The sequence below is a fragment of the Micromonospora sp. WMMD1102 genome, from assembly GCF_029626265.1.
GTDB lineage: Bacteria > Actinomycetota > Actinomycetes > Mycobacteriales > Micromonosporaceae > Plantactinospora.
In genome coordinates this window covers 4,018,290-4,133,632 of record NZ_JARUBN010000001.1, presented here as the reverse complement: position 1 = coordinate 4,133,632, position 115,343 = coordinate 4,018,290, and the positions used below count along the sequence as shown (strand labels likewise).

99 protein-coding genes and 1 pseudogene (2 of these 100 cut by a window edge) are annotated in these 115,343 nt (G+C 72.2%); 44 read left to right on the top strand and 56 right to left on the bottom strand.

Going from position 1 to position 115,343, the window contains the following annotated elements; all coding sequences use genetic code 11:
* The 3 genes from O7626_RS18360 to O7626_RS18350 all read left to right on the top strand — a co-directional run.
* Window positions 1-896 carry the end of a M14 family metallopeptidase gene (locus O7626_RS18360; RefSeq protein WP_278062386.1) on the top strand. Its footprint begins 1,597 nt before the window's first position, so the window shows 896 of its 2,493 coding nt (coding positions 1,598-2,493); its start codon lies off the left edge, out of view; its stop codon occupies window positions 894-896.
* A 106-nt stretch (window positions 897-1,002) separates the two neighbouring features.
* A complete protein-coding gene (locus O7626_RS18355; RefSeq protein ID WP_278062385.1) occupies window positions 1,003-2,226 on the top strand; it encodes a sensor histidine kinase in 1,224 nt (407 codons plus the stop codon).
* Window positions 2,223-2,885 (top strand): response regulator transcription factor, encoded by a 663-nt coding sequence (locus O7626_RS18350; RefSeq protein ID WP_278062384.1) that lies wholly within the window; start codon window positions 2,223-2,225, stop codon window positions 2,883-2,885. The genes O7626_RS18355 and O7626_RS18350 overlap by 4 nt, the downstream gene beginning before the upstream one ends.
* 93 nt (window positions 2,886-2,978) lie before the next feature.
* Here O7626_RS18350 and O7626_RS18345 read toward each other — a convergent pair whose 3' ends face one another.
* Window positions 2,979-3,416, bottom strand: a complete 438-nt coding sequence (locus tag O7626_RS18345; RefSeq protein WP_278062383.1) for a DUF6223 family protein — start codon at window positions 3,414-3,416, stop codon at window positions 2,979-2,981.
* 199 nt (window positions 3,417-3,615) lie between these two features.
* Between O7626_RS18345 and O7626_RS18340 the strand changes: the two genes are divergently transcribed.
* The 3 genes from O7626_RS18340 to O7626_RS18330 all read left to right on the top strand — a co-directional run bounded on the left by O7626_RS18340 (window position 3,616) and on the right by O7626_RS18330 (window position 7,326).
* Complete coding sequence (locus tag O7626_RS18340) at window positions 3,616-3,945, top strand: hypothetical protein (RefSeq protein ID WP_278062382.1); 330 nt, start codon at window positions 3,616-3,618, stop codon at window positions 3,943-3,945.
* Between the two features lie 163 nt (window positions 3,946-4,108).
* Window positions 4,109-6,808, top strand: coding sequence for a hypothetical protein (locus O7626_RS18335; RefSeq protein WP_278062381.1), 2,700 nt, complete (start codon window positions 4,109-4,111; stop codon window positions 6,806-6,808).
* Window positions 6,809-6,981: 173 nt separating this feature from the next.
* Complete coding sequence (locus O7626_RS18330; protein ID WP_278062380.1) at window positions 6,982-7,326, top strand: peptidase inhibitor family I36 protein; 345 nt, start codon at window positions 6,982-6,984, stop codon at window positions 7,324-7,326.
* A 456-nt stretch (window positions 7,327-7,782) separates the two neighbouring features.
* Here O7626_RS18330 and O7626_RS18325 read toward each other — a convergent pair whose 3' ends face one another.
* Together O7626_RS18325 and O7626_RS18320 are read right to left on the bottom strand one after the other, a co-directional pair.
* Entirely contained in the window at window positions 7,783-8,433 is a 651-nt protein-coding gene (locus O7626_RS18325) for a response regulator transcription factor (RefSeq protein ID WP_278062379.1), read from the bottom strand.
* Window positions 8,430-9,566 carry a sensor histidine kinase gene (locus O7626_RS18320; RefSeq protein ID WP_278062378.1) on the bottom strand — a complete coding sequence of 379 codons (1,137 nt, stop codon included), beginning with the start codon at window positions 9,564-9,566 and terminating at the stop codon, window positions 8,430-8,432. The genes O7626_RS18325 and O7626_RS18320 overlap by 4 nt, the downstream gene beginning before the upstream one ends.
* Window positions 9,567-9,890: 324 nt before the next feature.
* On the opposite strand from O7626_RS18320, the gene O7626_RS18315 reads away from it, so the two are divergent.
* Window positions 9,891-10,349: a hypothetical protein gene (locus O7626_RS18315; protein ID WP_278062377.1), complete on the top strand. Its 459-nt coding sequence runs from the start codon at window positions 9,891-9,893 to the stop codon at window positions 10,347-10,349.
* A gap of 63 nt (window positions 10,350-10,412) precedes the next feature.
* Here the strand turns inward: O7626_RS18315 and O7626_RS18310 are convergent, their stop codons facing one another.
* On the bottom strand, window positions 10,413-10,613 hold the full coding sequence (locus tag O7626_RS18310; protein ID WP_278062376.1) for a hypothetical protein: 201 nt from the start codon (window positions 10,611-10,613) through the stop codon (window positions 10,413-10,415).
* A gap of 192 nt (window positions 10,614-10,805) precedes the next feature.
* Here O7626_RS18310 and O7626_RS18305 point away from each other — a divergent pair, with 192 nt between their 5' ends.
* Window positions 10,806-11,588 carry a LuxR C-terminal-related transcriptional regulator gene (locus O7626_RS18305; protein ID WP_278062375.1) on the top strand — a complete coding sequence of 261 codons (783 nt, stop codon included), beginning with the start codon at window positions 10,806-10,808 and terminating at the stop codon, window positions 11,586-11,588.
* A 218-nt stretch (window positions 11,589-11,806) separates the two neighbouring features.
* Here O7626_RS18305 and acpS read toward each other — a convergent pair whose 3' ends face one another.
* The 8 genes from acpS to O7626_RS18265 all read right to left on the bottom strand — a co-directional run bounded on the left by acpS (window position 11,807) and on the right by O7626_RS18265 (window position 18,850).
* Window positions 11,807-12,175, bottom strand: coding sequence for a holo-ACP synthase (gene acpS, locus O7626_RS18300; RefSeq protein ID WP_278062374.1), 369 nt, complete (start codon window positions 12,173-12,175; stop codon window positions 11,807-11,809).
* On the bottom strand, window positions 12,159-13,412 hold the full coding sequence (locus tag O7626_RS18295; protein WP_278062373.1) for an acyl-CoA dehydrogenase family protein: 1,254 nt from the start codon (window positions 13,410-13,412) through the stop codon (window positions 12,159-12,161). The genes acpS and O7626_RS18295 overlap by 17 nt, the downstream gene beginning before the upstream one ends.
* Complete coding sequence (locus O7626_RS18290; protein ID WP_278062372.1) at window positions 13,405-14,028, bottom strand: acyl-CoA dehydrogenase family protein; 624 nt, start codon at window positions 14,026-14,028, stop codon at window positions 13,405-13,407. The genes O7626_RS18295 and O7626_RS18290 overlap by 8 nt, the downstream gene beginning before the upstream one ends.
* On the bottom strand, window positions 14,025-14,879 hold the full coding sequence (locus tag O7626_RS18285) for a hypothetical protein (RefSeq protein WP_278062371.1): 855 nt from the start codon (window positions 14,877-14,879) through the stop codon (window positions 14,025-14,027). Before O7626_RS18285 ends, O7626_RS18290 begins: the two co-directional genes overlap by 4 nt.
* Window positions 14,880-14,884: 5 nt before the next feature.
* Window positions 14,885-15,142, bottom strand: coding sequence for an acyl carrier protein (locus O7626_RS18280; RefSeq protein ID WP_278062370.1), 258 nt, complete (start codon window positions 15,140-15,142; stop codon window positions 14,885-14,887).
* Window positions 15,129-16,427 (bottom strand): diaminopimelate decarboxylase, encoded by a 1,299-nt coding sequence (locus O7626_RS18275; protein WP_278062369.1) that lies wholly within the window; start codon window positions 16,425-16,427, stop codon window positions 15,129-15,131. The genes O7626_RS18280 and O7626_RS18275 overlap by 14 nt, the downstream gene beginning before the upstream one ends.
* A gap of 72 nt (window positions 16,428-16,499) precedes the next feature.
* Window positions 16,500-17,867: an ATP-grasp domain-containing protein gene (locus tag O7626_RS18270; RefSeq protein WP_278062368.1), complete on the bottom strand. Its 1,368-nt coding sequence runs from the start codon at window positions 17,865-17,867 to the stop codon at window positions 16,500-16,502.
* A 38-nt stretch (window positions 17,868-17,905) separates the two neighbouring features.
* Window positions 17,906-18,850 (bottom strand): 3-oxoacyl-[acyl-carrier-protein] synthase III C-terminal domain-containing protein, encoded by a 945-nt coding sequence (locus O7626_RS18265; RefSeq protein WP_278062367.1) that lies wholly within the window; start codon window positions 18,848-18,850, stop codon window positions 17,906-17,908.
* A gap of 238 nt (window positions 18,851-19,088) precedes the next feature.
* Here O7626_RS18265 and O7626_RS18260 point away from each other — a divergent pair, with 238 nt between their 5' ends.
* The 4 genes from O7626_RS18260 to O7626_RS18245 are packed head-to-tail and all read left to right on the top strand — an operon-like array spanning window position 19,089 to window position 24,505.
* The gene (locus tag O7626_RS18260; protein WP_278062366.1) at window positions 19,089-20,963 is read left to right on the top strand and encodes a condensation domain-containing protein; all 1,875 of its coding nucleotides are present in this window, start codon (window positions 19,089-19,091) and stop codon (window positions 20,961-20,963) included.
* Window positions 20,960-21,847 carry an ABC transporter ATP-binding protein gene (locus tag O7626_RS18255; protein ID WP_278062365.1) on the top strand — a complete coding sequence of 296 codons (888 nt, stop codon included), beginning with the start codon at window positions 20,960-20,962 and terminating at the stop codon, window positions 21,845-21,847. The genes O7626_RS18260 and O7626_RS18255 overlap by 4 nt, the downstream gene beginning before the upstream one ends.
* On the top strand, window positions 21,844-22,668 hold the full coding sequence (locus O7626_RS18250; protein WP_278062364.1) for an ABC transporter permease: 825 nt from the start codon (window positions 21,844-21,846) through the stop codon (window positions 22,666-22,668). The genes O7626_RS18255 and O7626_RS18250 overlap by 4 nt, the downstream gene beginning before the upstream one ends.
* Before the next feature lie 13 nt (window positions 22,669-22,681).
* Complete coding sequence (locus O7626_RS18245; RefSeq protein WP_278062363.1) at window positions 22,682-24,505, top strand: carbamoyltransferase C-terminal domain-containing protein; 1,824 nt, start codon at window positions 22,682-22,684, stop codon at window positions 24,503-24,505.
* Here O7626_RS18245 and O7626_RS18240 read toward each other — a convergent pair.
* Complete coding sequence (locus O7626_RS18240) at window positions 24,502-25,797, bottom strand: glycoside hydrolase family 27 protein (protein ID WP_278062362.1); 1,296 nt, start codon at window positions 25,795-25,797, stop codon at window positions 24,502-24,504. The genes O7626_RS18245 and O7626_RS18240 overlap by 4 nt on opposite strands.
* A gap of 243 nt (window positions 25,798-26,040) precedes the next feature.
* Here O7626_RS18240 and O7626_RS18235 point away from each other — a divergent pair, with 243 nt between their 5' ends.
* A complete protein-coding gene (locus O7626_RS18235) occupies window positions 26,041-27,273 on the top strand; it encodes an RCC1 domain-containing protein (protein ID WP_278062361.1) in 1,233 nt (410 codons plus the stop codon).
* Window positions 27,274-27,633: 360 nt separating this feature from the next.
* Here O7626_RS18235 and O7626_RS18230 read toward each other — a convergent pair whose 3' ends face one another.
* The gene (locus O7626_RS18230; protein WP_278066207.1) at window positions 27,634-28,992 is read right to left on the bottom strand and encodes an MFS transporter; all 1,359 of its coding nucleotides are present in this window, start codon (window positions 28,990-28,992) and stop codon (window positions 27,634-27,636) included.
* A 38-nt stretch (window positions 28,993-29,030) separates the two neighbouring features.
* A complete protein-coding gene (locus O7626_RS18225; RefSeq protein ID WP_278066206.1) occupies window positions 29,031-31,727 on the bottom strand; it encodes an amino acid adenylation domain-containing protein in 2,697 nt (898 codons plus the stop codon).
* A gap of 350 nt (window positions 31,728-32,077) precedes the next feature.
* Between O7626_RS18225 and O7626_RS18220 the strand changes: the two genes are divergently transcribed.
* Window positions 32,078-33,190, top strand: coding sequence for an ISAs1 family transposase (locus tag O7626_RS18220; protein WP_278060713.1), 1,113 nt, complete (start codon window positions 32,078-32,080; stop codon window positions 33,188-33,190).
* Here O7626_RS18220 and O7626_RS18215 read toward each other — a convergent pair.
* The 5 genes from O7626_RS18215 to O7626_RS18195 form a co-directional block, all read right to left on the bottom strand.
* Entirely contained in the window at window positions 33,153-35,669 is a 2,517-nt protein-coding gene (locus O7626_RS18215; RefSeq protein WP_278062360.1) for an AMP-binding protein, read from the bottom strand. The two genes, O7626_RS18220 and O7626_RS18215, sit on opposite strands and share 38 nt — an antisense overlap.
* Window positions 35,627-37,543 carry a non-ribosomal peptide synthetase gene (locus tag O7626_RS18210; RefSeq protein WP_278062359.1) on the bottom strand — a complete coding sequence of 639 codons (1,917 nt, stop codon included), beginning with the start codon at window positions 37,541-37,543 and terminating at the stop codon, window positions 35,627-35,629. Before O7626_RS18210 ends, O7626_RS18215 begins: the two co-directional genes overlap by 43 nt.
* A gap of 256 nt (window positions 37,544-37,799) precedes the next feature.
* The gene (locus O7626_RS18205) at window positions 37,800-39,284 is read right to left on the bottom strand and encodes a PepSY domain-containing protein (RefSeq protein ID WP_278062358.1); all 1,485 of its coding nucleotides are present in this window, start codon (window positions 39,282-39,284) and stop codon (window positions 37,800-37,802) included.
* Between the two features lie 443 nt (window positions 39,285-39,727).
* The gene (locus tag O7626_RS18200) at window positions 39,728-40,354 is read right to left on the bottom strand and encodes a VOC family protein (protein WP_278062357.1); all 627 of its coding nucleotides are present in this window, start codon (window positions 40,352-40,354) and stop codon (window positions 39,728-39,730) included.
* Window positions 40,355-40,652: 298 nt separating this feature from the next.
* Window positions 40,653-41,480 carry an alpha/beta hydrolase gene (locus O7626_RS18195; protein WP_278062356.1) on the bottom strand — a complete coding sequence of 276 codons (828 nt, stop codon included), beginning with the start codon at window positions 41,478-41,480 and terminating at the stop codon, window positions 40,653-40,655.
* Window positions 41,481-41,704: 224 nt separating this feature from the next.
* On the opposite strand from O7626_RS18195, the gene O7626_RS18190 reads away from it, so the two are divergent.
* Window positions 41,705-42,664, top strand: a complete 960-nt coding sequence (locus O7626_RS18190) for a sigma-70 family RNA polymerase sigma factor (RefSeq protein ID WP_278062355.1) — start codon at window positions 41,705-41,707, stop codon at window positions 42,662-42,664.
* Here O7626_RS18190 and O7626_RS18185 read toward each other — a convergent pair.
* Window positions 42,575-43,039: an STAS domain-containing protein gene (locus tag O7626_RS18185; RefSeq protein WP_278062354.1), complete on the bottom strand. Its 465-nt coding sequence runs from the start codon at window positions 43,037-43,039 to the stop codon at window positions 42,575-42,577. The genes O7626_RS18190 and O7626_RS18185 overlap by 90 nt on opposite strands.
* Window positions 43,040-43,172: 133 nt before the next feature.
* On the opposite strand from O7626_RS18185, the gene O7626_RS18180 reads away from it, so the two are divergent.
* Together O7626_RS18180 and O7626_RS18175 are read left to right on the top strand one after the other, a co-directional pair.
* Window positions 43,173-44,672 (top strand): FAD-binding oxidoreductase, encoded by a 1,500-nt coding sequence (locus O7626_RS18180; RefSeq protein WP_278062353.1) that lies wholly within the window; start codon window positions 43,173-43,175, stop codon window positions 44,670-44,672.
* Between the two features lie 30 nt (window positions 44,673-44,702).
* On the top strand, window positions 44,703-45,383 hold the full coding sequence (locus O7626_RS18175) for a lytic polysaccharide monooxygenase (RefSeq protein WP_278062352.1): 681 nt from the start codon (window positions 44,703-44,705) through the stop codon (window positions 45,381-45,383).
* Window positions 45,384-45,513: 130 nt separating this feature from the next.
* On the opposite strand, the gene O7626_RS18170 is transcribed toward O7626_RS18175, so the two are convergent.
* Complete coding sequence (locus O7626_RS18170) at window positions 45,514-46,605, bottom strand: NAD(P)/FAD-dependent oxidoreductase (protein ID WP_278062351.1); 1,092 nt, start codon at window positions 46,603-46,605, stop codon at window positions 45,514-45,516.
* A gap of 201 nt (window positions 46,606-46,806) precedes the next feature.
* On the opposite strand from O7626_RS18170, the gene O7626_RS18165 reads away from it, so the two are divergent.
* Window positions 46,807-47,862 (top strand): substrate-binding domain-containing protein, encoded by a 1,056-nt coding sequence (locus tag O7626_RS18165; protein WP_278062350.1) that lies wholly within the window; start codon window positions 46,807-46,809, stop codon window positions 47,860-47,862.
* A gap of 50 nt (window positions 47,863-47,912) precedes the next feature.
* Here the strand turns inward: O7626_RS18165 and O7626_RS18160 are convergent, their stop codons facing one another.
* The 3 genes from O7626_RS18160 to O7626_RS18150 all read right to left on the bottom strand — a co-directional run bounded on the left by O7626_RS18160 (window position 47,913) and on the right by O7626_RS18150 (window position 51,956).
* The gene (locus tag O7626_RS18160; RefSeq protein ID WP_278062349.1) at window positions 47,913-50,195 is read right to left on the bottom strand and encodes an EAL domain-containing protein; all 2,283 of its coding nucleotides are present in this window, start codon (window positions 50,193-50,195) and stop codon (window positions 47,913-47,915) included.
* 766 nt (window positions 50,196-50,961) lie between these two features.
* Complete coding sequence (locus tag O7626_RS18155; RefSeq protein WP_278062348.1) at window positions 50,962-51,459, bottom strand: helix-turn-helix domain-containing protein; 498 nt, start codon at window positions 51,457-51,459, stop codon at window positions 50,962-50,964.
* Window positions 51,459-51,956 (bottom strand): hypothetical protein, encoded by a 498-nt coding sequence (locus tag O7626_RS18150; RefSeq protein ID WP_278062347.1) that lies wholly within the window; start codon window positions 51,954-51,956, stop codon window positions 51,459-51,461. The genes O7626_RS18155 and O7626_RS18150 overlap by 1 nt, the downstream gene beginning before the upstream one ends.
* A 52-nt stretch (window positions 51,957-52,008) precedes the next feature.
* Between O7626_RS18150 and O7626_RS18145 the strand changes: the two genes are divergently transcribed.
* From O7626_RS18145 to O7626_RS18135, 3 genes are all read left to right on the top strand, one after another.
* Window positions 52,009-53,382: an MFS transporter gene (locus O7626_RS18145; protein WP_278062346.1), complete on the top strand. Its 1,374-nt coding sequence runs from the start codon at window positions 52,009-52,011 to the stop codon at window positions 53,380-53,382.
* Window positions 53,383-53,607: 225 nt separating this feature from the next.
* Window positions 53,608-54,498 carry an ABC transporter ATP-binding protein gene (locus O7626_RS18140; protein WP_278062345.1) on the top strand — a complete coding sequence of 297 codons (891 nt, stop codon included), beginning with the start codon at window positions 53,608-53,610 and terminating at the stop codon, window positions 54,496-54,498.
* Window positions 54,495-56,132 carry a hypothetical protein gene (locus O7626_RS18135; protein WP_278062344.1) on the top strand — a complete coding sequence of 546 codons (1,638 nt, stop codon included), beginning with the start codon at window positions 54,495-54,497 and terminating at the stop codon, window positions 56,130-56,132. Before O7626_RS18140 ends, O7626_RS18135 begins: the two co-directional genes overlap by 4 nt.
* A 43-nt stretch (window positions 56,133-56,175) precedes the next feature.
* Here the strand turns inward: O7626_RS18135 and O7626_RS18130 are convergent, their stop codons facing one another.
* The 4 genes from O7626_RS18130 to O7626_RS18115 form a co-directional block, all read right to left on the bottom strand.
* A complete protein-coding gene (locus O7626_RS18130; RefSeq protein ID WP_278062343.1) occupies window positions 56,176-57,120 on the bottom strand; it encodes an NADP-dependent oxidoreductase in 945 nt (314 codons plus the stop codon).
* Window positions 57,121-57,287: 167 nt separating this feature from the next.
* Entirely contained in the window at window positions 57,288-57,908 is a 621-nt protein-coding gene (locus O7626_RS18125) for a GerMN domain-containing protein (RefSeq protein ID WP_278062342.1), read from the bottom strand.
* Window positions 57,905-59,254, bottom strand: a complete 1,350-nt coding sequence (locus O7626_RS18120; RefSeq protein ID WP_278062341.1) for a HAMP domain-containing sensor histidine kinase — start codon at window positions 59,252-59,254, stop codon at window positions 57,905-57,907. Before O7626_RS18120 ends, O7626_RS18125 begins: the two co-directional genes overlap by 4 nt.
* A complete protein-coding gene (locus O7626_RS18115; protein WP_278062340.1) occupies window positions 59,251-59,925 on the bottom strand; it encodes a response regulator transcription factor in 675 nt (224 codons plus the stop codon). The genes O7626_RS18120 and O7626_RS18115 overlap by 4 nt, the downstream gene beginning before the upstream one ends.
* A 206-nt stretch (window positions 59,926-60,131) precedes the next feature.
* On the opposite strand from O7626_RS18115, the gene O7626_RS18110 reads away from it, so the two are divergent.
* The 3 genes from O7626_RS18110 to O7626_RS18100 all read left to right on the top strand — a co-directional run bounded on the left by O7626_RS18110 (window position 60,132) and on the right by O7626_RS18100 (window position 62,101).
* A complete protein-coding gene (locus O7626_RS18110; protein ID WP_278062339.1) occupies window positions 60,132-60,824 on the top strand; it encodes an anti-sigma factor antagonist in 693 nt (230 codons plus the stop codon).
* Window positions 60,821-61,546, top strand: coding sequence for an STAS domain-containing protein (locus tag O7626_RS18105; protein ID WP_278062338.1), 726 nt, complete (start codon window positions 60,821-60,823; stop codon window positions 61,544-61,546). The genes O7626_RS18110 and O7626_RS18105 overlap by 4 nt, the downstream gene beginning before the upstream one ends.
* Window positions 61,547-61,621: 75 nt before the next feature.
* Window positions 61,622-62,101: a nitroreductase family deazaflavin-dependent oxidoreductase gene (locus tag O7626_RS18100; protein ID WP_278062337.1), complete on the top strand. Its 480-nt coding sequence runs from the start codon at window positions 61,622-61,624 to the stop codon at window positions 62,099-62,101.
* Window positions 62,102-62,186: 85 nt separating this feature from the next.
* On the opposite strand, the gene O7626_RS18095 is transcribed toward O7626_RS18100, so the two are convergent.
* The gene (locus O7626_RS18095; RefSeq protein WP_278062336.1) at window positions 62,187-62,558 is read right to left on the bottom strand and encodes an STAS domain-containing protein; all 372 of its coding nucleotides are present in this window, start codon (window positions 62,556-62,558) and stop codon (window positions 62,187-62,189) included.
* A 263-nt stretch (window positions 62,559-62,821) separates the two neighbouring features.
* Here O7626_RS18095 and hpnR point away from each other — a divergent pair, with 263 nt between their 5' ends.
* Together hpnR and O7626_RS18085 are read left to right on the top strand one after the other, a co-directional pair.
* Complete coding sequence (gene hpnR / locus O7626_RS18090; RefSeq protein ID WP_278062335.1) at window positions 62,822-64,345, top strand: hopanoid C-3 methylase HpnR; 1,524 nt, start codon at window positions 62,822-62,824, stop codon at window positions 64,343-64,345.
* A 195-nt stretch (window positions 64,346-64,540) separates the two neighbouring features.
* Window positions 64,541-65,434: an SGNH/GDSL hydrolase family protein gene (locus tag O7626_RS18085; RefSeq protein ID WP_278062334.1), complete on the top strand. Its 894-nt coding sequence runs from the start codon at window positions 64,541-64,543 to the stop codon at window positions 65,432-65,434.
* Window positions 65,435-65,487: 53 nt separating this feature from the next.
* Here the strand turns inward: O7626_RS18085 and O7626_RS18080 are convergent, their stop codons facing one another.
* A complete protein-coding gene (locus O7626_RS18080; protein ID WP_278062333.1) occupies window positions 65,488-66,366 on the bottom strand; it encodes an IclR family transcriptional regulator in 879 nt (292 codons plus the stop codon).
* Between the two features lie 142 nt (window positions 66,367-66,508).
* Between O7626_RS18080 and O7626_RS18075 the strand changes: the two genes are divergently transcribed.
* The 6 genes from O7626_RS18075 to O7626_RS18050 all read left to right on the top strand — a co-directional run bounded on the left by O7626_RS18075 (window position 66,509) and on the right by O7626_RS18050 (window position 73,492).
* Window positions 66,509-67,756, top strand: a complete 1,248-nt coding sequence (locus tag O7626_RS18075; protein ID WP_278062332.1) for a sugar ABC transporter substrate-binding protein — start codon at window positions 66,509-66,511, stop codon at window positions 67,754-67,756.
* 67 nt (window positions 67,757-67,823) lie between these two features.
* Window positions 67,824-68,762: a sugar ABC transporter permease gene (locus O7626_RS18070; protein WP_278062331.1), complete on the top strand. Its 939-nt coding sequence runs from the start codon at window positions 67,824-67,826 to the stop codon at window positions 68,760-68,762.
* Window positions 68,762-69,592 (top strand): carbohydrate ABC transporter permease, encoded by an 831-nt coding sequence (locus O7626_RS18065; RefSeq protein WP_278062330.1) that lies wholly within the window; start codon window positions 68,762-68,764, stop codon window positions 69,590-69,592. The genes O7626_RS18070 and O7626_RS18065 overlap by 1 nt, the downstream gene beginning before the upstream one ends.
* A gap of 8 nt (window positions 69,593-69,600) precedes the next feature.
* On the top strand, window positions 69,601-70,782 hold the full coding sequence (locus tag O7626_RS18060; RefSeq protein ID WP_278062329.1) for a mandelate racemase/muconate lactonizing enzyme family protein: 1,182 nt from the start codon (window positions 69,601-69,603) through the stop codon (window positions 70,780-70,782).
* Complete coding sequence (locus O7626_RS18055) at window positions 70,779-71,969, top strand: fumarylacetoacetate hydrolase family protein (protein ID WP_278062328.1); 1,191 nt, start codon at window positions 70,779-70,781, stop codon at window positions 71,967-71,969. The genes O7626_RS18060 and O7626_RS18055 overlap by 4 nt, the downstream gene beginning before the upstream one ends.
* On the top strand, window positions 71,966-73,492 hold the full coding sequence (locus O7626_RS18050; RefSeq protein ID WP_278062327.1) for an aldehyde dehydrogenase family protein: 1,527 nt from the start codon (window positions 71,966-71,968) through the stop codon (window positions 73,490-73,492). The genes O7626_RS18055 and O7626_RS18050 overlap by 4 nt, the downstream gene beginning before the upstream one ends.
* A 149-nt stretch (window positions 73,493-73,641) precedes the next feature.
* Here the strand turns inward: O7626_RS18050 and O7626_RS18045 are convergent, their stop codons facing one another.
* The 4 genes from O7626_RS18045 to O7626_RS18030 all read right to left on the bottom strand — a co-directional run bounded on the left by O7626_RS18045 (window position 73,642) and on the right by O7626_RS18030 (window position 79,404).
* Window positions 73,642-74,457 carry an SAM-dependent methyltransferase gene (locus O7626_RS18045; protein WP_278062326.1) on the bottom strand — a complete coding sequence of 272 codons (816 nt, stop codon included), beginning with the start codon at window positions 74,455-74,457 and terminating at the stop codon, window positions 73,642-73,644.
* A gap of 244 nt (window positions 74,458-74,701) precedes the next feature.
* Window positions 74,702-75,757 (bottom strand): SMP-30/gluconolactonase/LRE family protein, encoded by a 1,056-nt coding sequence (locus O7626_RS18040; protein ID WP_278062325.1) that lies wholly within the window; start codon window positions 75,755-75,757, stop codon window positions 74,702-74,704.
* Window positions 75,758-75,908: 151 nt separating this feature from the next.
* The gene (locus O7626_RS18035; protein WP_278062324.1) at window positions 75,909-77,534 is read right to left on the bottom strand and encodes a long-chain fatty acid--CoA ligase; all 1,626 of its coding nucleotides are present in this window, start codon (window positions 77,532-77,534) and stop codon (window positions 75,909-75,911) included.
* A gap of 58 nt (window positions 77,535-77,592) precedes the next feature.
* Complete coding sequence (locus tag O7626_RS18030; protein WP_278062323.1) at window positions 77,593-79,404, bottom strand: carboxylesterase family protein; 1,812 nt, start codon at window positions 79,402-79,404, stop codon at window positions 77,593-77,595.
* A gap of 308 nt (window positions 79,405-79,712) precedes the next feature.
* Here O7626_RS18030 and O7626_RS18025 point away from each other — a divergent pair, with 308 nt between their 5' ends.
* The 9 genes from O7626_RS18025 to O7626_RS17985 all read left to right on the top strand — a co-directional run bounded on the left by O7626_RS18025 (window position 79,713) and on the right by O7626_RS17985 (window position 88,940).
* Entirely contained in the window at window positions 79,713-81,374 is a 1,662-nt protein-coding gene (locus O7626_RS18025; protein WP_278062322.1) for a tannase/feruloyl esterase family alpha/beta hydrolase, read from the top strand.
* Window positions 81,371-82,168: an ABC transporter ATP-binding protein gene (locus tag O7626_RS18020; protein ID WP_278062321.1), complete on the top strand. Its 798-nt coding sequence runs from the start codon at window positions 81,371-81,373 to the stop codon at window positions 82,166-82,168. Before O7626_RS18025 ends, O7626_RS18020 begins: the two co-directional genes overlap by 4 nt.
* Window positions 82,161-82,853 (top strand): ABC transporter ATP-binding protein, encoded by a 693-nt coding sequence (locus tag O7626_RS18015; RefSeq protein ID WP_278062319.1) that lies wholly within the window; start codon window positions 82,161-82,163, stop codon window positions 82,851-82,853. The genes O7626_RS18020 and O7626_RS18015 overlap by 8 nt, the downstream gene beginning before the upstream one ends.
* Window positions 82,854-82,904: 51 nt before the next feature.
* Window positions 82,905-84,149, top strand: a complete 1,245-nt coding sequence (locus O7626_RS18010) for an ABC transporter substrate-binding protein (protein WP_278062318.1) — start codon at window positions 82,905-82,907, stop codon at window positions 84,147-84,149.
* Window positions 84,150-84,219: 70 nt separating this feature from the next.
* Complete coding sequence (locus O7626_RS18005; RefSeq protein WP_278062317.1) at window positions 84,220-85,092, top strand: branched-chain amino acid ABC transporter permease; 873 nt, start codon at window positions 84,220-84,222, stop codon at window positions 85,090-85,092.
* Entirely contained in the window at window positions 85,089-86,135 is a 1,047-nt protein-coding gene (locus O7626_RS18000) for a branched-chain amino acid ABC transporter permease (protein WP_278062316.1), read from the top strand. Before O7626_RS18005 ends, O7626_RS18000 begins: the two co-directional genes overlap by 4 nt.
* 151 nt (window positions 86,136-86,286) lie before the next feature.
* On the top strand, window positions 86,287-86,916 hold the full coding sequence (locus O7626_RS17995; protein ID WP_278062315.1) for a TetR/AcrR family transcriptional regulator: 630 nt from the start codon (window positions 86,287-86,289) through the stop codon (window positions 86,914-86,916).
* A gap of 105 nt (window positions 86,917-87,021) precedes the next feature.
* Entirely contained in the window at window positions 87,022-87,759 is a 738-nt protein-coding gene (gene fabG, locus O7626_RS17990; protein ID WP_278062314.1) for a 3-oxoacyl-ACP reductase FabG, read from the top strand.
* On the top strand, window positions 87,756-88,940 hold the full coding sequence (locus tag O7626_RS17985; protein WP_278062313.1) for a thiolase family protein: 1,185 nt from the start codon (window positions 87,756-87,758) through the stop codon (window positions 88,938-88,940). The genes fabG and O7626_RS17985 overlap by 4 nt, the downstream gene beginning before the upstream one ends.
* Window positions 88,941-89,053: 113 nt before the next feature.
* Here the strand turns inward: O7626_RS17985 and O7626_RS17980 are convergent, their stop codons facing one another.
* A complete protein-coding gene (locus O7626_RS17980; protein ID WP_278062312.1) occupies window positions 89,054-89,374 on the bottom strand; it encodes a TraR/DksA C4-type zinc finger protein in 321 nt (106 codons plus the stop codon).
* Between the two features lie 133 nt (window positions 89,375-89,507).
* Entirely contained in the window at window positions 89,508-90,308 is an 801-nt protein-coding gene (locus O7626_RS17975) for a rod shape-determining protein (RefSeq protein ID WP_278062311.1), read from the bottom strand.
* 381 nt (window positions 90,309-90,689) lie between these two features.
* Here O7626_RS17975 and ygiD point away from each other — a divergent pair, with 381 nt between their 5' ends.
* Window positions 90,690-91,571 (top strand): 4,5-DOPA dioxygenase extradiol, encoded by an 882-nt coding sequence (gene ygiD / locus O7626_RS17970; RefSeq protein ID WP_278062310.1) that lies wholly within the window; start codon window positions 90,690-90,692, stop codon window positions 91,569-91,571.
* A 1-nt stretch (window position 91,572) separates the two neighbouring features.
* Here the strand turns inward: ygiD and O7626_RS17965 are convergent, their stop codons facing one another.
* Window positions 91,573-92,058 (bottom strand): TrkA C-terminal domain-containing protein, encoded by a 486-nt coding sequence (locus tag O7626_RS17965; protein ID WP_278062309.1) that lies wholly within the window; start codon window positions 92,056-92,058, stop codon window positions 91,573-91,575.
* 425 nt (window positions 92,059-92,483) lie between these two features.
* Here O7626_RS17965 and O7626_RS17960 point away from each other — a divergent pair, with 425 nt between their 5' ends.
* Window positions 92,484-93,710, top strand: coding sequence for a helix-turn-helix domain-containing protein (locus O7626_RS17960; protein ID WP_278062308.1), 1,227 nt, complete (start codon window positions 92,484-92,486; stop codon window positions 93,708-93,710).
* An 84-nt stretch (window positions 93,711-93,794) separates the two neighbouring features.
* On the opposite strand, the gene O7626_RS17955 is transcribed toward O7626_RS17960, so the two are convergent.
* From O7626_RS17955 to O7626_RS17870, 18 genes and pseudogenes are all read right to left on the bottom strand, one after another.
* On the bottom strand, window positions 93,795-94,346 hold the full coding sequence (locus O7626_RS17955) for a DUF5872 domain-containing protein (protein WP_278062307.1): 552 nt from the start codon (window positions 94,344-94,346) through the stop codon (window positions 93,795-93,797).
* Between the two features lie 50 nt (window positions 94,347-94,396).
* Window positions 94,397-95,764 (bottom strand): hypothetical protein, encoded by a 1,368-nt coding sequence (locus O7626_RS17950; RefSeq protein WP_278062306.1) that lies wholly within the window; start codon window positions 95,762-95,764, stop codon window positions 94,397-94,399.
* Between the two features lie 179 nt (window positions 95,765-95,943).
* A complete protein-coding gene (locus O7626_RS17945) occupies window positions 95,944-96,831 on the bottom strand; it encodes a hypothetical protein (RefSeq protein WP_278062305.1) in 888 nt (295 codons plus the stop codon).
* 29 nt (window positions 96,832-96,860) lie between these two features.
* A complete protein-coding gene (locus O7626_RS17940; RefSeq protein ID WP_278062304.1) occupies window positions 96,861-99,347 on the bottom strand; it encodes an Hsp70 family protein in 2,487 nt (828 codons plus the stop codon).
* A complete protein-coding gene (locus O7626_RS17935) occupies window positions 99,340-99,918 on the bottom strand; it encodes a hypothetical protein (RefSeq protein WP_278062303.1) in 579 nt (192 codons plus the stop codon). Before O7626_RS17935 ends, O7626_RS17940 begins: the two co-directional genes overlap by 8 nt.
* Window positions 99,915-100,952, bottom strand: a complete 1,038-nt coding sequence (locus O7626_RS17930; RefSeq protein WP_278066205.1) for a serine/threonine-protein kinase — start codon at window positions 100,950-100,952, stop codon at window positions 99,915-99,917. The genes O7626_RS17935 and O7626_RS17930 overlap by 4 nt, the downstream gene beginning before the upstream one ends.
* Window positions 100,953-100,954: 2 nt before the next feature.
* Window positions 100,955-101,737 carry an FHA domain-containing protein gene (locus O7626_RS17925; RefSeq protein WP_278062302.1) on the bottom strand — a complete coding sequence of 261 codons (783 nt, stop codon included), beginning with the start codon at window positions 101,735-101,737 and terminating at the stop codon, window positions 100,955-100,957.
* A gap of 32 nt (window positions 101,738-101,769) precedes the next feature.
* A complete protein-coding gene (locus tag O7626_RS17920) occupies window positions 101,770-103,899 on the bottom strand; it encodes a septum formation family protein (protein WP_278062301.1) in 2,130 nt (709 codons plus the stop codon).
* A 106-nt stretch (window positions 103,900-104,005) separates the two neighbouring features.
* Window positions 104,006-104,644, bottom strand: a complete 639-nt coding sequence (locus tag O7626_RS17915; protein WP_278062300.1) for a response regulator transcription factor — start codon at window positions 104,642-104,644, stop codon at window positions 104,006-104,008.
* Window positions 104,629-105,780, bottom strand: a complete 1,152-nt coding sequence (locus O7626_RS17910) for an ATP-binding protein (RefSeq protein ID WP_278062299.1) — start codon at window positions 105,778-105,780, stop codon at window positions 104,629-104,631. Before O7626_RS17910 ends, O7626_RS17915 begins: the two co-directional genes overlap by 16 nt.
* Before the next feature lie 136 nt (window positions 105,781-105,916).
* Entirely contained in the window at window positions 105,917-106,777 is an 861-nt protein-coding gene (locus O7626_RS17905; protein ID WP_278062298.1) for a dihydrodipicolinate synthase family protein, read from the bottom strand.
* A 58-nt stretch (window positions 106,778-106,835) separates the two neighbouring features.
* Window positions 106,836-107,861 (bottom strand): ABC transporter ATP-binding protein, encoded by a 1,026-nt coding sequence (locus O7626_RS17900; protein ID WP_278062297.1) that lies wholly within the window; start codon window positions 107,859-107,861, stop codon window positions 106,836-106,838.
* On the bottom strand, window positions 107,858-109,942 hold the full coding sequence (locus O7626_RS17895; RefSeq protein WP_278062296.1) for a dipeptide/oligopeptide/nickel ABC transporter permease/ATP-binding protein: 2,085 nt from the start codon (window positions 109,940-109,942) through the stop codon (window positions 107,858-107,860). The genes O7626_RS17900 and O7626_RS17895 overlap by 4 nt, the downstream gene beginning before the upstream one ends.
* Window positions 109,939-110,874: an ABC transporter permease gene (locus tag O7626_RS17890; RefSeq protein ID WP_278062295.1), complete on the bottom strand. Its 936-nt coding sequence runs from the start codon at window positions 110,872-110,874 to the stop codon at window positions 109,939-109,941. Before O7626_RS17890 ends, O7626_RS17895 begins: the two co-directional genes overlap by 4 nt.
* Window positions 110,874-111,548 (bottom strand): annotated as a pseudogene (locus O7626_RS17885) (IS630 family transposase); the annotation flags it as partial. The gene O7626_RS17890 and the pseudogene O7626_RS17885, both read right to left, overlap by 1 nt.
* A gap of 60 nt (window positions 111,549-111,608) precedes the next feature.
* Entirely contained in the window at window positions 111,609-113,054 is a 1,446-nt protein-coding gene (locus O7626_RS17880; RefSeq protein ID WP_278062294.1) for an endo-1,4-beta-xylanase, read from the bottom strand.
* Window positions 113,055-113,455: 401 nt separating this feature from the next.
* Window positions 113,456-114,052 (bottom strand): dihydrofolate reductase family protein, encoded by a 597-nt coding sequence (locus tag O7626_RS17875; protein WP_278062293.1) that lies wholly within the window; start codon window positions 114,050-114,052, stop codon window positions 113,456-113,458.
* Window positions 114,053-114,183: 131 nt separating this feature from the next.
* Window positions 114,184-115,017, bottom strand: a complete 834-nt coding sequence (locus tag O7626_RS17870; RefSeq protein ID WP_278062292.1) for an AraC family transcriptional regulator — start codon at window positions 115,015-115,017, stop codon at window positions 114,184-114,186.
* Between the two features lie 173 nt (window positions 115,018-115,190).
* Between O7626_RS17870 and O7626_RS17865 the strand changes: the two genes are divergently transcribed.
* Window positions 115,191-115,343, top strand: partial view of a hypothetical protein gene (locus O7626_RS17865; RefSeq protein WP_278062291.1) — the 5' portion only. It continues 444 nt past the right edge of the window; the window shows 153 of its 597 coding nt (coding positions 1-153); its start codon is at window positions 115,191-115,193; its stop codon lies beyond the right edge, outside the window.

The following is a 115,343-nucleotide window of genomic DNA, read 5'->3' as shown; positions in this document are numbered from 1 at the left end:
ACTACCGGGTCGGGTCGGGGCACGACGGCTACGCGGGCGCGTCGACCAGTTGTGTCAGCGACACCTACCAGGGTCCGGAGAAGCTCTCCGAGCCCGAGGCGAAGAACATCATCTGGCTGGTCGAGAGGTACTCGAACATCAAGTTCATGATGTCGGTGCACTCCAACGGCGGCCAGTTGTTCTGGCAGCCCGGCGCCTACATCGCGGACGGCCGGATCACCACGCCGCGCCCGCCGCTGGGTGACGAGGCGTTCTACTGGCAGTCGGCGGCCCGGATCCTGTCCCAGGTCAAGGCGCACCGGGAGACCGTCGTCACGCCGGAGAACGTCGGCGGTTCCTCGGACGTGCTCTACTCCTCGGCGGGCAACGTACGCGAGGACCTCTACCACACCTACGGGATCTACGCCTTCGGCTGGGAGGTCGGCGGCTCGGTGTACAACCCGGCCACCGGCAACTGGCAGGGCGGATCGTTCCAGCCGCCCTGGGACGGTGATCCGCAGCTGGTCAGCGGCCACGCCGAGACGATGGAGTACGCCAACGGGATCATGGAGATGTTCCGGATCGCCGCGGAGTGGGGCAAGGACCGGAGGGACCCGGTCTCCCGGCTGGTGCCCGGCGCCGGGCGCTACCGCGGCCCCGTCGACGTCCGCTTCGAGACGAACGAGCCGGCCACCGTCTACTACACGACGGACGGCAGCCGGCCGATGCTCGAGTCGCAGCGCTACGAGGCGACCGAGTTCCGGGAGCCGGGCCAGGTGTTCCACGTGACCGAGACGACGACGTTCCGCTGGTTCTCGGTGGACGCGGCCGGCAACATCGAGAACGACTACGACCCGACGAGGAAGGACCGGCGCGACAGGTACCGCACGGCGACGATCAGGATCGTCGAGCGGTAGCGCTAGCGGTCGCCGGCTTCGGTCCGGGCCACGTGCGGCCGCGGCCGCGGTGTGGGCGGCCGGGCGACCTTCTCCCGCCTGTGTCGGGGCGGCTACGCTTCGCCGCATGGTGAGGTGGCGTGGGCGAGGCGGCCCGGCGGACGTCGCCGGAGCGCGCTGGCCCGGCCGGGTGGCGGAGATCGCCGCGGTGCCGGCGGTCGGGCTGGTGGCCCTCGTCGGCCTGCTGGTGCAGGCCCGTGGTGTCGACACCGCCGCCGAGTGGCTGGCACTGCTGGCGGTGCTGGCCTCCGCGGCCGCGCTCCACCTGCGCCGACGCCATCCGGTGCCGGTGGGCGTGCTGGCGCTGACCGCCGTCGCCTGCTACGGGGTACTGCTGCACCGGCCCGGCCCGATCATGCTGGTCTTCGTCGTGGCGCTCTACACCGTCGTCGACGAGGGACATCTCGCGGTCGCGATCGGGCTGGGCGTAGCCTCGGTGGTCGCCTTCGACGTCGCGGACAGCTATCACCGGACCGCCGACAGCATGAACGGGGCGACCCTGCTGCACGCCGGTTGGCTCGTCGCGGTCATCGTCGGGGTCACCCGCAACCGCCGGGCCTATCTCGCCGAGGCGAAGGCCCGGGTGCTCGCCGCCGAGCGGCGCACGGAGGAGGAGGCCCGGCACCGGGCCACCGAGGAGCGGCTGCGCATCGCCCGCGAACTGCACGACGTACTCGGCCACCACCTGTCGCTGATCAACGTGCAGGCCAGTGCGGCACTGCACCGGCCGGACCCGGAGCGGGCCGCCCAGGCGCTCACCGCGATCAAGCAGACCAGCAGGGAGACGCTGCACGAGCTGCGTGCGGCGCTCGGCATCCTGCGCCGGCCGGACGAGACGCCGATCGTGCCCGGACCCGGGTTGAACCGCCTCTACGAACTCGTCACGGCGGCCGGGCGGTCCGGCCTGGAGATCCGTACCGAGCTGACCGAGACCCGGCCGCTGCCGCCGGAGGTCGACCTGGCGGCGTACCGGGTCGTCCAGGAGGCGCTGACGAACGTGACCCGGCACGCCGGTGCGCGAACGGCGGTGATCCGGGTCCGGCCGGACCACGACGGCGTGCTGGTGGAGGTCGAGGACGACGGTACGGGTGCGCCGGGTCCGGCCGGCGACGGCATCCTCGGCATGGACGAGCGGGCCCGGGCGCTGGGCGGTTCGCTGAGCACCGGGGCCGCACCGGCCGGCGGTTTCCGGGTACGTGCCCGACTGCCACTCCGGCCCGCTCCGCCGCCGACCGGACCGCCCCCGGCGACAGTGCCTGCGGCGGGAGCAGAAGCGGGGGGTGGGGCGTGACCCGGGTGCTGCTCGCCGACGACCAGACGCTGGTCCGCGCCGGCTTCCGGTCCATCCTGGAGGGTGAGGAGGGCATCGAGGTGGTCGGCGAGGCCGCCGACGGTGCCGAGGCGGCGCGGCTCGCCCGGCAGTTGCGGCCGGACGTCGTACTCATGGACATCCGGATGCCGGAGCTGGACGGCTTGGCGGCCACCCGGGAGATCGTCGCGGGCTGCACCGGCCGGGTGATCATCCTGACCACCTTCGACCTGGACGACTACGTGTACGGCGCGCTGCGGGCCGGTGCGAGCGGCTTCCTGGTCAAGGACACCGAGCCGGCGGAGCTGATCCACGCGGTACGGGTGGTGGCGCGCGGCGACGCACTGATCGCGCCCTCCGTCACCCGCCGGTTGATCTCCGAGTTCAGCGCCCGGGTCAGGCATCCGGACCCGGCTCCTCGGCTGCGTGCGCTCACCGAGCGGGAGCGTGAGGTGATGGTGCTGGTCGCCGCCGGCCTCTCCAACGACGAGATCGCGGCCCGGCTGGTGCTGAGTCCGGCCACCGCGAAGACACACGTCAGCCGGATCATGACCAAGACCCAGGTGCGGGACCGGGCCCAGCTGGTGATCCTCGCCTACGAGTCCGGCCTGACCGTCCCCGGCTGGCTCACCGCCTCCTGAGCGACGACGTCCGCCGGTGCCGCGCCGTCCGGCGGACGTCCGGCGACCGTCCAGGGGAGCGGCCGTGCGCACCCGGTGGCCAGGTCCGTCAGGTCAGCCGGTACGGCGGGTGCGGGCCAGGGACAGCCCACCCAGCAGTGTGCTGACCAATCCGAGTGCCATGGCCACGAATCCCCCGCCCAGGCCGTTGCCGGTGCCGACGCCTCCCTCGGCGGTGAGCACGACCACCCCGCCGACGACCATGCCGACCAGCCCCAGCAACAGCGCGACGATGCCGCCGCGCCGCCCGGAGCCGGTGCCGGTACGCCCGCTCCGACGGGCCCAGGCCAGCACCCCGACGACCACGCCGACCAGCCCCAGCAACCCGGCCACGGCGGAGCTGACCCGCCCCGCGCTCATCGTGTAGACGCTGGCCGCGAAGGGCTGGGACGAGGCGTACGCGGCCGCCGGTGCGGCTAGCCCGAATCCGCCGAGGCCGAGCCCGCCGAGCAGCGCGGTCGTGGTGGCGGCAAGCAGATGACGCACGGACATCGAGAACTCCTTCTCTGGTACGACGAACCGTCGGCCGCAGCTTAGGAACCGGGACGGTCACGGATCGTCATGCCGGAGTGGTGACCCGGTCTACCACCCGGGTTGTCCGGACCCGGGCCGGCGTACCCCCGTGGTTGTCCCGGCTCGACTCCGTTGTCCGGTCGGTTTCGTCGCGGACGATCGCGGGAAGGAGGTGGCAATGCATCCGCACCAGCCGGCCGCGCCCGGCATGCCGACCGAGCCTCTGCCGATCGCCCAGGTCAACACGGGTATGTCGGTCGTCGACGCCGCCGGGGAAGCCGTCGGCACCGTCTCCGCCGTGCAGCAGCCCGGCACCGACGTACGCCCGGACGCGCCGCACGGCGAGGCAGAGAGCCTGATGGCCAACGGATACCTGCGGGTCGACGGCGCCGGACTGATGACCACCGATGTCTACGCCGGTGGTCATCAGGTGGCCGACGTGTCTGAGGCCGACCCGGGTGTGGTGACCCTCTCGGTGTCGCGCGACGGGCTGTCCCGGGCGAACTGACCCCGCCCGGGGCCGGGCGTCCCGGTCCCGGCGCTGGCGCTGGTCTTGACGCTGGTCCTGATTCCGGTGCTGGATCCGGCCTCGATTCCGGCCTGCACGCTCCATTCCGGACAGGCCCTGACACAGGTATCGACAGTTGCGCGCATGGGATAGAAATATTCACATGCGTAGATTTCTGGTTTCGACCGTGCTGCTCCTGGCGCTGCTGATTGGGACGGCGGGGCAGGTGTCCGCCGGTCCTCCCGGGGCTCCGCCCCCGCGCCCGGCAGTCGCCGGCTGGTCGATCGCCGACGGCGAGTTGACCTGGCGGTCGGCGCGGCGGGTGCCGATGGGCGACGCCGACGTGGAGTTCTGGTCCGGCGAGAAGCGGCTCGGCAGGGCCCGCCCGCACCCGGACGGCCGGACCTTCAGCCTCGCCGTGCCCGGGTCCCTCCAGCCGGGCCAGCTGACGGTGCGGGCCGGTGGCCGGCGGCTCGACCAGGCCCCGCCGGCCGGCGACCGGCGCTGGACGGCGGCGCCCACGGTGCCGGCCAGCCAGCCGGCCGCAGCGGTCGATCCCGGCCTCGCCGGGCCGTACGGGTCGGTCACCGGCGAGTACGAGCTGCCCGCCGTGGAACTGCCCGATCTTCCGGAGCGGGTCGAGATGCGGGCGGTGGTGGTCGCGCCACAGAACGCGCCCGGCAGCCGGCCACTCGCCCTGTTCCTGCACGGCCGGCACGACTCCTGCTACTCGGGCGCGACGGAGGTGCCGCAGCAATGGCCCTGCCCGGCCGGTACCGAGCCGATTCCGAGCCACCGCGGCTACCTACAGGCCCAGCGGCTGCTCGCCTCGCAGGGTTACCTGAGCGTCTCCGTCTCGGCGAACGGAATCAACGGGCAGGACTGGGGAGTCCCGGACGGCGGTGCCCAGGCCCGCTCCTCGCTGGTCCGGCTGCATCTGGCGAGGTGGGCCGACTGGACGGGTGCCGGCCAGGCCGCCGCCCCGGCGATCGTCCGCGCCGCGCCGCCCGCCGACCTGTCCCGGGTACTCCTGGTGGGTCACTCCCGGGGCGGCGAGGGGGTCGGCCGGGCGGCGCTGGACTCGCTCACCCCGCCGCCGGCCGGGCAGGACGGCTACGGCGGGGAGGTCCGCTGGAACGTCCGCGGCCTGCTGCTCGTCGGTCCGACCCTCTTCGGGCACGATCCGGTGCCGGACGTCCCGTCGGTGACGATGCTGCCCGGCTGCGACGGCGACGTCTCCGACCTACAGGGTCAGATGTTCGTGGACGAGACCCGGGGGCTCAGCCACGGCCGGGCGTTGCACAGCGCGCTGTACGTCGTCGGCGCCAACCACAACTTCTTCAACACGGAGTGGACGCCCGGCCAGTCGGTGGCACCGTCCGACGACGACTTCCGGACCGCCGACGACCCCGTCTGCTCCCCGGGCACCCCGACCCGGCTCACCCCGGCGCAGCAGCAGACGGTCGGTGCCACCTACGTCGCCGCCGCCGCGCGGCTCTTCGTGGCCGGTGACGACCGGGTCCGACCGCTGCTCGACGGCAGCGGCGAGCGGGCGCCCTCGGCCGACCCGGCCCGGGTGCACAGCCACGCGCTCGGCGGCTACCGTACCCCACTGGTCACCCCGGAGCCGTCCACGGTGGTCTCCGTCGGCGGGCGGATCTGTGACCAGGTCACCGACGACGCGCAGCGCTCCTGTCTCGACCCGGAGGACCGGAACGCCCTGCGGGCGCACTTCGCGCCGTTCCTCTGGACCGTTCCCGAGCCCGGCCGGTATGCGGCAGCGCTGGATTGGTCGGCCGGAGCGGGTCGCCCGATCCGGCTGGCCCCGCCCCGGCCGGTCGGCCTCGCCGACGCCGACGCCATCGCACTGCGCGTGATCGTCCCGCCGAACAGCAGCGGGACCCGGTTCGACGTCACCGTCGTCGGTCCGGACGGCCGCCGCGGCAGGCTGGGCGAGGTCCGGGTCGACGGTCTCCCCGGCACGGCCAACACCACGTCGTACTGGGCTCAGGAGCTACGCGTGCCACTGGGGGACGCACCGCCGACACTGGCCGCGCTCGAACTGTCCCCGAGCGGCGGCACCGGCCGGGCCTGGCTGCTCGACGCCTGGGGCTGGCAGCCCGGCACCCCCGACCCGATCCCGACCTCCCTGCCCCGGATCGACGTCGGCAACCTGCGCGTCAGCGAGGGCGACTCCGGAACGAGGACGTACGACATCCCGGTGAGCGTTCTCGGCTCGGGCGGCGGCGTGGTACGGCTGTTCCTCCTCGACGCGACGACGTTCACCAGACGCTCCTGGCTGGCCAGCGTACGGCCGGGCGAGCAGAGCATCCCGGTGCCGGTCGAGGTCACCGCCGACACGCTGTGGAACTACACCGAGAATCGGACCCTGACCGCCAAGGCGGAGCAGGGCCTGGTGGTCGGCAGCTATCTCGGCGGGATGTCGACACTCGACGACGACCCGGAGCCGGTTCTCTCGGTCGAGTCCGCCTCCGCCCGGGTCGCCGAGGGCGGGACGCTGACCTGGCGCTTCTCCTCGTCGGCGCTGACCGAGGCGGGAATCTACCTGTTCACCGAGCCAAGGGGTCCGGCCGTCGGCGTGGAGCTGTCCACCACCGACGTCGACCCGGACTGGTTCGTGCAGAGCACGCTGGAGCCGGTGGAGCCGGAACGGCCGCTGTCGGAGACCTGGCTGTCGCCGTACCTCTTCATCGAGGCGGACGCGACAAGCGGTGCGGTGACCGTGCCGACCGTCACCGACTCGGTGGCCGAGCCGGACGAGTCGGTCGAGCTGCGATTCGCCGGCATGCCGGAAGGGCCGGTGCCGAGCACGGTGCTGACCGGCGTGGTGTCGGCGGGCTGATCCGGCCCCGCCAGCGTATCGGTCCACGGAATCCGCCGACTACCGCGTAGCGCGCAATTGTGCCCGCTGCCGCATCGACCGGAACGTCGTTAAAGTTCCGATCCAACATCCCCAGCTCGATGGAGGTCGATGTGTTGGTCAGGCGTCTGTGTTCCTCTGTTCTCGTCGTCGGTATGTCGATGGTGACTCTGTTCGGTACCTCCGCCGCCGCGTCGGCGGGCCCGGTGTCCGCGAGCGCCCAGAGCACCTGCCTGTCCCAGGCGCTCTGCCTGTACGACGGAGTCGGGTTCACCGGTGCGAAGTACTCGGTGACCTCGCTCAACCCCAGCGGCACCTGTGTCAGCCTGGTTGACGAGGGATGGGGTGACCGGGCCAGGTCCGTGGTCAACACGCACGGTCGCAGCGCGGCCATGTTCATGAACGACGACTGCCTCGGCGGCCCCTACCAGGTCCCCGCCAACTCCAGCATCTCCGACCTCGGCTCCTTCAGCCCGGAGAGCGTCTGGGTCCAGCGCTAGGGTTGCGACCCGGGGCCTGACGTGCCGGCGCGGCTGCCCCGACAGCAGATGCGGCGATCGCAGGCGGGTACTCGGTGCCCGCCTGCGGTCGCCTGCCGTGCCTCACCGGCACCACCCCTACCCGGCCGCGCCGGGGCACACCGGGCACCCCGTCGACGACCGGGGACCTCGCTCCGCTGTTCAACTGCTTGAGCTGCGCTGTTGAACACACCCGGCGGCCCGGCGCGGCGGCGACCCGGGCCAGGGCGAGGGCGACCCGGGCCGGCGCGGCGGCGATGGGTGCGCCTGCTCGGCGGAGCCGTGACGTCCGCGCTCGCGTTCACCGCGTTGCTGCGCTGGTCCGGGACGACGCCCGGGCCACGCCGCGCCCGTCGGTCTCCGAGGACGGCTCGTCCGTCGACCGCGTGCCGTCGGCCGACCGCGCGGGGTGACCAAGGAACTCGCCGGCGGGCGAGTTCAGTCCACCAGTCCGGCCCGGTGTGCCAGCACCACGAGCTGGGCCCGGTCCCGGGCCGACAACTTGGTCAACAGCCGGCTCACGTAGGTGCGGGCGGTGTCGGGGCTGAGGAACAGGGCCCGGCCGATCTCCTCGTTGCTGAGCCCCCGCCCGACGTGCGCGAGAATCTCCCGCTCCCGGTCGGTGAGCCCGGCTGTCTCCTGGGCGCGGGCCCGGCGGGACGGCATCCGGGCGAGCTCGGCCATCATCTGCCGGGCGACCGGGGGGCTGACCGGTGACTCACCGGCGACGGCCGCGCGTACCGCCGAGCGCAGCGCGTCGGCGTCCATGTCCTTGAGCAGATAGCCGGTGGCGCCGGCCCGGACGGCGTCCAGCACGTCGTCCCGGTCGTCGAAGGTGGTCAGGACCAGGACGGGCGTGTCCCGCAGCAGCGGATCGGCCCGGATGGCGGCGGTGGCGGCGATGCCGTCCATGACCGGCATCTTCAGGTCCATCAGGAACAGGTCGGGGCGCGTGGCGCGTCCGTGGGCCATCGCCTCGCGGCCGTTCGCGGCCTCACCGACGATCTCGATGTCGTCGCTGTTTTCCAGCAGCGCGCGCAGGCCCGCCCGGACGAGTTGCTGGTCGTCGACGATGAGCAGCCGGATCACGATCTCGCCTTTCCGGGAAGGGTGGCCCGGACCCGCCAACCGTCGGATCCGGAGTGGACGGAGAGGGTGCCGCCGAGCGCCTCCGCCCGCTCGCGCATGCCGCCGATCCCGTGGCCGGCGCCGAAGCGGGCGGCCCGACCGCCGCTGCCGTTGTCCCGCACGGTCACCTCCAGCACGTCGTCCTCGGCGGCGAGGCCGACCTCGATCCGGGTGGCGTTGGAGTGCCGCATGGTGTTGGTGACCGACTCCTGGACGATCCGGTAGACGCAGGTCTGCACGTCGGGGCTCGCGGAGACCTCCGCGCGGTGCAGCGTCACGTCGTAGCCGGCGGAGGCGGGTCCCTCCAGCAGCCGGGGCAGGTCGTCGAGGGTGGCTTCGGCCGGGGCCTCGCCGTCGGCGGAACGCAGCAGCGTGACCGTCGACCGGAGCTGGGTCATCGCCTCGGAGACAGCGGATCTGACCTGGTCCAGGGCGCTGCTCCGACGGCTGCCGTCCGCCTCGCGCGCCACGTCGGCGAAGAGCGAGGCGACCGAGAGCGAGTGGCCCATCGAGTCGTGGAGTTCACGCGCCAGCCGGAGCCGCTTCTCCCGGGCGTGTGCCGCCGTGTCCATGGCGGTCTGCCGGGTGACCAGGCCGACCACCTGCGCCGTACGCCGCTGGAGGGTGCGGCGGGCCCGCACGCTGTAGCCGAGCGCGATGACGGCGGCGATCAGCGCCGCGTGGCTGGCCAACTCGTAGCCGAGGACGAACGACGCGGACTGTCCGGAGGCGACCCGGAACGCGGTCGAGGCGGTCAGCACGGCCGCACCGGTGAGCACCGAGGCGCGCAGGTGACCGGCCTCGGCGGCGGAGAAGAGCGCGGCGGAGATGGGTACGGCCACACCGACCGCGGGGAACCCGGCGATGTAGTAGGTGAAGAACCCCAACGCGGTCAGGCCCAGCACGAGCCGTGGCATCGTACGCCGGATCAGCATCAGCGCGCCCAGCCCGACCGCCCAGAGGTACGCCAGGACGTCCGGTGACCGGGAACCGGCCTGGTCGGCGGAGACGACGACCGACAGCACCACCGTGACGCCGACGAACAGCACCGCGTCGATCATCCGGGCGCTCGGAGAGCGCCAGCTCACGGCCATCTTCGGATCGTATGCCCGCCCGGACGTGTCGCGACGCCGTAGCGGTGTGGTGTGGTGTGGTCTGTCCCCGGTGTCACCTTTCCGCCCTCCGGTTCCGGTGCCGATCACGGCTGCGTGTGGCAACGCTACGAGCCGGCGACGTCGGCCGCGTTCGCCCCGGAGCGTCGCCGGTGTCGCCGACGGGCGACGGCCGGTTGCGGAGGTGCCGCGGCGGTCGCGTGCGCGAGTGTCGCGAGGGACGACGGGCGACGGCCGCTCGGAAGCGACCTGGCCGACTCTTTTCGGCGGATGGCTCGGCCGGCCGCCGGACCTAGCGTTCTGGCCATGGATGTCAACGTTCCGGAAACACGCCGCCGCCACCGGCTCGGCCTGCCGCTCTGGCAGCTCGTCGGGCTGGCCGCGCTGGCGATGCCGCGGGTCTTCGTACACGACGCGGGCGGGCGCGTCGGCTGGCCGGTGCAGGCCCTCCTGGTCTTCGGACCGCCGCTGGTCTGGCTGGCCGTGGCCGTGCTCCGGCGGATCCCGTCACCGGTGATCACGCTGCTGGCGGTCGGCGGGCTCTACGGCGCGGGGGTGGCGGTGGTGCACAACCTCTTCTGGTCGGACGTCTTCGGCAACCGGCCGCCGCGGTTGGGCGGGAATCTCGCCGACCAGCTCTCCCCGGGCACGGAAGAACTGGTGTTCCGGTTGACGACCAGCGCCAGCAGCCTGCTCACCGGACTCATGGTCGGGTTGATCACCGGACTGCTCGCGGTGCTCGTCCGCCGGTTGGCCCGACGGTGAACCACCGAGGGCGCGGGGACCTCCCGGTCAGGCGACGGTAGGCAGGCAACCGGGGAAGGCCAGTCAGTGCCGGTCGTCGGCGAACGCCGCACGCGGATCGAGGAGTCGACCCCGCGCGTACTCCTCGGCGAGGAGTCGCCGAGCCACGTCGAGATTGCGGCAGCGGGCGGAACTGTCGCCCTTCTCCTGGGTGGGAGCCGGGCTACCTGGCTGTCGACGGGTCGAGCGCCGTACGGCGGGGCGCCCGCGATTCGTCGACAACATCGATCAACTTCACCCTCTGTCGTCCAGGGTGTGTCCATCCGTGGTTCAGCTCGGCTGCATACGCTTCTTCATTGAACCTTTTCAACCTCCCCGACGACCCGTGGGACCGCAGGGTCGGATCGCGGTGCGTGCGCGCCGGACGGTTCGGGTTGGGGAAGGCACGTCGTCGACGGCATGGACGGAGAGCCGAAATTGCCTGAGCGCAGCGAACTCACCAGGGACCCGGTCGGCGCCACCCGTTCCGGTGAGCTGGCACGGTGCCGCCCCGGGCAGTGGTGTGCCGGACGGGGCGACACCGTCGACGCGAGCCCGGCGAGGCAGCCGGACGGAGGGGGACGGCGGATCGAGGAGATCCTCGGCGACCTCGACGACGGCGCACACGTCGTCGAGGTCACCGGCGGACCCGGGATCGGCCGGACCAGGCTGCTCGCCGAGATCGCCCGCCTGGCCGGGGCGCGGGAGATCCGCGTCTTCTCCGGTGCCGCGCCGCCGGACGGTGTACCGCTCCCGGCCGGTCCGGCCGGCGGCCGGGTGCGGCCCGGCCGACCCGGCCAGGCGTATCCGCTTGTCGATGCGGTGCACGCCCTCCTGGAGCCCTACCTGTCGACAGGCGGCCCACTGGTGGTGGTGCTCGACGTTCCGCTGGGGCACCCGTCGGGGCCGGGTGGATCCGAGGACGCCACCGGAGCATCCGGCGTCGCCGCGCCGGAGCCGGGTGGCCCGCCCGTCGCCACGGCCCGGTCCCGCCGGAGCCAGCGCCGGGCCGGTCGTGCCGTGCCGGCCGCCCTGACCAACCGGGAACGGCAGGTCGCCGAGCTGGCCGGTGACGGACTCACCAACCGGGAGATCGCGGCCGCGCTCTTCGTCACCGAGAAGACGGTCGAGATGCACCTCACGCACGTCTTCGCCAAGCTCGACGTCCGCAACCGGGTGGGCCTGGCCCGGCGGCTGCACGCGACCGGCCGGAGCGAGTGACCGACACCCGGCACGGCGCGTACCCGCACCAGCCGGCTGCCCCGACAGCCCAGACCGCACCAACCGGCTGCCCCGACAGCCCAGACCACACCGGCTGGCTGCCCCGACAGGCCAGACCACACCGGCCGGCTGCCCGGAACATATCCCAGACCGCACCGGCCCTACCTCAGCCCGCCGTGGCCCTCGGCGGCCCTCGGTGGCGCGGCAGGCGGCGGGGCTCACCAGCCCAGTGCGACGGCGGCGACGAGGCCGCGCTTGTGCGTGATGGAGACCGTGACCTGACCGACGCCGACCCGTTCGGCGGCGACGGTCGCCGCCCGGCGCAGCTCGACCTGCGGGGCACCGCCGGGACGGGACAGTACGGCGACGTCGCACGGTGCGATGCCCTCGAACAGCCCCGTCCCGAGGACCTTCAGCACGGCCTCCTTGGCGGCGAACCGGCCGGCCAGGAACTCCCGACGGCGCTGACCCGACAGTCGGTCGGCGTGCGCCAACTCGACGTCGGCGAAGGCGTACCGGGTGAACCAGGCCCGCCCGGCGAGCCGGTCCAGCTCGTCGACGGACATCAGGTCAACGCCGAGCCGCACGACCGTTCCCGGCCAGCTCGGGCGTGCTGTGCGACTCGCCGGACCCGGGTGCGGCGGATGCGTCGCCGGGCTCGGGCGGGGCCAGGAAGTTGCCCTTCAGCACGCCCCGGAAGACTGACAGCCGGTGCAGGTTGCTGGTGCCCTCCATGATCTCGAAGGCGCGTACGTCGCGGTAGGTCTTCTCCAGCCAGGGATGCTCCACCAGCGCCGCCGGACCGAGCAGCCGCGCGGCGAGCAGCGTCGCCTCCTCGGCCAGCCGGGCGGCCTGTGCCTTGGCCGCGCCGAGCCGGTGGCTGTTCACCGCACCGCGGTCCACGTCGGCGGCACCCTGCCGGATGAGCCGGCGCACCGCGGCGATCCGGTCCAGCACGTCGTCGAGGTCCGACCGGGCGGCGCCGGCGAGCGCGGGACGCTGCGCCAGCACGTAGTCGCAGACGGCCTGGGCGCAGCCCAGCGCCATCGCCGCGATGGTGGGCCGGGCCCTGTACAGCACCTGGGTCGCGCCGTACAGGCCGCGTCGGGTCCGGCGCAGGTGCGCCCCGAGCAGGTTCTCGGCGGGCACCCGGACACCGTCGAACCGGATCCGGCTGATCCGGGCACCCCGCAGGCCGACTGTGGAGAGCAGTTCCCCGCTGAAGCCGGGGGTGTCGGTGTCGACGAGTACGGCCTCGATGCCGAGCGGTCCGGGCGCCCGCCGGCAGAAGACCACCCCGAACTCGGCGCGGGCGCCGTTGCCGATGTAGCACTTCTCGCCGTCGAGGATCCAGCCGTCGCCGTCGGCGGCCGGGGTGAGCGTGGTGGTCAGTTCGGTCGCGGCGGAGCCCTTTGTCGGCTCGGTGAGCCCGAAGAAGGTGTGCTGCGGCTCGGCGACGAGCCGGTGGTAGTACCGGTCGGCCTGTTCGGCGGTGCCGAGCACGTCGACGACGCCGCCGGAGAGCGCCGGGCCGGGGCTGGCCAGCCACACGTTGGGGTCGCCGTAGGCGAGGCGTTCCCAGGCCACGCTCTGCCCCAGCACGGTCCGCAGCAGACCGACCAGGTTCGCCGGCGCCTCCTGGCCGGGCCAGTACCGGGGCGGGATGGCGCAGAACCGGGATAGGCGCACCCCGGGCCGGTCCAGGTGGTCGCCGATCACGTCCGGGTCCCGGTCCAGCAACCGGCCCAGCTCGCGGAAGTCGGTGGAGACCTCGGCGCAGAACCCGTCGAGCTCGCGCAGGGTGTCGTCGAGCGGCTCAGGCATCGCGGTCCTCCGTGTCGGGCCCCGGCGCTCCGGGGTGCAGGTACAGGTTGCCGGTGACCTCCGCCAGGTAGAGCTCGCCGGCCGGGCCGTCGAGCAGGAACCCGGCGGCGCCGAAGAGGTGGAGCACGGTGCGGCCGAGCCTTACGAGCCGCTGGTGGGTACGCCACCGCGCGGCGGCGTCCCCGCAGCGCCGTTCCGGCGGCATCACCTCGTCCTCGCGCAGCGCCATCGCGATGTCGGCGAGTTGCGCCTGGACGAGTTGGCGGGCCAGCAGCGAAGCTCCCTCCGAACTGCGCTCGCCGAGGTGGCGTACCGCCTGGTCGAAGGCGCGGCGGAGCACCGCCCGGTGCAAATCGAGCAGGCCGGTGGCGAACCTGTCGGCGACCTCGGCCGGTACCGCGCCGGCCGGCCCGTCGGCGTCACCGGCCGGAGGTGCCACGGCGAGGCCGAAGCGGTGCAGCGCGGTCGGCAGCGCCGAGGGCAGCGCCGCCACCGACGCGGCGACGTGGCCGGTCGGTGCCGGTACCAGGACGTCGGGGTGGACGCCGCGGTGCAGGTCGTCCAGGGCGCGCGGATATCCGGCGACGCCGAGCCGGTGGGTCAGGGCAGCGGTCACGGCGCTCTCCTCGGGGTCGGTGCGGCGGGTCGCCGGCGCAGCACGGCGACCTGGCTCTGTCCGGTACGCGGATCGGTGTCGCAGAGCACCACCGACCGGTACGCCTCGGCCCACTCCTGGTGGTGGCGCGCGAGTTCGAGCCAGACCCCGGTGCAGTACGGTCCGGCCGCGGCGCGGTGCACCGGCCAGCCGGTGTCGGCGAGGTCGTCGGAGCTCGCCCAGGAACCGGCGACGAGCAGGGTGGAGTCCGGGTCCGGACCGGTCACCGGATCCGTCGCCACCGACCGGAGCAGGGTGCGCAGCGGGGTGTCCCGGTGCGCCATCCGGGTACCGGCGAACTCGTACCGTCCGGTGTCGTCGAAGTAGAGCAGGGCCGCCGAGTTCGGCACCTTGTTCTCCTCGACGAACGGGTCGGGATAGGCGAAGGTGTTCTGCTCGCAGACCACCAGGGCGAGCGTGCGGCACCGGCCGGAGCGGGCGAACGCGTCGGCCACCCGCAGGGCGGTGAACGGCGCCCGGAGTCCCTGTTCGGAGACGGCGAAGCAGTGGCTGCCGCCGCCGAGCAGATAGCCGACCCGCTGGGCCACGTGCTTGAGCGCGATCATGTCCGGCAGCCCGAAGGCGAAGACCAGTAGGTCGGGGCTGGCCAGCCGGAACGGCAGCTTCTCGATCACGGCCTCGGCCAGTTCGGTGAAGCCGACGTTCGCGCCCTGCCGGAGCCGTTCCTCGTCGCGCTGGATGCCGAACCGGACGAGCAGGTCACGTTCGAAGATCGCGCAGTCGGGATCCGGCCGGTACGGGACGCTGCCCGGCTCCAGCACCAGCGCGGCGGATGACAGTGACAGCGGCATGGGGATCAGGCGTTGCCGTCGAGGTTGCTGGCGACGTAGTCGGCGAGGGTCTCCAGCGAGGTGAAGTCGGACATCTCCAGGTTCTCCGGGTCGACCTCGATGCCGACGCTGTCCTCCAGCGCCATCAGCAGTTCGAGGATGGAGGTGGAGTCCAGGTGCAGGTCCTCGAAGAGCCGGGTCTCCTTCGGCATGCCCGACACCGGTCGCTGGAGTACCTCGCTCAGCGCCCGCTCGATGTCGGCGATGATCTTACTGTTCTCCATGGCTGCTGGTCCCTTCGGGTGAGGCGGTGGTGGTGGTCGCCGGCACGGGGAGCGTGACCAGGCGCTGCGGCCGGAGCAGGTCCTCGACGGTGTCGCGGCCGCGGATCAGGTGCGCCGTGCCGTCGAGCAGGAGCACCTCGGCCGGATGGCCGTGGCTGAGGAAGAGCACCGGCGAGGCGCTCGGGCCGTACGCGCCGGAGCGCTCCACCCCGAGCAGGTCGCCGGGGCGTACCTCGGGGAGCCGGACCTGCTTGCCGACCACGTCGCCGGGGGTGCAGAGCGGACCCGTCACGTTGTAGACGTGCTCGGCCGGGGCGCCGGGCCGGCTCAGCGACCGGATCGGGAAGTTGCGCTTGACGAAGCTGCCGACCCCGACGGCGGCCATGTGGTGGTTGGTGCCGCCGTCGGCGACCACGAACCACTCGCCCTTGGAACGCTTGACGTAGCGGGCCCGCACCACGTAGGTGCCGCACCAGCCGACCAGGTAGCGGCCCAGCTCGGTGACGATCCGGGTCTCCGGGTGACGGTCCCGGAACGCGGCCACCTCGTCGTTGACGCCGTCCACCGCGGCGTCGCCGTCGAGGTCGGTCTCGTTGTCGAAGTACGGCACGCCCCAGCCGCCGCCGACGTCCACCATCTCCAGCGGGATGTCGAGCGCCTTGCCGAGTTCCTCGGCCATCGCCAGTACGCCCCGGGTGTTGTGCCGGACCGTTGCCGCGTCGAGGATGCGGGTGCCGAGGTAGGCGTGGATCCCGGCGACGCGCACCCGGCGCAGCCGGTGCAGCGCGGCCGGACCGTCGCGCAGGATCTCCTCGTCGATGCCGAACTGGCGCGGCTTGCCGCCCATCGCCAGCCGGGAGCCGTGGGTGTCGAAGTCGGGGTTGACCCGCAGCACGACCCGGATACCGTCGGCCCCGGGCAGCGCGTCGAGCGCGACGACCTCGTCCAGCGACTCGCAGACCACCGCGTAGATGCCGCGCTCGCAACAGGCCCGCAGCTCCTCAGCGGACTTGCCCGGACCGAGGAAGATCATGTCGGCCGGGTCGACGCCGGCCCGCTCGGCGGTGACCAGTTCGGCAAGCGAGGAGACCTCCAGACCCGCGCCGAGGGCGCCGAACAGCGCGCAGACGCTGAGGTTCGGGTTCGCCTTGGCGGAGTAGAAGACGTCGACGTCGGCGCGGAGCCGGTCGCGCAGTGCCGCGTACCGGCGGCGCAGCAGGTCGCCGTCGTAGACGTAGACCGGGGTGCCGAACCGCTCGGCCACCTCGGCGTAGATTCCGGTCATCGGCGCTCCTCCGGTCGTCGGGGCTGCTCGGGTTCGAGGCTGGTCATCGGGACCGGCCGGGCGTCGGGCCGGTCACCGGGACCGCTCGGGTGCGAGGCCGGCGAGGAGGGCCCGCGCGGCGTCGTCCAGTGCCGACAGGCCCGCCTGGTCGGCGGCGACGAGCAGGGCGTAGAGCCGGCCGTCGAACGGCGGTGGCCGGTCGGCGTCGGCGTTGACCGTGCCGAAGCAGGTGATGACGAACCGCTGCCCGTCGTCGCGGTCCAGCACCGGGGCGAGTGTGCGGGCGACCTCGGCGAACCGGACCGGCGCGGCGAGCCGCAGCGGGTAGTGCTTGGCCAGCGCCACCTGCCCGGGGCGCTGGCACAGCTCGGTCACCCCGCCCTGGTAGCTCGACATGTTCAGCCGGGCGTTGATCTCCAGCACCGGGTACAGCTCGCCGCCGGTGGCGACCACCGCGTCCACCCCGACGACCCCGGCGTACCCGTCGGTGTGCAGCCGGGCGCCGACGGCCTCGACCGCGCGGGTCAGCTCGGCGTGCTGCGCCGGGGTGAGCGCGACCGGCATCAGGTGTCCCTTGTGCACCCCGTTCTCGGTGATCGCCCGCTTGACGAAGTCGAGGGTGACCCGGCCGTCACCGGTGACGGTGAGCTGGTAGTTAAGGTCGTGGCTCTTCTCCACCCACTCCTCGACGACCACGTGCAACCGGTCGTCGCCGGTCCGCTCGGCCCGCCGGTCGACCATCCGGAGCAGCCGGTCCGCCGTCTCGGGGCGGTCCAGCAGCAGCAGCCCCTTGCCGGAGACCCCGTAGGCGTCCTTCACCACCAGCCGGACGCCGTCGGTGAGCGCGGCGCGCCGCCGGCCGAGTACGGCCGCGAGTTCGTCGCGGGTCTCGCAGCAGTCGCCGGGCACGGCCCGCAGCCCGGCGGCCTCGGTCAGCCGGCGGGAGTAGATCTTGCTGTTGACCCGGGTGAAGGTGGTCGCGTCGGGGACCGCGAGCGGCAGCCCGCACCGGTCGGCGAGCTTCTGCTCCAGCACCGTGGTGCCCATCGGCAGCAGCCGGGCACCGGCGGCGCCGAGGGCGGCCAGCCGCCGGAGCAGCTCGGGGGAGTCGAGTACGTCCTCGGTGGTCGACCGGTCGGCGCGGACGTTCTCCGGCACGAGTACGGTCGGCAGCGGCATCCCGAGCCGGGACAGGTATTCCCGGTATCCCGGGTCGAGGGGATGCTTGAGCAGCAGGACGTCGTCCGCGCCGGCCAGCAGGATGCCGTGTTCCTCCATCCGGGCCACCACCGAGGTCGGCGCCGAGAAGCGCGGCGCGGGCAGCCCGACGTGTCCCTCGGCCCACCAGTTCTCGGCCTCGAAGTTGCAGACCAGGACCAGGCGCCCGTCCGGTGCGCCGAGCAGGTTGGTCTTGAGGGTACGCAGGTAGCTGGTGTCCATCGCCGTCCTCGAAGTGGGCGTCAGGATTCAAGCGGGCGTCAGTATTCGATGACCATGGCGGCGTACGTGGCGCCGACCCCGACGGAGGTCAGCAGGTAACGCTGGCCGGGAATCAGCAGACCGCGCTCGCGCATGGTGGCCAGATTGATGAACGGGTCGGAACAGTAGGTGTGGCTGTACCGCGCGATGTTGTCGAGAAAGACACGGCTGCGGTCGAGGCCGATCTTTGCGCACAGTCGCAGCCACAGCGTCCGGTTGACGTTGTGCGGGACCACCATCGCGATGTCGGAGATGTCGAGGCCGGCCCGGCGCAACGCCTCCTGCATCATTTCCCACAGGTGGATGTTGTAGGTGTCGTCGAATTCCCGCTGCCGCTCGACGGTCATCCGGAAGCCGTCGGCGAACTCGCCGGCGGTGTGTGCCGCGTAGGAGAGGATCCGGCTGCCGGTGCCGCCGATGCCGAGCAGGCAGGCGGCCGACCCCTCGCCGGTCACCGAGACGTTGAGCATGTAGCGCACCAGCCCGGTGAACGGCTTCTCCCCGGTCACCACCAGCGCCAGCGCGTCCGGGTCGCCGTCGGCCCGGAGCAGTTCGCCGGCGACGTCCAGCGCGGCCAGGTTGCTGGCGCACATCTGGTGGGTCACGGCGAACGCGTCCGCGCAGGTCAGCCCGAGCCGCTCGCGCAGCCGGTCGGCGGCGTAGACGAACGACGGGGTCAGGTCCGGGAAGGTGTGCGCGTAGATCAGGTACCGGACGCGTTCCGGGTCGGGCACCGTGCGGAGGACCTTCTCGGCCGGGGCGGCGAGCAGGTCGAACAGGTCCATGTCCGGGTCGAGATGTATCCGGTCGAGCCCGCGGATGCGCCGGAACATCCGCGCCTGGTGCCGGTTCAGCCCGTTCGCCTCGGCTATCTCCTCGACGGCCCAGGACCGTTCCGGCGCGAAACCCTCCACGTGCAGCAGGCTCGTGACGGGCTCGGTCACCGTTTCCTCCAGATGAGCGGCCACCGATTCCTCCAGATAGGCGGATGCACCGTCGGTGTCCCGACCGGTGACGACGGCGCGGCGATGCCAGACTAAACGCGGTGATCGGCCGCGAGGAACTGGGGAATACCCCAGGAACTCTTTCGAAACCCGTCAATGCGTCAAGGGTAGGGTTTACCCGATTGTCAACGGTGGGCCAATTCGCCTAGCGTGTCCGGCAGCCGATGAGAGGATGGCAATGGGAATTAAGCCTATCGACCTCTTTCCGCCCCCGGTCGTCGGTCCGCGTACGTCCACTGTCGAGCTGCGCGGCACGGGCCGGCGGTACGCCAAGGTCGTCGGCGGCCGGGGCGGCGACGGCCCGCTCACCCTCGGGCACCTCGGCATGCTGAAGTGGATCAGACAGGAGCAGCCGTACGGCCGGTGGGCGGCGGCGCCGCTGGAACTGCCCCCGGGGGCGGGCGTCGAGGACGTGGTGGCCGCGCTCGGCGCGCTCGTCGCCCGGCACGAGGGACTGCGCACCCTCTTCCCCGGCGGCGACGAGCCGGTGCAGCGGGTACTCCCGCACTGCGAGCTGCCGGTGGACGTCTACGAGCACGGCGAGGCGACCCCGGCGGCACTCGTCGACGAACTCTTCCACCGGCTCCGGGACGGCGAGTTCGACCTGGCGGCGGAACTGCCGCTGCGCACCGCGATCGCGGTACGCGACGGGGTGCCCACCGTGGCGGCCGTGGTCTACTCGCACGTCGTCGTCGACCTGATGAGCGCGGAGCTGCTCGGTCGGGAGTTCACCGCACTCGCCGCCGACCCCGCCCGCCGGCACCTCGGCCCGCCGCCGCACCAGCCCCTCGACCAGGCGGCGTACGAGCGGTCGCCGGCCGGGCGGCGGCGCCTCGACACCGCCCTCGGCTACTGGGAACGTCACCTGCGCCGGCTCCCGCAGTGCACCTGGGCGGCGCCGCGCTCGACCGCGCCGCCCGGTGGGGCCACCTCCGGCTGGCTCTGGTCCCGGGCCGGTGCGCTGGCCCTGCCGCAGATCACCGCCCGGGTCGGGGCGAGCGGGTCGATGGCCGTACTCGCCGCGATCTGTGCGGTGCTGGCCTGGCGTACCGGCCACCGGCACTTCCCGCTGCCGACGCTGGCCAGCAACCGGACCGGGCGGCGACTCCGCGAGTACATCGGCCCGCTGGCGGCGGACAGCCTGGTGCCGATCGACGCCGACGCGGACAGCTACGACGAGCAGCTGCGGCGGGTGGGTGGCGCGGTGCTGCGGGCCGGCCGGCAGGCGCAGGTCGACGACGTCGCGCGGGTCCGGATGATCGACCAGATCCACCACGACCGGGGCAACTGGTACGGCCGGGACACCACGTTCAACGACGCCAGCACCTTCAACGACAGCGAGACCGGCCCCGCTCCCGACGACCAGCCCGGCCCGCCCCCTGACGACCAGATCGGCGCCGTCCCGGCCGGGCAGACCGGCACCGCCGCGAGCCACCGGGCGGAAGGTGCCGCGACCGGGCCGGAGCAGGCGCGGCGGGCGCTCGGGGAGACCCGGATCTGGTGGCAGGACTGGCCGGCCATCTCGCCGCTGCTGGCGTGGCGGCTGATGCAGAAGCGCGGTGAGCTGGTGCTCGGCGTGATCAGCCAGGACCGGAACCGGGTACCGCCGGAGGAGATCGAGGCGCTGCTGCGCGGCGTGGAGCGGGTGCTCGTGGCAGCGGCCGACGGGGACTTCCCACTGTCCCGGATCGGCGAGGTGAGCGGGATCGAGCCGATGGAACGCGGCGCCGGCTGGCGACTCGTCGACTCCTCCTGGGTCGAGCTGGCCGAGGCACAGCGACTCCTCGACGAGACGCTGGACGCGTCGGCCCGGCGGGTCTTCGCGGTACCGGACGGCGACGGGTTCCGGCTGGTGGCGTACCTGGCCGGCGGCCCCGTCCGGACACCCCGGGAGGCGCACCTGGCCTGTGTGGCCGCGATGCCGGGCCGGCGCACCGCCATGACGCCGCACCGGTACGTAATCTGCGCCGCGCCGCCGGCCGACCCGACCGATCCGGCGGCCTGGGCCCGGCAACCCGTGCTCGCCGACGGCGACGGCCGGACGGACCCGTGACCGGGCGGAGCGGCGGTCCCGGAAACCCGGGCGACGAGCCGGCCATCCTCGTGACCGACCTGCGCAAGTCCTACCGGGGCCGGCCGGCGGTGGCCGGGATCGACCTGACCATCGGCCGGGGAGAGGTCTTCGCCCTGCTCGGGCCGAACGGCGCCGGCAAGACGACCACCGTGGAGATCTTGGAGGGACACCGCCGCCGGGACAGTGGCCGGGTACGGGTACTCGGCGTCGACCCGGCGCTGGGCCGGCCGGACTGGAAGGCCCGGATCGGGATCGTGCTGCAACGCTCCGACGATCTGACCCAGGGCGGCGCCCTCACCGTCCGGGACTGGACCCGGGCGATCGCGGCCTGCTTCCCGAACTCCCGGGACCCGGACGAGGTGATCGAGCTGGTCGGGCTGGCCGACCGACGAAACGCGCGGGCGGCCCACCTCTCCGGCGGGCAGCGCCGCCGGCTCGACGTCGCGCTCGGCATCGTCGGCCGGCCCGAGCTGCTCTTCCTGGACGAGCCGACCACCGGATTCGACCCCGAGGCACGCCGACGGTTCTGGGACCTGATCGCCGACCTCGCCCGATCCGGCACGACGATCCTGCTCACCACGCACTACCTGGAGGAGGCCGAGCAGCTCGCCGACCGGATCGCCGTACTCGTGGCCGGCCGGATCGTGGACATCGGTCCGCCGCAGACCCTCGGCGGCCGGGCCACCGCGCCGGCCACGGTCCGCTGGCGGAGCTCGGACGGACCGCGCAGCGTCCGCACCGGTACCCCGGCGAAGCTGGTCGCCGAGCTGGCCACCGAGTACGGCCCGGACGTGCCGGAACTGGCCGTCGAGCGGCCCAGCCTGGAGGAGACCTACCTGCGGATGATCGGAGAGCCGGCGTGAGCGCCCCCGGGGTACCCCTGCGGCGCCCGGCGCTGCTGGCGGTCACCCGGGCCCGGGTCCGGGTGGAGTTCCTGGTCTTCGTCCGGGAACGGATCTCGGTGGTCTTCACCTTCTTCTTCCCGGTGCTGCTGCTGGTCGTGATCGGGACGATCTTCCACGGGCAGCGGCTGCCGGGCGACGTCGACCTCGCGCAGTACTTCGTGGCCGGCATGATCGGCGCCGGGCTCTTCGGCGTCAGCTTCCAGAACGTCGCGATCGCCATCCCGATCGAGCGGGACATCGGCACGCTCAAGCGGCTCGCCGGCACCCCCATGCCGAGGTCGGCGTACTTCGTCGGCAAGATGGCGATGGTCGCCTTCGTCGCGCTGGCCCAGAACGTGCTGCTGCTCGGCATCGGCTCGGCCTTCTTCGGGTTGCGCCTGCCCGGCACCGCCGACCGGTGGCTGACCTACCTCTGGGTCATCGCCCTCGGCATCGCATCCTGCACCCTGCTCGGCATCGCGGCCAGCGGCCTCGTCCGCAACGGCCGTACCGCGCCGGCCGTGATGTCGCCGATCGCGATCGTGCTCCAGTTCATCTCCGGCGTCTACTTCGTCTTCGCCACCCTGCCGACCTGGATGCAGACGGTGGCCGCCATCTTCCCGCTCAAGTGGATCGCCCAGGGGATGCGGTCGGTCTTCCTGCCGGACGGCTACCAGACCCAGGAGCCGGCCGGGAGCTGGGAACTCGACCGGGTGGCCCTGGTCCTCGCCGCCTGGTGCGTACTCGGCTTCCTGGTCGCCGTACGCACCTTCCGCTGGCGCGGCCGGACCGACGACTGAAGGGAACGAACCGATGCAGGCTGCGGAACATCCCCGGGTGGTGCTCGGCTACAGCGGGCTGCACGGCTCCGCCGAGCTGAAGGCGGCCGGCTTCCCGGGGTTGGACGAGCGCGAGGCGCGGCTGTTCCAGGGGCTGGACTCGGCGGCGGCGCTGGTCGTCGACGGCACCCTGGTCGCGGCGGTGCAGCAGGAGCGGTACTCCGGCCGCAAGTTCGACCACGCCTTCCCGGTCGACGCCATGCGGTCCTGCCTGCGCCTGGCCGGGCTGGACTTCGCCGACGTCGACGCGGTCGCGCACAACTTCGACCACACCCGGTTCGAGGTCTTCGCCCGGGGCGAGCCGTACGCGCACCGCCGCTACGCCGAGGTGCTGGCGCCGCAGCGGCAGACCGAACTGCTGCACCGGTTCGTGCCGGAGCTGGCCGGGCATCGGGCCGGGCATCGGGTCCGGCCGGTGTCGCACCACCACGCCCACGCGTTGACCGCGGCGATCCCGGCCGGTTTCGACGAGTCGCTCGTGGTGGTGCTGGACGGGATGGGCGAACTGCACGCGGTGAGCGTCTACGCCTGGCGGGGCGGTGAGCTGCACCGGCTGGCCGCCCTGGACTACCGCAGCAGCCTCGGACTCTTCTACGCCCTGGTCACCATGTTCACCGGGTACTGGCCGAACAGCGACGAGTACAAGGTGATGGCGCTGGCCGCGCTCGGCGACCCGGCACGGTTCCGGTCGGTGCTGGCGGAGGCGGTCACCCTCGGCCCGGACGGGCGGTTCGACGTGCCGGTGCTGCGGCACAACCGCGACCCGCGCGACCGGGAGACCTTCGCCGCCTCCCGGGCCTGGCTCGCCGGGCGGGTCGGCCCGGAAGCGCGGCCGGGCGAGCCGCTGGGCCAGCTGCACGTCGACCTGGCCACCGCCGCGCAGGAGCGGCTGGAGCAGGCCCTGTTCCACCTGGTCGGGCACTGGGTCCGGCGGACCGGGCTGCGCCGGGTCGCCTTCGCCGGTGGCGTGGCGCTCAACTGTGCCGCGATCGGCAGGCTCGGCTACTCCGGTCTGGTCGACGGAATCTACGTGCAGCCGGCCGCCGGTGACGAGGGGACCGCGGTCGGCGCCGCGCTCGCCCTGGCCGGTCCCGCCGCGAGCGTGGCCGACTATCCGGCGACCACCTACCTCGGGCCGGAGGTCACCGAGGACGGGCCGCCGGCCGACCAGCCGTACTGGTCGGTCCGGGTCGGGCCGGGGGTGGCCGAGCGGGTGGTGGCCCGGCTGCTCGTCCGGGGCCACATCGTCGGCTGGGCGCAGGGCCGGCTGGAGTTCGGTCCCCGCGCGCTGGGCAACCGCAGCATCCTGGCCGACCCGCGCGACCGGGGCGCCCGGGAGCGGGTCAACGCGGCGGTCAAGTTCCGGGAGGAGTTCCGGCCGCTGGCCCCGGCGGTCAAGGCCGAGGCGGCGGGACGGTTCTTCGTGGTACCGGCCGGGGTCAACCTGCGGCACATGACCGTCGCCGTCGCGGTGCACCCGCACGCCCGGCCGGCCATCCCCGCCGTGGTGCACGACGACGGCACCGCGCGGGTGCAGGCCGTGTACGCGGCGGAGAGTCCCCGGTTCTGGCGCATCCTCGACGAGTTCGAGCGGCTCTGCGGCGTACCGGTGCTGATGAACACCTCGCTCAACGTCAAGGGGCAGCCGACGGCGCGGGCCGGCGCCGAGGCGTTCCGCACCTTCGCCTCGTCCGGCCTGGACCTGGTGGTCATCGGCGACCGGTTGTACGCGAAGCCGTCGGCGGTCGGCGACGCCGCCGAGGCGCTGGCCGCCGTCACCGGGGTGGTGTCGGTCTAACCGTTCCCGGTGAGCCGGTACAGGCCGGCGCCGTGCCCCGGCAGGGACCGGGTCAGGCTGCCGCTGACGGTGCCGAGGCCGGTGCCGGACCAGAGGTCGGTGACGCTGGCCGAGCCGATGCCCAGGGTGGCCAGGTCGAGTGTGACGTTCCCGGCGACGGCGTCCCGGTTGAACAGTGCCACGTACCGGTCGGCACTGCCGGGGACGTCGGCGGCCCAGACCTGCCGGGCGCCCCCGACGAGCTGGCGGTTGTCGGTGCTGGACCGGTCGACGGCGAGCACCCGGGGGTTCGTCATCAGGGCCAGCTCGGCGGGGCGGTTCTCGACCAGGTTGCCGCCCCACATCAGGGGTGCCCGGTTGATCGCCCAGAGCGTCATCAGGGTGCGCTGCTCGTCCGGGGTGAGGTTGGAGTACCGGGGCGAGCCGACCGGCCCGAATTTGGCCAGCCGGCCGATCGGGATCATGTCCGGGTCCGGCCACGCTCCGCCGGCCCGGTGCGGCGCCCAGTCGCGCAGCTGGTCGAAGAGCCGGTCCAGGCTGGGCCAGTCGTCCCAGAGGTCGTTGACGATCCGCCACATCTGCGCGTTGGCCCGGACGTGCGGGGCGGCCGACAGCGGGGTCGCGCCGGGGGAGAGGCTCAGCACCATCGGCCGGCCGCTGCGCTCGATCGCCAGCCGGTAGCCGGCCACCTCCGCCAGCCGGTACGTCGGTGCGGCGATGTCGTCCACCTTCACGTAGTCGACGCCCCAGCTGGCCAGCAGCTGGAACACCGAGTCCAGGTACGCCTGCGCGCAGGCGTTCGACATGTCCAGGCCCCACATCAGGTTGAGCCAGTCGGCGGTGGTGTCGTCGTTGACCTGGTCGGCCCGGCAGTCGGTGCCGAGGATCGGCACGTTGTCGGCGACGGCCTGGCGGGGGATGCCCCGCATCAGGTGTACGCCGAACTTCAGCCCCTGGGCGTGGACGTAGTCGGCCAGCGGCTTGAAGCCGTTGTTCCCGGCGGCGGAGGGGAACCGGGTGGTGTCCGGGAGCAGCCGGCCGTTGCCGTCCATCCGGAGCCGGGGGTTGAGGTTGGCGTCCTGGTTCGGGCTGCCGGTGTGCGCGCCCGGGTAGTACCAGGCCCAGTCGACGACGACGTACTGCCAGCCGTGCTGGCGGAGGTTGTCGCGCAGGTAGTCGGCGTTGGCCCGGACGTCCGCCTCGGTGACGCGCCAGTTGAACGCGTCGTAGCTGTTCCAGCCCGACGGAGGGCTGTCCTCGGTGCCGTCGTCCCGGTGCCCGGCTGTCATCATCGATCGATGTTAGCGATAACATGACTGATGTCGCCACCGTCGACCGAAGCCGGCCGGAGCCTGGGACGGATCCCGGCCGCAGTGGCGAAGGATAGGCCCCGAGAGGACGCGCATGCTGATGGCGTATCGTCCCTAGTCAATGCAGAAGATCGATGCTATTAATTAGTAAGTCGTCTGACGACCCAGCTGGGCAACGCCGCCTCCATCGTCTAGACATCGACGTCCTTTGGGGAGAAAAAGTACATGAACGAGAATCAGGTTGGCTGGCTGCGGGCTCGATTGCGGCGTTCAGCGAGAACTATCGTCAGTACGGTGGCGAAATCCGCCGGAATCGCCATGCTCGCCATCGGAGTTTCCGCGGGCACGGCCGCCGTGGGTGTCAATCCCGCGCAAGGCGCCCCGATGAACGCCGCCGCCGCCCCGACGGTGTCCGGCGTCGCCACGGGATACGGACACACCTGTGCGGTCTCCACCGACGGCACGCTCTGGTGCTGGGGCAGCAACTCCCGCGGCCAGGTCGGCGACGGCACCAACACGAACCGGCTCACCCCGGTGCAAATCGGCGACGCCGCCAACTGGGCGAACATCGAGGCCGGGCACAACTCCACCTGCGCGGTCCGGACCGACGGCACGCTCTGGTGCTGGGGCAACAACTTCGACGGCCAGCTCGGTGACGGCACCTACACCCACCGGAACGTCCCGACACGGGTCGGCACCGCCACCAACTGGGCCCGGGTCAGTGCCGCCAACAGTCACGCCTGCGCCGTCCGGACCGACGGCACGCTCTGGTGCTGGGGCGTCAACCGCAACGGGCAGCTCGGTGTCGGCTCCTCCGTGGCCAGCGCGACCACCCCGGTACGGGTCGACACGGCGACCAACTGGGCCAGCGTGACCACCGGCTTCGCACACACCTGCGCGACCCGCACCAACGGCACCCTGTGGTGCTGGGGCGACAGTTCGAGTGGGCAGCTGGGTCTCGGCATCCTGAGCTACCGGGCGACCCCGAGCCAGGTCGGCACCGCGACCAGCTGGAGTGGCGTAACCGCCGGATACACCTTCACCTGCGGCTCCCGCACCGAGGGGACCCTGTGGTGCTGGGGCGAGAACGGCTACGGGCAGCTCGGTTCCAACGTCCGCTACCAGACCAGTCCGATCCAGGTCGGCACCAGCACCAGCTGGAACAGGGTCGTGGTGGCCAACGACTCGTCCTGCGGGTTCCGCACCGACGGCAGCATGTGGTGCTGGGGCAACAACGCCTTCGGGCAGCTCGGTGACGGCACCACCACCCACCGGAACACCGCCACCCGGGTCGGCACCGCGACCACCTGGACCACCGGCAGCCTCGGCAGCTACCACACCTGCGGGATCCGGACCGACAACAGCCTGTGGTGCTGGGGCAACAACGCGCTGGGCCAGCTCGGCGACGGCACCACCACGCCGCGGTCGACCCCGGCGCAGCTGAGCCTTCCGGGCTGAGGCAGCCCCCGCTCCGACGCCGTGCCGTCGGCCCGTACCGCTGGGATCCTGACAGCGGCCGGGCCGGCGGCACGAGCGTTGAAACCCCTTTCCCGCGGCCGCGACGCGCGCCGGCGGATTGCCGGGAATTGCCGCCGAAGCGCGGCGCCCGCGACCACGCGCTGACGCAGAGTCGCGAGGGAACAACGACACACTCCGTTCTTCCCTGAAATACGGACAGCACCTGCCGACTCGTCTCCGGCCGACGCGAACCGCGAGAAACAGGAATTGTTCCACCGGCGCGGAACACGGGCTCGGTGTTGAATCGTTAAATGTGCGACGTGGGTGGTAATCAATCTGATGACCCTCGCCGGACGGCCGCTACGGGCGACCGGGAGACAGCGCCCGGGCCTCCGCCTCCGCCTCCGCCTCCGACGCCGATGCCGCTGGCGCTGGCGATGACGACGGTGACGTCCGGGCGTCGAACTCCTGTTGCAGCGCGTCGAGGTCGCCGTCGATCTCCGCCCCGGCGACCCCGTCCGGCAGGTCGTCCTCCAGCCGCCGCAGCGGCCGGTAGGCCAGTCCCGCCGCACTCCAGAGCATCAGCAGGGTGCCGGTGCAGACCAACAGCACCGCGATGGCCCGGCCGGCGCCGCCCGACACCAGCGGGTCGACGACCTGCTCAGCGATCACGGGCGCGGTGACGAAGCCGAGCGGCATCATCGCGGCGGCCAGCATCTGGTTGACCGCCAGCACCCGGCCCTGGAGGTCCTGCACCACCTTCACCTGGATGATCGAGATCCAGTGCGCGTTCAGGATGGACAGCGACGCCCAGTAGAGGAACAGCCCGGCCGCGACCACCACCGGCTCGGGGCGTACGCCGAGCAGCACCGTGCCGAGCCCGACCGGGATGGTGAAACCGACCATGCCGACCGCGAGTCGCCGGGTGCCGCCCCAGACCACCATCACCAGGGCACCCACCGCGGCGCCGAGCCCGCCGATCCCGGTGACCAGGCCCAGGGTGGCCGGCGAGCCGAAGTCCAGCACCAGCGGGGTGACCAGGACCATCGCCACCGCCAGCAGATAGTTCACCGGCACGTAGAAGACGATCATGACGATCATCGGGCGGCGGCGGGCGATGAACCGCCAGCCACCGGCCAGCGCCCGGCGGAAGGTCTCCTCCTGCCGCCGGAACAGCCGGTCCGGGAAGCGGACCACCAGCAGAGTGCCGACCGCGACCAGGAAACAGGCCACGTCCAGCGCGACCACGCCCGGCAGGCCGAGCGCGGTGATCAGTACGCCACCGGCGAGCGGGCCGAGCAGCGTACCGACGCCGGTGCCGAGGTTGGCCAGCGCGTTCGCCTGCGGCAGGTACGGCTTCGGCACCAGTTGCGCCGTCGCGGCCAGGTACGCCGGCCGCTGCACCGCCGTGGCCAGCGAACCGACCGTCACGGCCAGCATCACCTGCCAGATCCGCAGCTCGCCGAGCCAGAGTTGCAGGGCCAGTACGCCCATCGCCAGTGCACCGGCGAGGTCGGCGCCGAGCATCACCCGCCGCCGGTCGAAGCGGTCGGTGATCGCACCGCCGACCGGCGCGGCGAAGACCGCCGGAACCAGCGCCAGCATGGTGATCATCGCGAAGTCGAGCAGCCGGCCCGTCTGCTGGTAGACCCAGACCCCGAGCGCGAACGCGCTGAGCTGGCTGCCCACCATCGAGACGAACTGCCCACCGGCGAGCAGCCCGAACGCCCGCAGGTTGCGCCGGGTCTCCGCCCGGGTCAGCGACTCCGCCGGCCGCCGGCCGCCGGCACCTGGCCCGCGCCCCAGGCCCGCAGCCGGGCGGCGACCAGCCCGGCCAGCCCGGTCGCCTGGTGCTTCAGGAAGTAGTGCCCGGCCCGGGGGATGGTGGCCAGCTCGACGCGCTCGGCGAAGGCCCCCCACTCCCGGTACCGCTCGGCGTACAGCTCGGTGCTGCGGTCCCGCTCGCCGACCACGGCGAGAACCGGTGCGCGCAACCGGGGCGCGTCCGGCTCGCCGAGCCGGTCGCCGAACCACTCCTCGGCGCCCCGGGCGTCGTGCCGCAGCGCCCGGAGCATGGTCGCGGTGTCGGCGGCCGCCTCCGGGGTGTCCGCGACGTCCTCCAGCCCGCCCATCACGGTGAGGAAGTTCCGGTACGCCCGGTCGGAGAGCCACCGGTCGGTCGGGAAGAGCCGGCCGATCCACCGGGACAGCCGTCCGGGCAGCCGGGCCATCGGGAAGCTCGCCCCGAGCACCAGTCCGACCACCTCCCGGCCGTCCCGCTCCAACCGCTGGGCCAGCGCCAGCGCGGCGGCGGTGCCGACACAGTGGCCGTAGACCAGCAGCGGGCCCGGCACCGCGTCGAGTTCGGCGGCGCACCGGCGTACCAGGTCGGGGAGGGGGAGCAGTGGCTCGTCGGGGCGGGCCGGGTCGTGGCCGGGCAGCTCGACGGCGTACACCTGGGTGCCGGGGTGCGCGCCGGCGAGTGCCTCGGCGAAGGGCTGCAACGCCGCGGCCGAGCCGCCGCCGTACGGGACGCAGACCGCGGTCAACGTCGTCGGGGTGTCCGGCGCCGGCCCGGCGAGCCGGTGCAGCAGTCCCGCCTCGGCACCGCCGGCCAGCCCGTCGAGATAGCCGGCCAGCAGCGCGACCGTCCGGTGGGTGAAGAGGTCGATCACCCGCAGCCGGGGGTCGATCGCCCGGGCGGCCCGGACGGCGGTGAACGAGTCCCCGCCGAGGGCGAAGAAGTCGTCGTCGGCGCCGACCCGGCCGACCCCGAGCAGCTCGGTCCAGACGGCGGCGACCCGGTGCTGGGTGTCACCGGTCAACGGCGTGTGCGCGGCGGCGACCGGTGCCGGCAGCGCGGCCCGGTCCACCTTTCCGTTCGGGTTCAACGGCAGCGCGTCCAGCACCACGTACGCGGTCGGGATCAGGTGGTCGGGAAGTTGCCCGTGCAGCGCGGTACGGACCGCCGCGACGTCGAGGTCCGCCCCCGGGTGCCGGACCAGCCAGGCCGCGAGTTGCCGACGCGGCTCCTCGCCGACCGGCAGCACGTACGCGTCGGCGACCCCCGGCAGCGCCCGGCAGGCGGCGGCCACCTCGCCCGGCTCCACCCGGTAGCCCCGGATCTTCACCTGGTCGTCGACCCGGCCGAGGAAGTCCACAGTGCCGTCGGGCCGGATCCGCACCCGGTCGCCGGTCCGGTAGCAGCGTTCGGTGCCGTGCACCGGGTCGGGCACGAACGACGCGGCGGTCGCCTCCGGGCGGTGCAGGTAGCCCCGGGCCACCCCGGGGCCGCCGACGACAAGCTCGCCGGGTACCCCGGCCGGCAGCGGGCGTCCGGCCCGGTCCACCACGTGCAGCCGGGCACCGCCCAGCGGGCGGCCGAGCGGCACACTGCCGTCCCGCCGGGACTCCGGCACCTCGTCGACGTCGCAGGCGAGCACGGCCACCGTGGTCTCGGTCGGCCCGTAGTGGCTCTGCACCGCGAGGTCCGGCCGGGCCGCCCGGACCCGGGCCACCAGCTCCCACGGGCACGCCTCGCCGGCCAGCACCAGCAGCCGGCCGGGCAGTACCCCGGCCAGGTCGCCGTGCGCGTCCAGCAGGCGCAACTGACTGGGTACCAGCTTCAGCACGTCCACCCGGTGCCGGCCGAGGTAGCCGGCGAGCGCGGCCGGGTCCAGCGAGGTCTCCCGGTCCACCACGTGCAGCGTGCCGCCGGTGACCAGCGCGCCGAGCAGGCAGGTCAGGCCGAGGTCGGCGGCGGCGGTGGAGACGAGCGCGAACGACGCCCCGCCGGCCGCCGCCGGGCCGAGCCGGTCGAGTACGGCCCGCAGGTAGTGCACGATCGACCGGTGCGGCACCGCGACGCCCTTCGGCGTGCCGGTGGAGCCCGAGGTGAAGATGACGTACGCGAGCCGGTCCGCCCCGTCCGCCGGACTGCCCGATCCCGCCGCCGTGGCCAGGTCAACGGGTGCGCCGGAGCCGGCCGGCTCGGCGGGTGTGGGGGAAGCTGTCGGTTCGGCGGGTGCGGGGGAGGCCGTCGGTTCGGCGGGTGCGGGGGACGCTGTCGGTTCGGCGGGGTCGAGGACGGTGCCGTCGACGAGTACCACCGGCAGCAGTCCGGCCCCGGCGGACCCGGCCTCCTCGGCGAGCCGGGCCGCCAGCTCGGGCTGGCAGACCACCACCCGCCCGCGCACGGCGGCCAGCATGCTCCGCACCCGGGCCGGCGGATAGCCGGGATCCAGCGGCAGGTAGGCGGCACCGGCCCGCAGCGTGCCGAGCAACCCGACCACCAGGTCGGTACTCCGCTCGACCCAGACCGCCACCGGCTCGTCGGCACCGACACCGACCCGGCGGAGCCGGCCGGCCAGCAGTTCCGCCCGGCGGTCCAACTCGGCGTAGCTGAGCACCCCGTCCGGCCCGACCACGGCGGGAGCCGCCGGCCGCCGCGCGATCCACCGGTCGACCAGGTGCGGTAGCGGCGACCGTCCGGGGCGTACGGGTCGGCGTCGAACGCGGCCGCGCTGAGATCCGGGCGGTTCCGGTAGCCCCGGGCAGGGCTATTGCGTGTTTGGTCGAGTGGCCGTTGAACTGGGGATTCCCGGGGTGGGCGGACCCTTGCGGGGTTGAGGAAGGCGGGTGAGGCCTGTAGGTGATCATGGAGTTCTCGACGCTCCCGGACACCTTGAGGACCTCACCCGCGATGTCAGCATGCCCGATTCAGGTACTGTCCGCAGTTCGCACCCCCACCGACTCGCCACCGCGCCTTGTCACCGAGGGTGAAGAAGCTGGGCTCCAGCACTCGTTGGCCACCATCGCGGACCCCCGGTCCCCGCGTGGGGCGCGTTACCCGCTCGTCGGGCTACTGACCGTCGCGGTGTGCGCCGTGACCGCCGGCGCATCATCGTTCGCGGCCATCGCGGACTGGCTGCACGACCTCGATGACCTCGCCAGGGCCCGGCTCGGGTTCATCCGCGCCGTCCCGGCCGCGACCACGATCTGGCGGCTGCTGACCAGGTTGGACGCTGACCTGCTGGCCACCGTGCTCGCCGACTGGCTGCGTACCCGCGTCCCGCCTCCGGTCACGCCCCGACCTCGGCGGTACCGGATCGTCATCGCCATCGACGGCAAGACCATGCGCGGCGCCCGCCGCGCCGATGGCAGCCGGGTCCACCTGCTGTCCGCGCTGGACACCAGCACCGGCATCGTGCTCGCTCAGGTCACCGTGGCCGCGAAAAGCAACGAAATCCCCGCGTTCACCCCACTGCTGGACGCGGTCGAACAGGTTCTGGGTAGCCTGGACGGCCTCATCTTCGTGGCCGACGCCCTCCATACACAGACCAGCCACGCGACCGAGGTCGCCGCTCGCGGCGCCGACCTGCTCATCCCGGTCAAAGGTAACCAGCCGACCGTGTTTGCCCAGCTCAAGGCCTTGCCCTGGGCCCAGGTCCCGGTGGGTGACCGACGCCGCGAAACCGGTCACGGCCGGCGGGAGACCCGCACGGTCAAGGCGCTCACCGTAGCCACCCCCGGCGGTCTGCTGTTCCCTCACGCCGAGCAGGCCGTCCGGATCACCCGCACCCGCACCCTCAAGGGCAAGACCACCAGGGAAACCGCCTACTACACCATCTCCCTCCCCGCCGAGCACGCCCAACCCGCGGACCTGCAGTCCTGGGCCCGAAACGAGTGGCTGATCGAGAATCAGGTCCATCATGTCCGCGACGTCACGTTCCGTGAAGACCTCCACCAAGCCAGAACCGGCACCGGCCCCGCAATCATGGCGACGCTACGTAACACCGCGGCCAGTTACCACCGCACCAACGGCGATACCAACATCGCCCGCGCCACCAGACGCGCCGACCGTCGCCCGCACGACCTCATCACTGCAATGACCAGCAGCTACCCCAGAACGCAATGACCCTGTAGCCCCGGGCCACCCCGGCGCCGCCGATCCAGAGTTCTCCCGTCACGCCCGGCGGGGCGAGCCGGCCCGCCCGGTCCAGCACGTAGAGCCGGGCGCCCCTGATCGGCCCGCCGATCGACACCGGCCCAGGTGTCCCGGGTGGGATCGGATGGCAGGTCACCAGGACGGTCGCCTCGGTCGGCCCGTACCCGTCGAAGAGCTGGCCCAGCATCCCGGTCAGCTCGTCGGCGAGCCCGGCGTCCAGCGGCTCCCCGCAGCTGATCACCCGGACCTGCGGCCCGCCGCGCCAGCCGGCCGCCAGCATCAGCCGCAGCGTCGACGGGGTGACGAGCATCGCCGTCACCCCGGTCGCCTCGACCCGGGCCGCCAGGCCCGGACCGTCGACGGCGGTGTCCCGGCCGACGACGACGGTGCGGGCGCCGAGCATCAGCGGCAGCCACAGCTCGAAACAGGACAGGTCGAAGGAGAGCGGGGCGACGGCCAGGAAGACGTCGGTCGGGGCGTACCCGGGTTCGTCGCGCATCGCCGACAGATAGCTGGCCAGGTTGCCGTGGGTGACCTCCACGCCCTTCGGCCGACCGGTGGAGCCGGAGGTGTAGAGCACGTACGCCAGCGAGTCGGCGGACGGCATCGGCGGCAGTGTGGCCCCGGCGTCGGCGCCCGGTACGGCTGTCACGTCGACCAGCCGGACCCCGGGCAGCCCGGCGACCGCGCCGGTGGTGGCCGGGGTGACCAGGACGAGGCGTACCCCGCCCTCGGCGGCCTGGTGCCGGAGCCGGTCGACCGGCTGGTCCGGCTCCAGCGGCAGGTACGCGCCGCCGGCCCGGAGCACCCCGAGCAGGGTCGCCGGCAGCAGGTGGTCGCGGGGCAGGCAGACCCCGACCGGCGCGTCCGGCCCGGCGCCGAGTGCGACCAGGTGCTGGGCGACCCGCTCGGCGTGCGCGGCGAGACCGGCGTAGTCGAGGGTGCCGGCCGGACCGACCACCGCGACCGCCTCCGGGGTGGCCGCCGCCCGGGCGAAGATCGCCGGCAGCACGCTCGCCGGGGTCTGCGCCGGCACCGGGCCGCCGTCGCCGACCCGCAGCAGCCAGCTCCGCTCGGCGTCGTCGAGCAGCGGCAGCGTCGAGACCGGCCGGTCCGGCCCGGCGAGGGCCGCACCGAGCAGCCGGAGCAACCGGTCCGCGATCCGTTCCCCGTCGGCGGCCGTGAACCGGTCGACGTCGTACTCGACGTGCAGTTCGGGACCGTCCACGCCGGCGTTGACGTAGACGGTCAGCTCGTTCTGCGCGGCGCCGGTGTCCAGCTCGCCGAGCAGGCGTACGGTGCCGCCGCCCTCGGTCACCTCCATCGGCAGCCCCTCCGGCTGCACCGAGAGCACCACCGGGGTGAGGCCGGCGCCGAGCGGGCGTACCAGTCCGGTCAGCCGGGGCAGGTCGCCGACGGCCACGTCCCGGTGGGCCAGTACCCGCGCGGTGTCCGTCGCGACCCGGGCGGCCAGGCCCGCGAAGGAGGGGTCGTCGGCGCAGTCGACCCGGACCGGGAGTACGTCGATCAGCGCACCGATCAGCCGGTCCAGTCCCGGCCGGTCGCGGTTGGCGGCGGCGACCCCGAGCAGGGTGTCGGGCCGCCCGGTGAGCCCGTCCAGGAGCACGGCCAGCGAGGCGGCCCAGATCGCGTACGGGGTCAGCCCGTCCCGCTCGCCGAGCGCGGTGATCCCGGCCCGCAGCCCGGGGTCGATCGGGCGGACCACCCGCCGGCCGGCGTGCCGGCTCGGTCCCCGTCGTGCCCGGCCCGGCAGGTCGTACGGCGGATCGACACCGTCCAGAACGGACTTCCAGAACTCCTGGACGGCGGGTCCGGCGCCGGACCGGGCGCGTTCGTCGGCGATCGCCACGTCGGAGACCTGGACGGGCAGCGGTGGAATCGCCGCGACCGGGTCGGCGCCGGACCGGACCGCCGCCAGGGCGAGCGCCAGGTCCCGCATGAGTACGCCGATCGACACCCCGTCGAAACCGGTGTGGTCCACCGCTACCGCGAGTTCGGCCTGATCCGGGCCGGTCCAGAGCACGCCGGCCCGGATCATCGGCACGTCGCCGGCCAGGTCGAACGGCTGTGCCGCGAAGCCGCCCGCCAGCCGGCGTCGCCGCTGCTCGTCCAGCCCGCCGAACGGACCGGCCGCCGTCGGCGAGGTCCCGTCCCGGTCGGCGCTCCGGACGGCCAGCGGGTCGCGCCGCCCGTGCCGGTCGGTCGGCTCGGTCCGCGGTGTGGGGGTGGGCTGTCCGTGCCGGTCGGTCAGCTCGGTGACCGGTACCGGGGCGGGCGGTGCCACCACGGCGTACGGGCCGTGCTGGCCGTCGAGGATCCGGGTGCGCAGCGACTCGTGCCGGACCACCACGGCGGCCAGCGCGGCACGCAGCTGCGCCACGTCGGTCAGCCCGGTGACCGCCAGCCGGAGCCCACGGTGGAGACCCACGGCGTGCCGGTCACCTGGCGCAGCATCCAGAAGACCCGCTGCATGTCGGTGAGCGGATGGCGGTCGCGGTGCTCCCGGACCGGCACCGGCCGGGCCCGCTCCGGCGTCAGCTCCCGGGCCAGCTCCGCCACCGTCGGCGCGCCCAGGAACCGGCCGAGGGGTACCGCGACCCCGTGCTCGTCGGCGATCCGGGCCAGCAGCCGGGCGGCGGCCAGCGAGTGCCCGCCCAGCTCGGTGAAGCGGTCGTGCCGGCCGACCCGGTGCACGCCCAGTGTCTCGGCCACCAGCCGGGCGAGCGCCTCCTCGACCCCGCCCTGCGGCGCGAGGTACGTCCCGTCCTCGGTGCGGGCGATCTCGACCTCGGGCAGGGCGGCCCGGTCCACCTTCCCGGTCGGCCCGAGCGGCAGTCGGTCCAGCACCGCGATCCGGGACGGCACCATGAAGCCGGGCAGCCGGTCGCGCAGGTACGCCGTCAACTCCGACTCGGTCACCGGCGCGGACGGCTCGACGTAGCCGACCAGCCGGCGGGTGCCGTACGGGTCGAGCGGGGCGAACACCACCGTGGCCCGTACCCCGGGATGGCCGGCCAGCGCCGCCTGCACCTCGCCCGGCTCGACCCGGAACCCGCGTACCTTCACCTGGTCGTCGCGCCGGCCGACGAACGCGTACCGGTCGTCCCGGCGCCGCACCAGGTCACCGGTGCGGTAGTGCCGCCGCCCGTCCCGGTCGACGTAACGTCCGGCGGTCAGCTCGGGGCGGTCGAGGTAGCCGGTGCCGACCCCTGGTCCCGCGATCCACAGTTCGCCCGCCTCGCCGTCGGGGACGGGTCGGCCGTCGTCGTCCCGGATCGACAGCACCGCCCCGGCGATCGGCCGGCCGAGGCAGGGCTCGCCGCCCGGCGGGACCTCGTCGGCGAGTACGGCGGTGGTGGTCTCGGTCGGCCCGTAGATGTTGACCACGCGGCGCAGCCCCGGGTTGGCGTACGCCCGGGCGGCGAGTGCCGCGCTCAGCACCTCGCCACCGAAGGTGACGGTCCGGACACCGGACGGCAGTGCCCGGCCGAGCAGGACGGAGAGCGCGGAGGGCGGCCCGCAGAGCATCGTCACCTCGTCCCGGGCCGGCAGTTGCGGCAGCGCGAAGACGGTCTCGGCCAGGATCACGGTGCCACCGGTGACCAGCGGCGCGAAGATCTCCAGCACCGAGAAGTCGAAGCAGACCGACGCCCCGGCGAGGCTGCCGCGCAACTCGTCCGGGCCGTACGCGTCGGCGGCCCAGCGCAGGAACGCCATGGCGTTGCGGTGGGCCAGCGGCACTCCCTTGGGCTGCCCGGTGGAGCCGGAGGTGTAGAGCACGTACGCCAGGTCGTCCGGCTCTCCCCCGGCACGTTCCCGGGCGGGCTCGGCATCCTTCCGGGCCGGCTCGGCGCGTTCCCGGGCGGGCTCGGCACGGTTCCGGGCCGGCTCGGCGGGCAGGTCGGCCACGTCGAGTACGGCGGCTCCGGCGGTACCGGCCAGTGCGCTGCTCGACCCGTCGCAGACCACCAGGCGCAGCCGGGCGTCCTCGGTGATCAGCCGCAGCCGGTCGGCGGGATAGCCCGGGTCGAGCGGCACGTACGCCGCCCCGGACTTGAGCACGCCCAGGAGTGTGGGGACCAGCCAGGCGGTCCGGGGCAGGCATACGCCGACCAGGTCGCCCCGGCCGACGCCCCGGTCCCGCAACGCCGAGGCGACCCGGTCGGCCCGATTGTCGAGATCGGTGTAACCGAACCGTTCCCGGCCCACGACGAGGGCGGTCGCCGTCGGCGACCGCCCCACCTGTGCTTCGAATGCCTCGTGGACCAACCCGACGGGCGGCTGTCCAGCCTGGAGCGACACGGCGTCCCCTTTCGTTCGCCAGCAACGGTTCACGTGCGCGGCGGTGACGGATGCCCCGGCGTAACGGTGGCTACGTCGGTGATCTTTACACAACCGCACCAGCGTCAAGTGACCGTGCGACAACGCTGGGCAACCATCTGCAAACCGGGGGAACTACGGTTTTGCCGTACCGGAGGCGGGGTTATCGCCATTCATTCGGCTATCAGCGGCATGCCGGCCCACCCGCCGGGTGACGGGCGGGTGGGCCGGCGGGTTTTCAGTTGCCGGCGGGTGCGGGTGACGTCGGGATCGCCCGCCGGGCCCGGCGGCGTTTCACCGCGCCGAGCACCAGGTCGACGACGAGGAACGCGCCGAGGGTGACGCCGAGCGTCGGCATCGCCCAGCCGACCGCGACCGCGACCAGCAGCAGGACGACCACGGCCGGCGGACTGGCCTGCCGCCACGCGCCCCGGGTCGGCGGGGCACCCAGCGGCGCGCGCCGGTCGGCCCGGGTGGGGCGGCGCTGCCACCACATCCGGTACCCCCAGACGATCACGCACAGCAGCCCGACGGCGAGGGCGGCGAGCAGGATCTGGTTGACGATCCCGAACAGGAAGCCCATGTGGAACGCGACACCCAGTTTGGACAACTGGGCCAGCAGCGGCCAGTCGGCGAACCGGGAGTGTGCGACGACGCTGCCGGTCGTCGGGTCGACGGCGGCGCGGTCCCAGCCGTACGGCCAGGAGGGGTCGTCCTGTGCCACCACCCAGGCCGTGCCCGGCCCGGCCGGTGGGGTGACCACCACCAGCCCGTCCACGCCGGCCGAACGGGCGACCGACACGGCCCGGTCCACGTCGGCCGGATCGAAGCCGTCGCTCGTCGTGCCGCCGCCGTGGTGCCCGCCGCCGTGGGTGTCACCGCCCGGGGCGGCACCGGGCAGGGTGGTGGCCAGGGTGAGGCTGTGCGCGTCGAACGCGTTCTGGACGACGTCGAAGTTCCCGCCGGCATAGCGTGACCAGGTCAACCCGGTCGCGGAGAGGACGAGCAGCCCGAGGGCGAGCCACACCCCGGTGGCGGCGTGCCAGCCACGGGTACGGCGTACGCCCGCGTTCGCGGCGAGGTCGGGCAGGACGGTGCGGCGCAACCTGCGCCGGCCGGGCCACTGCCGGCGCAGCCACAGGAAGAGGCCGCCCAGCACGACCAACCACAGCCAGCTCGCCGCAAGCTCGGAGTAGTGCCGTCCTACCGCACCCAGGTGCAGGTTGCGGTGCAGGTCGTCCAGCCAGGTCATCAACGGCGTCTCCCCGAACCAGGTGGTCAGGGTGCCGCGCACCTCGTTCGTGTACGGGTCGACGTACACCGTGTGTTGCTTCTCGCCGAGGTGCGGCAGGTTGAAGACCACCTTCGTGGTGTCGGTCGCCGCCACCGGCGGGGTCACCGACGCCAGGTCACCGTCCGGGTGGGCGGCGCGGGCGGCGACCACCTGCTCGGCGAGCGGGCGGGCCGGTGCGGTGCCCTCGTCGACCCGCAACTCGTGGGCGTAGACCAGGTTGTCCAGTTGTGGGCTGAACACGAACGCCAGTCCGGTCAGCGCGGCCACGACGAGGAAGGGCGCGACCAGGACTCCGGCGTAGAAGTGCAGCCGCAGCACCAGCGGCCCGATCGACCGTCGGCGTGCGGTCGGCGTACCCGGCGGCGAGCCGGCGACGGGTGGTGCGAGCGGGGTTTCCGGCTCCGATGACGGTGTCGCGGTGGTCGACACGGGGGCCTCCAAGGGTCACGGGGTTGATGTCAGGCGGTCCAGCCGGTGCCCCGGGCCTCGCACTTCCGATACGCCTTCGGTGCCCGGGTTGGCGCGCTGGAAAGGCGGCCCGCCCGGCCCGCCGGCCACCCCCGCATCGAGCCCGAGCACGGAACTCTCGCGTTCCACCTGCCCGTTCCTCCCCGGCCGTCGCGACACGCCAGGGGGATAGTCGGCGGGGAGTCCGGCCTGGTTCCCGGGAAATACATCGAAAATGTTCGACATCTTGCGCGACGGACCACCCGCGCGTCGTCAGTTCGGCGTCGAGGGCCGTAGGGGCGCGCGGGTGGTCCGTCGCGTGCGGGCAGGGTTGTCCACCCCGCCGGGGGCGCCGGGAATTTGGCGAGGGGGTCGATGACGGCCGACCCCACCGATGCCGCCGGTGACCACACCGACGGAACGGCTCAGCTGGGCGGTTCCGCGCCGGTCTGCTCGCTGACCAGGTACGCCGCGTACCAGTCGGGCCAGTTCGCGTCCTCCTGGCCAATCCGCTTCTCGTGCTCGCCGTGGGCCTCGGCCGCGCGCCGGAGCCCGCTCGCCAGGTCGGCCGTGGAGGCGAACGACGTCGGGCCGGCCTCGACGCGTCCGGGCAGCCGGGTCGTGATCTCCTGGAGCAGCCAGGTGTTGCCGTCCGGGTCGCGGAGCGTGGCGCGCGAGAAGTAGCTGCGCCGCTCGGGATCCGGCCCGTCGGCCGGGCCATCCGGAGTGAGGTGGAAGATGTCGCCGACCTTGACCCCGGCGGAGACCAGCGCGTTCCGGACCGCGTCGAGGTCGGAGACGACCAGGTAGGTGTTGGCCGAGCCGGGCGCCGCCGAGGTGAGGTCCGGGCCGAACTGCACCGAGCAGCCGGAACCGTGCGGCGTGTACTGGACCACGCCGGGCGGGGTGCGGTCGAGCCGCCACCCGAGGCGCCCGTAGAACTCCTTCGCGCGGTCGACGTCCGTAACGGGGACGACGACCACCTCGAGCTTCATGTCGAGGTTTCCGATTCCCGTCCCGCCCGCGTCGCTCCGGAGATCCCCCGTGCTCATCACAGCCTCCCGGCCGGCTCAGGGCGCCATGCCGCCCGTCGGCGCCTCCCGGGATCTTCCCCGCCGTGCAGGCGGCTGCGGGTTCCGGGAGTCGGGCCGGCGGGTGCGGCTCCGGCGAGGACCACCGGTGACGCAGCGTTCCGGTCCCCACGCTACTGCTCCGACCCGCCCGGGGCGCCCCGTTCCGGCATCAGCCCGGCACCGTCCCCGGCCCCGCGCACTCCGGGCGGGCCGGCCGACGTCGGTCACGGCATCCGGACGCCGGTGGACGCCCGGGTGCCGTGACCGGCGGCGGCGCTCAGCCCTGCGCCTCGGCCAGGAAGGCGAGGGCGGTCGCCGCGAACAGCGGCGACGTGAAGAGGTTGTAGTGGGTGCAGCCGGGCAGGATGGCCAGCGCGTGCCCACCCTTCGGGCGGCCCTCGCCCATCCAGCCTCCGTCCCGCAGGCCACCGTCGAGCAGGGCGAAGACCTCGACGAAGTGGCTGGGCGGAGCCATGTCGGCGTCGCCGGCCACGATCAGGGTGGGCACCTGGAGGCCACGGATCTCCTCGGTGAGGTCGAAGTCCTCGGCCATCGCCGCGCCGATCTTGTCGAGCAGGCGGGGGAAGTCCTCCGGACGCGGCGCGACCCGCTGGTAGAGCTCGTACATCGGGGTGTCCTTCATGAACTCGACGGCCGCCGCGCTCACCTGGCCCTGCTGCGCCCGGATCTCCGGATACACCGCGTCGGACCGGGCGTAGGCAGAGGCCGCCACCACCCGGCCGACCTTGCCGGGGTACCGTGCCGCGAGGCGCAGCGCCACGCCGCCGCCGAGCGAGTATCCGACGACCGCCGGCTGGTCCAGCCCGAGGTGGTCGATCAGCGCCGCGATGTCGTCGGCCATGAGGGCCGAGTCCAGTGGGCGGTCGATGTCGGCGGTCCGGCCGTGCCCCTGGAAGTCGACGGCGATGACCTGGTGCCGTGCCGCCAGCTCGGGCAGGACCGGGCCGAACATCTCGCCTGAACCGAGCCCGCCGTGCAGCAGGATCAGCGGGCTGTCCGAGCCGTGCGTCTCGTAGTACAGGTGGAGACCGTTGACCTCCGCGTACCGGCCGGTGCCCTGCGTGTCGCCGCTGGACTGCGTCATGATGCTGCTCCTGTCCGTGTCGTTCGTTCCTGTCGTGCGGTCAGACCCGTGGTCCGCCGGAAACTCATCGGCCCGGCCGGACGAATTTCGCGCGAGTTCTCGGCGGCTCCGTCGTCCGGCGGCTCCGGCGCCGCGACCCGGTACGACGGCACCGGCCGGCGTGCACCGCGCGCCCCGGTACGACGGCACCGGGCCGCATTTGCCCGCTCGGGTACGTTGAACCGGTGGGCGATGCGACGACCGGGATCGGCGAGCTGACCGACCTGCGCCTGGAGGCGTTCCGGGCCGAGCTTACCGGCTACTGCTACCGGATGCTCGGCTCGGCGTTCGAGGCCGAGGACGCCGTGCAGGAGACGATGATCCGGGCCTGGCGGGGCTTCGACCGGTTCGAGGGCCGGGCGGCACTGCGCTCGTGGTTGTACCGGATCGCCACGAATGTCTGCCTCACCATGCTGGGCAGCGCCCAGCGGCGGGCCCGCCCGATGGATCTCGGCCCGCCCGGCACCCCTGGATCCGGGCCGGGGGAGCCGCTGCCGGCCGAGGTGTGGGTCGGCCCGGTCCCGGACTCGCGGGTCACCGCCGGCGACCCGGCCGAGGTGGCCGTCGCCCGGGAGTCGGTCCGGCTCGCGTTCGTCGCGGCGCTCCAGCACCTGCCGGCGCGGCAGCGGGCGGTGCTGATCCTGCGCGAGGTGCTCGCCTGGTCGGCCGCCGAGGTGGCCGAGCTGCTCGACACCTCGGTCGCCTCCGTGAACAGCGCCCTCCAGCGGGCCCGCGCCGCGCTGGCCGAGGCCGACCTCGACGGCGACACGCTGCGCGCCACGGATCCGGCACAGGCCGACCTGCTGGAGCGCTACGTCCGGGCCTTCGAGGGGTACGACATGGCCGCGCTCACCTCGCTGCTGCACGAGGACGTCACGCTGAACATGCCGCCACTGCCGCTGTGGCTGCGCGGACAGGCCGACATCCGGGACTGGATGCTCGGCACCGGCTGCGGATGCCGGGGTTCCCGGCTGGTGCCCACGGTGGCGAACGGGATGCCCGCCTTCGGCCAGTACCGGACGACCGGGCCGTGGGCGCTCATCGTCCTCGACGTCTCAGCCGGCCGGATCCGGGGGATCACCAACTTCCTCGACGTGCAGCGGTTGTTCCCGCTCTTCGGCCTCCCGATGCGGTTCGAGGGCTGAGCGGCTCTCCGGGTCGCCCAGCTCGCCTGACTCGCTCTCCGGGTCGCCCAACTCGCCCGAGCCGTCTGTCGAGTCGCCCTCCAGCGGGATGACCGCCGTCAGGCCGGTGAGGGCGAGCAGCTGGCGCAGCCGGACGGGCGCGGCCCGCAGCCGGAGGTCGACGCCGAGCCGGCGCGCGGTCAACCGCAGCCGGGCGAGGGCGTCGACGGTCACCGCGCTCGGCGCGGCGATCCGGCTGACGTCGCAGACGACCACGCCACCCTGACGCGGATGCCGGGCCAGCAGGTCGACCAGCCGGGCGCAGAGTGCCGGGATGTCGGTCCGCCCGAGGGCGGGATCGATGACCAGGAGGGGCGGTGCCGGCTCGTGCTGCACGTCGACTCCCGTTCGGTTGTGGCCACTGATTGTGGGACTCGTCGACGCGCCGGAACTCATCGCCGCGGGACCGATGAGTTTCCGTACCCCGGCCGGTCTGACCCGGCGACCGATCCGAGCCAGGGGGACCGAGATGACTCTGCTTCGCACACAGCGCCTGACGGGCCGGGTGTACCGGCCGGGCGACGAGGGTTTCGACGAGCGTTGCCGGGCGCTGCACCCGGCGGTGTCGCACCGGCCGGTGGCCGTGGTCGAGGCGACCGGGGTGGCCGACGTCCGGGCCGCCGTCGACGCGGCGGCCGCCGGGGAGCTGCCGATCGCGGTCCAGGCCACCGGACACGGTACCCATCTGGGGCTCGACGGCGGCATCCTGCTGCGTACCGGCGGGATGGCCGGGGTGTCCGTCGACCCGTACCGGCGGACCGCCCGGGTCGGTCCCGGCACCCGATGGGGGCAGGTGCTCGCCGCCGCTGCCCGGTACGGCCTGGCGCCGCTCTCCGGTTCCTCGGCGACGGTCGGCGTCACCGGGTACACCCTGGGCGGCGGCATGGGCTGGCTCGGGCGCCGGTACGGCCTGGCCGCCGACAGCGTGTTACGGGCCGAGCTGGTACTCGCCGACGGCCGTTCCGTCACCGCCGACGCCGACCGCCACCCGGAGCTGTTCTGGGCGCTGCGCGGCGGCGGTGGCAACTTCGGCCTGGTCACGTCGTTGGAGTTCCGCCTCTATCCGGTGTCGTCGGTGTACGCCGGGTTCGCCTACTTCCCGGCGGCCGGCGCCGCCGGGTTCCTCGCCCGGTACCGCGACTGGGCCGCCGACGCGCCGGACGCGATGAGCACGGCGGTGGTGCTCTGCACGATGCCGGACACCGACGACGTCGCACCGGCGTTGCGTGGTCGCCGGGTGGTGCTGCTCAAGGCCGTGTACGCGGGGGAGGCCGACAGCGCCCGCCGGCTTCTCGGGCCGCTGTACGCGGCGGCGGGCCCCGTCCTGCACGACGAGATGCGCACCGTGGCGTACCCGGAGGTGCGGATGGGCGGCACCCCGGCCCGCTACCACGACTTTCTCCGGGACCTCTCCGATCCGGCGGTCGAGGTGCTGGCCGGCCTGCGGTCCACGGTGGAGGTGCGGCACTGGGGCGGTGCGATCGCGGCTCCCGGCGCCGATCCGGGACCGGCCGGCCAGCGTGCGGCGCCGTTCTCGGTTATCGTGGCCGAGGAGGTCCCGGGGTTGGCCGAGGCGCTGCGCCCGTGGACGGTCGGCGGGGCGTTCCTCAACTTCCTCGGCGACACCCGCCGCACGGCGACCGCGTACTCGGCCGCCGACCACCGGCGGCTGCGCCTGGTGAAGGCCGCGTACGATCCCGGGAACCTCTTCCGCGCCGGCACAACATCCCGCCGGCGCCGTCGTCGCAGGGTGGGCCCCGGTCGCCCGCCCACCGGGTGCCGTGGCAGTGCCCGTCGCCCGACCGTCGCCCGGCCCGGTGACGCCGCCGGTAGGGACGGCGGTCAGCACGGGCCGGGGCGGCGGCCCGATCCACGGCGACTCGGGCCAAGGCCGCACACTTACCCCAAAAACAGATCATTGTTGATATACACAGCTGTCGATGTAATACTGGAAGCGCTCCCAAGCTGATCTTCAGCGCCCCAGATCGGAGGAACTACTATGCGTCCACCCACGCCCGACCAGTCCGTCCGGCGATCCCGGTCGGCCGTCCGCCAGCCCCTGCGGGTACTCGCCCTGGTGGTCACCATGATGGTCGGCGTGCTGCCCTGGGCCGCACCGGCCCAGGCCCACGGCACCATCATCAACCCGCAGTCCCGGGCCTACCAGTGCTGGAAGGACTGGGGCAACAACCACATGAACCCGGCCATGCAGCAGCAGGACCCCATGTGTTACCAGGCGTTCCAGGCGAACCCTGACACCATGTGGAACTGGATGAGCGCGCTGCGGGACGGCCTCCGGGCGAACTTCCAGGGCTCGACCCCGGACGGGCAGCTGTGCAGCAACGCCCTCTCCCGGAACAACAGCCTGAACACCCCGGGGAACTGGAAGGCGACCAACGTCAGTCGCAACTTCACGGTCCAGCTGTACGACCAGGCCAGCCACGGTGCCGACTACTTCCGCGTCTACGTCAGCAAGAACGGGTTCAACCCCACCACCCAGCGACTCGGTTGGGGCAACCTCGACCTGGTGACGACGACCGGACGTTACGCGCCGGCGCAGAACATCTCGTTCAACGTCTCGACCAACGGGTACACCGGACGCCACATCGTGTTCGTCATCTGGCAGGCCTCGCACCTCGACCAGGCGTACATGTGGTGCAGCGACGTGAACTTCGTCTGATCGACGGCTGATCCGTCCGGTCGAACGGCTTACCGACGGCCGATCCGGCCGGTCGGACGGCCGATCGACGGTCACCGCACCACTCCGGCCCAGGACGTCCGCGTCCTGGGCCGGAGCCCGTATCCGAGCCTCAGGCCGGGGCGGTCCGCCAGTTGTAGGGCGCGTCCGGGAACGACCCGTGGCCGAAGAGCACCCGGGAGGCGGCGGCCCGCCCCGGCGCCGCCCGCAGCAGGGCGAAGCCGGCCTCGGCGAGGGCCGGCGACCGTACCCCGGACAGCGCGTGCCGCAGCAGCAGCCGGACCCGGAACCGCGCCCGGAGTGCCGCTCCGTCGTAGTGCCGCAGCACCGACGCGTCCCCGCCGCGCAGATAGTCACCGGTCACCGCGGCAGCCAGTTCCGACATCCGCAGGCACGGGTCGAGACCGCCGGCGGTCAGCGGCGACACCGCACCCGCGGCATCCCCGACGAGCAGCCCGGCCGGGCAGGCGATCCGGCGCAGCACCCCACCGACCGGGATCGGCCCGCCGCGCCGACCCACCGGGCCGGTCGGCACCGGCAACTGGCCGAAACCCTGACCGAAGGTACGCAGCAGCCGGGGCAGCGGTCCGGCCAGCCGGTCCGGCTGCCCGGCCAGCCCGACGTGCGCGTGCCGCCCGTCGTCGACCACCCAGCCGAGGTAGCCGGGGGCGAGCCGGGGATCGACCACGCAGTGGAACGTCGGCGGCCCGGCGGCGCCGGCCACCGGGTACACCTCCTCGACGCCGACGATGACCCGCCGGTTGACGTCGAGCCCGAGCCGGCGGGCGACCGTCGACCGGGCGCCGTCGGCGCCGATGGTGAATCGGGCCGCGACCCCGGCCACCGGGTAGGAGACGCCGAGGCGTACCCGCGCACCGGCCCGCCTCGCCCCGGCCAGCGCATGGGCGTAGACGCCGGCCATGTCGGCGACCCGGAACTCGTCGCGTGAGCTGGTCAGCTCGACCGGCCGCCGCAGCGACGGCGGGTAGAGCAGCACCCGGCGGATCGCCGGCCCGAGATGCTCGGCCGGCAGCGCGAAGTCGTCCAGGGTACGGCGGACGAAGATGCCGGTGGTGCGGATGCCCGAGTCGAGGGCACGTCGACGGTCGACGACGAGTACGTCATGGCCCTGTTCGGCGAGCAGGCGTGCGCTGTGCAGACCGGCGAGGCCGGCGCCGACGACGAGTACGTCCACGGTCTCCATAGCCGCCGAAGGTAGCGCCGCCGGGGCTGGCCAACGGCCGTGCTCACCACACCTTCACGTAACTTCCCCAGCTCCTGCCCGGCCGGCTCCGGATCCTCCGCCGGCCTCGTCCGGGCCGGGAGACTATCGTTGCTCCGTGCCCGGCGCCCGACGACGGTCGCCCGACCGACCGCCCGGCCGGCTGGGCGGGAAGGGGGCCAGGTGTCACACGCCGAATCGGGCGAGGCGGTCGCCGACCGGGAAGAGCCGCGTGGCGATCCGGCCCGTCCGGTGACGATCTCCTACATCGCGGCGACGGCGGGGGTCTCGGTCCCGACGGTCTCGAAGGTGATCAACGGGCGTTCCGGCGTGGCCCCCGACACGCGTGCCAAGGTGGAGGCGTTGATCAGCCAGTTCGGATACCGCAGGCCGGCGCCCACCATCCGCAGCAACATGATGGAGCTGGTCTTCGACCAGCTGGAGCACATGTGGGGCATCGAGATCATCCGTGGCGTGGAACGGGTGGCTCGGCAGAACCGGGTCGGCGTGGTACTCACCGAGTTCGGGCCGGAGCACAACGCGATCCACTACTGGATCGACGACACCCTGGCACGCCGCCCGGACTGCATCGTGTCGGTGGCCCAGCTCTCGTCCGAGCAGCGGGACCTGCTCCGGGCCCGGGGGATTCCGTTCGTGGTCTTCGACCCCACGGTCGAGCTGCCCGACGGGGTTCCCTTCGTCGGAGCGACGAACTGGGCCGGCGGCCGGTCGGCCACCCGGCACCTGATCCGGCTCGGACACCGGCGCATCGCCATGGTCGCCGGTCCCGACCGGGTGCTCTGCTGCCGCGCCAGGCTGGACGGCTACCGCGCGGCGATGGAGGCGGCCGGCCTGCCGGTCGACGCGGATCTCGTCGCTCGTGCCGAGCTCACCACCTCGGACGGCCACGCGGCCGCCGTGCACCTGCTCGACCGCCCGGAACGTCCCTCGGCCGTCTTCGCCAGCAACGACCTTCAGGCGCTCGGGGTCTACCGGGCGGCACGGGCACTCAACCTGCGGGTCCCGGCCGACCTGAGCGTGGTCGGCTTCGACGACCTGCCCGTAGCCGCCCTGGTCGACCCGCCGCTGACCACGGTCCACCAGCCGCTCACCGAGATGGCCGTGGCCGCGACCGAGCTGGCCCTCGCGCTCGGCCGGGGAGAGACGACCGAGCGGACCGGCCTCGAACTGGCGACCACCCTGACCGTTCGGGCGAGCACGGCGGCGCCGGCGGGCTGAGCCACCGCCCGCCCGTCGAGCCGGGACGGGGCCGGCGGTCTGCTGGTGCGTCAGCGGTCCGCGGACGCCACCGTCTGCTGGCGGGCCAGTAGCCGCGACACGCCGTCCGCGGTCATCGGCCGGGCCAGGTGGTATCCCTGCCCGCAGGTGTAACCGAGTTCCCGGAGCACGGCGGCCTGCGCGGCGTTCTCGATCCCCTCGGCGACGGTGTCCAGGCGGAGGGCACGGGCGAGCTGGATCACCGCCCGGGCCACCGCCTGCCGGGCGTCGGCGGCGGCCGGCTGGCCGTCATCGATCTCGATGCCGTCGACGAAGGACTTGTCGAGCTTCACGATCGCGGCCGGGAAGGCGCGCAGCAGGCTCAGCGACGACTCGCCGGTGCCGAAGTCGTCCAGGGACAGCCGGATACCCATCCGGTCGAGTTCGTACAGTGCCCGGGAAACCTGCTGACCCCGAAGCACCGCAGACTCGGTCACCTCCAGCACGAGCCGCTCACAGGGCAGCCCGCTGTCGGCGAGCGCGGCGGCCACGTCGGACACGAAGTCGGGGTCGTGCAGCTGCCGCGCAGAGACGTTCAACCCCGCCTCCCGCAGCGCGTCCGGCCCGTACTCGGACGACCACGCCGCCGCCTGCCGGCACGTCTCGCGCAGCACGAACCGGCCCAGCGGCACGATCAGACCGGTCCGCTCGGCCGCCGGGATGAACTCGCCCGGACAGACCACACCACGGGTCGGGTGATGCCAGCGGACCAGCGCCTCGACCCCGACCAGCCGATTGTCGCGCAGCCGGAGGATCGGCTGGTAGACCACCCGCAGCTCGTCGTTGTCGAGGGCCCGCCGCAGCTCGCCGCCGAGCTGCATGTGCGCCAGCACGGGCTCGCCCATGCCGTCCGCGTACCGCACGAAGCTCGCCTTGCCGCGCTGCTTGGCGGTGTACATCGCGACGTCGGCGTCCCGCAGCACCGAGTCGACGGTCGCGCCGGGTTCGGCGGCGGCGATGCCGATGCTGGCCTGCACCAGCAGGCGGTGTTCGCTGATCGGGCGGTTGAGTGCGGACAGCAGGCGGCCGGCCAGCTCCTCGGGGTCGGCGTCGGCGCCGGTGAGCAACACCGCGAACTCGTCGCCGGCCACCCGCACCGGCAGGCCGTGCTCGCCGACCTCGGCCCGCAACAACCGCGCCACCGAGACGAGCAACCGGTCGCCGACACCGTGGCCGAGCAGGTCGTTGACGGTCTTGAAGTCGTCCAGGTCGACCAGGAGCACCGACGCCGGTGCCGTCGCGGCCAGCGCGGTCGCGAGCCGGTCCCGGAACAGTGCCCGGTTGGCCAACCCGGTGAGGGCGTCGTGGCTGACCTCGTACTGTAGGCGCTCCTCCTGGAGGCGCGTGTTCCGCAGCAGCCGGGCATTCTCCCGGAACGCGATGAACTGCCGGGCCCCGACCAGCGCGGTCACCACCACCGCGGCGACCAGGACGACCCGGACCGGCCAGCCCAGCGGCGCCCCGGCCGCGACCGCGACCAGCGGCACGTCCACCGCCAGCACGGCCAGGTAGGGCAGCAGCACGCCGCTGCGGGCCGGGGCACGACGAAGCCCCAGGTCGGCCCGCCACTGTGCCGCGACACCCAGCGTGGCCAGCACCGGGGTCAGCGGCATCACGACCGCCTGGGCGGCGATACCGGCGGCGTACCCGAACCGCACCGCGAGCACGGCCACGATCCCCGCGGTGACGCCACCGCTGGCCGCGACGAGCCGCAGCGCGACGCGGTCGACCGGGCCACCCAGGACGTACGAGACCTTCGTCGCGGCTCCCACCGCGACCAGGAACGCGAGCCCGACCAGTGCCATCGCCTGCCGGCTCCACGGCTCCTCGGCGGAGAACATCGGGGCCAGTCCGAGATACCACAGCACGGTCGCGCAGCCGAGGAACGCGATCGTGCGGTCGAGCACCATGCGCCACCACTCGACGCCGCCGGGCAGCACGACGGGCACCCGGGCCACCGCCCAGATGGCGGTGCCGAACCCGATCGCCACGCAGGCCGCGGCCGGCAACGGCATGCTGCGGGTACGCGCCTCGGCGGCGTGCGTCAGCATGTCCACCGCCAGCCAGCCGTACCCGATCGTGATCACGCCGGCCGCGCCGAGCAGGGCCCGCCAGAAGCGTCGGGCGACCGGGTTGAGGGCGCCGCCCCGGAGCATGTGCAGCACGGCGGCGGTGGCGAGCACACCGCCGGCGGGAACGAATACGTAGGCCAGCGCCTCGCTACCGGCGCCGACCGTCAGGTACGCGACGTACCAGGCGGTGCCGACGGCCGCGATTCCGGTACTGGCCAGCACATATCGTGGGGCAGCCCGGCAGTTCCCGGCAGCAGCGACATCGACCGCGGGTCCCGCCACCGACCGAAGCGCCTCTCGCGTCACGGCCCTGACAATAACCTGGCAATTGTGTACCGCATCTCACCCGAACGTTCGGAACTCGCCCGTGCGCGTACGGCACTCCGAGTCGGTCCGTTCCGGTAAGCGCGGAAAGCGTCGCCGAGGCATCGGCCGGTGCTTACCAGGCTCAAGAAAGACGGTGTCAGGAGAGCGCTCCTGGAAGCGGCTCGAATGATTCCAGCAGTTCCCGTGGAAAAGCGATGAACCGGTGTGGTCGAGCATCGCATGGCATGCGTCGACCCGTCGACCCGGCCCGGGGGCGCACGGTTTACGGCAACATAAAAGTCGTCCGGCTCCTACGATCCGATTCGCTGAGAGCCGGCTCGTCGACATCCGCTCGCACCCGTCCGACAGTCTCCACGGGTCGACTTCCGTACGGACGGACACGCTGTCCGACCCGCGGCCGAGGGAGAGCCGAGAACGGCACAGCGAAATTCGGCGGGCCGCTCGAAACGTGTTCGGTCCGGACGTTATCCACACACGTCGGCCAGGTCGTTCGCGAATGTGCAACAGGCGCAGGACGATGGGCTCCCGCCCATGAAACCGATCGACTGCGAGACCCAGGTCGAGCAGCAACCTCGCGAGCCCCGACCCGAGAAACGACTTCTTCGGTCTCGCCAGTTCGGCGGCAATCCCGGCCACAGCCGGTCGGCCACGGCGGTCGGGGTCACGGCGGTGCGCCGAACAGCGCGTCGGCCCGCGCGGTGCGTACGTAGAAGACCAGCCGACCGGCCCGCTGCCGGGCGACCAGGCCGGCTGCCGCGAGCCGGGAGAGGTGGGCCGAGACGCCGCTCGAGGCCAGTCCGGTGCGCCGGGCCAGCGATGTCGTCGTCGACGGAGTCGCCAACTCGGCCAGCAGGCTCGCCCTGGCCCGGCCGAGCACCAGGGCCAACTCGGGGGCGGGTTGGTCGGTGTGCCACATCGAACCCACGCCCCGGGCGGAATAACGCAGCACCGGCGCCCAGGGTTCGGACGCTTTGACGAAGACGTTGGGCCAGGCGAACAGCGACGGCACGAGCACCAGGCCACGCCCGCCGAGTTGGTAGTGCAGGTCCAGGTCGGGCCGGTCCACCGCCAGGACGCCGTCGGACCAGGAGACCGTGGGATCGAGTTCGGCGAACATCCTCTGCGGGCCGGAATCGGCCAGTCGTCGGGCCCGGAACATCACGTCGCCTCCAGGAGCCCGCGCATCCGCCCCCAGTACGGTGCCAGCGCGAGTTCCCAGTACGTCCGGATCTGCTCCACGATCGCCGGCAGGGCACGGCGCGGCGCGCGGCGCAACTCCGTCAGCGAGGCCGGCAGGCGGTCGCCGTACACCAGCGCGAGTTCTTCGCGGACGACCGTGGCCGGGGTCTGCCGTACCGCCGCGAACTCGGTTTCGGGCTCGGCGACGGGTGAGTGCGGTGCCGGGGCGAGGAAGCCAGGCAGCTTCCGTTCCGGGGTGACCGCCAGGTCGCGCAGTTGCCGCAGGTCGGGGGAGGCCAGCACTGCGGCCCGGCGCCGGCCCACCCAGGGCAGGTGCACGGCGTGCGCACCGGGATCGCGGAGCACCCGCAGGCTCGCGACGACCTCCCAGGCAGGGGAGACGGCGAATCCGATGCTCGCGAGATCGGCGACGGACAGCGACATCCGCAGCATCAGGCCGGCTCCACGAGGATTCATCGTAGTCCGAATCATTGGTGGCCGTCGGCGGCTGCCGTCGAAGGTTCGGGGCATGTCGATCCAGCACGCTCCCCGCGGGAAGTCCGAGGTCGGGGCGTTGCCCCGCGACTTCACCCGCTACCTGGTCGCGGCAGTGCCGGCGAAGTGGGGCTTCAACATCGCCAAGGTGGCCGTCCCGCTCGTCGCCATCACGTCGCTCGGCGCCGGTCCGGGCGCGGCCGGTGCGCTGGCCGCTGCCGGCACCGCTCCCTTCCTGCTGCTCGGACTGCCGGCGGGTGCGTGGCTCGACCGGGTCGCCCGTCGCCCGGTGATGATCGCCATGGATCTGGCCCGGTTCGCGCTGATCGGCTCGGTACCGGTCGCCGCCGCCCTCTCCGTGCTGACCATGACCCAGCTCTGGGTGGTGGTGTTCCTCAACGGAGTCGCCACCGTCTTCTTCGACGTCGCGATGCAGAGCCACCTGCCGGAGTTGGTCGGTGCGGGGGACGGCCGGCGTCTGGTGGCGGCCAACGGCCGGCTGGGCATCGTGGAACAGACGGCGTTGGTCGGCGCTCCCGCGCTGGCCGGTTGGCTGGTCGGCCTGTCGACAGCCTCGGCGGTGCTGGTCGGGACGGCGCTCGGCTACCTCTGGTCGGCCCTGTGGATCCGCCGGATCCAGCGGCCGGAAGCACGCATCCACAAGCGCCCGGATCCGCGCCTTCACCAGCGGCCGGAAGCACGCGTCCCTCGGCGGTCCGAGTCAGGCATCCGGTCTGCGGAGTCCCGGATGGAGCGGACGGACTCACGCCAGGTCGAGATCGGACGGCGCTCGCTGCCGGCCGAGGTGCGCGAGGGCCTGTCGTTCGTCCTGGTCAACCGGACCCTACGCGCGATCGCCGTCGCCGGGGCGCTGGTGAACTTCGCGATCGCGGGTACGGTCGCGATGCTGCCGCTCGTCCTGATCCAGCAGCTGCACTGGTCGGCGGAGCAGCTGGGGCTCTTCCTCGGCGCCGGCGGAATCGGCGGCCTGCTCGGAGCGCTCTACGGGGAGCGGCTGTCGAGGCTCCTCGGTGCCGGTCGTTCGGTACTCGTGATCGCACTGCTGATCGCCCCGGTCTCGCTGGTACTGCCGCTTGTCGGACAGGTCGTTCCCGGGCCGGTCGCCGCGTTCGCCTGGGCGCTGGTGATCTTCAAGGTCGGGTTCGACAGCGTGCTGCTGATGTCGTTTCGCCAGCACGTCACGCCGCCGTGGCTGCTGGGACGCGTCAACGGCACCCTGCGGGTGGTGTTCAGCGGTGCGCTCACCCTCGGCGGCGCGGCGGCGGCACTTGTCGGTGACGTCTCCGGTCCACGTGCCGCCACCTGGGTCGCCTGTGCCGCGCGCGCGCTGGTGTGGGTGCCGATCCAGCGATCCCCGATGCGCCGGCAGACCCTCGACGGGACATGAACCCGCCCGACAGCCCGCGTCGTGCGCGCATCCGCCCGCCCTCGGTGCCGAGACCCCCGCCGTGCGGGAACGGCCGGAACCGGATCCGTTTGCGCGGATCCCGTCAATCCCGCCGGGCTGCTCCCCGGGCAGCTTCCGGCACTGGTGTCCGGGGAGTAGGCTCCGCCCTGGTGTGCCGGGAAGTCTGGTCGGCGTTCTGTTCGTCGCCGACCAGGGGAGACCTCCGTGGCTGTTCCTGCCATTCGCACGACCGGGCTGACCAAACGCTACGGGACCGTCCGTGCGCTGGAAGCGCTGGATCTGGACGTTCCGGCCGGTGAGGTGTTCGGGTTCCTCGGGCCGAACGGCGCGGGTAAGTCCACCACGATCCGGCTGTTGCTGGGACTGGCCCGCCCGACGGCCGGACAGGCGTGGATTTTCGACGGCGATGCCGCCGACGTGGCGGTGGCACACCGGTCCATCGCGTACGTGCCGGCCGACGTGGCGCTGTGGCCGGACCTGACCGGTGCGGAGACGCTGGAACTGCTGGGCCGGACCGGCCCCGGGGTCGACCGGGCCTACCGGGACGAACTGGTGGACCGGTTCGCGCTGGACCTGTCGAAGCCGGGTCGGGCGTACTCGACCGGCAACCGGCAGAAGGTCGCCCTGGTCGCGGCCTTCGCCACCCGGGCGCCGCTGCTGGTCCTGGACGAGCCGACCAGCGGGCTGGACCCGTTGATGGAGCGCGAGTTCCAGACTGTGGTGGTCGAAGCCCGTCGGCGTGGGCAGACGGTGTTCCTGAGTTCCCACCAGCTCGCCGAGGTCGAAGCGGTGTGTGACCGGGTCGGGATCCTCCGCGCGGGCCGGCTGGTGGAGGTCGCCGGGATGCCGGAGCTGCGCCGGCTGCACCGCAGCCAGGTCGAGGTGATCTTCAATGGGTCGATGCCGGCGCTGGACGGCGTACCCGGGGTCGGGACGGTGGAGAACCTCACGCCCGCCCGGTTGCGTTTCACCCTCACCGGGCCGCCCGGGCCGGCGTTGCGGGCGATGGCAGCGGCGGACGTGACCGCGCTGCGGGTGCACGAGCCGACCCTGGAGGAGATCTTCCTCGACTACTACCCCGAGGTGCCCCGGTGACCGCCGTCGACGCCGTCCCGGGACGGATGCCGGTGGGCACCGACCGGGACCTCGGCGGACGCACGGTCACCCGGTTCGCCGTGCGGCAGATCCGACGTGGCGCGCTCGTCGTCGTCACGCTGCTGGCCGGGATGTCCGCCATGGTGGCGGCCACCTACACCAGCACCGTCGGCGACGCCCTGGACGCCGCCGCGCTGGCCGCCCTGGCGGAGAACCCGGCGATCCGTACCCTCTTCGGCAACCCCGTCGCCCTCGACGACCCGGGCGGGTTCACCGTCTGGCGTACCGGCACGGTGCTCGGGGTGCTCGCCGGGGTGTGGGGACTGCTCACCGTCACCCGGATCACCCGGGGCGAGGAGGACGCCGGCCGCTGGGAGCTGCTCGCCGCCGGCCGGGTTCCGGTGGCCTCGCTGGTGGCCCGGCACGTCGCCGTAGTGCTCGCCGTGCTGCTGGTCGCCGGGTTCGGCGCGGCCGGCGCCCTCGTCGCCGCCGGGACCGCACCCGTCGGGGCGCTGTTGCACGGCACCGGACTGGCACTCGTCGGGGTCTTCTCCGCCGCCGTCGCGGCGCTGGCCGCACAGGTGTTCGCCACCCGGCAGGCGGCGACCGGCGCCGCCGTCGCGCTGCTCGGCGCCGGGTTGCTGGCGAGAATGGTCGGCGACGGGGTACCCGCGCTCGGCTGGCTGCGCTGGCTGTCGCCGTTCGGGCTGGTCGCGCTCGTCCAGCCGTACGCGGCGAACCGCCTGCTGCCCCTGGTCGTACTGGCGGGCGCCGCCACGGCCCTGCTGGCGGCGAGCGTCGTGGCTGCCCGGCACCGTGACGTCCGTGGCGGCTGGCTCGGCACCCCGGCCGGTCGGCGGCCCCGGCTGTGGCTGCTCGGCTCGGTGCCCGGTTTCGCGCTCCGCCGCCTGGTCCGCCCACTGGCCGGCTGGCTGCTCGGCGTGGCCGCCTACTACCTGCTCATCGGGCTGCTCACGGTGTCGATGACGGAGTTCCTGGCCGACAACCCGCGGTTCGCCGAGCTTGCCGCGCAGGCCGGGTTCGGGGGCCTCGGGTCGGTCGACGGCTACCTGGCCGCGCTCTGCTCGCTCCTCGCCGTCCCGGTCGGGCTGTTCGCCGCGACCCGGATCGCCGGCAACGCCGCCGACGAGGCCGACCGGCGGCTCACCCTGCTATACGGCCAGCCCGTCACCCGGCTCCGGCTGCTCGCCGCCGAGGCCGCGGCCACGGCCGGCGGCACGGTGGTGCTCGCCGCCGGGGCCGGTCTGGCGGCCTGGACCGGCGCCGCCATGGTCGACGCGCCGCTGGGGATCGGCGTCGCGCTGGCCGGCTCGCTGAACGTGCTACCGGTCGGAATGCTCTGCCTGGGTGCGGCGGTACTCGCGCTCGGCTGGCTGCCCCGCGCGGTCGCGCTGGTCGGCGCCCTGCCCGCGGCCGGCGGGTTCCTGCTTCAGGTGACCGCCGAGAGTGTCGGAGCGCCGGCCTGGGTCGCCTGGATCTCCCCGTTCACCCACCTCGCCCCGGTCCCGGACCTGCCGCCGGACTGGCCGGCGACCGCCGTCATGCTGGGTGTCGCCGCCGGGCTGACGGCGGTGGGAGCGTTCGGTTACCAGCGCCGTGACCTGCTCGGCTGATTCCCGGTCGAGTCGGTGCGGTGCGCGGACGATCCGACAGGCGTCAGGCGGCGGATGGCAGGACGATCACCTTCCCGGACAGCGCGCCCGTGGCGGCCTGGGCGTGCAGCGCCGACAGCTCGGCCAGTGGCACCCGCTGGGCGACGTCGACGTGCAGCTCGCCGCTGTCGACAAGCGCCACCAGCCGGGCCAGTTGGGCGGCGTCGCTGCGGACGAACAGGTCGATGCCGCGCACCCCGCGCTGCTCGTCGGCTGGTACGGGCATCCACACCGTCGTGCTGACCAGCACTCCGCCCGGACGGATCAGGCCGACCAGTGCGGCCAGCTGCTCCGGGGTGATCGGCGCGAGATTCAGTACGACGTCGACCGGCTCGGTCACCGCCGCGGTCACGTCGGTGGTGGTGTGGTCGACGACCTCGTCGGCACCCGCTGCCGTGACGCGCCCGCTGCTGCGCGGGCTGGCCGTGGCGATCACGTACCCGCCGGCGTTCCTGGCCAGCTGTACGGCGTAGCCGCCGACCGAGCCGCCCGCACCGTTGACCAGCACGCGCTGCCCGCTCGTGAGCCCGGCATGGTCGAAGAGCGCCTGCCAGGCGGTGAGACCGACCACCGGCAGCGCGGCGGCATCTGCCAGCGGGATGCTCGTGGGCGCCGGCGTCAGGTTCTCGGCCGGTGCGAGGGCGTACTCCGCCGCCGCGCCGGACTCTGTCATCGGTAGGAAGCCGACTACCTGGTCACCGACCCGCATGCCGGTCACGTCGGCACCCAGGGCGTCGACCGTGCCGGCGACGTCGAGTCCGGGAGTGTGCGGCAGCGTCACCGGGATGGGATTCTGCATGAAGCCGCCACGGATGTTGCCGTCGATCTCGTTGAACGACGTCGCGGCGACCCGGACCCGGACCTGACCTGTGGCGGGGACCGGCTGCTCCACCTCCTCGTAGCGCAGGACGGTCGGGTCACCGTACACGTGGAAACGCACTGCCTTCATCGGTTTCTCTGCTCTCGTCCATGCTCCGCGATCCGCACCCGAAGGTCTTTGGACAAACTGACATAACCTGGTTATATGTCATGCTTCGCCGCGGTGTCAGCCGGACCGGTGACGGGTCGTCGACTCCGCCGACACGCCAACGGGATGCCAACGGGCCCGAGATGTTCCTAGTCCAGGAGCGAGCCGAAGTCGTGGCAGGTCAGCGGTGCCTGGGACAGCGATCCGTCGGCGCGCGGGATACCCAGTGGCTCGCTGTCGTGACGGAAGGTGACCTGGTTCACCGCCGGATGCCCGACGACCGTGCAGACGATCTGACCGAAGGCCAGGACCTCGTCGGTGCGGCCCGCCTCGGCGAGCCGGTCGCCGACGTGGACCGTCGCCGTGTCGCCGGTCAGCCGAACCGTCGTCGTCGGGTCCACGCCGGTAAGCGCGGTGCCCAGGCCCGCGTCGCGTTCCTGCTCGGAGGGGCCGGTGAGCAGTGTCGTCAGGAGGGCCGCCGGTGCGGACGGGGTCGGAACCTGGCGGGTCACGACGACGAGCCGGTCGTCCCGGACATAGTACAGCCGCTCGCCCACCTCACCGTTCGGCGACGCGGCGGGTACCGTCACCGGCGGCAACCTGCTCGCCGAGGGCTCGACCGGGCGGGGGACGGCCTCCGGTCGTACGCCGCAGCCGGCGAGCGCCACCAGGACGGTCACGACCGTCACCGTCACCCGGCTCCTCGTCGCCGCGCCTCCGGCCCACACCGCCGAGCCTCCTCGGGTCATCGCCGAGCCTCCTCGGGTCATCGCCGTGGCTCCTCGAGTTCGACCCGGAATCGGGCGCCACCGCCGGGACGATCCTGCACCGCGGCCCTTCCCGAGTGCGCCGACGCGTGCTGGACCACCAGGGCCAGCCCGAGTCCGGTGCCGTCACTGGCCCCCCGGGAGTTCGCGCTGCGTCCCCGTACGAAGGGCAGGAAGATGTTCTCCCGGTCGACGGGGTCCACACCCGGGCCCTCGTCGTCGACCTCCACGACGTAACGGCCGTCGCCCGCCCGCAGATGCACGGCACACGGGCCGCCACCGTACGCGTGGGCGTTGTCGAGGAGATTGCCGATCACCTGCCGCAACCGGCGCGGATCGACCCACCACCGGGAGGTTCCACTACTGCGCACGAGCGCCTCGGAAAGTCCCCGGGACCGGCAGACCTGCCGGGCGAGCGCCGGTGCGTTGATCTCCTGGCGCTCGACGGACAGGTCGCCGCGCGCCAGCTCCAGCAGGTCGTGCACGAGCCGCTGGAACCGGTGCACCTCCTCGGCGACGAGCCGCGCGGCGGTGGCGGTGCGCTCGTCGAGGTGCTCCCGGCGGCGTTCGAGGAGCGAGGCCGCGGCGGCGAGCGTCTGGAGCGGGGAGCGGAGTTCGTGGCTGACGTCGGCGGCGAACCGGCGATCCCGGCGCATCCGCTCGGCGAGCTGGTCCACCATCTGGTTGAACGAGGAGGTGAGCTGACGCAGGTCCGGCTCGGTCGCCGGGTTCAGGCGGGCGTTCAGGTCCCCGGCGATGATCTCCTGAGCCGCGCCGGCCACCGAGGCCAGCGGGCGCAGCGCGTGCCGGGCCGCGTACCAGCCGAAACCGGCGCCGGCTCCGGCCGTCGTGATCGCGACCATGCTGAGCACGAGCGCGAGCACCCGCAGTGTGTGGTCGAGTTCCTCGAGTGAGTCGACGTGGTAGAAGCTCGTCGTGGGGGAGAGGGGAACCCCCACCACGACCGCCGGTGTGCCGTCGGTCTCGATCCGCTGTACGCCCGCCTCCCCGGCGGCGACGAGGTCCTGGAGCGGACCCGGGATGGCCGAGGTCAGTCCGGAGTCGGCGTTGCGGGCGTACCAGGCGCCGTTGCGGTTGAGCAGGGTCCGCCGGTTCTCGCCGGTGTTGAGGGAGCGCAGCGTGTCGATGATCCTCGGCTGTTGGGCGTCCAACTCGGCACGGACGACCGTCGCCTCGAAGTACGCGGCCCGGATCGCGGTGCGCTCTCGTTCCGCCAGCAGCGAGTTGCGGGTGAACTGGTACGACAACGCCGCCATCGAACCGGACAGCACGAACGCGCCGGCCGCGAATCCCGCCGTCAGCCGGGTACGGAGGCCGGCGCGGCTCATCGTTGCAGCTTGTAGCCGAGTCCGCGGACCGTGACGACGTACCGTGGCGCGGAGGGGTCGTCCTCGATCTTCTGCCGCAGCCGGCCGATGTGGACGTCCACCAGACGTTCGTCGCCGACCGCGTAGTCCCACACCCGCTCCAGCAGCTGCTGTCGGGACAGCACCCGGCCGGCGTGCTCGGCCAACTCGCACAGCAGGTGGAACTCGGTCCGGGTCACCGGGATCTGCCTGCCGCGCCGACGAACCTCGCCGGCCTCGGGCAGCACCTCGAGGTCGTCGAAGGCGAGCACCGTGACCGGTGCGAGGCCGGCCAGGGAGCGTCGGCGCAGCGCCCGCAGCCGTGCCGTCAGCTCCTTGACCGCCACCGGTTTGACCAGGTAGTCGTCCGCGCCGGCCTCAAGCGCGGCGACGATGTCGTGCGTGTCGTCGCGGGCGCTGATCACCACGATCGGTACGTCGTCGGTGCGCCGCAGCTGCCGGATGCACTCGAAACCGTCGACACCGGGAAGCATCAGGTCGACCAGAATCGTGTCGGCCTGCCGCGCACGCTGTTCGGCCAGGCCCTCCTCCGCACTGGGCACCCCGCTCGCGGCGTATCCCTCGTCCTCGAGCGCGAGCACCAGCGACGTGCGGATGCGGTCGTCATCCTCGATCACCAGTACCTTCGTCATCCACCCATCATGCTGCTCCGCTCCCGGCAGCGGAAATCCCCGGTGCCGGGTCGGCGGCGGCTGGTGGGCGGCTCGTGGCGGCTTTGTCATCCGATCGTCATGAACCCGGGGACAATCCGCCATGCCGGCTGGGCAGGCTGTGCCGCATACCGACGGGACGAGCCGGAGGGGGTGACATGGGGCAGTCGGTTCGAGCGACGGCACGGGTGCCGGGAGCTTCGGCCGGGCCGTCCGAGCCGGTCGAGGTGTTCGTCGACGGGGAACTGGACATCGCCCGGGTACCCCGGCTCGGCGCCGTACTCGACGCGATCATCGACCGGCGACCGGCCCGGTTGGTGATCGACCTCGCCGACTGCCGGCGGGTCGACGCGGCCGGCGTCTCGCTCCTGCTGGACACGCACCGCCGCCTGATGCGCTCCGGTGGCGAGGTGACGCTCCGTCATCCCAGCACCCGGGTGCGCCGCATCCTCCGGATCACCCGGCTGCTCAACGTCCTCCGGACGGAACCGGCCGAGCCGCCCGCCGAGCCGCCCGGACAGGCGGCCGTGGCGGCGGATCCGTCCGGGGTGGCGGCCGTCCCGGCCGATCCGTCCGGGGTGGCGGCCGTCCCGGCCGATCCGTCCGGGGTAGCGGCCGTCCCGGCCGACGAGCGGAGCACTGTCGTCACTCCGTCGCGCCCCGACCGGGATTCCGGACGCGTGCCGGCTGACCCAGATCATTGCGCGTCCCCTCCCCCCGGGGAACGCGTGGCGGGGCCGGTATCGGTTCGAACCGGCCCCGCCGCGCGGGGCGACCTCGGGCCGGGCACGCGTCCGGCGGGCGCGCGGGGTCCCGACCCCGACCAGGGCGGTGCGGGGCGAGTGGGACCGGAGCCGGCGGGCGCGCGGCGGCGGACATGAGCGTCGTACCCGCCGCCGCCGGCAGGGCGACGCTGATCTGCGACGTATGTGGCGGAGACGTCGAGGTGCCGGACCACGACCTGCGGGACGACGACGTGGTCTGGCCGCTGCTCGACGCCGAGGGCTGGGCCGGCTCCGCCCTCGCCACCGGCCCGCACCAGTGCCCCCGCTGCGCCGCCACGCCCCTGCTGGGCACGCCCCTGCTGGCCACCCCTCTGCCGGGCACGCCCCTGCGGGGCCCGGCCGGGCCCCGCACCGGCTCCGGGTCGTCGAACGCGCGGGAGCGACCTCCTGTGCGGGAGCTAACACCCGTGCGGGTACGTCAGATGCCGGACGTCACCGTGCTGGGCATCGACGGCGACCTGGACACCGCCGTGGCGGGCCGGCTCCGGGCGGTCCTCGCCTCGGCCATCGACGCCGGCCGGGACGTGGTCCTCGATCTCGCCGGCACCGGCGCCATCGACCCGGTCGGTCTTGGCCTGCTGGTACGGGCGCAGCGCGAGGCCAGGAAAGCCGGCCTGGTGGTCATGCTCGTCGCCCCGTCGTCGGTCATCCTCACCGTGCTGCACACCATGCACCTGATCCGGGTCTTTCCGATGTTCCGGGACGTGCCAGCCGCCCTCGGCCGGCGACCCTCGACCGACCGGACGCGAGGGCCCTCCGCCGACGCGGAAGCCGGGACGGTCGACCAGCAGTCCGGCCCGACGTGGCGGATCGGCTGACCTCGACGTGCTGACCGTGTCATGCTGCTGCCGGCTGTTCTACGCCGTCGGCCCACCGCCGCACCGAGGCCAGGTATGAGACTCACCAAGCCGCCACGGACGCGGCTGCAACGATTCGTGGCCCGCGGGCCCATCTGGCTGTACCGGCTGGGTCTCGGGGGCCTGCTCGGGCGACGTCTGGTGCTGCTGACCCACACCGGCCGATCGACCGGCAAGCGTCGGCAGGTGGTGCTCGAGGTCGTCGGCCGGCACCGCGACGGCGGGTACCTGATCGCCTCCGGCTACGGGTCCCGGGCCCAGTGGTACCGCAACGTGCTGGCCGAGCCACGGGTGGTGTTCCAGGTGGGTTGGCGGCGGCGGGCCGGGCGGGCCTGCCCGCTACCCGCCGACGAGTCCGGCCGGTACCTGCGCGACTACGCCCGCCGGCATCCGCGCGCCGCCGCGCTGCTGATGCGTACGATCGGTCAGCACGTCGACGGCTCCGAGGCGGCGTACGAACGGATCGGCTCGGACCCGGACCGGGGTGTGCCGCTGCTCCGCCTGGTTTCCGACTGAGTGCCCGCCGGCAGCGGCGGCCGCGCCGGCACCTCCGGGGCGACGACCTCAGGACCGCGGCCCGGGACCGGAGGGGCGGGACCGGTCAGGCTCTGCCGTTGACGTGCTGGCTGCCGTTGACGTGCTGCTGTGCGGCGGTCGGCGCCGGCCGGGCCAGCACGTCGGTGAGGCCGCCGGCGCGGAGGCGCTGGTCGACACCGGGCTGCGGATCGATGGCCACCAGGGTGCAGTTGCACGCGGCGGCGGTGCTGTAGCCCGACTTCAGGGCGTCCACCCCGGCGTCGTCGATCGCCGGGACGGCGCGCAGGTCGACGAGAATGGTGTCGGGCCTGGTGGCCGCCAGGACCGCGACCACCCGGTCCTGGACCTTCGAGGCGTTGTCGGCGGTGATGGCGCCGTCGGGCTGGATCGCGACCGCGGCATTGGGCAGGCGCTGGGTGGTGATGATGAGGGTCATCGTTTCCTCCGTGCGGCTCGTGAGGCCTTTCGTGCGGCTCGTGAGGCCGTAACGCCCCGTGGCTCAAGCTAGCTTTCCGATGTGGCGGTCCGTCTGCGGGTATGCGTCGGTTTCATGACGACGGACCAATCCGCCTGGCAAGCAGACACCGGGCGGATATCGGCGGTACGCGATGGCCCGGCCCGGCGCATTCGGCGTCGGTGGCATCGGGCGGTGTGCGAGTATCGAATCGCGATATCTGGCGATGACCGGTTGGGGATTACATGAAGGTCCTGCTGGTGCACCCGAGCGTGCTGATGTACTCGGAGCTGTTCCTTCGGCTGGAGCCGTTGGGGCTCGAGTGCGTCGCCGCCGCTGTGCGCGATGCCGGTCATCAGGTCCGGATAGTCGATCTACAGACCCACGACAAGGCGGAATTGGCCAAGGAGTTCCTGGATTTCGAGCCCGACGCGGTAGGATTCGGGCTCAATTACCTGGCGAACATTCCCGAGGTCATCGACCTGGCTCGCTGGTTCAAGAAACAGCGGCGGCCACCCTTCGTCTTCGCGGGCGGGCACTCGGTCTCGTTCGTGGCCGACCACGTTCTGCGGCAGTCGGAGGGGGCGATCGACGCCGTCCTGCGGGGTGAGGGAGAGACCGGCACGGTGGCGCTGCTGGACGCCGCCCGGGACGGGGCCGCCCACGAGGCGCCGGGCGCCGTCACGCTGGATGGCACCGGCCCCCGACCCCGCCTGCTGGAGTCGATCGACGCGCCACGGCCAGCCCGGGACCTCGTCCGCCGACGCAACCGCTACTTCATCGGGGTGCTGGACCCGGCGGCCTCCGTCGAATTCACCCGGGGGTGCCCCTGGGACTGCTCGTTCTGCTCGGCGTGGACGTTCTACGGACGGAGTTACCGCAAGCTCTCGCCCTCGATCGCGGCCGCCGAGATAGCCGGGATCAGGGAGCCCGGGGTGTTCATCGTGGACGACGTGGCGTTCATCCGGCCCGAGCACGGCGACGCCATCGCCGGTGAACTGGAACGTCGGAAGGTCCGCAAGCAGTATTATCTGGAAACCCGTGCCGACGTCCTGTTGCGCAGCACGGAGGTGTTCGCCCGGTGGAAGCGGCTCGGTCTCAACTACGTCTTCCTCGGGATGGAGGCGCTCGACGCCGAAGGGTTGGAGCTCTTCCGTAAGCGCATCAGCCCGGACGAGAACATGAGGGCGTTGGAGCGGGCCAGGAAGCTGGGGCTCTCGGTCGCCATCAATCTGATCGTCGACCCGAAGTGGGACAGGGAACAGTTCCGGCTGGTTCGGGACTGGGCGCTCAGCGTACCGGAAATCGTTCACCTGTCGGTGATGACGCCGTACCCGGGAACCGAGATCTGGCATACCGAGTCCCGGAAACTGACCACCCTGGATTACCGACTGTTCGACATCCAGCACGCGGTGATGCCCACCCACCTGCCGTTGCGGGAGTTCTATCGGGAGTTGGTACGCACGCAGGCCGTGATCAATCGTAAGCATCTGGGCGTCGCCGCGCTCGCCCGTACCGCCGGGCTGGTTGCCCGCCGCCTCGCGCACGGGCAGACCAACTTCGCCAGGATGCTGTGGCGATTCTCCCGGGTCTACAACCCGGAGCGGCTCTACGCGGAGCACCGCCGGCCGGTCCGGTACCAGCTTCCGGAGCCCACCCCGCACGAGGTGGGGCCGCGCGATCGCAAACAGCTGTACATCCACATCGAGCGGGCCGCCCCGCCGAGGCTCGCGGCCACCGGGGACGCGGTCTCGTCCCCGGACGGCTGACCGGCGGCGGTCGGACCGGCCTTCCTGACCGGGTGGTGCGCGGGTGCCGCCGAATGCCGGGGGGGGGCATCGTCGGCGCGCGCCGCAGAGCCCACACCCCGGAACCGCATTTAGTGAGGCTCATCCATATTGACGTTGGGCTTCGTCGGCGACAGGATCTCGGCACCACCACGATCGTGCTCCCCTGGAGGCGCCATGACCCGTCCCCGCCTGCGGCTCCTGCGGGCAGCCACCCGGCTGTCCGCACTCGCCGTAGCCACCGCCGGCGTGCTGCTCACCGTCGCCACCCCCGCCACCGCCGCCGTTCCGACCGGCCGCTACGTCGCGCTCGGCGACTCCTACGCCGCCGGTCCGCTGATCCCCACGCAGGTCGACCTGAACTGCCTGCGGTCCAACCGCAACTACCCGTCGCTGGTGGCCGCCTCCGCCGGATCCTCGTCGTTCGCCGACGTGAGCTGTTCCGGTGCCACCACCGACGACATCCTCAACGGTGGCAGCGGCCAGCTGGGCATCACGGTGCCGCCGCAGCTTAGCGCGGTCACCTCGAGCACGGCGCTGGTGACGGTGCAGATCGGCGGCAACGACATCGGTTTCTCCGGCATCATCAGCACCTGTGCGGAGGCGAGCCTGAGCAGTCCGCTCGGGTCGCCGTGCAAGAACCGGTACACCGCCGGTGGCACGGACCAGTTGCAGGCCCGGATCGCCGCTACCGCACCGAAGGTGACCAGCGTGCTCCAGGCGGTCCGCCGGGCCGCACCGGGCGCCCGGGTGGTGGTGCTCGGATACCCGGCCATCGTGCCGGACAGCGGGTACGGCTGCTGGCCGGTGGTCCCGATCGCCTATCAGGACGTGCCGTACCTGCGCGGCATCGCCAAGTCGCTGAACGCGATGCTGGCCAGTACCGCGACCGCGAACGGCGCCAGCTATGCCGACGTCTACACCCCGTCGATCGGCCGGGACACCTGCAAGAGCAGCGGAACCCGCTGGGTCGAGGGACTCGTACCGGAGAACTCGGCCGCGCCCTTCCACCCGAACGCCCGTGGCGAGCAGGGCATGGCCAACGCACTGCTGGCGATGCTGAACAGCTGACCGACCGGGGATCCCGCGCCCGTTCCGCGGGCGCGGGACCCGCGCACGGGCCGTCACCTCGTCACCGTGGCTGCCACCTCCTCACCCGTGGCCGCCCCCGGGGACGGCAGCGCCGTGGCCGCCTGGTCGGCCGGCTGACCCGCCTCGGCCGGCGGCTCCGGCCGTGGCGGTGGCGGTGGCGGCGCGGGGGTGTAGCCGAGTTCCTTCGAGATCTGGGCCGCGGTTTCGAGCAGGTTCGGAAGGTTGCCCTTCAGCTGCTCCAGGGTGGCGATGACCTCGATCGCGGTGATGGACAGGGCGGCGGTGGCCCGGCCGCGCGAGTCTCTGATCGGCGCCGCCACGCACATGACGTAGGCGTCGTGTTCGCCGTTGTCGGTGGACCAGCCGCGCTCGGCGATGTCCGCGAGTTCGGCTTCGAGGCGGTCGCGGTCCGCGAACGTCGTGTTGGTGTGCTGCTCGAAGGCGACCTGGGACAGGATGCGGTCACGTTCCTGCCGGGGGAGGTACGCCAGGATCACCTTGCCGACCGCGCTGGCGTAGATCGAGACCGCTCGTCCGATCCGGGACGGTAGCTGCACGGCGTCGAAGGCCGGGCTGTCGACCTTGTCGATGTAGATGATCTCGGTTCCGGTCAGCTGTGCCAGGTGGACGGTGTGCCCGGTCTGCCGCTGGAGTCGGCGCAGGTGCGTGGTGGCGAACTGGCGCAGGTCCATCGAGCCGAGCGCGAGTTCCGACAGTTCGATCAGACCGTTGCCGAAGACGTACGTGCCGGTGCCGGTCTTCCGGACGAATCGGGCTGCCTCGAGGGTCTGGAGGATTCGCAGAGCCGTCGATTTGTGTACTTCGAGTACCTCAGCGGCTTCTGTGAGTGACAGCGGCTGCTCCGCCGACCGACGGATGAGATCGATCGCGCGCTGGATCGACTGCGCCATGGCACCCCTCCCGAGTTGCAGTATGTGCAATGTAGCTGGCGGGTTGCGCAATCGCCACTTGACAGCGTTGCATATGTTCCTACGATCGTTGCAGCCGAGCGCTCAGCGGGGCAAGGTCCTGCGGCGTGTACAAGGAGTGATGATGAGACAACACCGCGCACGCCGCAGTTTGGCGGCGGCGACCAGCCTTGTCGGAGTGGCCACCATCCTGTTGGGTGGATGTGGCTCCGACGGCGGCTCCGACGGGGGCGTAGCAAAGCTCACCTTCGCGGCGTCGACCTTCGGGGACCCGGGCCGCGGGCCCCTGCTGAACCAGTGGCTCGAGGAGTTCAACAAGAGCCAGACCGAGGTGCAGGTCTCCGCCGCGGCGGTGCCGTACCCGACCTTCGGCCAGACCGTCCTCACCCAGATGGGCAGCGGACAGGGCCCCGACCTGATCCGCTTCGACATGCCCGAGTTCGAGGCCGCGTCCGACGCCGGCCTCGTCGCACCCCTCGACGACCTGGTCGACGTCAGCAAGTACACCCTGCTCAAGCAGCCGGACCAGTTCGTCGTGCACGACGGCGTACGCCACGGGGTCATCTTCGAGGCATCGAACTACGCAATGTTCTACAACTCGGACCTGATCCCGAACCCGCCGACGACCTACGAGCAGTTCGCCGCCACCGCGAAGTCGCTGACCAAGGGCGACGTCTTCGGGCTGGCGTTCCGCCAGACGGAGGCCGAGGAGGCCGGCGTGTGGCAGGACATCTTCAACTACGTCTACGGCTTCGGCGGCAAGTGGTCGGACGGCAAGAACCTGACGATCAACTCGCCCGAGAACCTCAAGGGCCTGCAGGCATACAAGGACCTGTACGACGCGAAGGTGATCCCGAGGGGCGCGGACGCGGCGACCTTCCGGCGGATGTTCGCCGAGGGGAAGGTCGGGATGGAACTCAACAACGGCGGGTACGTCACGGCGACCCGGGGTCAGAATCCCAACCTGAAGTTCAGCGTGGCCCCCATTCCGTTCCCGGTGCGCAGCCAGGGTGCGATCCTCGCGCCGATCGTCATCAACGAGTCGAGCGAGGAGAAGGAGGCGGCGGCCACCTTCATCCGCTGGACCCTGGAACCCGCGAACCAGGTCAAGTTGCAGGAGATCCTCGGGGCGAGCAGCGTCGCGACCGTCACGGAGCGCAGCGCCGCGTCGGTCGAGAAGACGCCCTTCCTGCCGGTGTTCGACGGCCTGACCGAGTCGAGCCTTCCGCAAATCGTGCTCGGGTTCGAGGCGAAGACGCCGGACATCCGCAAGGTCGTCGTGCAGAACGTGATCGCTGCCCTGCAGGGCCAGGTCGACCTGAAGACCGCACTGGACCGCGCGCAGCAGCAGGCGACCGAACTGGTCAAGTGACCAGCGACGCCGCCGGCGCGAGAACCTTTCGCGCCGGCGGCGTCCGATGTGAAAAGGACCGAACCCGATGACCGTGCTGGAGCAGCCGAAAGTGCCCCCATCCGCGGCCCGGCGCCGACGCAGTCCGCTGGGCAGCAAGTGGACGCCGTACCTCTTCCTCGCGCCCGCCGCCCTCTACCTCGTCGTCTTCCAGGTGATTCCGCTCGCCCAGGAGATCTACCTGAGCTTCACGCGTACGACGCTGCTGAACCCGACCCGTGGCCGCTGGGTGGGGCTCGACAACTTCGCCCGGATCTTCGGCGACGAGGACTTCCACCGGACCCTCGTCACCACCTTCGTCTACGTGGTCGTCTGCGTCGTCGGTGCCGTCGGCTCCGGGCTCGCCGTCGCCCTGCTGCTCAACCGGGGCTTCCGCGGCCGGGGGATCGCCCGTGCCCTGATCACCGTGCCGTGGGCCGCACCCGGCATCGCGGTCGCGCTCATCGCGACCTGGATGCTCAACGCGCAGTACGGGATCGTGAACCGGTTCCTGAACGCGGTCGGGCTCGGTGTCCCCGGCGGCGCGATCCTCGACAGCCCGAAGTACGCCCTTCCGGCGGTCCTCGCGACGACCATCTGGCAGCTGTTCCCGTTCACCTCGGTGGTGCTGCTCTCCGCGTTGCAGTCCGTCCCGCACGAACTGACCGAGGCCGCGACGATGGACGGGGCGGGCAGGTGGGCGACCTTCCGGGCGGTCACCTGGCAGGTCATCAAACCCGTCGTGGGGCTGCTCGCCCTGCTCATGACGATCTGGTCGCTGCGGCGCTTCGAACTGATCTGGCTGATGACGAAGGGCGGGCCGGTCGGCCGGACGGAGACGCTCGTCATCGACCTCTACGCGCAGGCCTTCGAGTCGAAGGAACTCGGCTCGGCGGCCGCGATCGGCATGGTCGGCGTCGTCATCTCGCTCATCGTCATCACCGGCAGCCGGCTCGTCGCCCGCGCCGTCGCGAAGGAGAACACCTGATGGGGCGGATCCGGGTCGGGCTGACCCTGCGTATCGTCGCCGTCCTCGTCGTGCTCGGCGTGGCGGCCTTCCCGCTGTACTGGATGCTCGTCACCGCGCTGTCCAGCAACTCCGACCTCTTCGCCGAGCAGCCCCGACTGCTGCCCGACCTCGGCCAGCTCGGCGTCTTCGCCGACGCGCTGGCCGAGGGCAAGGTGGCGGGGTGGCTGCTCAACAGCCTGCTGATCGCCGCCGGTACCACAGTGCTCTCCATCGGCCTCGGCATCCCGCTCGGGTACGCGCTCTCGCGGTTCTCGTTCCGGGGCAAGGCGCTGCTCACCCTGGTGCTGCTCTTCACCCAGATGCTTCCCGAGGCGCTGATGGTGGTGCCGCTGTTCTCGCTGTTCCGCCGGTTCGACCTGCTCGACTCCCTCGGCGGCCTGATCCTGGCCAACGTCGCCTTCGTGCTGCCGATCGTCGCGCTCATCCTCAAGGGCGCGATCGACGGGATCCCGCGCGAGCTGGAGGAGGCGGCCCGGGTCGACGGGGCACGGCCGTTCGCCGTGCTGGCCCGGGTCAACGTGCCGCTCATCGCTCCGTCGATCGCGGCCACCGCGGTCATCTCGTTCTTCCACGCCTGGAACGAGTACGTCTTCGCGGTGACGTTCATCTTCACTCCGGAGAAGCAGCCGGCGTCCGTCGGCATCGCCAACTTCATCGGCGAACTCGGCACACCGATCCAGACGGTCATGGCGGTGGCCTTCATGTTCACGCTGCCGGCCGTCGCCTTCTACCTGTTCGTGCAGAAGTACGTCGTCGCCGGGATGACCGCCGGCGCCGTGAAGGGCTGAGCCGCAGCATGAAGATCACTTCAGTCGAACCGATCGTCGTCGACTTCTACCGCACCAACCTGGTCCTCGTCCGGGTAACCACGGACGAGGGGATCACCGGGCTCGGCGAGGCGACACTGGAGGGCAAGGAACGCGCCGTCCAGGGGGCGATCGCCGAACTCGCCGAAGCCGTCGTCGGGCTGGATCCGACCCGCATCTCGGGAACCCTCTACGAACTGGCCCGGGACTGGTACTGGCGGGGCGGCCCGGTCATCATGACCGCACTGAGTTCGCTGGAGATGGCGCTCTGGGACATCTCGGCCCGGGAACTCGGCGTCCCGGTACACCGGCTGCTCGGCGGCGCCACCCGGGACAGGGTGCGGGCGTACGCCAACGGATGGTTCTCCGGAGCCGTCACGCCGGAGGACTACGCGGCCGCTGCCCGCCGGACCGTGGAGAGCGGCTTCCGCGGCCTCAAGTGGGATCCGTTCGAGAACTACGACCTCACGATCACGTCCCGACAGCTCGACCGGGTGCTCGGGCAGCTCGACGCCGTCCGGTCCGCCGTCGGGCCGGACGTCGAGTTGTTCGTCGAGGGGCACGGCCGGTTCGACGTGCGGCACGCGGTCAGGATCGCCCGGGAGATCGCGCAGTTCGACCCGGTCTGGTTCGAGGAGCCGTGCCCGCCGGACAACCTCGACGCCCTCGTCGACATCCGGCGCGCCTCGCCGGTGCCGATCGCGGCGGGGGAGCGGTGGTTCGGCCGGCAGGGCTTCGCGCCGGCGCTCGCCCGCCAGGCGGTCGACTTCGTCCAGCCCGACGTGACCCATGCCGGCGGGATCGCGGAGCTGGCCTTCATCTCGACGCTCGCCGCGACCAGCTATGTCGGGTTCGCGCCGCACAACCCCAGCGGCCCGCTGAGTACGGCCGCGACGCTGCAACTCGGTGCGGTCCTGCCCAACTTCCGCTATCTGGAGATCATGGCGACCGACGTGCCCTGGCGTCCCGAGGTCACCGACGAACGACTCGTACTGACCCAGGAGGGTGACGTCCTGATCCCGACCGGCCCAGGTCTCGGCATCGAACTCGATCTCGAGGCGATCGCGCGGCATCCCTTCACGCCACACCCCATGCGGTTGTTCAAGGACGCCGTCTACGACATCCGCCCCGGTGACGAGCGTTCGTTCTTCAACCTCGGAGACCCACGGTGACGCTGCCGTCGTCACCCTGGTTCGGCACGGCCGCCGACGCGTTGCCGGAGGACGCCGACGATGCCGTCCTGGTCGGCCGGATCTGGGACCCCGTCTCCGGTGGCCCGTCGCCGGTGCTGGTCCGCGACGGCGACGTCTTCGACATCAGCGCCGACTTCCCGACCACCCGGGACATCTGCGAGCTGCCCGAACCCGCCGACGCGGTCGCCGGGCTCGCCGGCCGGTACGTCGGCAGCCTGGCGGAGCTACTGGCCAACACCGGCGGCACCGGCCGGGAACCCGAGCGGCCGTGGCTGCTCGCGCCGGTCGACCTGCACGCGCTCAAGGCGGCCGGGGTGACGTTCGCGGTGTCGATGATCGAGCGGGTCATCGAGGAGCGGGCCCGGGGCGACCTGGAACTCGCGGCGGACATCCGGCAACGCACCCTCGCCGGCGTCGGATCCGATCTCCACGACCTGTCACCGGGCTCGGCGGAGGCGGCCCGGTTGAAGGAACTCCTCGTCGCCGAGGGGATCTGGAGCCAGTACCTGGAGGTGGGGATCGGGCCGGACGCCGAGATCTTCACCAAGGGTCAGGTGCTCTCCGCCGTCGGAACCGCCGTACCGGTCGGGGTGCTGGCCTCCTCGACCTGGAACAACCCGGAGCCCGAGGTGGCGCTCGTCGTGCAGTCGGGCGGGCGGATCGTGGGCGCGACCCTGGCCAACGACGTGAACCTGCGGGACGTCGAGGGACGTTCCGCGCTCCTGCTGCCGATGGCCAAGGACAACAACGCGTCCTGCGCCGTCGGCCCGCTGATCCGGCTCTTCGACGACCGGTTCGACCTGGACCGGGTACGTCGGCTGGAGGTGGCGCTGGAGATCGAGGGCGAGGACGGCTTCCGTCTCGAAGCGGTCTCGGAGATGTCGCTGATCTCCCGCGACCCGGAGACACTGGTCCGGCAGATGATCGGCCCGCACCACCAGTACCCGGACGGCGTGGTGCTGATGCTGGGCACCATGTTCGCGCCGGTCCAGGACCGGGACCGCCCGGGGGAGGGGTTCACGCACAAGGTCGACGACATCGTACGGATCAGTTCGTCCCCGCTCGGCACCCTGGTCAACCGCGTGCGACACGCGGAGGACTGCGAGCCGTGGGACTTCGGCGCCCGTGACCTGATGGGCAACCTCGCCAGGAGGGGATTGTTGTGAACACCGTTCTCACCGTCGACCCGCGGGACGGTCGGCACCGCGAGACCCAGCTGCGGGAGACCGGCGACCCGGAGCTGGCGTCGATCGTCGCCCGCGCGTCCGGAGCGACGGAGTGGCTCTCCGACATCGGCCGGCGCGACCGCGCCGCGCTGCTCGACGAGATCGCCGCCTCGCTCGACTCCCACCGCACGGAGCTGGTCGGCACCGCCGAACGCGAGACCGGCCTGGGCCACGAGCGGCTCGACTTCGAACTCACCCGGGCGATCGTCCAGTTCCGGATGTTCGGCGACGTACTCCGGGACGGCGGGTACCTCGAAGCCGCGATCGACCACGCCGCGGCGACACCGCTCGGGGCGGCTCCCGACGTGCGACGCATGCTCGTTCCGGTGGGGCCGGTCGCCGTCTTCGGGGCGAGCAACTTCCCCTTCGCCTTCTCGGTCGCCGGTGGCGACACCGCTTCGGCGCTCGCCGCCGGCTGTCCGGTCGTGCTGAAGGCCCACCCGTCCCATCCGCTGACGTCCCAGGCGTCCGCGGACGCGATCGCGGCGGCTGTCCGCCGTCGGGGCGGACCCGAGGGGGTGGTCGCGGTGGTCCACGGCCAGGCGGCGGGCCTGGCGCTGGTACGGCACCCCGCCGTCCGCGCCGCCGCGCTCACCGGGTCCGTAGCCGCGGCCCGCGCCATCCAGGCGGCGATCGACGAGCGTCCGGCACCGATTCCGTTCTACGGCGAACTCAGCAGTGTGAACCCGATCGCCGTACTGCCGGGGGCCGCCGCCGAGCGCGCCGGCCAGATCGCCGACGGGCTCTTCGCCTCCTTCACCGGATCGGGCGGTCAGCTCTGCACCAAGCCGGGGCTGGCGTTCGTCCCGGCCGACCCGGCCGGCGACGACCTGGTCGAGGCGCTCCGGGCCCGGGTCGGCTCGGCCGGCGGAGCGGTCCTGCTCAACGAGCGGATCCGCGACGCCTACGTCGACGCGGAGGCGAGGCTGGAGCGGGCCGGTGCCCGGGTCTCGGCGCGCCCGGACCTCGCCTCGGCCGCCGGGTTCACCGTGGCACCGGCCCTGTTGGAGATCGACATCACCCGGCTGTCGGCGGAGGTCACCGACGAGTGCTTCGGCCCGCTGATGGTGGTGGCGCGCTACGACGCGGTCGCCGACCTCGACGCTGCCCTGGCGTCCCTGCCGCCATCGCTCACCGGGTCGGTCCACGCGGGAACGTCCGACGACAGGGCGGTCGTGCGGCGCGTCGTCGACGTGTTCGGCGCGTCCACGGGCCGGATCGTCTTCGACGGCTATCCGACCGGGGTCCGCGTCTCGTGGGCCCAGCACCATGGCGGGCCGTGGCCGTCGACGAACTCCCTGCACACCTCCGTCGGCGCCACCTCGATTCGGCGGTTCCTCCGCCCCCTGGCCTGGCAGGACGCTCCGGAGTGGACACTGCCGGAGGAGCTCAGGGACGGCTACCGCGAGATTCCGCGACGCGTCGACGGGAGGCTGGAAGGAGCTCGCCCCGCCGACCGTTGACCACACTCCCGGTCGGCACGCAGCAGGTGTAAGGAAGGGCCCCCGCTACAACTGAAAACGATATGAAGGGGCCCTTCCTTACACCGCTGGCGCCGAGCTTGCCGAGGAGGTTCCTGCCGGGCCCCGGCCGTGGTCTGGGCCGTCGCGTCTCAGCGTTTCCGGGCGATGCCGCCGTAGCCGTCGACGTGGGCCGGTTGCTGCGGCGCGTCCGGTTCGGGCCGCCAGTGCGGGAAGGAGACCACTCCGGGGTCGACGAGGTCCAGCCCGTCGAGAAACCCTTCGATCTGCGCGGGGCTGCGCACGATGTAGGGCGGCTTGACCGACTCGTTGCGTACCCGGGCCGCCTGCACCATCGCCTCGCTGGTGTTCGTACCGTCGCCGACCAGCAGGTAGCTGCCGGCGGGGACGGCGTCCAGCAGGGTGCGGACGATCGCCCGGGCCTCGTCGTAGGACTCGATGGCGCCCAGGATCCCGAGCAGGATGATTCCGACCGGCCGGCTGAAGTCCAGTGTCCGGTGTGCCTCGTGCAGGATCTTCTCGGTGTCGCGCAGGTCGGCGTCGATGTAGTCGGTCGCGCCCTGCGGGTCGCTGGTCAACAGGGCGCGGGCATGCACCAGCACCAGCGGGTCGAAGTCCACGTAGACGATGCGGGACTCCGGAGCGATGGCCTGGGCGATCTCGTGGGTGTTGTTGGCGGTCGGCAGACCCGTACCGATGTCCAGGAACTGGCGGATCCCCGCCTGCTCGACCTGGTAGCGCACCGCGCGGGTCAGGAAGACCCGGGAGGCGCGGGCCATCGCGACCAGCCCCGGGGCGGCGGCCAGGATCGCCTTGCCGGCCTGCTCGTCCACCAGGTGGTTGTCCTTGCCGCCGAGCAGGTAGTTCCACACCCTGGCCTGGTGCGGCACACTGGTGTCGATCTTCGGCGTCCACTCGGCGTCAGACGACACGGCGTGATCGGTCATGGCGCGGCCTTCCAGACTGGTGAGGTTCGGTGCCTGCCCAGGCCCGCCGGCCCGCCGGCCACCCGGCCTCCACAGTGACACCCGGCCTCGACAGTGACACCCGAACAGAGGCCAGCATAGGCAGCCGTCCTCGCGGTCCGTGCTCCGGGTCGCGGCCGGAGTGCGCCCGCTCGCGCGACCCGGTGCGCCCGCTCGCGCGGCCCGGTGCCGGTGCCGGAAGCGGTCGGGCCGGCTGTCTCGCCGGTCAGTACGGCGATCCCGGCACGTCGAGGTTCACCTGGTACAGGCCGAAGTTGCCCCGGGTGCCGGAGGTGATGAACAGGGTGCGGCCGTCGGAGCCGCCGAACGCCGCGTTCGTGGTGTTCCGGCCGGCGGAGATCGTGCCGAGCTTCTCGCCGGTGGGCGCGAAGACGTGGATCCGGCCGTCGGTGTACGAGGCCCAGTAGATGTTCCCGGCACAGTCCACGGTGGCGCCGTCCGGACCGGGCAGGCTCGCGAACACGGTGCGCTCGCCGACGCTGCCGTCCGGCAGCAGGTCGTAGCTGAAGACCAGGTTGTCGGCGTTGCCGCCCACGTAGAGAGTCGTCTCGTCCGGTGACAGTACGACCCCGTTGGGCTGGCGGACGGTGTCGTCGACGAGGGAAACCTCGCCGTCGCGTACCCGGAACACCCCGGTCATCCCGGCCAGCTCGTCCGGCCGGTTGCCGCGCTGGAAGTTCGGGTCGGTGAAGTAGACGGTGCCGTCGGAGCGGATCGTGAGGTCGTTCGGCGAGTTGAACCGCCGCCCCTGGAAGTCGCTCGCCAGGGTGCCGCGGCTCCCGTCGGACAGCAGGTATGACGAGACGCTGCGCTGGTCGTGGGTGGCGGCGAGGATTCGGCTGCCGTCTCCGGTCACCGCCAGCCCGTTGCTGCCGGCGTCGGCGAGGAACACGTCGAAGGTGGCCGGCGGCGTGAACCGGCGGATCGTCGAGGGCTGCACGTTCTGCGGACCCGTACCACCGCGCATGTCGGAGAGGAGCAGTTGACCCGGTCCGGCGAGCCAGACCGGTCCCTCCAGGAAGCTGAAGCCGCCGCTGATCCGGCTGGCGGTCATGGTGGCGGCGGGCAGCGGTGCCGGGTAGGTCGCGTCCGGAACGCAGGGGCCGGCCGACTCGGCGGAAGCTCCGGCGGCCGTCGGGGTGCCGGTGCGCACGGTGTCACCGGCGTCGGCCGGTCCACCGGCGATCGTGGCGCCGACGGTCAGGGCCGTCAGCAGGGTCAGGGTACCGGCCAGGGCGGCGCGGGTGGGTCGTCGGGGCATCGTTGGGTTCCAATCGGCGGCGGGGCCCGTGCCGGGCCCAGGTGTGGATACAAGGCGGCTCCGCACTGCCCAATCAATCGAAATCCATGTATATCACACTGTCGGGTGCCAGCGGGGATTCCGTCAGGTCGCGACGGTTTCGAGCCGGCGGTCACGACGGCCGCGAGCTGGCGACGGGGCCGGTGAGGCCGCGCAACGCCACCTTCGAGAACTTGCCCGTCGCCGTCTTGGGGATCTCGTCCAGGACGACGAAGCGATCGGGGAGCCACCACGAGGCGACCCGCCCGCGCAGGTGCTCGCGCAGGCCCGCCTCGTCCACCTCCACCCCGGCGGCGAAGACGACGTACGCGCACGGCCGCTCGCCCCAGCGGTCGTCGGCGACGCCGATCACCGCCGCCTCCCGTACCGCCGGGTGTGCCATCAGCTCGTTCTCGAGCGTGACCGACGAGATCCACTCCCCGCCGGATTTGATCATGTCCTTGCTGCGGTCGACGATGCGCAGGTAGCCGAACTCGTCGATCGTCGCGACGTCACCCGTGCGCAGCCAGCCGTCGTCGGTGAAGGACGACGTGCCGGGATCGGCGCCGAAGTATCCCGCCGCGATTGTCGGCCCGGCCACCTGTAGCTCACCCGAGGTGCTCCCGTCCCGCGCGACCGGCCGGCCCTGCTCGTCCACGATCCGCACGTCGACGAGCGGCACCGTCGGCCCCGGCTGTCCGAGCAACCGCCGGCGTTCGCCGGCCGGAAGCGCGTCGTGCGCCGACGACACCCGCCCGCAGGCGACCAGCGGGCTCGTCTCGGTCATCCCCCACGAATTGGTGACGGGTACGCCGACCGCCTGCTCCCAGGACTGCGACAGCGCGTCCGGCAGAGCGCTCCCGCCGCTGACCACCATCCGCAGCGCGGAGAGATCCGCGGTGCCCAGCAGCGGCTCCAAACTCCGCCAGACCGCCGGTACCCCGCCCGCGAACGTCACCCGGTACCGGGACAACTGCCGGAGCAGGTCCGCCGGGGCGGTCGCCGGACCCGGCAGTACCAGGTCGGCCCCGGCGAGTGCCGCCGCGTACGGCAGTCCCCAGGCGTTGACGTGGAACATCGGCACCACGGGCAGTACGACGTCCCGCTCCGAGATGGCGAAGCCGTCGACGCCGAGCAGCAGCATCGCGTGCAGCACGATGGAGCGGTGGCTGTAGAGCACGCCCCTCGGCCGCCCGGTCGTGCCGGAGGTGTAGCAGAGGCTGGCGGCGTCGGTCTCGTCGACCCGGGCCGCCGTCGCCGGCTCGGGGCACCGGGCGAGCAGCGCCTCGTAGTCGAGGATCCGCGGATCGTCCGGGACATCATGGCCGCCGCCGTCGTCCATCACGACGATCCGGCGGACCGTCGGGACGGACCGGACGACGTCCCACACCGTGCCCAGCAGCGACCGGTCGGCGAAGACGACGTCGTCGGCCGCGTCGGACATGATGTGCACCAGGTCGCGGGCGAAGAGCCGGTGGTTGATCGTGTGCAGGACGCGGCCGGCCGACGGGACACCCAGGTACAGCTCGACGTGGCGCTGGCTGTTCCAGCCGAAGGTGCCGACCCGGGCCGAGGCCGGGACCGCCAGGACGTCGAGTACGGCGGAGAGCCGCCGCGCCCGGTCGACCACCTCGCCCCAGGTCGCGACCGTCTCGCCCGAGGCGGTCGCCGTGACCACCCGCTTGTGCCGGAATCCCAGGTCCGCCCGTGGCATCAACAGGTCGACGTCGAGCGACCCGTCCTGCATCAGCCCGTGCACGATTCCTCCGTTCCCGCGCGGGTGCCCCCGCCGTCGACGTTCTGCGGTGCGGCGGTCCCTACCGGTCGGTGGTCGAGCCGAGCCGGACGCGCCGGTCGTCCGCGTCGAGCACCAGGCTCGCCGGCCACTGCTCCCAGCTGCGTCCGAGCCCGCGGTGCTGCGGCGATCCCCGGTGCACGAAGTTCCGGATGCTGGCGATCATCAGCTCCGACAGCCTCAGCCGTCCGGGCTGGTTGCGCCGGCTGAAGGCGTACGAGAAGACGTTGCGGTCGAAGTTGCCGAAGACGAAGGGCAGGTCGATCGCGTGTACGGCGCCGTACACCTGGTCGAACGGGGCGGGCTGCTGGTTCCAGTCGAACCGGTAGTGGTAGAGCGAGCGGTTGCCGCTGCGGGCCAGTGCATCCAGCGAATCCCGGTTGATGCCCGTGAAGACGAGTTCGGTGAGGGTCGCGGCGGCATCGTTCCAGCCGCCGGGGCCGTCCACCGGAAGGTACTCGTCGGTGAGCAGGTCGGCGGCGGTCAGCTTGCCGGGATGGTCGGGATCGAAGAGGTACTGCAACGTGAACCGGTCGTAGTCACTCGGCCGGTGCGCGCCGATGGAACTGCCGAACAGCTTCCCCTCCTCGAGGGTGTTCCCGGCGAGCACCGGCACGTTCCGGCCGACCCCGGAGGCGAGCACGGCGTACGGGTCCGACGGGATCACCGTACCGTCGGCGATGACTGCCGGGGTCGCGTCGAGTTGGTGCTTGACGAGTACCCGTACCAGGTCGTCGGCGGGAAGCGAGCGGAGCAGGTCCATCCCGCCGAGGCCCGAGGTGGGGTACTCGGTCGCGGCGGCCCGGACGACGCGGTCGGCGTAGGCCCGCGCGTCGGCGACACTTCGGGTGCTCAGGCCGCCGCTGAGCGGGATGGCCTTGTCGACCATCCCGCGCGCCAGCGGGGAGACGAGCAGCGACCAGACGTTCACCGCGCCGGCCGACTGGCCCATCACGCTGATGTTGTCGGGGTCGGCACCGAACCTCCGGGCGTTCCGGTCGACGAACCGGAGCGCCTCGATCAGGTCGAGGGTGCCGAAGTTGCCGGACGCCGCCAGCGGGTCGTGACCGCCCGAGCCTCCGGCGTCCGAACCGCGCTCGCCCGAGCCTCCGGCGTCCGAACGGGGCTCGCCCGAGCCTCCGGCGTTCAGCCAGCCGAAGACCCCCACCCGGTAGTTGACGGTCACGACGACGGCCTGGGCGCGCCTGGCCAGCTCCCGTCCGTCGTACATCGGGTCGGCCGAGTAGCCGACGACGTTGCTCCCGCCGTGCACGAAGAAGACGACGGGCAGGTCACGCGCTGCCGTGGCCGGGCGGAAGACGTTGAGTGTCAGGCAGTCCTCCGCGCCGACGGGTTGCCGCAGCCCGTCGCGTACCGCCAGGTCGTAGAAGGGCCCGTTCGGGGACGGGCTGAAGAAGCGGCCCGGCTGGGCGCACCCCGACCCGTACTGCCGGGCGGGTCGGACCTCGGTCCAGGTCCGGTGGGGCTTCGTCGCCCGCCAGCGGAGATCGCCCACCGGCGGCTCGGCGTACGGGATCCCCAGCCACGAGTACGTCCGGCTCGACCGGCCCTCGTCCCGCCCGACGACGGGACCGAGCGTCGTGCGGACGAGCGTCGGGTCCTTTCCAACGTGGACGTGACCGGCGGACGCACTGGCGGCCGCACCGACGGGCGCACCGACGGGCGCACTGGCGGACGCGCCGGTGGACGGGACGGCGGTCAGGAGCATGGTCGCGAGGGCGGCGCCGAGGATCGGCCGGCGCAGCGACGATGCGGCGCGACGAACTCCGGCCGGTTCGCGGACGACGACGGGCCGGGACGGCACAGCGGGCATGGGCACTGCCTCCTCGGATTCTGAGCGTACTGGCACGCGGTGTCGTGAATGCGCGCTGTGTTGCCACCGCGTGCCATCACTGTGGCATGCATCTCATCGCGGGGGCAAGAGCGGCACCGGGTCCCCGGCAACCGCCGGCCCGGTTCGGCCTGGACCGCGCGCCGGGGCTGACAGTCCTGGTTGGACGCATCGACGTTTCCGCTGCCCGGCCCTTGCGGGCTGTTGTGACCCATGGCACAGTGTTGGCACTCAGTGCCGCCTAGGAGCGGCCTAACGGCACAGCGTGCTCTTAGCCAGGAGGTCCGCACATGAGCCAAGTGCTGCGAGTCCGTGGAAGATCCCGGCCGCTCCGGGCCGGGCTGGCCCTGGCCACCGCGTTGGCGAGCGCGGCGGCGGTCCTCGGCCCCGCACCGGCCAGCGCCGGTGCGGGCACGACGCCGAAATGCGCGGAGTTGGCGGGCAGCCAGATCCCGGCGTCGGCGATCAGCCTGCCGACGCGCGGCGGGCGCGTCGAGTCGGCGGCCCTGGTGACCCAGACCGTCAGCGGCGAGACCGTCGAGTACTGCCACGTCCAGGCGGCGCTCTTCCCGGTCGACCCCGCCGCGCCGGACATCAGGATGCAGCTCGGCCTGCCGGTCGGCTGGAACCGCGCCGCGATGATGTTCGGCGGCGGCGGATTCAACGGCACGATCCCCAACCTCGCCCAGAACGTGCCGTTCGGCCGGCCCGACCAGCCCGCGCCGCTGGCCCGCGGATACGCGACGTTCGGCAGCGACTCCGGCCACCAGGCGGGCCCCGCCGGGTCCCTGGACGGGTCGTTCGCGATGCACGACGAGGCGCTTCGGAACTTCGCCGCCGGCGACGCGCTCCGGAAGACCCGGGACGCCGCCGTGCACCTCATCCGCCGTGGCTACGGTGCCGGGCCTTCCCGGTCGTACTTCGCCGGTGGCTCGACGGGCGGGCGCGAGGCGCTCGTCGTCGCGCAACGCTGGCCGGACGCCTTCGACGGCGTCATCTCCGCCTACCCGGCCTGGAACAACACCGCCGAAGTACTGCACCTCGGCCACATCGCGCAGGTGATGTCGCGGCCCGGCGCGTTCCCCGGGCCCGCCAAGCAGACCCTGCTCTACGAGAGCGTGCTGGCGGCCTGTGACGGACGGGACGGCGTCGAGGACGGGATCGTGTCGAACCCCGACGGCTGCCACTTCGACCCCCGGGTGCTCCGCTGCCCCCGGGGTGCCGACACCGGGCCGGACTGCCTCTCCGACCCGCAGATCGCCTCGGTGGTCGCCGCCGCCACGCCGTTGCGGTGGCCGGACCGGATCGCCAGTGGCGAGAAGTACTACCCGGGCTTCCCGCTTCTCTCGGGCGCCGACATGCGGACCCCGGTACTCGGCTTCGGCACCTCGGCCCCGACCAACCCGATGCCGGTGACCAGCGGCTACGGCGTCCAGTACTGGGACCAGTGGGTGAAGTACTTCCTGACCAGGGACCCCGGGCACAACTCCCTCGACGTCGACCCTCGGCGGCCGGGGAAGTGGCTGCCCCGGATCAGTCACCTCTCGACGATCCAGGACCGCAACGACCCGGACCTGCGGCCCTTCGCGCGCTCCGGCGGGAAGCTGTTGCTGCTGCACGGCGCCGCCGACGAACTGGTCTCGCACTGGTCGACGAACGACTACTACCGGCGGGTGCTCGGCACCGTCGGCCCCGGGCAGACCCGGCAGTTCATGCGCTACTACCTGGTGCCGGGGGCGAATCACGCCAACGTCGGCGCACCCGCGTTCGCCGCCAACTGGGACTCGCTCTCCGCACTCGAAACTTGGGTCGAGCAGGGCCGGCCGCCGGTCGAGCCGGTGGCCGTGGACGGCAGGAACGGCCGGACCCGCCCGCTCTGCGAGTACCCGGGCTGGCCGAGGTACCGGTCGGGCGACCCCGACAGCGCGCAGAGCTTCGTGTGTACGCGATGACGGCCCCGGACCAGCGGGCGGGCAGCGACACGCCGACCGACGGTCGGGTGGCGCTGCGCACCCGGGCCCTGACGAAGGTGTTCCGCGGATTCCGGGCGGTCGACTCGGTTGACCTGTCTGTCCGCGAGAACACCGTGCACGCGCTGGTCGGCCCCAACGGTGCCGGCAAGACCACGCTGTTCAACCTGCTGACGGGCTTCGTCTCCCCGACCTCCGGGACGATCATGCTGTTCGACGAGGACGTCACCGGCCAACAGCCCGAGCAGGTTGCCCGGCGCGGCGTGGCCAGGTCGTTCCAGATCACCAGCCTCTTCGAGACCCTGACCAGCCGCGAGCACGTCGAGCTGGCCCTACAGGGGCTCACCAACCAGGGCTTCCGGTTCTGGCGCTCGGCGAAGCTGCTCGGCCGCGACCGCGGCCGGGTGGACGACCTGCTCGGGCAGGTGGGGCTGACGCCGCTGGCGGAGAAACCGGTCGGACTGCTCGCCTACGGGCAGAAGCGGGCGCTGGAACTGGCCCTCGTGCTGGCCCTGGACCCCCGGGTGATGCTCCTCGACGAGCCGACCGCCGGGATGGGGATCGAGGACGTCGACCGCACCATCGAGCTGGTCCGGCGGATCGCCGCCGGCCGCACCGTGGTGCTCGTGGACCACAACATGCACGTGGTCGGCAGCCTCGCCGACCGGGTGACGGTGCTCCAGCAGGGCAGGATCCTGGCGGAGGGCCGCTACGAGGAGGTCCGCGCGGACGAACGGGTGATCACCGCCTACCTGGGCGAGGCCGACCATGCTTGAGGTCACCGGTCTACAGGCGTGGTACGGCGAGGCGCAGGCGCTGCACGGGGTGGACGTACGGGTGGGGGAGGGCGAGGTCGTCACGCTCGTCGGACGCAACGGCGCCGGCAAGACCACCCTGGTGCGGTCGCTCATCGGCCTGCACCGGCAGGTCACCGGCACCGTCTCCTTCCTCGGCCGCGACGTCACCCGGATGCCGGCCCACCAGCGGGCCCGCGCCGGGATGGGCTGGGTCCAGGACGACCGGGGCATCTACGCGAGCCTCAGCGTGGAGGAGAACCTGCGGCTCCCGCCGAAGGTCTCCGACCGGGCCTGGACGCTGGAGCAGGTCTACGAAGCGTTCCCGGTGCTCGCCGAGCGCCGCAAGGCGCCGGGAACCACGCTCTCGGGTGGCGAGCAGCAGATGCTGGCGATCGCCCGGGCGCTCGGCACCGGTGCCCGGCTGCTGCTGATGGACGAACCCTCCGAGGGCCTGGCCCCGGTGGTCGTGGCCCGGATCCGGGAGATCATCGGCCAGATCAAGGCCACCGGCGTCGGCGTGCTGCTCATCGAGCAGAACGTCAAGTTCGCCGCCACCGTGGCCGACCGGCACTACCTGCTCAGCCAGGGCCGCATCGTCGAGACCCTGGACAACTCCGAGTTCCGGCGGCGCGAGGGCGAACTCCTCAAGCACCTCGGCATCTGACCGCCCCGAGCCGACGACGCGACACACCGACACCACACGAGGAGAACCACCATGGAGAGCAAGGGGATACGGGCCGGTGCCGCGGCCATGACCGGAGTACTGCTGCTGGGTGCCTGCGGTGGCGGCGGCCCCGGCGGGTCGGGTGGCGACTTCACCGACGACAAGCTGGTACTGGCGGTGCTCAACGACCAGTCCGGCGTCTACAAGGACGCGTCGGGGCCCAACTCCGTCAAGGCGGTCAAGATGGCCGTGGCCGACTACCAGAAGAAGTACGGCGACGGGGCGGTGGTCGACAAGATCGAGGTGACCTCGACCGACCACCAGAACAAGCCGGACATCGCAAACACCAAGGCCAAGGAACTGTACGAGCGCGGCGGTGCCGACGTGATCCTCGACGTGCCGACCTCCTCGGCGGCGCTGGCCGTCGCCAACCAGGCGAAGAGCCACAAGAAGCTGTTCCTCGACGTCAGCGCGGCGACCACCGAACTGACCGGCGCGCAGTGCAACAAGTACACCTTCCAGTGGGCCTACAACACCTACATGCTCGCCAACGGCACCGGCACCACAGTCACCGAGAACGGCGGGAAGAACTGGCACATCATCTACCCCGACTACCAGTTCGGGCAGGACATGACGAAGTCCTTCACCGAGGCGATCAAGCGGGCTGGTGGCACCGTGCAGGGCACCATCCCGACGCCGTTCCCGAACGACAACTTCGCGACCTTCCTCACCAGGGCCGGCAGCACCAACCCCGACGTGATCGGCACCATGCAGGCCGGCGGTGACCTGATCAACGTGGTCAAGCAGTTCAACGAGTCGGGGTTGAAGGAGCGGGGCATCGAACTGGCCGTCGGGCTGATGCTGATCACCGACATCCACTCCCTCGGCGTCGAACAGTTCGCCGGCACGATGTTCACCGACGCCTGGTACTGGAACATGGACGCCGAGGCGCGCGCCTGGGCGGACCGGTTCCGCGACGAGACCGGGACCCGGCCGACCTTCGAGCACGCCGGCAACTACTCCGCGGCGTTGCAGTACCTGGAGGCGGTGCAGGCCGCCGGCACCGACGACGCCGACGCGGTCGTCGGCAAGCTCGAGGGCAGGAAGCTCAACGACGTGTTCCTGCGCAACGGCGAGATCCGCGCCAAGGACCACCTCGTCGTGCACGACGCCTACCTGGCCCGGGTCAAGGAGCCGTCGGCGGTGCAGGAGGAGTGGGACTACGAGGAGATCGTGGCCACCATCCCCGCGGCGAAGGCGTTCCCTCCCGCCGAGGCGTCCCCCTGCTCGCTGTGAGCGGCTGAGCCGGTTTCGCAGGCCCTGGGCGCCACGCGGCGCCCAGGGCGCGGCACCGGGAAAGGAATCCATGAACGCAGTGCTGCAGTACGCCGTACAGGGCCTGGCGGCCGGCAGTTTCTACGCGCTGGCCGCCCTGGGACTGGCGATCATCTTCGGTGTCCTGGGCGTGGTGAACTTCGCCCACGGCGCGTTCTACATGCTCGGCGCGGTCGCCACGGCCGTGCTGCTCGACACCCTCGACCTCACCCTGTGGTGGTCGCTGCTGGTGGTGCCGGCGCTGATGTTCGGCTTCGGCGTCGCGGTGGAGCGGTTGCTCGTGCAGTGGCTGCTCCGGCTCGACCCGCTCTACAACTTTCTGCTCACCTTCGGCCTCACGCTGGTCCTGGTCGAGCTGGTCAAGCAGCGGTACGGCGTCTCCGGGCTGCCGTACGAGCTTCCCGGCGCGCTCTCCGGGCGGGTCGACCTGGCCGGCGTCGTACTGCCGCGCTACCAGCTGTTCGTCCTGCTGTTCTCGGTGGTGGTCTGTGTGCTCGTCTGGCTGCTGATGACCCGGACCAGGGTCGGCATGATCGTCCGGGCGTCGACCGAGAAACCCGAACTCGCCCGCGCCCTGGGGATCAACGTGGGCCGCTGGGTCACTCCGGTCTTCGGCTTTGGTGTCGCGCTCGCCGGTTTGGCCGGCGTACTCGCCGCGCCGTTCCGGGCGATCACGGCCGACATGGGGAACAACTTCGCGATCATCCTCTTCGCGGTCGTGGTGATCGGAGGGCTCGGCTCGATCGTCGGCGCGGTGGTGGCGGGCTTCATGGTGGGCCTGGTGGAGGCGTTCGGCCAGGCCTACGCCCCGACCTTCGCACAGATCCTGATCTTCGTCCTGATGGCCCTGGTCATTCTGGTCCGGCCCGCCGGGTTGTTCGGACGCAAGGAGGCGACGGCATGACCGGGTCCGCGCTCACCGAGGCCCCGGTGACCGAGAAGCAGACCGCCGAGCCGGCTGGCGGTGCGCGGCGACGCTGGGTGCTGCTGGCCGCCGGCCTGGTGGCGGCCCTGGCGCTGCCGTGGTTCGTCTATCCGCCGGTGGCGACGGACATCGCGGCGATGGCACTGTTCGCGATCGCCCTGGACATCCTGCTCGGCTACACCGGCCTGCTGTCCTTCGGGCACGCGGCGTTCTGGGGCAGCTCGGCGTACGTGACGGCGCTGATCGCGACGCACTACGGTGCGCCGTTTCCGGTGGCCGTCCTCGGCGGCGCGCTGTTCGCGATGCTCCTCGCCCTTCCCGTCGGATATCTGTCGGTGCGCCGGTCCGGAATCTACTTCGCGATGGTGACCCTCGCCTTCGCGCAGATGGTCTACTTCATCGGCTACCAGTGGAGCGACCTCACCGGCGGCGAGAACGGCCTCCAGGGCGTACCCCGGGCGTTCTTCGGCATCGAGTTGGTGGAAACCGACTCGTTCTACTTCTATTACGCGGCCCTGCCGGTCCTGCTGCTCGGGATGTGGGCGGCCTGGCGGATCGTGCACTCGCCGTTCGGCCGGGTCCTGGTGTCGATCCGCGACAACACCCAGCGAGCCCGGGCACTCGGTTACGAGGTGGAGAAATACAAGGTCATCGCATTCGTGCTCTCCGCCGGACTCACCGGGCTGGCCGGCGGGGTGTTCGCCATCAACCACGGGTTCGTCGCGCTTACCGAACTGCACTGGAGCACCTCCGGCGAAGTCGTGCTGATGACGGTGCTGGGCGGCATCGGCACGCTCTGGGGAGGGATCCTCGGCGCGTTCCTGGCGGTACTGCTCGCCGACTACCTCGCCTCGTCCGGCTACAACGGTATCGACCTGGTCACCGGCGCGGTCTTTGTGCTCGTGGTGCTGCTGTTCCGCCGTGGAATCTGGGGTACCGTGCGTCATCAATGGCTGACCCGGCAGCAGCGCCGTACGTCGTCGCGGCGCAACCCGGCCGGTTCCGACCGGGCGCGGCGGTGAGCCGCGGCAGCCGCGGCGCAGGGTCGGAGAGTTCGGCAAACCCCACGATGCGCGGGAAGACCACTTCGCGCCACAGCAGATCAGGGAAGGGCACCTGTCGGTGACTTCGCGGAGAATACTCGAGACCAAGTACCGGATCTCGGAAACGGCGATGGCCCTGTTCCTGGAGGAGGGGTACGCGAATGTCACTGTCGAGGCCGTCGCGGAGGCGTCGAGCGTGTCCCGGCGTACCGTCTTCCGGCACTTCGAAAGCAAGGACGAACTCGCGTTCCCGGACCACACCGAACGGCTCGGACTTGTCGAGCGGTGCCTCGTCGAGTCCGCTCCCGGCACCGACCCGGTAGAGGCCGTCATCGCGGCCACCGAGGAATCCCTACGCGACTTCCTCGGTCGGCCGGAACTCGTGCTGCGGCGGTACAAACTCACCCGCGTCGTCCCGGAACTGCGCAAGCGGGAGGTCATCGAGCACGAGCGGTACGTGGCGCTCACCCGTTCGTTCCTGCGCGACCATCTCCCACCCGACGCCCCGCCCTTCCAGGCGACGGCCCTGGCGGCCCTCATCGACGCGATCCACCGGTCCGCGCTCGGGAACTGGGTGCGCGGCGGCGGTGTCACCGACGCCGTCGCCGAGCTGGTGGCGGGGATGGAATGGGTCCGCAGCCTCATGGTCGGACAGTCGACCTTCTCCACCTCCCCGCTGCTCCTCGCGTTGCTGCCGGACACGCCACAGACCCGCCGCGTCCTGACCTCGCTGCGGGACGCGGCGGAGGAACTGCGCTAGCCGTGGCGGACAGCGGCACGGAAGCCAGGGTTCGGGCGGTGCCGGCCGAGATCGCGAAGGTGATCGTCGGCCGTCACCACCCAGGTCTGTGAGGAGGAGCAGGAGTTGCCGAACCTGACGTTCGACTTCGCGGGGAGAACCGCGATCGTGACCGGAGCGGCCCGGGGGCTCGGACTCGAGTTCGCCCGCCTTTTTCACGAGTCCGGGGCGACGGTGTTCCTGGTCGACGCCGACGCCGACGCGGTCGCCCTGGCGGCGGACGAGTTGGCCGCCGTCGGCGTCGCCTGCGACGTCACCAGCACCGAAGCCGTCGAGGCCCTGGTGGACCGGGTGGTCACGGCGACCGGTCGGCTGGACATCGTGGTCAACAACGCCGGCATCCTGCGGGACCGTCGACTGTGGAAGCTGTCCGACCAGGACTGGGCAGAGGTGCTGGACGTGCACGTGGGCGGGACGTTCCGGCTGACCCGCGCCGCGGTCCCGGTGTTCCGGGAGCAGCGGTACGGCCGGGTCATAAACGTGACCTCGTACACCGGCCTGCGCGGCAACATCGGGCAGGCGAACTACGGCGCCGCCAAGGCCGGGATCATCGGCTTCACCAAGACGGCGGCGAAGGAGCTGGCGGCGTTCGGCGTCACCGTCAACGCCATCTCGCCCAACGCCGAGACCCGGATGATCGGCTCGATCCCCGAGGAGAAGCGGCAGGAACTCGCCGCGGCCATCCCGCTCGGCCGGTTCGCGGCACCCAGCGAGATGGCCGCGGCCACGGCTTTCCTCGCCTCCGAGGAGGCCGGATACATCACCGGGATCGTCCTGCCCGTGGACGGAGGTATTTCGATATGACCAGCCCGGACCAGCAGATCCTGCTCGTCGACGGTGCCCGTACGCCGGTGGGCAGGTACGGCGGGGTGTTCAGGGACACGCCCGCGCACGAATTGGGTGCCGTCGCCACCGGGGCGGCGCTGGCGCGTTCGGCGGTGCCGGCCGACGCCGTCGAGGAGGTCGTGATGGGCTGTATCGGCCAGGTCGGGGCCGACGCCTACAACGCCCGCCGGGTGGCCATCGCCGCCGGACTTCCCGCCCGCACCCCCGCCTACACCGTCAACCGGCTGTGCGGGTCCGGACTCCAGGCGATCTGGTCGGCGGCCATGGAGATGCGCTGGAACGGCATCGGCTGCACGGTCGCCGGCGGGAACGAGTCCATGACCAGGATGCCGTTCTACGACTTCGAGGCACGGTCCGGCTATCGACTGGGCGACCGCGCCCTGGTCGACGGCACCGTACTCATGCTCACCGACCCCTTCCACGGCATCCACATGGGCGTGACGGCGGAGAACGTCGCCGAACGCTACCGGGTCTCCCGGGCGGAGCAGGACGAGTTCGCCGCCGAGTCGCAGCGCCGTGCCGCGACCCCGACGGCCCGGGCGGCGTTCGCCGAGGAGATCGTGCCGGTCAGCACGGGCGGGCGCCGCGGCGTCGAGGTGACGGTCGACGAGCACCCGAGACCCGACACGACGGTGGAAGCGCTCGCCCAGCTCCGTCCGGCCTTCAAGGCAGGTGGGACGGTCACCGCCGGCAACGCCGCCGGGATCAACGACGGTGCCGCGGCGGTCGTGCTCGCCACCGGCTCCGCCGCGGCCGAACGCGGGCTGACGCCCCTGGTGGCCGTCGAGGCGGTCAGCACCGCCGCGTTGGATCCGGACATCATGGGCTACGCCCCCGTGGCCGCGCTCCGCAAACTCTTCGAGCGGACCGGCACCACGCCCGACGACATCGACGCCGTCGAGTGCAACGAGGCGTTCGCCGCCCAGGCGGTGGCCGTGATCCGCGACGCCGAACTCGACCCGGACAAGGTCAACCCCTACGGCGGCGCCATCGCGCTCGGCCACCCGGTCGGCGCGACCGGCGCTATCCTCGCCCTCCGGCTGGCCAAGCACCTGGTGCGCAACGACCTGGAACTCGGTGTCGTCACCATGTGCATCGGCGGTGGCCAGGCCCTCGCCGCCCTCTTCCGGCGGGTGTGACGGCGGCGGCCCGACCATCGCCGAGCGGGACAGGGAGCAGCGGGCCCGACCGCCCGTCGAACTGGGTAGGGGAGCTGGTCCGATCGTCGTCGGCGACGTGGACCGGCTTCCGGTCAGCCGTTGCGGGCCTGCTGGCACGGCATGCAGTAGGGGGCGTGCGGGAGGATCTCCAGCCGCTCGGTCGGGATGTCCTGCTGGCACTTCTCGCAGGTGCCGTAGGTGCCGTCGGTCACCCGCCTCAGCGCTTCGGTGTTGTCGGCCACGGCCCGCTGGGTGGTGCTGATGAGCGCGGTGACGGTCTGCGGATCCAGGCCGATCTGCTCCGGACTCGTACGGTGCGCCCTGAGCCTGGCCAACTCCGCGGTCTGCTGGTCGAGCTGTTCCTGTAGTACGTGCCGGAGGTTTCGCAGCCGGCTGCTGTCGACGGTGGTCATCCGGATACTCCCTTTCTGGTTACCAAGGCTGGTGAGGCCGCTCGGGCGTTGCGCGCCCGGATCGTCCGGGACCGGTAGGTGCCGACGCGGGCGGTAGGTGCCGATGCGGCGGGTCAGCGCCGACCCGGGCGGGTCACTGCCGACCCCGGCGGCGGATCGCCGCGAGAGCGGAGAGGCCGGCGCCGTGCACGGCGGCGACGCGCGGGCGCCTGGCCGACCGGACCGGCAGCCGTAGTACGCCGGTGGTCCGGGCGGCCAGTTCCGGCGCGTCGGCGCCGCCGCCGACCAGGAGCAGGCCGCGGTGCAGGGCGGCCCGCTCGGCGTCCCGCGCCCGTCCTTCGCGACGTAGGTCCTGGACGAGTTCGGTGACGGTGTGCACGACCACGTCCACGGCGGTCGGGCCGACGAGGTCCCGGATCCCGACGTTGGCCTGGCGGGCCGCGACCAGGCCACCGTCGGCCAGCAGCGCGACCTCGACGAGCTGCGCCCCGACGTCCGCGACGAGCAGCGGTCCGGGTGCGGCGCCGGCGCCGATCGCGGCGGCCCGAATGGTCGGGGTCACCAGCAACCGGGACGGTGCGAACACCGTGCCGAGCAGGTCGCGCAGCGCTCGTTCGTCGTCCGGCGTACTCCGGACCGGCCGGCAGGCGACCAGCACCGCTCCGGCGGGTAGCGGGTGTCGGTAGTGGGAGAGTATCCGGGCCAGCAGCGTCCGCAGGCCACGTTCGTCGACGATGCGGCCGCACCGTACCAGAGGTCTGGGGTTGCTCAGGCTGTCGTCGAGACTGGGCAGCTGGACCAGCGGGCGCCCGGAGGCCCAGACCCGGATGTAGGCACTGCCGAGGTCGATCCCGACGGCGGTCGGCTCCGTGCCACTGGTCTCGGCGGCCGAACGGTCGCTAAGGAAGGCGACCGTGGCTGACGCCGATTCCACGATACCGTGCTGATCGACGTTGCTCAACGTCAAGCCCCTTCCCATCGAGTACGGACCGGTCGTGGGAACCGACCGGAGGGTATGCAGGTAGCCCCGATCGCCTGCCGAGCGTCGGCAGGTCCGCCATGGCGTTGCTGCTAGCGGACGATCTCGCGGGTACGCAACCGGATAGAACCTCGAGCATCCGCCGCGCCCGCGGTCGCGGCACGGTACGCCGTCGGTAACGTCCTCGCCCTCTCGTTGCCGACGGCCGGCAAGGCAGGTCCGGCTGCCCGAACCGGGGTGCCCCGTACGACCGTGCCGGTCCTCCGGGCGCAGGCATAATGATCGGAAACTGGCATCCACGTTCCGCCGGTAGCCGCATCGAGGAAGGCCACGATCGTGACCTCAGAAGCCGTCCACGCCACCGGCGTCCCGATGCCGGCCGCCTTCTTCGGCCACGGCAACCCGATGAACGCCCTGGAGGTCAACCGCTACACCTCGGCGTGGAGATCCTTCGGTGCGACGGTGCCGCGACCGCGCGCGATCCTGGTGGTCAGCGCCCACTGGTACATCAACGCCACCGCCGTCACCGCCATGCCGAGGCCGCGGACGATCCACGACTTCTACGGCTTCCCGCCGGAACTGTTCGAGGTGCAGTACCCCGCGCCGGGGCTGCCCGAGATGGCCGCGGAGGTCAGCGACGTCGTCCATCCGACCTGGGTGGGTGCGGACGTCGACAGCTGGGGCATCGACCACGGCACCTGGTCCGTACTGGTGCACGCCTTCCCGGACGCCTCCATCCCGGTGGTCCAGCTCAGCATCAACGCCGACAAGCCCCTCGACTACCACCTCGAACTGGGCGCGAAGCTGGCCCCGCTGCGCAACCGGGGGGTACTCATCGTCGCCAGCGGCAACGTGGTGCACAACCTGCGCGGGATGGATTGGAAGCTCGCCGACGAGGGCTACGACTGGGCCCGGCGCTTCGACGAGGACGCCAGGGCCCGGATGCTCACCGACCCGACCGAGTTCGCCACCCTCGACGCCCACCCCGACTACGGCCGTGCCGTACCCACGCCGGACCACTTCATCCCCGCGCTGTACCTCGCCGGCCTGGCCGGAGCCACCGAGGCGACGGATACCGAGATCCTGGTCGACGGCTACGCCTACGGGTCGCTCTCCATGACGGCGTACACGCTCGGCCTCAGCTGCCCGACCACCCCGGCCGGCAGCGGCGCACCGCGACCGCCGGCCGACCTGCCGCCCGACGGGTCCAACATCTAGTTCAGCCCGCGGCGGCCAGCAGGTCCCGCAACCTGAGCAACCCGTCCTCGTGCCCGACGGCCACGACCACGTCTGCGGCCCGGAACACGAAGTTGGGACCCGGTGCGGCGTTGACCTCCGCACCGCGCAGCACCGAGACGATCGAGGCCCCGGTGCGGCTCCGCGCCCGGGTGTCCCCGAGCGGGCGGTCCGCGTACGCCGATCCGGCCCGGATGCGGATGCGTGCCGCCCGCACCCCGTCCGCCGGTTCGACCAGGTCGGCGACGTGGTCCACGGTGACCGTGGCGTGCAGGACGTCAGCCACCGTACGGGCATCGTCCGGTCGCAACGTCACGGTGCCGACCGCCTGCTCCGGCTCGGTCCGGTCGTAGAGCACCAGGACGTGCCGACCGTCGAGGTGCGACACGACCCCCAGCCGGTTGCCCTCCCGGGTGGTCAACTGATGGGAGATCCCCAGGCCGGGCAGACCGGTGCGTTCCATGATCATGGGTGTTCCTCCTCGGATCGGATGCGACGACCCTGGCCGGGTCGGACGTCGTGGTCGTCGGGGTGTCGGTGCCCTCGCCATCGGTGCTCAGTTGCCGGACGTCGGCAACCGAACTCCCGGACCGGGAGCTGTCGGGTGTGCCCGAGCGGCGAAACGGCCGGCTGCCACCTGGCCGGGTATCGCGCGCTTCCCGGCGCCCTGGTCCTGGTCCCGGTCCCGGTGCCACGCTCCATGTTCGCCCGCCGGTGCCGGACCGAACAGTGGCGCGGCGCGCAGACATCGTCGGGGTTAAACTGCCGAGAGTCGGCAAAGCGACGCCGTCGCGGCCGGTATCGGGCCGCCCGATGCCCCGAGGTCGGCCCCGCCGCTGCCGGCGGGTCACCGACGGCCGGTGCGACGATCCCCGAGCGGGAGGTGAGCGGAGCGTGGCCGCGACCAACCGTAACCGGCGTGCTGCTCCGCGGGAGACCTGGCTGGACGAGGTGGCCGAGGCCGCGGCCCGGGACGCCGGCAACGTACCGGTGCAGTTGCTCGGTGACTATCTGCCGATGCTGGCCGATGCGGCGGTCTCCGGACGCCGGCCCAGGAGGGCCGAGTTGGAGGCGGTCGGCCGGCTCGGCCGCCAGGCCGCCGAGCGGGGGATCTCCGCCGGCCGGGTGGTCCAGCTCTACCTGTCGGCAGCCCGGCGGCTGTGGCAGGACCTGCCCATGGTGGTCCGGTCCCGCGACCCGGAAGCGGTCCGCGCGGCCGCCGCCGCGGTGCTGCACGTCGTCGACGACGCGGTCGCCACCCTCGCCGAAGGCTATGCCGAGGCTCGGCGTGAACTGGTCCGCCGCGAGGAGACGCTGCGCCGGGAACTCATCGACGACCTGCTGCGCGGCGACTCCGACCTGGCCTCGCTGGTCGAGCGGGCCGAGCCGTTCGGGCTCGACCTGGCCCGGGTCCACCAGGTGGCGCTGGCGGCGCCCGTCCGGCGACTGCCCGACACCGACGCCGCGATCAGCGCACTGGAAGCGGTCATCTTCGACCGGCTCGGCGACCGTGACGTGCTGGTCGCCACCAAGGACGGGCTGCTGGTCGTCATCGCGCCCGCCGAACCGGGCGCGGCCGGCCGTACCGCCCGCAACGACGGTCGACAGCACGACCTGGGCCAGTTGATGCACGAGGTGCTCGACCGTCTCCGTCAGGGGCGGCCCTGGCGGATCGCGGTCGGCCGCGCACATCCCGGGCTGTACGGCATCGCCCGCTCCTACGAGGAGGCCCGGGAGGCGCTCACCATGGCCGGGCGCCTGCACGTGGACCAGCGGGTCGTCAACGCACACGACCTGCTGGTCTACCGCGTACTGCTCCGGGACCAGCCGGCCATCGTCGATCTGGTCTCCGCCGTGCTCACCCCGCTCGCCCGCGCCCGCGGCGGCGCCGAGCCACTGCTGGCCACCCTCCAGGCGTACTTCGGCACCGGCGGGGTGGCGACCGAGTCGGCCAAGCACCTGCACGTGTCGGTGCGGACCGTCACCTACCGGCTCGACCGGATCAGGAAACTGACCGGCTACGACCCGTCCGACCCCGCGCACCGGTTCACCCTGCAGACCGCCGTACTGGGCGCGAAGGCGCTGAACTGGCCCGCCGAACCGCTGCCGAGCGTCGGCTAGCCCGGCTTCCTGGGGTCGGCAAGGGGTTCCGGTCCCGGCACCTCGCCGCCGGACCGGGCGGGCAGCCCAGGGAGAGCGCCCGGGTCAGCGTCGCTCCAGTTCCGACTGCATCCGCTGGATGAGCGTCTTGCGGGCCTTGCCCGCCCGTTCACGTTGCAGCGCCGTCCGCAACTGGCCGGTGTCGAGCGTACGCACCAGCTTGGTCGCCTCGGTGACCGGCAACTCCGCGATCTGACCGGTCGCCGAGGCGGTCTTCCGGGCCCGTTTGGCCGGTTCGGTGTTGCCGACGAACTGCCTGCCGGTCTTCGACTCCTTGCGCTTCTTCGCGTCGGTCTCGCGCCGCTGCTTCTCGGAGAGCTGCTCCCAGGCGCGCTTGGGCAGGTAGCGACCTGTTTCACCCCTGCCGCGTGCCCGGGTGTCCCCCTTCTTGGTCTGCCAGTCCTCGGCACCCCACCGCTGCAACGACTTCTGCCGCTCGTCCTTCGGGCCCAGGAAGCCCCCGCCGCGTCGTTTGTACTCCTGGGTGAGCAGCTGCGACTTGCGTGCCGACCACTGTCCCGGTCTGCCGCCCTTGTCGGAAGCCTGGATCTCCGCCTTGATCTGCTCCCTGAGCTCGGGCTTCGTGTACCGCGCCATGCCCGGCGTCTACCCGGCCGCAACTGGCTCATGCCCCGCGCCGGGAACGTTTACTTCCAGGTGGCCTGCTCCAGGATCCGGTCCAGGTCAGGTGTCTGCCAGTTGTCCACGATCAGCACCTGCTCCTTCCGGAGATACCAGTACCGCTCCACGTACGACACCCCCGCCGGACCTCGGAGTTCCTTGGGGCCATGTTGGGGATCGTATTTGAAACAGGGGACCCGCCACTCCCGATACTCGGCTGTGCGGTCGCCGACAGGTTTCGTGCCACCCGCCAGCAGGGTTGCCCCACGACCGACTCCCACGGCGGCGAGGTTCGGATTCTCCGGACACAGTCCCTGCCCGTGGTTTCCGGCGAGACTGTCGTCGAGCCTCAGCGGGCGCACGCCGAACTGCTCGGCATTCACGGCCATGCTCAGCACGCCGTAGCGTAATTCGATCCCTGGACACCAAAAGTCCCTGGGATTGTCGGCACGCTCCTTGTCCCGGCACTCCCCGGGCGTTCTGATCTTGTCTGATCCGCCCCGGCCACGTTCGCGGCCGATCGTCTTCCCCTTCGAGTCGGTCAGCCAGGAGAGATCCTGCGGCTTCTCGACGTACGCCTTCCATTCGAGCGGGACCGACAGGGTCAGTCTCTGCGCGGCGAGCCGTACGGTGTGGACCGGTGCGGGAGTGTCGGCCGGCGGGGCAGGGCCGGGCGAGCCGGTCCGGATCGTCTCGACGTCCGTGTTCTCGGGGATGGTGAGTTCGACCAGGGTGGAGTCCAACTCCTTCGGCGTGCTGACGAACCGGGGTCGCTCCGCGGCCACCGTGCTGGCCACCTCGGCCAGCTGTTGCTGTTCGCCCGGCGGCAGCTTGTAGCCGACGAAGCGGAAGTCGAGCCGCACGCCGAGTTCCTCGGCCCGGTCCCGAACCTGCTGCCGAAGGGCGTCCCGGTCCTTGTCGCAGGCGTCGGCGCCGTGGGTGGTCACGACGACGATCCGGTTCCGCTTGCTGGCCCGGAAGGGGTAGCGGCCGGCGAAGTCCTCGACGGCGGCGGCAAGGCCCCGGTGCAGGGTGGGTTTGCCGGCTGCGGTCAACCCGCGCGCCGCGCTGCTGACCTGCTGAGCGTGCCCGATGCCGGCGTCCACGACGGCCGAGGTGCTGTTGCTGTCGTCGCACTCGCCGCCGAAGCGGCGCAGCGAGAGCGAGTCGCGGTCGCCCGAGTTCTGCGCCGCCGCACGCACGGCGTCGACGGTGGCGGTGAAGTCCGTCCCGTCCCTGGGCGACGACGCGTCCACCAGGAACGCGGTCCGGTAGTCCGGTACGGCGCGGGCGATCAGCACAGCCGCCACGCCGATCAGCAGGGCGGCGACAAGTACCCCGATCAGCAGCGCCGGTGGCCAACGTCTGCGCCGGCTGCCTCCGTCGGCACTCATCCGTCTTCCCGCCACGTCAGGTGACGTCGCCGAGTACCCCTGGTCACCGGCACAGGATGGGCAACAGCGCTGCTATGGACAAGCACTCCGTCGGTCTCCGGACAGGTGTGCCGGCGAGGGTCGTCGGCAGGGCGCGGCCGAGTCTCCTACCGGTCGGGGCGGACTCCGTACATCTGTGGTCACGAGGGGGTGAGGACGAGGCTGGCGGTGCGGTTGCGGGCCGGTTCGCGGAACGGGCCCTGGGACTGGTCGGCGGAGCGCAGGGTGAAGGCGGTCAGCGGCAAATCGCCCGCCTGGGCCAGCTTCCGGGCCGCGACCCGGGCCCGGGTCAGCGCGGTGTTCGAGCCGCCGCTGGTGGGGCCGCCCGGCACCGGCACGCTGTGCCCGACCACGGTGACGGCCACGTCGAGGTCGGGCAGCCGGCGTCCGACGTCGGCGAGCACGTCGGCGCCGTTCGCGGTCAGCCAGGCGTCCTGGCTGAACAGGCCCTTCCGGAAGTAGACCTCCACCGCGCCCGGCCGGCGTCTCACGAGCACGCCGGGCAGGGTCACGGCGCGGGCGATGGCGTCGAGCCGGGCGTCCAGCGCCTGCGCGGCCGCCACCCGGTCCACCTCCAATTTTTCGAGCCGGCTCTCCAGCTCCGCCGCGCGGCGGCGCTCGGCGTCCAGAGCGGCGGTGTCCGGCGCCGTGGTGGACACGGAGGCGGCGGGCTTCGCGGGCGGCGAGGGCGACCACGACGGAACCACGAGTACGGTCCCGGCGGCGAGCACCACCACCAGCCCCGCCCCGGCCGCGGCGAGGCGTACCGGTGAGGCGAGCGGGTGTGCGCGCCGGTCACCGGCGAGGATGGCGGCGATCGCCCGCCTCCCCGCGGCGGCGCCCTCGTGGTCCGGTTCGGTCGCCTGGACCGTCGCCCAGCACTCGTCCGCCTCCCGCCAGCGACCCTGTTGGGCGCGGATCCGGGCGAGCAGGTCGAGGACGGCCGGCTCCGCGCCGTCGAGCGCGACGAGGACCCGGGCCGCCTCGTCCAGGTCGCCACGCCGGGCGGCGGCGGTCGCCCGACTCACCGCCAGGTCGGTACCCAGGGCCGGCGCGGTCACCGGCCGACCAGCCCGATGATCTTCGGCTGCTCCTCGCGCGGCAGCAGCCGGAAGAGCCGGTAGTTGACCGCGTCGAGTGCGCGTTCGTCACCGGCGGCCAGGGCCTCCTTGCCCTCCCGGACGAGCGTCCGGGCCTCGCCGGCAGGCTGCATCCGGCCCTGCTGCTCGCACAGCGCGTAGAACACCCGTACCGACCAGCCGGGCTGGCGCCGCTCCAGCTCGATCAGGAACTCGGTGACCCGCTCGGTCTCCGCCTTGATCCGCGCCGAACTGCCGCTCGCGATCGCCTCGTCGGCGCGCTGCCCGAGTTCGGCGAGCGCCGTCCGGTCGGCGGGATGGCCCACCTCGGAGACCAGCCGACCGGCCTCGGCGAGCAGGTCGCGCAGTTCCCGGACCAGCGCCGGTTGGTCGGCCGCCTCCTCGATGTCGTCGAGCTGCGCCTGCACCTCGCGCAGCCGGTCCTCGGCGGTGGCGGCCGCGCCGGCGTCCACGGCGGCGGCCCGGACCTGCTCCCGGGCGGTGGTCAGGGTGCCCTCGTCGTCGAGTCGCTGTAGCCGGTCCCGCACCTCGGGCGCCTCCGACGCACGCGACTCGTGCAGTGCGGCCATCCGCCGCTCGGCCTCGGCGAGCGCGGCCGCCAGCTCGTCCGGCTGCGGCGTGCGGACCTCGTCGAGGTTGATCTCCGCCTCGAACTGGGCCTGGATCAGCGGCACGTCGGCGACGACCGTGACGAGGTTGGAGGCGTCCACCTCGAACGTCACCTCGACCTCGGTCCCGGCCGGCAGGTCGATCCGTACGTCGAGCGGGCGGATCTCCAGCATGCCGACCAGGCGGTTGCGGTCGGCGCGGTCCCGCTCGCCCTGCACCACCGGGATGCGGAGCACGGCATCGGCGTCGGAGCGGCGCAGCGCCGCGGCGGTGCGGAACACCTCGCGTGCCCGGGTCGGCAGCGTCGCGCCCTTGCGGAGCAGCGGTGCGAACGCGCGGTCGACGAGCTGGATGCCGAGCGAGTGGGTCAGTCGGGCGCCCCCGAACTCGACATCGCGGTGCGTGATGGACAGCGAATCGGGTGACACCTGCTGCGGCGCACCGGAGGCGTCGGTGAGTTCCACGGTGAACCGCGACGTCCGGTGCGGATCGACGGAGACCTCGGTGAGGAAGGCGCCCTCGGCGTTCAGCGCCACCCGGCCGGTGCGGAACGGCGGCTGCCCGTCCGGGTTGCTCAGCGTCACGCCGTACCCGGTCCAGTCCACCGGTGCGGCGGCGTGCAGTTTGCCCGCGACCACCGGCGTGGTGGTGGTGACGCTCGGCTCGTAGGCGAGTTGCAGGGCGTACTCGCCGGCGACCGGTTCGAACGACGGCGGATCCGGGCGCCGGACGGTGCTGGCGAAGATCGCGGCACCGCGGGCGACCACCGTCGTCGGGTCGAGACTGGTGTCGAGGGCGATGCCGAGACCGTCCCGGCTGTCGGCGAGCCGCTCCCGCAGCCCGGGGGCCAGGGTGGCGCCGCCGACGAGCAGCAGCCGGTCGATGTCACCCGCGCTCAGTCCGCCGTCGGCGAGGGCCGTCCGGCACAGGTTGACCGCCCGCGCGTAGAACGGCTCGGCGACCCTGTCCAGCTCGTCCCGCCGGAGCGTGTACTCGAACGTCTCGACCTCACCGTCGCCGAGCGTCAGCTCCACCATCAGGTCGATAGCGTTCCGGCGGGAAAGTTGGATCTTGCCTTCCTCGGCGAGCCACTTCAGCTTGGCGAAGTTCAGCCGCCATGCCGGGTTGTCCCGACGGAAGTCGGCGAGGTCGAACGCGGACGCGGCGGCGGGGGCCAGGATCCGCTCCACCACCGCCCAGTCGATCAGCTTGCCACCCAGGTACGGGTCGCCGGCGTGGTTCAGCACCCGCAGGTCGCCGTCGCGTTTGCTCACCACGGCCGCGTCGAAGGTGCCGCCGCCGAAGTCGAACACCATCCAGTACGCCCGGTCGTCGGCGTCGTGGAAGCCGTACGCGAAGGCCGCCGCGGTGGGTTCCTGGACGAGCGGGCACGCGGCGCTGAGCCCGGCCCGGACGGCGGCCTCCAGGGTCGCCTTGTTCTGGTTCAGCGAGAAGGCGGCCGGTACGGTGATCACCGCCGCCTCCGGTGGACTGCCACTGTGGTGCGCGGCGTCCGCCCGGAGCGACTTGAGCACCTCGGCGGAGAGCTGCGGCGGCGTCAGCGTGGTGCCGGCCCTCGCGAACCGCTTGCTGACGTCCGCCAGCCCCATCTCCAGCTTGAACTCGGCGACCGCGTTGTCCGGGTCGCTCTGCACGCGCTCGCGGGCCCGCCGCCCGACGTGCACGACACCGGGCTTCGGGATCCACACCGCCGAGGGGGTGATGTCCCAGCCGTCGTTGTTCTTGATGATGGCGGCGCCGCCGTCCTCCTCCACCACCGCGATCGCGCTGTTGGTGGTGCCGAGGTCGATGCCGAAGTCGATGGTGTCACGCATGGTCGTTCCTTCCGTCAACGGGCTGCGCCGGGGTGCCGACGATGACCTGTCCCATCTGGACGAGGCGGCCGTGCAGGTAGACCGAGGGCCGTACGGTCTCGATGACGACCTCGGCGGTCAGGTTGGGGTTCTCCTGGTAGACCAGGACCTCGAGTTCCCGTCCCGGGTCGAAGGCGTCGCCGTCGTGTTCCTGGACGACCAGGCCGGCGCCCGCCAGCGCCTCGGTGGACGTACGCAGGTACCGGCTGGCCTGGCGGTCCCGGGGTGAGGGCCGCTCACCCGCCGAGCTGAGCTTCCGCTGGGCCCGCCACAGGTTCGTGACCGCCGTCGCGAGCGCCGCCTCGTCCGGCTGCGCGGCCGGCGTCTCCCGCGCGGCCGGCGTCTCCTGCTCGGCGGGCTCCGCGGGCTCGGCGGGCGTCTCCAGCTCGGCGGGCTCGGCGTCCCGCACCGCCGTCAGCAACTCCGCCAGGCGGGCCTGTTGTTCGTCGTCCCAGACCGCAGGGGCGATCCGGAACTCGCGGTGGTGCCGGCGCTGGCGAAGCTCCTCGCGCAGTAAGCTGATCCGTCTCACATCGTCACTCCTCGTCGCCACAGGGCCAACCTGGGCTGATAGCGGGCGCGCAGGTCCGGTGCCAGCTCCAGTGCCTCCGCCATCAGCTCCGCCGCACGGTCGAGCTGGCCGGCCTGCCGGGCCAGCGCCAGCGCCTCCGTGGCGAGCCGGCGGGCCCGCGCGTCGGGTGGTCCGCCCCGGCCGCTGGCGGCGCCGCCGAGCCGCCGGTCGCGCAGTTCGGCGGCCAGCACGCCCGCCGAGGCGGGCCGGTCGGCCGGATCGACCTGCAACGCGGACAGGATGATCCGGTCCAGTTCCGGGTCCACCTCCGGGTGGTACCGGCTCGGTGGCAGCGGCGCCCGCGCGAACCGACCCGGCGAGTACGACGACAGCGGTGCACCGTCGTCGTAGGGCAGCCGGCCGGTCAGCAGCAGGTAGCCGATCGTCCCCACCGACCACACGTCGCTGGCCCGTGAGTATCCCTCGCGGCGCAGCACCTCGGGGGCCATGAAGGCGAACGTGCCCTGGGCGCTGGCCAGCATCGTGAACGGGTCGGCGCGCTTGGCGAGCCCGAAGTCGCTGACCCGGACCCGCAGGCCGCTGCCGTCGTACCCGACGAGGATGTTCGCCAGGGTGAGGTCGCGGTGCAGGATCGGCGGATCCTGCTCGTGCGCGACGGTCAGGCCGGCAGCGATCTGCTCGGCCGCCTCGACCGCCAGCTCCACCGGCATCGCCGGTGCGTGCGCCCGGATCAGCCGTTCGAGGCTGCCCCCGGCCACGTACTCCATGGTGAAGAAGCCACGGACGCCGTTCGAGGTGCGCACCGTACCGGCGTCGAAGACCCGCACGATGTTCGGGTGCCCGAGCGTGGACAGCAGGCGGGCCTCCTCCAGCAGGGTGCGTGTCTCGTCGAGCGAGACGACCTGTTTGAAGACCTTCATGGCCTGCCAGCCGAGATACTCGTGCCGCACCCGGTGCACCTCGGCGAAGGCGCCCTCGCCGAGCAGCCGGTCCACCACGAGGGTCTCGGTGACGCGGTCGCCACTGGCCAGCATGCTCACGACTCGTCCCCGGAGTCCGCGACGTTGAGCCGGTAGCCGATGCCGGTGATGGTCTCCAGGATCCGTGGCGCGGACGGGTCCACCTCGATGGCGCGACGCACCGCCCGCACGACGCCGGCCAGGTCGGCCCGGTTGTAGGCCCGGCCCGGCGGCCACTCCTCACGCGGGCCCCAGAGCGCGGTCACGAGTTCCTCGTGACCGCACGCGACGGCGGCACCGGCGCTGCTCCGGCCCACCATGTACCGCAGCAGCTGGTGGCCCTGCGGCCGCAGCCCGCCGACCGGGGTCTCTCCGTCCTCGTCGCTGCGGTACGCCCGCGCGGCCACCCAGTCGTACCGCAGGCACGGCCCGCGAACCGGAACGGCCGGCGGCGGCTCGAACGGCGCGGCCTGGGTGGTGTGCGGGTCGAGCAGGGTCAGCTCCCAGTACAGCGGCTCGCCGTCCGGGGACATGTCGCCGAGGATCAGCAGCGCTTCGCCGTGCCGCAGCCGGCGGCTGCCCACCAGACGCTCGGTGCGCCCGTCCAGACAGCGCAACAGCGTGCCGTTGACGCTCGCGTTGTCGGTCACCGTCCAGCCGCCGTCGTGCAGATCCAGCGTGCAGTGCAGGCGGCCGATCCAGCGCTGCGGGTCCGGCTCCAGCGCCACCTGTGGTGCGTGGTCCGGCGCGCTCCGCCCGACCGTGACCGGCCCGTCCGTCAGCTCGACGCCCCGGACCGTCCCCTCGGGCGACGTGATCCGCAACGTCACGGCTCCGCTCGTCCGCGTTTCCTCAGCCACTGTCGACTCCCTGGTTGGCACCATCGGCCGGACTACCGGACTCGCCCGTAGAAGGACTGGTGGTCCTTGCGATGTGCCACGCAGGCCGCGTACATCCGCTCCTGGCTCTGCTCGGTCCACCATTCGCTGATGACCGGCAGGACCGAGAACGTGTCCGGCACCTGTAGTTCGGTCGCCAGCTTCTGGCAGGTGCGGTTCGCCTCCTCGACGAGCTGCGGCCGGAGCGTCGCGCCGTCGGGCGGCGGCCACCGCAGGATCTCGTAGCCGAGTATCTCGGCCCAGTGCGGCTCGTCGCAGCGCACGATCGGCCACACGTTCTCCGCACGGTCGGGCTCCTGTCTGCCCCGCACGCAGTAGCCGACCGGCGCGTTGTGATCCCGGCCCTTCTGGGACGTCATCGGCCGTTGCACGGGAAGTTGGGCCCCGGTCTGCCGGGAGGCGGCGAGGAACGACCAACGCTCCACGTCGGTACGCATCACCAGGCACGTCGCGTAGTTGGACGGCGAGTCCGACCGGTGGATGACGTCCCGGTCAGGCAGGATGACCTCGGTGGCGTACTGGCTACCCGCCGAGAGGCCGAAGTTGTTCGCCTGCTCGCCGCAGCTGAACCGGGCGAGGCCGGCCAGGTAGTCGTAGTCCGCGGTGGGCCAGGAGAGGTTCGCCTCCCGCAACCCCAGATAGGCGATCACCTCGGCGGCGTGCTCCTGCCCGCAGGACACGGTGGTCACCGTCGTGTCGCCGTCGCGCCAGTCGTCCTTGTCCCGGACGCAGACGATCTCCGACGAGACGTTGCCGTAGGCGGCCGGATGGATGTCGACCGTCTCCTCCCCGTCGATCGCGGCGTTCATGAACCAGACCAGCCCCACCAGGACGATCGCACATAGGACGACGACCCCCACCGCCCGACCCCGCCGCCGCGCCTCCTGCTTCTCCCACTCGTGCAGCCGGATCGGCGCGCGGAATCCGGACGGACGGCTGGGCGTGCGGTACGAGATCGGTGCGCCGGCATCCAGGTCGGCAAGCATCTCCCGGATGGCCGCCGCGAGCGCCTCGTCGGTGACCTCGGAGAGGATGCCCCGCAGGAAACTCGCGGCCTCGTACCGCCCCCGGGTCCGCCGGATCTCGTCGACCGTGCGCCGGAACTGGTCGAGTGCCTTGTCCGCCTCGTCGAAGCCCCGGAGGTTCTCCCGGACCCGGCGCCGGGTCTCCGGATCGGTGGCGAGCTTTGCCGCCTCCGTCAGCCAGTTCTTGACCTTGTCCTCGTACTGCCCGGTCGACCGGTTCCGGGCGAGTGCGCAGTTGTTGAGGAGCACGGCGACCTTGTCGCGGGCGGCCTCCGTGCGGCGGTGCTGGTCGCGCGGCGTCAACCCCTCCAGCCGGGCCAGCAGCGGATTCACCCGTGCCCGCATCTCGGTCACGACCTCGTCCGGGTCACCGGAGTCCAGCCGGCCGTGCAGGTCGCGCACGGTGGACTCCAGTTCCGTGTAGAGCGGCTCGGCCGCCTCTTCGAGCAGCCGGTCGCGTTCCCGGGCCGGCACCGGCCACTCGGCCAGGTGCTTGCGCAGCGGAGCGGGATAGGCCGCGGACGCCGCCAGCCGCAACAGTGGACGCACCAGCGTCACCGGCAGTTCCGCGCGCAGCGCGTCCACGGCGGAGTCGTCGAGCTGCCGGTCGTCGAGCTGTCCCACCCGGTGGTGCAGGTGCCGCCAGAACGACGCCGACCGGAGCGTCTTCGTCCAGGCCGTTGCCGCCGCCGTCCACTGGCCCGGCAGGGCACCGGCTATGGTCGCCGCCAGCAGGTCGCCCGGCTCGACGTCGAGGGCGGCGGCGTGTGCCCGCACCGCGTTGTCGTGGTCGTGGTGCACGCCCGCCGGGCATTCGCAGCCGTCCGGCACGCCCCAGACCGCGAACACCTCGTGCACCAGGCGGCGGCGTGGATCACCCAACACGTCGAAGGCGGCGCGCACCTCGTCGGCGGTCGCCGAGGGACCCTGCCAGCCCACGTCCGCGCCGACCCGCAACGCCGCCGCCAACTGCTGCTGCCGCGCCCGCGCGGTACGCCGGTCCACGTCCACCGGCAGGCCGGTGATCCGGAAGGCGTTGCGCCGGTACAGGTCCGGCCCGGCCAGCTCCCGCAGGCTGGCGATCGCCACCTCACTCACTCGGGCTCCCCAGGACGTCAGCTTCTCGGACTCGCACCGACTGGTACCAGCATCGTGGGGCCGGACACCGGACACCACGGAAGACAGTTGGAAGTTGGATGTACGCCTACGACAGCTCGCCGCGGATCGGGTCCTCGCCGACCCGCTTCAGGTAGTCACCCGGGCTGGTGATCGGGCGCCCGTGCTCCCGGTACTTCTGCCGGACCCGTTCCAGGTGGGTCTTCACGGTGCTCTTCTCGATGCCGAGCCGGCGGGCGATGACGGCGTGTGTCATGCCCTCCGCCACGCCGAGCAGGATCTGCCGTTCCCGGGGCGTCAGCGACGGGCCACGCCGGTCGTCGTCGCTGAGCAGGAAGGCGTGTTCCGGTGACGTCGGCGTCTCTCCCTGGTGCACGGCCCGGATCGCGCCGGCCAGATCGGCCAGGTCGCGTTCCTTGGGGATGTAGGCGACCGCGCCGGCCTCGGTCGCGGAGACCACCCAGCGGCGGTCCTTCACCACCGAGATGACGATCACCTGACGGCCGGTGGCGGTCAGTTGCGCGACGTTGTGCGCCGGGTCGGTGAAGTTGCCCAGGTCGAGATCCAGCAGCACGATCGTCGGCGCGTCGGGGTCGGCAAGGTACTCGTCCACCGACGCGGCCGTCGCCGTCAGACGGATGTCGGGCGTGCTGCCGAACCAGTTCGCGAACGACTGGAGCAGCATCTTCTCGTCGTCGATCGCGCCGATGGTTATAACGGTTTCCATGTGATCTCCACGGTGGTGCCCTCGCCGGGCGTACTGGCAATGTCGCACTGGCCGCCGGCCTCGACCACGCGGTGCCGGATGGAGCCGAGCAGGCCGTACCCGCTGCGTGCGGCCGTGGGCACGAAGCCGGCGCCCCGGTCGACGACCGTGACCCGCACCCCTCCGGCGCCGTCGCCGCGGGACGTCAGCCACGCCTGCCCGGTGCCGGCGTGCTTGCGGGCGTTGTTGAGCGCTTCCCGGGTCGCGCCCAGCAGCGCCTCGGTGACGTGGCCGGGCACGCCCGCCGGAAGTTCCGCCGAGTTGTGGTCGATCCGCAGCCCGAGGGCCGCGAGGTCGCGCACGACGCGTCCGAGCCCGCTGCCGAGGTCCGTCGAGACCGCGTCGTCCGACCCGGTGATCAGGGAACGGAGGTATCGCGCGTCGCGTTCGCACTGGCCGCGGAACTGCTCGGTGTTGAGGTCGATCTGTCCCATCGCGCCGACGGTCAACGTGGACAGCACCGTGTCGTGCAGGTTCCGGTACTGCCGCCGCCGTTCCCAGTCCCGGGCCTCCACGGACGCCATCCGGGCTGCCGCGTCCGCCGCCTGGCGCTGGGCTGCCAGCGCGGACGCGTGGGCTTCGTCCGCGGCCCGCGCCGATCCGCGTACCCAGGTCGCCGCGAGTCCGGCGGCGACGGTGAACAGCACCAGCGAGCCGATGTTGCCGGTCACGGAGGCGAGCAGCGAGGAGTCGGCGGCGAAGTCCCGCCAGACGCCGGCGAGGTAGCAGCCGGACAGCAGCAGGATCGACGGTACGGCCAGCCAGCGCGGGCCGAACACGACGGCGAGCACGCCGGACGCGTTCGCCGGCGCGACGGTCCAGTTCGCCCACCCGATCGAGTGGCCGGGCTCGGTCAGCCGGCCGACGACGACGAGTGCGACACCGATCAGCAGGACGTCGGCGGCGACGGCGATCCAGGTGATGCGCCGACCCCGCAGCGCGCCGCCGTAGAGCACGAGGGACCAGGCGGCGGCGACGGCGTAGAGGCCGAACACGAGTTCCGGTCGCGAGTAGGCGGACCGGTCGGTGGAGACGGCGGCCACCCCGGCCGCGGCGTACTGCGCGAGGCGGACCGCCCCGAACACGCGCACCAGCACGCGCTCGGCCTGTACCCGCCCATCGACCCCCGACACACTACAAACATTTCAAAACCCGGAGGTTCCCGGTAGTCCGCTCTGCGGCGGACTACCGGACACGCGAGCTGCGCCGGACGTCCACGACCCTGATGCCGGATCAGCGCAGGGCCGCGTCGGTCAGGTGCCTGCCGACCCGGGCGATCTCCGTGGTGTCCAGCGGAAGCTGCGGCAGCGCGGTGGCCGGGTGGGCGATGATCCCGCGCAGGTGCAGGGCTGCCTTGAAGGCGCCGATCGCCGAGGAGTTCTGTCCCATCCGCGGGCCGCCGACGTTCACCAGCCGGAAGAGGCGGAACAGCCGTTCCTGCTCGGTCCGGGCGGTCGCCCAGTCGCCGCGCGCCGCGGCCTGGTAGAGGCGTACGTAGCCGTGCGGGTCGACGTTGCCCAGCCCCGGTACGACCCCGTCGGCTCCCATCCAGAGTGCCGAGTCGACGGTCAGCTCCGAGCCGGTGAACACGGCGAAGGCGGTGAGGTCCTGGTCCCGACGGCGCAGGATCACGTCCCGCAGCCCCCCGTCGTCGCCACTGGAGTCCTTGACCCCGGCGAGGGTGCCCTCGGCCGCCAGTTCCAGTAGCAGGTCGGCGCCGAGTTTTCGGTGTACCGACACCGGCAGGTCGTACGCGTACACCGGGACCCCGGTCCGGTCGGCCACCGTCCGGAAGTGCAGCACGATCTCGGCGGGGTGGGTACGCGTGTAGAAGGGGGCGGTCACGACCAGCCCGTACGCGCCGGCCTCGACCGCCGCCCGCGCGTGGTCGAGGACCCGGGGCGTGGTCATGTCGATGGCACCGGCCAGGACCGGCACCTGGCCGGCGACGTGTCCGAGCACCGTGTCGAGCACGATCCCACGGTCCGCGTCCCGGAGGTAGGCGACCTCCGACGTCGAGCCGAGCACGAAGAGCCCGTCGACGCCGCCCTGGATCAGGTGGTCCACCAACCGGGTCAGTGATCCGGTGTCCACCTCGAGGTCGGGGGTGAGGGGAGCACCGGGGGGACGACGCCGGACGGGAGGACGGTGGTCATGGACGCTCCTGGGCTTGGCTGATCAGTTCGAGGTCGGTCGTGCCGTCGAGCACCGGGTGATGACAGCGGTAGAGGTGTCGGTCCCCGCCGGCCTCGGCGGCCGGCAGTTCGGCGGCGCAGCGGTCGTCGGCCCGCCAGCACCGGGTCCGGAACGGGCAGCCGCTCGGCGGCCGGGTCGCCGACGGCACCGGCCCGGTCAGCGGGATCGGGTCGATCGGGGCGAGCAGGCCCGGGGTGGCGGAGAGGAGTGCCCGGGTGTACGGGTGACGGGCGCCGTGCGGAAGCGAACCGGCCGGGAGTTGCTCGACGATCCGGCCGAGGTACATCGTCACTACTCGATCGCTCATCCGGCGTACCGTCTGGATGTCGTGCGAGACGAAGATCATCGCCAGGTTCAGCTGCTCCTTGAGGTCGAGCAGCAGGTTCAGGATCTGGGCCCGTACCGAAACGTCGAGCGCGCTGGTCGGCTCGTCGGCGACCAGCAGCCGGGGGCGCAGCGCCAGGGCCCGGGCGATCGCCACCCGCTGCCGCTGCCCGCCGGAGACCTGGCTGGGCAGCAGGTTCGCCACGCTGGCCGGCAGGCCCACCAGGTCGAGCAGCTCCCGTACCCGCTCCTCCCGTGCCCGCGGCGTGCCCCGCCGGTGCACGTCGAGCGGGTCGCGGAGCACCTGTCGGATCGGCAACCGCCGGTTGAGCGCGGTCGACGGATCCTGGAAGATCATCCCGGTGCTCGCGCCGACCGCCGACAACCGGGCCGAGGGCGGCATCGACCAGAGGTCCTGGCCGGCGAACCGCACCGTGCCGGAGGTCGGCGGCTGGAGCCCGACCACGACCTTCGCCAGGGTGGACTTGCCGCAGCCGGACTCGCCCACCACCCCGACGGTTTCGCCGGTCGCGACCCGGAGTTCCACCCCGGTGAGCGCGTGGACGCGCTCACGCCGGAACAGCCCGCCGGAGCGGGCCCGGTGTTCGACGTGCACGTCCGCGAGTTCCACCAGGGCGGCGGGGTGTGGCGCGCTCATCGGGCCTCCGCCCGGCTGGTCGGTGCGGGCACGGCGGCGCCCTGGGATTCGTGGCCCACGTCGGGGGGCGGCGGGATCTCCAGCGCCGGATGGTGGCAGGCGACCGCGTGTTCCACGGCGCCGACCAGCCGGGGCGGCTCGACCCGGCAGACCTCGGTGGCCATCGGGCAGCGGTCGGCGAACCGGCACCCGGCGGGGAAGTCCGCCGGGGACGGGACCACACCACGGATCTGGGTCAGCCGATCGGCACCGGTCTCCAGCGACAGCACCGAGCCGAGCAGTCCCCGGGCGTAGTGGTGCGCGGGCGCGCCGACGAGTGTGGCGGTGACGCCACTCTCGACGATCTGGCCGCCGTACATCACCACCACCCGGTCGGTGACGTCGGCGACCAGGGCGAGGTCGTGCGAGACGAGGATCAGGGCGAAGCCGAGTTCCGCACGCAGTCGGAGCAGGAGCTGGATCACCTGCGCCTGCACGGTCACGTCCAGCGCGGTGGTCGGCTCGTCGGCGATGATCAGCCGTGGGTCGCGGGAGAGCGCCATCGCGATGAGGACCCGTTGCCGCTGGCCACCGGAGAGCTCGTGCGGATAGGCGGAGAGCGTACGGGCCGGATCGAGCCCGACCAGCTCCAGCAGCTCGACAGGGGTGCGCCGACCGCCCCGCCGGACGATCTGCTTCAACTGGGCCCGGATGGTCATCGCCGGGTTCAGCGAGGAGAGGGCGTCCTGGTAGATCATCGCCATGTCGTGCCCGAGCAGCCGGCGCCGGCCGGCCGGGGAGAGGGCGAGCAGGTCCTGACCGCCGAAGCGGATCTCGCCCCGGACCCGGGCGCCGCGCGGCTGGAGCCCCATGACGGTCAGCGCGGTCAACGACTTGCCGCAGCCGGACTCGCCGACCAGGCCGAGCACCTCGCCCGGGCGTACGTCGAAGGAGATGCCGGCCACGATGTCCACGTCGTCGTGTCGGCCGTCGAAGCCGACAGCCAGTCCACTGACCCGCAGGATCGGCTCGCCCTGCGGCAGCGGGCGGGCGCGTTCGGCGATCCGGCGGGCCGCCGCGGCGAGGCCGGGCAGCGGGGTGACCTCTCTGGAGCCGGGCCGGGCCTGCTCCAGCGCGTCCACGTCCTCGCTTCGGCGGACCGGTTCGGCCTGCCTGCCGGCCGGCGCGGCCCAGGCGTCCGAGACCCCCTCGGCGAGGATGTTCAACGCCAGGACCGTCACCAGGATCAGCAGCCCGGGAAAGACGGTGGCCCACCAGCCGCCGAGCAGCACCATGTTGCGGCCGTCGGCGATGACGCTGCCCCAGGAGGGGGCGGGTGGGCGTACTCCGGCGCCGATGAACGACAGGGACGCCTCGAAGACGATCGCGTCGGCCACCATCACGGTGCAGAAGACCAGGATCGGCGCGGCGCAGTTGACGGCGACGTGTCTGACCAGGATGTGTGGCGTGCGGGCCCCGATGACCCGTTCGGCGGCCACGTAGTCCTCGCCGTACTGGGCCAGCACGTTGGCGCGGACCACCCGGGCCACCGACGGCACGTAGAGGAACGCGATGGCCAGCACCAGTACGCCGATGCCGCCGCCGAAGACGGCGACCAGGACGGCGGCGAGGGCGATTCCGGGGAACGCCATCACGACGTCGAGCCCGCGCATCAGCGCCTCGTCGACGGCCCGGCGGGAGGTGGCCGCGACCGCGCCGACCACCGCCCCGACGGCAAGTGCGATGGCGGTCGCGCCGAGGCCGATCAGCAGTGACCAGCGTGCACCGTGGAGCAGCCGGGTGAGGATGTCCCGGTTGGCGCTGTCCAGGCCCATCCAGTGCGTCGCGCTCGGGCCGCCGCCGGGGATCTCCTGCACGTACGGGGAGTGCGGCGCGATCAGCGGTGCGAGGAGCGCGGCGAGGGCGATCGCGGACAGCACCGCGACGGAGATCCACGAGGGCAGCCCGAGTCTGCGGAACCGGATGCCGGGCCGGGACAGTCGGCTCGCCAGTCCGGGACGCATCCCGCGCGGGCGGGTGTCGAGCCCGGTGCCGGCCGGCCCGCCGCCGGCTGCCGCCTCGGTCGTGTCGTCGGGTGTCACGCGGCGCTCCTGATTCGGGGGTTGACCAGCAGGTAGAGGAGGTCGACGGCCAGGTTCACCAGCACGAAGCCGGTGGCGATGGTGAGCACCACGCCCTGTACGACGGCCGGGTCACCGTCCCGGACAGCGTTGATCATCAGGTAGCCCATCCCGGGCAGCGAGTAGATGGTCTCGATGACCACCGCGCCGCCGAGCAGGTAGCCGACCCGCAGGCCGAGTACGGTCAGCGGATTGATCAGCGCGTTGCGCAGGACGTTGCGGCCGATCACCACGATCGGCGGCAACCCGCTGCCGATCGCGGTGCGTACGTAGTCCTTGTCGAGTTCCTCGACCATCGAGGTGCGGATGATCCGGGTGAGCTGGGCGGCGACCGGCAGGGACAGGGAGAGCGCCGGCAGGGTGAGCGAGCGTAGCCATCCGGTGAACGAGTCGGCGGGGTTGATGTAGCCGCTGGTGGGAAACCAGCCCCGGTCGACGGCCAGCCACTGGATCATCAGCAGGGCCAGCCAGAACGCCGGCGCGGCGACGCCGACCAGTGAGACGAGCCGGATGAGCTGGTCCGGCCAGCGGTCCCGGAAGATCGCCGCGGTGACGCCGAGGACCAGTGACAGGACGATGGCGACGGCCAGTCCGAGGAAGGTCAGTTGCAGGGTCAGTGGCAGGGCGGTGAGCACCGAGTCGAGCACCGGGGCCTTGGTCAGCACGCTGGTGCCGAGGTCGCCGTGCAGCAGGTCGCCGACGAACCGCAGGTAGCGCACCGGCAGCGGATCGAGCAGGCCGTTCTCGACCCGGAACTGGTGCAGTTGCTCGGGGGTCGGGTTGGCACCCTGGAAGTAGGCGTACTCGGGCTTGTTGTCCGAGAACCGCATCACGAGGAAGACGAAGAGGATGACGCCCAGCAGCAGCGGGATCAGGATGAGTGTGCGGCGCACTAGTGTGCTGCGCCGGAAATTCGCCTACAAAATCGGGCGAGTGATTCGAGGATTTCCTCGGCGGTCTTGGTCCAGATGAACGGGCGTGGGTTGCTGTTCCAGGCGGCGATCCACGCCCGGATATCGGCCTCGAGGGACCGGACGCTCTTGTGGGCGCCGCGGCGGATCTTCTGCTCGGTGAGGTAGCCGAACCAGCGTTCGACCTGGTTGATCCAGGACGAGCCGGTCGGGGTGAAGTGCATGTGGAAGCGGGGATGGCGGGCCAGCCAGGCCCGGACGGCCGGGGTCTTGTGGGTGCCGTAGTTGTCGCAGATCAGGTGGATGTCGAGGTCGGCGGGCACGGTCTTGTCGATCGTGGTCAGGAACGTGCGGAACTCGGTGGCACGGTGCTGCCGGTGCAGTTCACTGATGACGGTGCCGTCGGCGATGTTGAACGCGGCGAACAGGCTGGTGATGCCGTGCCGGTGGTAGTCGTGCGTACGCCGCTCCGGCATGCCCGGCATCATCGGCAGTATCGGCTGGGACCGGTCCAACGCCTGGATCTGGGACTTCTCGTCCACGCACAGCACCACCGCCCGCTCCGGCGGGTTGTGGTACAGGCCGACCACGTCGACGACCTTGGCGACGAACTGCGGATCGGTCGACAGCTTGAACGTGTCCGCGCGGTGGGGTTCCGGCGACCCGGGCGGGCGTCCTGGACGGGCGTGGGATCGCCCGTCCAGGACAGGTGGCGCTCAGCTGGCGGTGCAGACCGGGCTCACTCCGGTCGCCGTTCCGGTGCCCTGGAAGCCGAACTCGGTGGACTGGCCGGCGTTCACCGAGCCGTTGTAGCTGACGTTGCTGAACTGCACCGTGCCGCTGGTGCCGCTGCGGTTCGCGTTCCAGGCGTTTGTCACGGTGGCCCCGGACGGCAGGGTGAGCTGGACGCTCCACCCGTTGATCCGCGCGTTGCCGGCGGTGACCCGCACGGTCGCGACGAAGCCGCCGGTCCAGGAGTTCAGCGAGACCGTGGCGGTGCACCCGGTGGTCGGGTTCGGCGGGGTGGTCGTCGGCGCCGGAGTGGTCGGGTCGACCGGCGGGGTGGTCGGGTCGACCGGCGGGGTGGTCGGCGGGACGGACGGCGTCACCGGCGGCGTGGTCGTCGGCGGGGTGGTGGTACGGCCCCTGTTCAGCTCGTCGAGCACGGCGTTGTAGGCGGCCTTCTTCTGGTAGCTGCCGTTGCCGCCGGTGAACAGCAGACCCCGCTCGGAGGAGCGCCACGACTCGCTGTCGGAGATGCCCCAGACGGTGATGCCGGTGCACTTCGCGACGTTCAGGCAGGCCCGGACGACCTTGCGGTAGTTCTCCGCCTGGCCCGCGCCGATGTCGTTGTTGCTCAGGTCGTCGTCGATGTCCAGCTCGCTGATGTGCACCTCGACGCCGAGGTCGGCGAAGCGCTGGATGTTCGCCTGTAGGTCGTTGCTGATGATGCTGTTCGGGTTGTCGTTGAAGTGTGCCTGGAACCCGACGCAGTCGATGTACTGCCGGTAGTTGCGGACGATGTCGTACAGCGCGTTGGCCTTGCGGTTCTGGGTGCCGCCCTGGACCGTCAGGCCCTCGACGTCGTAGTCGTTGATGCAGAGCTTGGTGGTGAATCCGCCGGCCTGCACGACCTGCCTGGCCCGGATGAACGAGTCGCGGATGACGTCGGTGTCGCCGGAGTCGAAGAAGTCACCGTCGCCGTTCGCGTCCCGGTTCATGGTGTGCGGCCACTGGTTCCGGCGCCGGCCGGTGTTGTTGTCCTCCAGCGCCTCGTTGACGACGTCCCAGTACGCGATCCTGCTGCCCCAGCGGTTGATGGCGTTGCCGATGAAGTTGTTCAGTGTCCCCTGGCTGGCGCCCTGCAACTGCCCGGCCTGTGAGTGCCACACCAACGTGTGGCCCTTGACCAGCATGTTGTTGCTCTGGGCGTGGTTGACCAACTGGTCCGCGCTGCCGGTGTTCTGCAGCCCACCGCTCGACGTGGCGATCGCGTCCGGCTTCATGGCGTTCTCGGGAGTCAGCTGGCTGAACTCCTGGCCGACGATCGGGTAGAGCCGGTTGGGGTTTGCCGCGACGCCGAAGAAGAGCCCGGCCTTGGCGGCCGCGGCCCGCAGCGTGGTCTCGGCCGCGGCGGCCGGGTTGATGGACTGGACCGTCACAGCGCTTCCTACCAGCACCAACACCGCCGTCGGCAGAGCTATCTTCGCGACTTTCTTACGTTGTCCCAGGCTGCTGTTCACGGGCCCTCCCTGACGCACGACGCATGTAATCGATGTCTGTGTATACCCCCGGAACGGTCAGTATCGATACCGCCCGGCCACAGTGTCAACAAGTTCCGGAAATGCTCCGGAAACCCACGTGCGGTCGAAGGGGCGGGCGGATCGGATTCGCGCAGGTGGGAGAAGCCGGCGACCGGGCGGTCGGAGACGGTCGAGCTGACGAGGCTCGACCGCTCCCATGGTCGACAGCACAGGTACCGAAAATCCGCGACTGTCGCCCCCGGCGGATCGCCGCTCCGGACGACCCGGCGGGCGGGGTCGACGTGGCACCGGCGCAGTGCTCAGCGAACCACCTCGTAGTGCAGGTGGATCACGCCGGGCGCCGGGACGACCTCGACGAGTCGGAGCCGCACGTGCTCGGGCAGCGACGGGAAGAACGGCCGGCCGCCGCCGAGCAGGATCGGCACCTGGTGCAGGATCACCTCGTCGACCAGTCCCGCCGCCAACGCCGCCGTCGCGGCGCCGCCGCCCATGACGGCGACGTCCCGGTCGCCGGCGAGGGCCCGCGCCGCCGCGACCGCGTCCTCGATCCCGGTGGTGACGAGCGTCTGACGGTCGTCGGTCATGCCGGGAACCGGCCGGTGGCTGAGCACGACCAGCGGCGCGTCGGGATGCGGCGTCCCCCCGTGGAGCCACCCGGAGTCGTCGTACGTGCGGCGGCCGGCCAGGCTCGCGCCGATGCGCCCGGCGAGCGCGTCGAACACCCGGGCGCTGGGCGCACTCAGCTTGAACCCGTCGAAGACCTGGCTCGGGGTGTCGCCGTCGAAGTACCAGTCGAACAGCATCGGGGCGTCGCCGAGGCCACGTCCGGCGCCGGGATCGCGGCCGGTGAGGTAGCCGTCGACGGAGACGGAGTGGGCGCTGATCACCCTGCTCATGTCGGATCCTTCCGGTGGGTCAGGTGTGGTGCGCGAAAGTCGTCGGGCGAGCCGCCGAACCGGACCGGAGGCGGCACGGGTCGGACCCTACGATCGGCCCGACCCCGGCGTCTTGAACGAATCGCGCACGGTCAGACCCGCAGCGCCGACCTGCCCCGGGTGGCGAGGAAGGGCTGGTAGGACGCCGAGTGGTCATGGCCGCAGGCGCACCGGTCGAGGTCTGCGCCGAGGAGCCGGCGCGGCGTGAGACCCGTCAGGCGGAGGCACTCCCGGCCGAGGTGGGCCTGGTCGGCGTACCCCAGGTCGACCGCCAGCTCCGCCATGCCGTCCGGACCCGACCGGCCCCTGGCGGTGGTGCCGGCCTGCGCCGACGCGAGGAATCCCTGGAATCGCAACGTCCGCTGGAGGACCTTGGGGCTCACCCCCACGGCGTGCAGGAAGCGACGACGCAGTTGGCTCCCGGAGAGCGCGAGACGACCGGCCAGGGCGTCGATGGTGACCGGCTGCCAGGGCATCAACGCCCGGACGGCCCGGCGCACCAGCGGGTCGACCCCGGCCGAGCGCCGGAACTCCCGCAGGATGTGGGCCTGCACCGCCAGGAGGGCCCGCTCCGGCGTACCGGCTCCGGCCGTCGCCGCCACGAGCCGGTCCACCGACCCGCCCCAGAGCGCCGCCAGGCTCAGGCGTCGGTCCACCAGGTCGTCGAGCATCGTCGGCAGCGGCGGCGCCGTCCCGGGGTGGAACCGCACTCCGACGACGGTGGTCCGCGCCGGGATGACCTCGACCTGCGGCCCGGTCAGCGGACCGACCAACTGGGGAGTTCCGCCGAGCGGGAAGTGCAGCTCGACCCCACCGGTCGGCAGGTGCCGCTGCACGTACGGCAGGTCGCCGGTGCGTTGTATCCAGACCGTCCGCACCACGCTCGCCAGACCCGGCGACGGCGGACGTTCGACGTAGGAGTCCATCCGGGCGATCCTCGCACCGTCCGGCGAGGTCCGGGGCTGACTCCCGGCCGGCCGGTCGCGGCGGGTACGACAACCTGCGTACGTCGAGGGCTGCCCGAGGACGGATTGCGGACTGCCGTGATCCGGCTGGAATGACGGGGCAGCTACCGGTCCACACCTAGGAGCCCTTCGTCATGGGACGACATCATCGGCGTACCCTCGCCCTTGCCCTCGCCGTTTCCGGAGCCGTACTGGTCGGCGTTGGCACCATCCCCACCGCCGCCGCCAACTCGACCGGCGTGCGGTCGCAGCCCGCGCTGTCACTCGGCCAGTGGCTCGAACGCCAG

Coding starts and splice junctions, on each gene's coding strand:
- O7626_RS18150 (WP_278062347.1), bottom strand. CDS start 51,956: ATGAATCCTCGTGGAGCCGGCCTGATGCTGCGGATGTCGCTGTCCGTC.
- O7626_RS18180 (WP_278062353.1), top strand. CDS start 43,173: ATGACTCTGCTTCGCACACAGCGCCTGACGGGCCGGGTGTACCGGCCG.
- O7626_RS18330 (WP_278062380.1), top strand. CDS start 6,982: ATGTCGATGGTGACTCTGTTCGGTACCTCCGCCGCCGCGTCGGCGGGC.
- O7626_RS17940 (WP_278062304.1), bottom strand. CDS start 99,347: ATGCGTGACACCATCGACTTCGGCATCGACCTCGGCACCACCAACAGC.
- O7626_RS17870 (WP_278062292.1), bottom strand. CDS start 115,017: ATGGACTCCTACGTCGAACGTCCGCCGTCGCCGGGTCTGGCGAGCGTG.
- O7626_RS18005 (WP_278062317.1), top strand. CDS start 84,220: ATGAACGCAGTGCTGCAGTACGCCGTACAGGGCCTGGCGGCCGGCAGT.
- O7626_RS18245 (WP_278062363.1), top strand. CDS start 22,682: ATGCAGGCTGCGGAACATCCCCGGGTGGTGCTCGGCTACAGCGGGCTG.
- O7626_RS18115 (WP_278062340.1), bottom strand. CDS start 59,925: ATGACGAAGGTACTGGTGATCGAGGATGACGACCGCATCCGCACGTCG.
- O7626_RS18145 (WP_278062346.1), top strand. CDS start 52,009: ATGTCGATCCAGCACGCTCCCCGCGGGAAGTCCGAGGTCGGGGCGTTG.
- O7626_RS17995 (WP_278062315.1), top strand. CDS start 86,287: ATGGCCCTGTTCCTGGAGGAGGGGTACGCGAATGTCACTGTCGAGGCC.
- O7626_RS18310 (WP_278062376.1), bottom strand. CDS start 10,613: ATGTTGTCGACGAATCGCGGGCGCCCCGCCGTACGGCGCTCGACCCGT.
- O7626_RS18000 (WP_278062316.1), top strand. CDS start 85,089: ATGACCGGGTCCGCGCTCACCGAGGCCCCGGTGACCGAGAAGCAGACC.
- O7626_RS18335 (WP_278062381.1), top strand. CDS start 4,109: ATGCGTAGATTTCTGGTTTCGACCGTGCTGCTCCTGGCGCTGCTGATT.
- O7626_RS18045 (WP_278062326.1), bottom strand. CDS start 74,457: ATGACCGATCACGCCGTGTCGTCTGACGCCGAGTGGACGCCGAAGATC.
- O7626_RS17915 (WP_278062300.1), bottom strand. CDS start 104,644: ATGGAAACCGTTATAACCATCGGCGCGATCGACGACGAGAAGATGCTG.
- O7626_RS18020 (WP_278062321.1), top strand. CDS start 81,371: ATGACGGCCCCGGACCAGCGGGCGGGCAGCGACACGCCGACCGACGGT.
- O7626_RS18320 (WP_278062378.1), bottom strand. CDS start 9,566: ATGGCCGTGAGCTGGCGCTCTCCGAGCGCCCGGATGATCGACGCGGTG.
- O7626_RS18195 (WP_278062356.1), bottom strand. CDS start 41,480: ATGACGCAGTCCAGCGGCGACACGCAGGGCACCGGCCGGTACGCGGAG.
- O7626_RS18095 (WP_278062336.1), bottom strand. CDS start 62,558: ATGACCCTCATCATCACCACCCAGCGCCTGCCCAATGCCGCGGTCGCG.
- O7626_RS17965 (WP_278062309.1), bottom strand. CDS start 92,058: ATGATCATGGAACGCACCGGTCTGCCCGGCCTGGGGATCTCCCATCAG.
- O7626_RS18315 (WP_278062377.1), top strand. CDS start 9,891: ATGGATGTCAACGTTCCGGAAACACGCCGCCGCCACCGGCTCGGCCTG.
- O7626_RS17900 (WP_278062297.1), bottom strand. CDS start 107,861: ATGAGCGCGCCACACCCCGCCGCCCTGGTGGAACTCGCGGACGTGCAC.
- O7626_RS18065 (WP_278062330.1), top strand. CDS start 68,762: ATGGGGCGGATCCGGGTCGGGCTGACCCTGCGTATCGTCGCCGTCCTC.
- O7626_RS17930 (WP_278066205.1), bottom strand. CDS start 100,952: ATGCTGGCCAGTGGCGACCGCGTCACCGAGACCCTCGTGGTGGACCGG.
- O7626_RS18060 (WP_278062329.1), top strand. CDS start 69,601: ATGAAGATCACTTCAGTCGAACCGATCGTCGTCGACTTCTACCGCACC.
- O7626_RS18170 (WP_278062351.1), bottom strand. CDS start 46,605: ATGGAGACCGTGGACGTACTCGTCGTCGGCGCCGGCCTCGCCGGTCTG.
- O7626_RS18260 (WP_278062366.1), top strand. CDS start 19,089: ATGGGAATTAAGCCTATCGACCTCTTTCCGCCCCCGGTCGTCGGTCCG.
- O7626_RS18085 (WP_278062334.1), top strand. CDS start 64,541: ATGACCCGTCCCCGCCTGCGGCTCCTGCGGGCAGCCACCCGGCTGTCC.
- O7626_RS18155 (WP_278062348.1), bottom strand. CDS start 51,459: ATGTTCCGGGCCCGACGACTGGCCGATTCCGGCCCGCAGAGGATGTTC.
- O7626_RS18175 (WP_278062352.1), top strand. CDS start 44,703: ATGCGTCCACCCACGCCCGACCAGTCCGTCCGGCGATCCCGGTCGGCC.
- O7626_RS18100 (WP_278062337.1), top strand. CDS start 61,622: ATGAGACTCACCAAGCCGCCACGGACGCGGCTGCAACGATTCGTGGCC.
- O7626_RS18130 (WP_278062343.1), bottom strand. CDS start 57,120: ATGAAGGCAGTGCGTTTCCACGTGTACGGTGACCCGACCGTCCTGCGC.
- O7626_RS18280 (WP_278062370.1), bottom strand. CDS start 15,142: ATGGAGAACAGTAAGATCATCGCCGACATCGAGCGGGCGCTGAGCGAG.
- hpnR (WP_278062335.1), top strand. CDS start 62,822: ATGAAGGTCCTGCTGGTGCACCCGAGCGTGCTGATGTACTCGGAGCTG.
- O7626_RS17985 (WP_278062313.1), top strand. CDS start 87,756: ATGACCAGCCCGGACCAGCAGATCCTGCTCGTCGACGGTGCCCGTACG.
- O7626_RS18285 (WP_278062371.1), bottom strand. CDS start 14,879: ATGCCGCTGTCACTGTCATCCGCCGCGCTGGTGCTGGAGCCGGGCAGC.
- O7626_RS18030 (WP_278062323.1), bottom strand. CDS start 79,404: ATGCCCGCTGTGCCGTCCCGGCCCGTCGTCGTCCGCGAACCGGCCGGA.
- O7626_RS17980 (WP_278062312.1), bottom strand. CDS start 89,374: ATGACCACCGTCGACAGCAGCCGGCTGCGAAACCTCCGGCACGTACTA.
- O7626_RS18070 (WP_278062331.1), top strand. CDS start 67,824: ATGACCGTGCTGGAGCAGCCGAAAGTGCCCCCATCCGCGGCCCGGCGC.
- O7626_RS18295 (WP_278062373.1), bottom strand. CDS start 13,412: ATGCCTGAGCCGCTCGACGACACCCTGCGCGAGCTCGACGGGTTCTGC.
- O7626_RS18040 (WP_278062325.1), bottom strand. CDS start 75,757: ATGCCCCGACGACCCACCCGCGCCGCCCTGGCCGGTACCCTGACCCTG.
- O7626_RS18075 (WP_278062332.1), top strand. CDS start 66,509: ATGAGACAACACCGCGCACGCCGCAGTTTGGCGGCGGCGACCAGCCTT.
- O7626_RS18010 (WP_278062318.1), top strand. CDS start 82,905: ATGGAGAGCAAGGGGATACGGGCCGGTGCCGCGGCCATGACCGGAGTA.
- O7626_RS18355 (WP_278062385.1), top strand. CDS start 1,003: ATGGTGAGGTGGCGTGGGCGAGGCGGCCCGGCGGACGTCGCCGGAGCG.
- O7626_RS18340 (WP_278062382.1), top strand. CDS start 3,616: ATGCATCCGCACCAGCCGGCCGCGCCCGGCATGCCGACCGAGCCTCTG.
- O7626_RS18015 (WP_278062319.1), top strand. CDS start 82,161: ATGCTTGAGGTCACCGGTCTACAGGCGTGGTACGGCGAGGCGCAGGCG.
- O7626_RS17955 (WP_278062307.1), bottom strand. CDS start 94,346: ATGGCGCGGTACACGAAGCCCGAGCTCAGGGAGCAGATCAAGGCGGAG.
- O7626_RS18025 (WP_278062322.1), top strand. CDS start 79,713: ATGAGCCAAGTGCTGCGAGTCCGTGGAAGATCCCGGCCGCTCCGGGCC.
- O7626_RS18270 (WP_278062368.1), bottom strand. CDS start 17,867: ATGGACACCAGCTACCTGCGTACCCTCAAGACCAACCTGCTCGGCGCA.
- O7626_RS18200 (WP_278062357.1), bottom strand. CDS start 40,354: ATGAGCACGGGGGATCTCCGGAGCGACGCGGGCGGGACGGGAATCGGA.
- O7626_RS18080 (WP_278062333.1), bottom strand. CDS start 66,366: ATGGCGCAGTCGATCCAGCGCGCGATCGATCTCATCCGTCGGTCGGCG.
- O7626_RS18120 (WP_278062341.1), bottom strand. CDS start 59,254: ATGAGCCGCGCCGGCCTCCGTACCCGGCTGACGGCGGGATTCGCGGCC.
- O7626_RS18240 (WP_278062362.1), bottom strand. CDS start 25,797: ATGATGACAGCCGGGCACCGGGACGACGGCACCGAGGACAGCCCTCCG.
- O7626_RS18105 (WP_278062338.1), top strand. CDS start 60,821: ATGAGCGTCGTACCCGCCGCCGCCGGCAGGGCGACGCTGATCTGCGAC.
- O7626_RS18275 (WP_278062369.1), bottom strand. CDS start 16,427: ATGACCGGAATCTACGCCGAGGTGGCCGAGCGGTTCGGCACCCCGGTC.
- O7626_RS17875 (WP_278062293.1), bottom strand. CDS start 114,052: ATGAGCAGGGTGATCAGCGCCCACTCCGTCTCCGTCGACGGCTACCTC.
- O7626_RS18125 (WP_278062342.1), bottom strand. CDS start 57,908: ATGACCCGAGGAGGCTCGGCGATGACCCGAGGAGGCTCGGCGGTGTGG.
- O7626_RS18345 (WP_278062383.1), bottom strand. CDS start 3,416: ATGTCCGTGCGTCATCTGCTTGCCGCCACCACGACCGCGCTGCTCGGC.
- O7626_RS17950 (WP_278062306.1), bottom strand. CDS start 95,764: ATGAGTGCCGACGGAGGCAGCCGGCGCAGACGTTGGCCACCGGCGCTG.
- O7626_RS18235 (WP_278062361.1), top strand. CDS start 26,041: ATGAACGAGAATCAGGTTGGCTGGCTGCGGGCTCGATTGCGGCGTTCA.